Here is a 115,343-nt window from a genome sequence, read left to right as displayed (position 1 = left end):
GCAGCCCCTCCTCCCGCCAGCGACGGGCTGCCTGCAGCACGATGAGGGTGGCGGGTTCCCAGTAGAACAGGGGCGGTCGGGAGGTCATCATCACCGCGTGCATCCAGATGGCATCGGTCTCGACGATCTCCGCCAGGGCCTCGAAGTCCCGCCGCAGCACGGCTTCCCGACAGCGGGACACCCGCTCCGGCGCGGTCGCCACCCGCGGTCCATGAAGGGGGCTGGTGGCCGCCCGGCGGTGCCCCTCGCTGGACCCCACCGCCTTGTGCTGCTCGCTGACCACAGCGATCACGTCCCACAGGTCCCAGTGCTCCGGTGGGGCCACGCTATAAGCATAGGAATCCTCATGGCGCTCGCCGGCCACCCACTCCACGAATCCTGGGGGCACCGAACGGCACGCCGAACCGGAGCCCAAGCGGGCGAGGGTGGACAGGTCCCGCTCGGAGAGCCGCAGATCCAGGGCGGCGGACGCCGCAGCGGCCAGGGCGGCGAAGGCCGCCGCCGAGGAGGCCAGCCCCACGCCGGGCGGGATGTCCGTGATGGACTCCACCACGGCGCGGCCCCGGAACCCGGCCATCCTTCGCACGTGATCCAGGAACGCCGAGACCCGTTCCCGAGCCGGCCCCTCCACCGGCACGCCGTTCACGAACAGGAGATCCGGCCCTTCCGCTTCCTGGAACGTCACCGTGGTGATCGTGCGCAACCCTCCCAGGTTCATAGAAAACGAGGGATTGGCCGGGAGTCGGAGGCGCTCATCCCGATTCCCCCAGTATTTCACGAAGGCGATGTTCGGGTGGGCCAGGGCGGTGGCGCGACGCGCCATCTCTTGCGTCCGTCGAGCTGAGATCCGTCGCCTCAGTCTAACATCATCCCAGCCGGGGGCTCAAACTTCCGCCGGCCGCTGCTACTCCAGGGGGATCCCGGGAAGCAGGATAGAGGAGGCAAGGGGGAGGATCCCGCATGTCACCATAATCTCTTCATCGCCGAACCGGGTATCGCTCCACGCTGCACAGATGCGATCTCCCCGGACATCCAGACCCCAGTAATCTCCGGGCGCCGGGCTGATGGGCGGCACGGCCTGGTTCAGATCGAAGGAGCGCGTGCTCACCCGGAAGGGCATGCTCCAGGTCCGCCCGCCGTCCGGAGAGTAAGCATAGAAGGCATCGAAAAGGCGGTTCCAGGGATCCCGGCGGCGGTCCAGCCAGAACAGATGCACCCATCCCCGCGCGTCCGTCCGCACGATGGGATGGGCGGCGTCCCCCGGGGCGGCGAAAGGCCGGCTCAGCGTCCAGGTGCGACCGCCGTCCTCGCTGCGGGCGAAGGCCACCTCCGTGCCCAGGGCCTCCTGAGGGGATCCCTCCGTCCAGACCACATACAGCCGGGCCGGATCCCGGGGGTCTGCTGCGGCGCTGGGCAATGTATAAAGCCGCCACCGATCGTAAGCGCGGACAGGGCTGGGGGGCTGAAGGACCGGAGCGACATTCCGCGGAGCGGAGAAGGAAGCCCCCCCATCAAAGGACGTGACCACCCGAATCCATCCGGGCGCGGTGGGCGACATCGGCTCCACGTAGAAAAGATGAACGGCCCCATCGGCCCCCACCACCGGCATGGCCCCCTGCACCCCCTCCCCCTCGGCTGCGGTCACCGGGCGGGACCATGAAAGGCCGCCGTCTTCGGAGCGGACCACCCACAGCACGTCGGCGTGCATGGGCCGCCAGGCCACATACAGGCGCCCGTAGTAGGGGCTGGCGGGATAGGCGTCGCGGGCCAGCCAGGGTTTATCATCGAGGATCGTCGATGGATCCGAGATGATCGTCACAGCGTCCCGCCAGGTGCGCCCCCCGTCATCGGACCAGGTCAGGAACAATCCGTGATGGCGGTAAGCGGGCGTCCCGGCGCCCAGGGCCAGCACGTAGAAACGCCCTTCTTCTGTAGCCAGGGCGACCGGATCGCTCTGGCGGGTGATGGTGGGGGGCAGGCCGGGGAAGGGGATCTGGATCGGCCAGGAGCGTCCTCCGTCAAAGGAAACGTAGATCCAGACCTCACGGGTGATGTCCTGGGTGCGGCGGAAGTCCTTGGCTGCCACCACCAGATTTCGGAGGTCGCGGGGGTGGATGGCCAGGCTGGGTTCCTGCTGGGCGAAGCCGCTCCGATCGGTGTTGGCCACCGTGTTGGGACCCCACAGGGGCGGCAGGAGCATCGTGGCCTCTCCCTCCGCCCGGCGCATCGCGAGAAGCAGGCCCAGAAACAGAAGGGCTCCCCCCAGCCCGGCCTTCAGCCATCGAAGCACGCGTCATCCTCCCTTCGAGGTCATCCGTCATCCCACCATTTCATCATACGACGGATCTTTTCGGATCCCGGAGGCCGAAGGGACATCCTCCGGCGCATCCCTTCGCGAAGGCTTATCATGGAGGTGGATCTTCCACAGGGGGATCGGCATGGCTGAGATGGAGCTCATGGAAGCCCTGCCTTCGCCCACGCGGTTCCTTCAGGCAATGGGGGTTCCGCTTCCCATCCGGGCTGAGCTCGAGGAGCTGGAGGCCTGGTGGGAGGCGGAGGGGAAGGATATCTCCACGATGATCGATCGCATGGGCACACCGTGGCTGCGCGCTTACGACCGCTTCGGCCACCGCATCGATGAGATCCTCTACCCGCCGGATTACCGGCGGATGCTCCTGCAGGGCTACCGGGCCGGCGCGGTCTGGCGGGCCTTCGAAGGGGAAGGGCTCGCCGCGACGTTCCTCATCGGATATGTAACGGCCTTCTATGATGCAGGCCTTTACTGCCCCTATACCGTCTCTCTGGCCACCGCCCTGGCCCTGCGCAAATACGGCGATCCCGCGCTTCAGGCGCGCTTCCTCCCACCCCTGCTCCGGCGGGACGGCGAGGTCTGGCAGGGCGCCACCTGGATGACCGAGGCCGGCGGCGGCTCGGATCTGGGGGCAACCGTGGAGACCGTCGCCCGGCCTGAAGGCGAACACTGGCGGCTGACGGGGGAGAAGTATTTCGCCAGCAACGCCGGGGCGGAGCTGGCTGTGGTCGCCGCCCGCCCGGAGGGCGCCCCCCGCACCGTCCGCGGCCTCGCCCTCTTCCTGCTCCCCCGCTATCGGGAGGATGGCACCCTCAACTATCTCATCCGGCGCCTGAAGGACAAGATCGGCACCCGCTCGGTGCCCACCGGTGAGGTGGAGCTGCGGGAGAGCGAGGCCTACCTGCTGGGCCGCCCGGAGACCGGCATCTACGAGATCCTGGAGGTCCTCAATGTCTCCCGGGTCGCCAACAGCGTCGGCAGCGTCGCCCTGATGCAGCGGACGGTCGCGGAGGCCCTGGCCTTCGCAGCCCGCCGCATCGCCTTCGGCCGCCCTGTTCTCCAGCATCCTTTGATGCGTCGTCAGTTCGCCGAGCGCATCCGGGAGCTCCAGGCCGCCTTCGCCCTGACCTGGGCCACGGTCCGCATGCTGGAGGAAGTCTGGCCGGAGCGTCCGCCCTATCCGGAGCGCTATCACCTCTTCCGCCTGCTCACCCATCTGGCCAAATACTGGACGGCGGAGCAGGCGGTGCAGACGGCGAAGTGGGCGATGGAGGTCCACGGCGGGATGGGGGTGCTGGGGGAGTATCCGGTGGAGCGCTGGCTGCGGGAGGCCATGATCTTGCCCATCTGGGAAGGCACGCCCCACCGGCAGATCCTGGACGGGCTGGAGGCGATGGCGCGGAAAGGCGCCCACCGTGCGCTCTTCGCGTGGCTCGCCCGGTGGGCCGACCCCCACGCCCTGGAGGAGATAGCCGGCCGGGTGGAGGCCCACCTCCAGCTTCCCCCGGAGGAACAGGAGGCCCGCGCCGAGCCCCTCTTCCGGGATCTGGCCCGCTTCACCGCAGAGGCCCTCGCCCGGAGCCTGCCCTCCGGGATCTCATCTGCCTCGGTTCTTGATGCGCCCTCCGGGCCCGCGGCATCATGAGATGGAGGATCTTACTCGCAGGCCTATTCGTGGGATGAGGGAACGAAGATGCTCCGGAGGCTGATCCTTCGAGAGAGCAACGCATTGCTGGTGATGGATGCGTCGCGCTTACAGCAACTCGACATTCCGCCCAACTCTTCGGTCGAGCTGTGCACCGATGGACAATCCTGGATCATCCGTCCCATACGATCCCCTTCATAAGGAACGTCGGGAGACCTTCGAGCGCGCTCTCCGGGAGGCGAATGAAGAGTGGAGCGAGATGCTTCAACGGCTGGCGGAGCGGTGAAACCGTGAGGGGAGAGGGATGGTGTGGAAACGCTCTCCCGGATTGCCACCTGCAGCGGAAGGATCCGCCGCGTGCCGGCTGTGCGGCCGGTCCGCCCCGCCGGTGGCCCGGGCCATCGGCGTCTGCGTGCGCTGCATCCGGGAGCGGCCTCAGGAAGCCGTCCCGCTGGCCCAGGCCACCCACCGTCAGGTCCGGCGGGCTTTCGGTCTGCCGGAGAACGCCCCCCAGACCCCCGGAGGGATCCGGTGTGGGTTGTGCGCGTGGGAGTGCCGCCTGGGGGAGGGCGAGCAGGGCTACTGCGGCCTGCGGATCGTCCGGAACGGACAGCTGATCCACCACGCAGGGACCCCGGAGAGGGGCCTCCTGCACTGGTATCGGGATCCCTTACCCACCAACTGCGTGGCGGACTGGGTATGTGAGGGTCATCACGCGCGCGGACATCATAACCTGGCGGTGTTTTATGGCTCGTGCACCTTCAACTGCCTGTTCTGTCAGAACTGGCACTATCGTGAGCTCCGCGCTTCAGAGCGCGCTCGGATCTCCGCCGCTGAGCTGGCGGCTGCCGCCAACGAACGCACCTTCTGCGTGTGTTTCTTCGGCGGCGATCCTTCCTCTCAGATGCCGCATGCCCTGGCCGCGGCCCGGCTGCTCGCCCGAAAAGGCGTGCGGGTCTGCTGGGAGACCAACGGCATGATGAACCCCTGGCTGCTGGATCAGGCCGTCCGCCTCTCGCTGGAGACCGGGGGCTGCATCAAGTTCGACCTGAAAGCCTTCGATGAGAACCTGCACATCGCCCTGACGGGGGCCAGCAACCGCCGCACCCTGGAGAACTTTCGGCAAGCGGCGGCGATGATCCCCCGGCGACCCCACCCGCCCCTGGTGGTGGCCAGCACCCTGCTGATCCCCGGCTATGTGGATGCCGAGGAGGTGTTCCGCATCGCCCGCTTCATCGCCTCGATCAACCCGGACATCCCCTACACCCTGCTTGCCTTTGCCCCCCACTTCTGGATGGCCGACCTTCCCTGCACCTCCTCCGCGCACGCTCGGGAGGCCCTCGAGGCCGCTCGCGCGGCGGGCCTCACCCGGATCCGGCTGGGCAATGCCTTCCTGCTGGATCTGCCCGCTTCATGGGTCATATAGTCCTGCTATCTTTTTGACGCCCTCGCCCGGTCGCGTCAGAATGAAGCCAACAGGAGCGAGGGGATTCCCAAGGAGCCCACGATGGATGAGCGGATTGTGCGGTTCATCCGGGCCCTCCGGGCGACCGGGGTGCGGGTGTCCGTGGCGGAATCGGCGGATGCCCTCCGCGCGGTCGAGCAGGTCGGGGTGATGGATCGGGAGATCTTCAAAGCCGCCCTGAGAACCGCCCTGGTGAAGGATGCCCGGTCCCTCCCCGTTTTCGAGGAGCTGTTCCCCCTGTTCTTCGGGCTGGGCGAGCCCCCGATGATGCCCGCGACGGGCGGTCTCTCCCCCCGGGATCAGCGGCTGCTGCAACAGGCGCTGCAGGCCCTGGCCCGTTCGTTTGGGCCCCAGATGGCGGAGCTGCTGCGCCGGCTGCTGGAAGGTCAGCCCTTCACGCCGGAGGAGCTCCAGGCCCTGGCCCGCTATGCCGGAAGCCGGCACATCCGGGAGTGGGCGGACCGCCAGGCCCTCGCCCGCTGGATGCAGCGAGGGGCGGGGCTGGACGAACGGCTGGAGGAAATGCTGCGGGCCCTCCTGCGGATGCTGGCGGAAGCCGGGATGGATGCGAACACGATCCGGCAGCTGGAGGAACGGATGCGGGCCAACCGGGCCGCCCTCCTCCGCCAGATCCAGCAGGCGGCGGGGATGTCTGCCCTGGAGCGCCTGGCCGAGCGCCCCCCGGAGCCCAGCGAGGCGGAGCTCCTAGAGCGCCCGTTCCACGCCCTGACCCCCACGGATCTCCACCGCATGCGCCAGATGGTCGCCCGCTTGGCCGCCCGCCTGCGCACCCGGGCCGCTCTGCGTATGAAGCGCGGGGATGGCCGCCGGCTGGACGCCAAGGCCACGCTGCGGGCGAACCTGCGCCACGCCGGCGTCCCCTTCGACCTGCGCTTCCGCCGGCGCCACCTCAAGCCCCGACTGGTGGTGCTGTGCGACCTCAGCACCTCGGTGCGGCACTGCTCCGAGTTCTTCCTCCATCTGATCTACCTGCTGCAGGATCAGATCAGCCGCACGCGCAGCTTTGTGTTCATCGATGACCTGCGTGAGATCACGCCCATTTTCGCCGAGGAGCGGCCGGAGGAGGCGGTGCGTCGGGTGCTCCGGGAGAACCCGCCGGGGTATTACAACACGGACCTGGGGACCAGCCTGGCCACCTTCTGCCGCAGCCACCTGGACGCCCTGGACCGGAAGACCACGGTGATCATCGTGGGGGACGGGCGGAACAATTACAACGATCCCCGCCTGGATTGCTTCGAGCTCATCCGTCGTCGAGCGAAACGCATCCTCTGGTTCAATCCAGAGCCCCGAGCGCTCTGGGGCACCGGCGACAGCGACATGCTCCTCTACGCCCCGCTCTGCGCGGCGGTCCACCAGGTCCAGAACCTGGCGGAGCTGACGGAAGCCATCGACCGCCTGTTCGAGCGAGGCGGCGCGTAGCGGCCGCGACGCGACCCTCCCTCAGATCCCCGTGACCAGCGAGGTCAGCGTGCGCTCCACCCCCTCGATGGTCTGGATCTTCTCGGTGATCACCCGGCCTAAGGCCTGCAGGTCGGGCGCCTCGATCAGGGCGATCACGTCGTAAGGTCCGGTGACCACCACCGCGGACTTCACCTCGGGAAGCCCGCGCAGGGCCTCCGCCACCGCGCTGGGCTTGCCCATCGCCGCCTGGATGAACACATAGGCCTGGACCATGGAAGCCCCCCTTCTCCCGAGATACCGATCCCTCTTAAAGCCCCGAGAGCCACACTTCGACCGTCCCGCCCACCGTCAGCCACGAATCCTCGATCAGCAGGACCCGGAGGGTGGCGTTCAGGTGAGCCATCGGATGCACCTGCCCGGTCCAGAGGATCGAATCCCCGATGTTCCGGTAGGGGTAACCGGGAAGGCCTTCCAGGCGCGCCCGTCCGTCCTCCTTCCCCCGATAAACGATCGAGGTCCCGGGGATCACGCCGTCCCGGGGCACGCGATAAGTGACCGGGGCGGTGAAGCGCACCGCCGCCTTCTCCGGCAGCGGTCCCATCCGCGGCTGCGCTTCCCGGATCTCAACATGGACGGTGCCGATGGCATGGAGGGCGCGTTCATCATAGGAGTAGATCCGGAGGTTGTAGCGCACCGCCAGCGCAGGATGCGGCTGGGCCTCCGCTTCCAGGGAATCCCCCGCCAGACGGATCGCCTCCTGGCCCTCGATGCGCACGCGCGCTCCCTGCGCCCCCACCCCCAGATACCGGACATCCGTCCCTGGCAACCGCTCGCCCACAGCCAGGTCAACCCGGTAAGGCCCTTCATAGATCAAGGGGCCGGGACGGGAGGGTCCCAGGAGACATGCGCTCCCGATCAGGAGCACCAGCCCCAGGACCCCGCGCGCTCCGGATCGGATGTGCCGCTCCACCCCAGGACCTCCTCGACTTGTGAGGGAAGAACCTTCAGGTCGGGCCTTAACGGCGGCTGCGCTCGAAAAGGGTCATCAGCGCCCGGGCCAGCTTCTCCGGATCATGGCGCCAGGGCATCCGCTCATCGATCACATCCATCGCCACCACCGTGTAGGGCGGGATCGGCTGCCCATCCCAGCGCACCAGCTCGCCTACCTCCTCGGGGATCTCCTCCCATGGCACGTCCACCCGGCTGTTCACCAGGACCAGATCAAAAAGCCCCACCCCCACATGCCGCTCGATGGCCCGGACGTGATCCGCCACGGTATAGCCGTCCGTCTCCCCGATTTGAGTGGCCACATTGCACACGTAGACCTTAAGGGCCCGGCTGGCCCGGATGGCGGGGACGATGCCCTCCACCAGCAGGTTGGGCAGCACGCTGGTGTAGAGGCTCCCCGGCCCCAGGACGATGAGGTCCGCCTCCAGGATGGCCCGGATGGTTTCCGGATACGCCCGCGCATGCTCCGGGATCAGCCACACCCGCTCGATGCGGCCCCGGACCTCGGGGATCGCCGACTCCCCATCCACGCGATGGATGCGGCCTTCCGCATCCCGGATCTCCGCGGCCAGGATGACGTGCTCCACAGTGCATGGCAACACCTGCCCGCGGACCGCCAGGACGCGGCTGGATTCGGCGACCGCCCGTTCGAAGCTGCCGGTGATCTCCGCCATGGCGGCGATAAAGAGATTTCCGAAGGCGTGTCCGTTGAGGCCGGTCCCCCGTCCGAACCGGTATTGAAAGAGGGCGGTCATCAGCGGCTCGGCCTCCGCGAGGGCAGCCAGGCAGTTCCGGAAGTCCCCGGGCGGCAACAGGCCCATCTCCCGACGCAGCCGGCCGGAACTGCCCCCATCGTCCGCCACGGTGACCACCGCGGTCAGTCGCGCGCTTACCCCCTTTAAACCACGGAGCAGGGTGGATTGACCCGTTCCTCCGCCGATGACCACAATGCGTGGGCCCCGCTCCCGCTGCCGGTGACGATGGAGGATCTCCGCCACATCCCGCCCCGGCTGGAGGAAAGGGGAAAGCAGCGTGCGGTTCAACCGGAGCAGGGCGAAACCGGTGGTGACCAAGCCCAGCAGCCCGAAGAGCGCCGCCCGGCCCAGCCGGGGGATGAACTGGAGCGTGATGTAATAAAAGATCGGCGGCAGAGGCTGCTCCCGGTAAATGGTCACCAGCACATAAGCCAAGGCCAGCGCCAGCTCCGTGATCCCCACCAGCAGCAGGACCAGCCACCGCTTGATCCCCATCCCCGGGGTCAGCCAGTAACGGAGGGAGCGGAGGATCCCCTCCCATCCCGGACGAGTCCATCGTCTCAGGGTCATCGTGGATCTCCCTACCTCGTTTCCGATTGCGCTCCTATGAACGAGAGCCCAGGCTTCTCATTGATCATCTCGTCGCCGCAGCCGGTGGGGCCGCGACCCTCCGTTCCTCATATCCTATCCTACCGCAAAATCGGCCATGGGGAGCAGGCGACAACGTCGCCTTTCGTTGCACGCCCGGCCCCTGTGTCTTAGACTGAAGAGAAGGGGTAGGCGTTGCGGAGCACCCCGGGAGCCGGCCAAAGGCTCCATGGGACGGTTCAAACGGGGCGGGCTCCCTCCGCCCTTCGAGATGCCAAGGAGAACCCGATCCCCCATCCTCACGCTCGATCAGGCACGGATCCGATGGAAACCGTATGGTATGAGACGGAATGGACCCCCTCTACGCTGGACCGGCTGGCGGCGGCGTTGCGGGGGCTTTTCGTGATCACGGAGACCCGGGTGCTGTATCCCCCGGATCAGGTGATCGCTTTCGAGGGTTATCTGCAGACCGATGCCGAGGCGGCTTTTGAAGTCCTACGCGATCGCTTCGAGGCACTGGGTTATACCCCGATCCTGCGTCGTCATGGGAGCACCGATCAGATCATCGCCCAGGCGGGGGTGTTCCGACCCTCTCGGGCTCGTCCCTGGATCAACCTGCTTCTCTTCCTGGCCACGGTGGCGACCACCATCTGGGCCGGGGCGCTCTACGGGAGCGAGGGTGGCCTCAACCTCTCCCAGGGGGTCACTTTCGCCGGGGCGCTCCTGCTGATCCTGGGGGTCCACGAGATGGGGCACTATATCGCCGCGCGGCTACACCGCAGCGAAGTCACCCTGCCGTATTTCATCCCTGTCCCTCCGTGGATCGGGACCCTGGGGACCTTCGGGGCGTTCATCCAGATCCGCTCGCCCATCCGCAACCGCAAGGCCCTCTTTGACATCGGGGTGGCCGGCCCTCTGGCCGGGCTGGCCGTCGCCCTCCCGATCCTGATCTACGGCCTCTACACCTCCCCGGTGGTCCCCCTGCGGGGCGTGGTATTCCTGGAGGGCAACTCCCTCCTTTACTGGGTGCTGAAGGCGTTGATCTTCGGACGTCCTCTCCCGAGCGATGGCTATGACGTGCAGCTGAACGTCCTGGCGTGGGCGGGGTGGATTGGGCTGCTGGTGACGGCCTTCAACCTGTTGCCCCTGGGCCAGCTGGACGGCGGACACATCATGTATGCGATGCTGGGCCGCGCCGCGTGGCGGATCTCGGAGATCGGCGTGTTCGCTCTTTTGCTACTGGGCCTGCGCTGGCCGGGATGGTTCCTCTGGGCCTTCATGCCGATGCTGACCGGCCTGCGCCATCCGCCGCCGCTGAACGACATCACACCCCTGAACCCGATGCGCCAGGCCATCGGCTGGCTCACCTGGATCCTGTTCCTGCTGATCTTCGTCCCCGTTCCCTTCTCGCTGGTGGAGTTTTGAAAAAGGGTGCCCCGGGAGAGGTTGCGCCATGGGCGCACATCAGGAGCGCAGGCGGCGCAGGAGGGCCCTCCTTTTCCTGGTTCTCGGGTTCGCCGGGATCGGAGGGCTGTTGCGGCTCTGGATCGGCCCGCTCCCGGATCCCGAAGGGCTCTTCGGGCGCGCCCCTGTGCCCGGGGTGCGGATCCTCGATCGCCAGGGCCGGCTCCTGTATGAGATCGCCCCACCCCATCAGGGAGGCCACACCTGGGTTCCCCTCTCCCGCATCCCCCGGGCCTGTGTGCAGGCCACGCTGGCGACGGAGGACGCCCGTTTCTATGAGCACCCCGGGGTGGATCCCATCGCCATCCTGCGCGCCCTTTGGATGAACCTGCGGGGGGAGGGCTCCCCGAGCGGGGCCAGCACCATTCCCCAGCAGATCGCCCGCGCGCTGCTCCTGGAACCGGACGAGCGAACCGCGCGCACCCTGCGGCGGAAAGTCCGGGAAGCCCTGCTGGCCCTGGAGCTCAGCCGACGCTACGGAAAGGATGAACTGCTGGAGATTTACCTGAACACGGTTTTCTACGGACACTTCGCCTACGGCCTGGAGGCTGCAGCCCGAACTTACTTCGGCAAGCACGCGGGGGAGCTGGACACCGCGGAGTGCGCATTGCTGGCCGGCCTGCCGCAAGCGCCCAGCCGGTATGATCCCCTCACCCGGCCGGAGGCCGCAGAGGAGCGCCGGCAGCAGGTGCTCCGCCTGATGGTTCGGCATGGCTTCCTCTCCCCGGAGGAGGCGGCCATCGCCGCCGCAGAGCGTTTGCGCTTCGCCAGCGTCCCTTTCCCCATCCACGCCCCCCATTTCGTGATGGCGATCCGCGAAGCGCTGGCGGCGCAGTTCGGCGAAGAGGCCATGTTCCAAGAGGGCCTGGTCGTCACCACCACCCTGGATCTGGCGTGGAACGAGGCCATCACCGGGATCCTGCGCCATCATCTCGCGGAGATCAACCGCCCCCGTCCGGATCGCCCGGGCGCGGGGGCCCGCAACGGGGCCGTTGTGGTCCTGGACCCGCAGACCGGGGAGGTCCTGGCCTGGGTGGGCAGCCCGGACTATTTCGATGCGACGATCAGCGGGGCGGTGGATGGCGTCCGAATCCCCCGTCAGCCCGGCTCCGCCCTCAAGCCCTTCACTTACGCCATGGCCTTTGATCCGCACAGCGGCCCTCTGCTTACCCCTGCTTCTCTTCTCTGGGATCTGCCGCAGACCTTCATCCCCGCCGAGGGCGAAGGCTACCAGCCGATCAATTACGACCGGCGCTACCATGGGCCGGTCTCCGCCCGGGTCGCCCTGGCCTCCTCCCTGAACGTGCCCGCCGTGGCCGTGCTGGAGCAGGTCGGGGTTCCCCGCCTCCTGGATCTTCTGGATCGTCTGGGGGTTCAGCTCCCCGGCCCTCCCACCCGCTATGGGCTCTCCCTGACCCTGGGAGGCGGGGAGGTTCGACTGCTGGATCTTACAGCGGCGTATGCGGCGCTGGCCAGCGGCGGACGCCGGGTGACGCCCATCCTGATCCGCGAGATCCGGGATCGCCATGGGCGGTGGCGCGCTCGCGCGGAGCCGACCCCAGGCCCCCAGGTTCTGGATCCACGGGTTGCTTTCCTGATCACAGATATCCTGAAAGACCCGGATGCGCGGACGTTGGGGTTCGGGGCCTGGAGCCCCCTGCGGCTGGACCGGCCGGCCGCCGTGAAGACAGGAACCAGCAGCGACTGGCGGGACAACTGGACCATCGGCTACACCCCGGACTGGGTGGTGGGTGTCTGGATCGGGAACGTGGATCAGACGCCCTTGCGGGAGGTTTCGGGGGTGACAGGCGCCGCTCCCATCTGGCATGCCGTGATGGAGCTCCTCCATCGCGGCCGGCCGGCTCGGGATTTCCCCGTCCCGGAGGGGGTGCGCCGGATGACCGTTTGCGCCCTTTCCGGCAAGCTTCCGACACCGGATTGCCCCCAGACCCGGGAGGAATGGTTCATCGAGGGCACCGAGCCGAAGGAGGCCGATGATCTATATCGCCGATGGCGGATCGATCGTCGGACCGGAGGCCTGGCGGGCCCGGACACGCCTCCCGAGGCGGTGGAGGAGCGGGTGATGATCATGTGGCCGCCACGGGCCTGGAAATGGGCTCAGGAGAACGGGTTTCCTCTGCCTCCTCGGGTGGAGCAGGAAGGAGGGAAGGGGGCAGGCGGCTTGCGCTGGGTCTCCCCGCCCGCGGGGGCGATCTATCGACAGGCTCCCTCCTTACCTCCGGAGGCTCAGCGCCTGCTGGTGGAGCTCTACTGGACCGGAGAGAGGATCCCCCGATCCGTGCGAGTGGAGATCGACGGGCAACCGTGGATGGAGTGGACGAGCCCGCCCTATCGGGCTTGGTGGCTCCTCATCCCTGGAACCCACATCTTTCAAGCGACAGCTGAGCTGGAGGAAGGGGAGGTCATCCCGGCGCCCTCTCTGCGGATCGAAGTCCGCTAAGCCAGAGGCTTCCGTTCAAGAGGGCCACTCGATGCCGCCGTCCTGGGCGACCACGATGGGCCGTCCTTCCTCGCGGATCCGCTGGAGGAGCTCGCGGGCCCCTTCGGTCAGACGGCTGCCAGCTACTGCAGGCCAGGTCTCCCCCAAGACGGCCTGAAGGATCCGCGCGCGCTGCACCGCGCGCTCCACATCCCTACGATCGATCGTCCAGGAGGTCTCCAGGGCCAGGTGGAGCGTGCGGCCCTCCCATTCGCCGCGAACCACCAGATCGATGCGACGGGCTTCCTCAAAGTCTTCCCGTTCGATCTTCCCCTCATCCAATGCGGCCAACAGCCGGTTGACCAGCTCCGAGGATGTCAGCACGCGGACTTTGCGGAAGTTCGGGCCGCCGAAGTAAGAGGGTGCGAGCTCCGCATAGCGCCGGCGCAGGTCATGGTCTTTAAGCGTCCCGACATCCTGTTCGATCCGATCCACTCGCTCCACCAAGCGTCGCAGGACCTCTGCCAGCTCCGCGAACCGGCGTTCCGTCTCCGCCCGATAGGCGAGGAACTCCTGGCGGTGGGCGGCGAACTCCTCATAATGCCGCCGCTGGGCCTCTGCCAGCTCGGCAAACCGGCGTTCCGTCTCCGCCCGATAGGCCGCCAGGCTCTCCTCCGTCCGCCGCTGGGCCTCTGCCAGCTCCGCGAACCGGCGTTCCGTCTCCGCCCGATAGGCGAGGAACTCCTGGCGGTGGGCGGCGAACTCCTCATAATGCCGCCGCTGGGCCTCTGCCAGCTCGGCAAACCGGCGTTCCGTCTCCGCCCGATAGGCCGCCAGGCTCTCCTCCGTCCGCCGTTGCGTCTCCGCCAACTCCGCAAACCGACGATCGGCCTCGGCGCGTGCTTCCGCAACCTCCTTGCGGACTTTGGCCAGGGCGGCGGCATGACGCCGTTGGTCCTGGGCGAGCTTCCGGACTGTCTCGGCCAGCGCCGCCAGGGCCTTCTCGATCCGACCGATCCGGACGGAGAGCCGCCGATGCGCCCGGGGCAGCTGCTCCAGCTCCTCCAGGAGGATGCGCCGGCGCAACTCCTCCCGCCAGTGGGGATAGCGATCCAAGATGCGCAGCAGATCTTCAAAATCCTTCACTGTGAAGGCCATCGTTCACTTGCCCAGACGGCCGGGATGGTCCCAGGGCCCGGATTCTGCCCTTGGCGTCTCACTCCCATGCTTTCACATTTCCAGAAGCCCTTCAAGAAAACGGGGGAGCGGATCACTTGCTGAAGCGCAGATCGATCCGTTGCAGAGCCTCCTGGAGGAGGTGTTCCCGCAGGCTCAGGGTAAGCTCCCCACGGGTTCGCTCCAGCGTTCCCCGCACCACATCCGTAGCCCGGCGCAGATTTCCCGTGAGGGCATCCGGGTAATCCATCGTGATCAGCACTTCGTAGATCTCATCCATCGCTTGAAGCAGGCGTTCCGCCTCATCAAAGCGATCCGTGCGGATCAAATCCAGGATACGACGGCGGAGCTCCGTGGCCGCCTCCGCCAGGCCGTTCAGATAAGCCGCTTCCGGGACGTTCAGCTCCCGCGGCCCCGGAAGGGGCTGTCCGGTGACGATGGCGTAGACCACTGAGGCCTCGACCCACTCCTTCAGCGCGTCCTGCGTATATCCGGCATACAGGAGATCCGGGAAGGGGGCGAGATCCGTCTGCAGGACAAAGGCGGCCTGCTGGGCTTCACGAAGCAGGCGCTGGCCCTCCGCGTATTCCTCGCGATGGACCGCCCGGATGCACAGCGCGCACAGGCGGGTCAGCTCCCGGCAACGCATGAGAGCCGCGTCCCGGGCTGCGTTCTTCGCCTCCAGGACCGCGTGGATCTCGCGGGCGATCCCTTCCAGTTCCTTGAGGCGCATCGACGCGCTCCATTGGAAGCGTACGAGTTCGCAGGCCGGGCAGGTCTGACCGGCTGCTTCCTGTTTCATCTAGACCGGGCATCCGCAGAGGTGTCCCATGAAGGATCTGTAGAGCCATAGGGGCGCAGCGACGCTGCGCCCCTACTCCCGGGCCGCCCGGCCTGCGTTCTCCCCGCTCCGATTAGAATGGGATCTCCTCCTCCTCAATCGAGCCGGGCTCCTCCAGGACCGGCTCCTCGGCCTCCACCGCCGGCGGCGCTTCCGCCGGCCGCGGCCCGATGAACACGATGCGGTCCGCCCGCACCTCGTAGACCGCCCCTGCCGTCCCATCGGAGCGCCGGAAGATCCGTGGGTTCCCGGTCTGTGGGTCCGGCCGCAGGCGGCCCTCCACCAGCACCGGGCGCCCCTTCTGCAGGTATTGATTGGCGATCTCCGCCTGCCGCCCGAAGACCGACACCCGGAACCAGATCGTCTCCTCCCGCTGCTCCCCGCTGGCGTCTCGATAGCGGATGTTGCTGGCCATCCGGAACGAGGTCACGGGCGTTCCCTCCGGCGTGTAGCGCATCTCGGGGTCCGTTCCCAGATGCCCGGCGATGATCAGCTTGTGATACATCGTTTCACCCTCCTTACCGCAGGCTTTCCTCACAGGAACATCGGCATCACCACGTGAACGAAGGAAGGATCGCTGACCGGGAGCACCTTCACCGGCGATTGCGGGGTGGTCATCTCGAAGGCCACCCGGTCGTCCTCGATGGCCTCCAGCACATCCATCAGGAAGCGGACGTTGAAGGCGATCTCCAGCCGGTTGCCCTCCACCAAGGCGTCGATGGACACCTTCGTCTCCCCTTTCTCAGGGGATCGGGATTGCAACAGGACTTGTCCCGGGCGTCCCTCCTCCCCCGGCGTGAGGACCAGCCGGACCGCGTTCGAGGTCTCCCGGGCGAACACGCTGAGGGCCTTGCACGCTTTCAGCAACGCATCCCGGGGGGCCTCCATCCGGGTCTCCCAGCGCTTCGGGATGATGGCCTGGAAGTCCGGGAACTGGCCTTCGATGAGCTGGGAGAGCACCGCCACCCGGCGGAGCCGGAAGCCCACCTGATTGCGCCCCCGTAGCGCCATCATGGACACCGGCTCCGTCTCTCCCTTCAGCAGCCGGCCCACCTCCTCGAGGGCGCTCGCTGGGACGATCACCGAGAAGGCGCCCTCAGGCGCCCGCAGGGCCGGGAGGGTCTTGACGGAGAGCCGGTAGCCATCGGCAGCCGCCATAGTGAGGAAGGTCGCCACCCCCGCGGGCTGCCCGGCCGGTCGCCCTTCCTCCCGGCGGATCAGAACCCCGGTCAGGATCGGTCGGGTCTCGTCCGTCGCCGCGGCGAAGGTCACCTGATCGATCGCCAGTCGGAAATCCTCCGGGTCCAGGGCGAAGCCGTCTCCCTCCAGCTCCGGGAGGATCGGATACTCCTCCGGATCCAGCCCCTTCATCGCCGTCTCATAGGCTCCGCACACGATTTGGAGGGTCCATGTCTCCCGGTCCACTTGGAGATGGATCGGCTCGTCCGGAAGAGCTCCGATGAACTCTGCGAGGGGCTTCGCCGGGACCGTGATGCCGCCGGGCTCGGAGACGAGCGCCTCTTCCCATGTAATGATAGCCAGATTGAGATCCGTGCCGGCGACTTTCAACCGCCCGGGCTCGGCCTGCAACAGCACGTGCGTGAGGGTTGGCAAAGTGGCCCGGGAAGGAACCGCCCGGCCCGCCACCGACAGGGCACGCTCAAACGCTGACTGGGCGATGGTCACGTTCATGAAGGAGATCCTCCGCGCGAGTGGATCCACGGTCAAGTTGCGGAAGAACATCTGTTTCGATTATAGCCGAGAAGGACAAGCAAGCAATGGCTTCTCCTCTATTTGAGGAAGGCGGGGAGCCCCGATGGTGCCTGAAATCAGGGGGGCGGTGCCTCTCAACGCCACTCCCACATCTGGCCACCGTTCCCTCAACGGCAGAGCTGCCCGCTCCGCGTGAACGCTTTCGGCAACGAATTCACACTCTTCCAATTGAACCCAAACCCCACACTCCCATCCACCCGGAATCATCCCGTCCCAAGACGCATTGCTCCCCTGCACCCGCGTCCCATCCTGTGGGCTGCGGGTGGGAGCGCAACGGAGGGATTTTCTGGATGGGCTGCCGGGGATAGAAGTGGAAGGGGAGATGAGTGTAGGAGTCCGGTTTGTTTGTCTCGCTGAAGCGGAAGGGGTCGGTTTTGAGGCGGGAGGGGCGGGCCCCCGCGGGCGCGGCGCGGGCCGCCTTCTACGCCCTCCTCTTCCCTCTCCCCCTGTCCCCACTGAGGTCTGAGCCCCAGGAAAGCCGAAAGCCCTGGGGGCTTGCGCATTTGGGCGATCCTGACCTAAAATAGAGGTAGCCCGGCCATGTGCGTGCGGCTGTGTGCAGCGGCTGGCGCCAACACCTGAAAGGAAGGGGGCCGGACTCTGGACCGGGGACGCGTTAGACGGCCTGCGCGCGGGGCACGTCAAGGCGGCAACCGGCAGGAGGCTCCCACCTGAGCGAGCGGGTGCATCAGCCCGGCGGCCCACGGCATGGCGGGGTTTTTGTTTGGGCAACGAGCCTCCCGTCCCCGGGAATCCGGGGGCGGTTTACTCCTCTTTCTGAGGGGCGTGGCGCTCCAGCCAGGCGGACAGAGCCCAACGCCGCTCGGTGACCTCATCCAGCTGGCGGGCCAGGGTCAGGGCCCGAACGCGCAGGCCCTGGGCTTCCGCGCTCCCGCCCAGCGCGTCCACTGCCAAGGACCACCAGCCCAGGATGGCTCGGGCCAGCAACCGCATCGCCTCATCGGAGGGCTGAGGCTGAGTTTCCTCCAAGTGGCTTAAGGCCGCCTCCGCTGTGGCCTGAACGAAGGGGCCCTCCGGCCCGGCCGCTCGCGCCTGCGCCCAGGCATTGAAGACATCCAGCCAGCTCAGCAGCCCTTGAGAGGATCGGATCTCTTTCAGCGCCTCCAGGAGCTCCATGGTTCCTCCATCGATGCGAAGGGCTCCCCGAAGGGCTCACCGCCCGGCGCGCAGGCTCCGGAGAGGGGAGAGCGGCACCGCCCGAGGGGATAACGCCGTTCCGCCGGGATCTCACGCTTTCTTCGAGGGCTGCGCCTCAGATCCAGCCTCTTCCTCCTCGTCCTCCCAGCTGATGATCCACACGCACAGGCCGGCCAAGATGATGGTGGCCACCACAAGGGCCAGCATCTGGGAGGGGGTGAGCCCCACATCTCGGGCCGACCAGAGCAGGATGGCCACCATCCCGATGGCCAAGGCGATCCATGCGGTCAGGCGTGGATGTCGCTCCACGAACCCTCGGATCGTCGCCCACATCGGATCCTACCTCCTCTGTCGGGATTCTCCTGGGGATATGCAACCCCTCAGATGGGGCGGGTCACCCGTTCGGCGCGGATCTGCTTGATGAGGGCCACGCGCCCGAAGGCGTCGAATTCGTGCGCCGCCTCGCGCCACGGCTCCGACAGGCTCTCCTCCGGCCAGCGGGTATACCCCAGCCCGATGTAAAAGGCAAGGGCCTCGGAGGACATCTCGGGGGAGACATAGAGGACGCAGGCCTCGCATTCCAGACGGCGGGCTTCCTCCTCGACGGCCTCCACCAGCTGGCGCCCCACCGTGGGCCGCAGGTCGAGGGGATGGACCAGGAAGTCCAGGATGCGGGCCACCAAGTTCTCCACCCGCCAGCTGATCAGCCCGACCAGCTCGCGCGCCGGGCTGAAGGCCAGCAGCATCCCCCGCTCCGCCATCCGGTCGAACACCTCGTCCCGGGAGGGCATCAAGCGCCCCCGGGTGGCCCGGCGGACCAGCTCGCAGATCTCGTCCACATCCGCCGGCCGAGCCCGACGGATCGTGACCTTCATCGTCCCTCTCCTCCGGCGTAGAATCCCGCCTTCAGGAGGCCTCCTCCGGAGCGGATGACCGCTCCTGCACCCATCGCCGCCATGCGGCCTCCACCTGCCGGCGCGTGGCCTCCAGGTCCCCGCTGTTGTCGATGACCACGTCGGCCTGACGGACCTTTTCTTCCTGAGGGGGCTGGGCCCGGATCCGCATCCGGGCTTCTTCCTCGGTGAGCCCCCGATCCTCCATAAGCCGGCGGACCTGCTCGGGCTCCGGGCAGGTGACCACCCACAGGCTGTCGCAGGCCCGGGCGAACCCGGACTCGATCAACTTGATGGCCTCGATGACGATGGCCGGGGCATCCGGGCAGGCGAGGATGCGCTGCTGGATCTCCGCGAGCACCGCCGGGTGGACGATGGCCTCCAGATCCCGCAGCGCCGCCGGATCGCGGAAGACGATCTCCCCCAGACGCCGGCGGTCGATCTCTCCATCCGCCCTTAGGATCCCCGGCCCGAACCGGCGCAGGATGGCCTCGTAGGCGGGGGTGCCCTTGCGGATCACCTCGTGGGCGATGGCGTCGGCGTCAATGACATAAGCCCCCATCTCCGCCAGCATGCGGGCCACCGTGCTCTTCCCGCAGGCGATGTTCCCCGTGAGGCCGATCCAGAGCGGACGCTTCCCCATATTCTCTATGATAAGCGAGTCTCCTGCTGTATGGAAGGCTCCCCAACCCTCTTCCAGGGCTTTCCAGTGTTTCCGCATGTAGGGCAACTGCGAGCAGTTGCCCTACATATCCCGTGGCCGAAAGGGATCACCTGCCCAGAAAATCCGGAAGGTCCCGACCCTCTCCGAACCAGAGCCGGGAGTTCGCATGGGTTAAACTTAGTAAGGAGGGCAAGGCGCAGCCCAAGGAGGGGAAACCCCATGTGGAAAGCCTACTACACCCCGACGTCTACGGAGGAAGCCCTGGGCCTGCTGGCCGAGCACGGGAGCCGGGCGCGGATCATCGCCGGAGGCACAGATCTGATCCTGGAGCTGGAGCGTCGGCAACGCCCGGGCGTAGAGGTCCTCATCGATATCACCCGCATCCCCGGCCTGGACACCATCGCCATCGGAGCGGATGGCCGCATCCATCTGGGCCCGCTGGTCACCCATAGTCAGGTCCTGGCCTCGGCCCTTTGTCGGGAGCGGGCTTTTCCCCTGGCCCGAGCCTGCTGGGAGGTGGGCTCTCCTCAGATCCGGAACCGAGGGACAGTGGCCGGCAACCTGATCACCGCCTCGCCGGCCAACGACACCATCGTGCCCCTCTGGGCCATGGACGCCACGGTGACCCTCCGAAGTGTCCGGGGCCAGCGCACCCTCTCGTTCGATGAGTTCTACCTGGGCGTCCGGAAGACGGCGATGGCCCCCGATGAGATGCTGGTGGACATCGCCTTTGAGCCGTTACAGCCGAACGAACGGGGGACGTTCCTTAAGCTGGGATTGCGGCGCGCCCAGGCGATCTCGGTGGTCAGCGTGGCAGCGGTAGTGGCCTTCGAAGGGGAGCGGGTGGCCCGCGCCCGCATCGCCCTGGGAGCGGTGGCCCCCACCATTGTCCGAGCACGGGAGGCGGAGGCCTTCTTGCAGGGCCAGCGTCTGACGGAGGAGGTGATCGCCCGGGCCGGGGAGCTGGCTCAGGCCGCCGCCCGCCCCATCGATGACATCCGGGGGCCGGCCTGGTACCGCGCAGAGATGGTGCGGGTGCTCACCATGCGGGCCCTGCGCCAGCTACGGGACGGAACTGAACGTCGGGGTTTCCCAGAACGCCCGGTGCGGCTCCAGCGGCCGCGCGAGGAGCGTTCCCTCTTCTGGACCCAGGTGCCCCCTGGGCTGGCCACGTGGGATGGACGGGTGCGCCATCGGGAGGACGGGCCCGAGCCGATCCTCACCACCGTCAACGGCCGCACGATGGCAGTCCACGGGGCGGCCGATAAGACCCTCCTGCGGATGCTCCGGGAGGATCTGCATCTGATGGGCACCAAGGAGGGCTGCGCGGAGGGCGAGTGTGGCGCGTGCACGGTGATCCTGGATGGCATGGCGGTGATGTCGTGTCTGGTGCCGGCGCCTCGGGCTCACGGGGCGGAGATCATCACCGTAGAGGGCGTGGCCGCGGAGGGGTCGCTCCACCCGCTGCAGTCCGCCTTCATCCGCCAGGGAGCCGTGCAATGTGGCTACTGCACCCCAGGCTTTATCATGTCCGGGGTCGTCCTGCTCGAGGAAGTCCCGCAGCCGACCCTGGAGGAGATCCAGCAGGCCTTCGCCGGCAACCTCTGCCGGTGCACCGGCTATTACAGCATCATCCGGGCGGTGGAGGAGGCGGCCCGAGAGCGTGCCCGGTATGCCGAATGAATTCAGCCTAAAGAGGCCTTCGACCGATGGATCGGGCTTGGGCGTCGAATGAATTCGACCTCAGGGGGCCCTCTGGCCAACGGTCGGCCTACGCCGGCCGAAAAGCATCCTTCGCGTCGACCTTCGCCGACGCTTGGCGCGGAGCGCCTATGAAGGCCGATTTCAATCGGCGTGAAAGCCTTGGTCAGCCTGCGCCGACCGAAAGTGATCCTTGGGCCGATGCACAACGTGGAGTGCAATCATAGGAGGTGTTCATCCATGGCCATCGGGATCTCAATCCCGCGGATCGATGCGGAGGGCAAGGTAACCGGCCGGACCCCCTATCCGGGGGATCTGGATCTGCCGGGGCAGCTCTACCTAAAGGTGAAGTGGGCCGGCCACGCGCCGGCGCGGATCCGGCGGATCGACACCCGCCGGGCCGAGGCGTTGCCGGGGGTGGTGGCGGTGTTCACGGCGAAGGACGTGCCGGTGAACGAATACGGCCTGATCTACTTCGATCAGCCGGTGATCTGCGGACCCGACAGCAAGCCCGGCGCCGATGTGGTCCGCTACGAGGGGGATGTGGTGGCCCTGGTGGCGGCGGAGAGCGAGAAGATCGCGGCGCAGGCGGTGGAGCTCATCGAGGTGGAATACGAAGACCTGCCGGGGGTTTATGACCCCGAGGAAGCGCTGCGCCCCGGCGCCCCCCAGGTCCATCCCGATTACCCGGGCAACCTCCTTTGCCATTACCGCATCCGGCAGGGCGATGTGGAGGCAGCCTTCCGGGAGGCAGCGGTGATCGTGGAGGGCACCTACCGCACGCCCTTCCAGGAACACGCCTACCTCCAGCCGGAGGCCGGGGTGGCCTATATCGACGAAGAAGGACGGATCACGGTGGTGACAGCCGGGCAGTGGGCCCATGAGGACCGCCATCAGATCGCCCACGCCCTGGGGCTGCCGGAGGATCGAGTGCGGGTGATCTACGCGGCCATCGGTGGGGCCTTCGGCGGCCGGGAGGACATGTCGGTGCAGATCCTCCTGGCCCTGGCCGCCTGGAAGCTGGGCCGCCCGGTGAAAATCATCTGGAGCCGGGAGGAGTCCATCATCGGCCACCACAAGCGCCATCCGGTGGTGGCCCGGGTGCGCTGGGCGGCGGACCGCGAGGGATATCTGCTGGCGGTGGAGGCGGACGTCATCGCCGATGTGGGGGCTTACGCTTACACCTCCACCAAGGTCCTGGGCAACATCACGATGTCCATCTGCGGGCCCTACGTGGTCCCCAACGTCCGAGCGGACATCCGGGGCGCGCTGACCCACAACCCCCCGACAGGGGCGATGCGGGGCTTCGGGGCACCCCAGGCCCTCTTCATCGCGGAGATGCAGATGAACAAGCTGGCCGAGGCCCTGGGGATGGATCCGGTGGAGATCCGCCTGCGCAACGTCTGGCGGGAGGGCTCCCGCATGCCCACCGGCGGGATCGTGCCGGAGGGGGTGAGCATCGCCGAGGTCATCGAGGCCTGCGCCCGGGCGGCCGGCTGGCAACGGACGGAGAGGGGCTGGGTCCGGCCGGCGACGCCTTCTTCGTCGGATCCGGCGAAGCGCTACGGCTGGGGATTCGCCTGCGGCTTCAAGAACATCGCTTACAGCTTCGGCTTCCCGGAGCACTGCTGGGCCCGGGTGGAGCTGCACGGGGACGCCCACATCGAGAAGGCCATCGTCTATCACGCCGGCGCCGACGTCGGTCAGGGGGCGCACACTGTCATGGTCCAGATGGCCGCCGAGGCCCTGGGATTGCCGCCGGAGAAGGTCGAGCTGCGCGCCTCCGATACCGCTTTCACGGAAAGCTCCGGCAGCTCCTCTGCCTCCCGCATGACCTTCATGGCCGGCAACGCCATCAAAGGGGCGGCGGAGCGGGCCATGGCCGCCTGGCGCAACGAGGAGCGCCCGGCCGTCGGGGAGTTCATCTACCGGCCGGTGCGCACCTTCCCCTTCGACCCTGAGACCGGCTTCTCCGAGCGCCCCAACGTGACCTACGGCTACGTCGCCGAGGCGGTCCTGGCGGAGGTGGACGTCGAGACCGGGCAGGTGCGGCCGGTGAAGGTGATCTGCGCCGACGATGTGGGGCGGGCGATCCACCCGATCAACCTTCGGGGCCAGATCGAGGGCGGGGTGGTCCAGGCCATCGGTTACGCCATCACGGAGAACTTCATCGTGCAGCAGGGGCGCATCCTCACCCGCCACCTCAGCACGTATCTGATCCCCGGGATCTCCGACATCCCGGAGGAGACCGAGAGCCTGATCCTGGAGCATCCCGACCCGCTGGGGCCGTGGGGCGTGCGGGGGATGGCGGAGATGCCCTTCCTGCCCCTCGCCCCCGCCCTGGTGGCCGCCGTTCACGACGCCACCGGCATCTGGTTCGATGCTCTCCCTTTGACCCCAGATCGGGTCTACGCCGGCCTGCACCCGGACCGGGTTCCCGGGCGGGCGGATCGCTCGTGAAGCGTGAGGAGGCAAGGTCCCGGGCGCGACGTGAGCAGCAGGGATGAGCCTGGAGATCGCGGTGCTGGCCGCCGGCGCCGCCTACGCCGGCGGCGTTTTCCTGTATGAGGAGCCGGAGGGCCTGAACGGCCACCTCCGGCCCGGGCATCTGGTGCTGGTCCCTTTCGGTCGGGGCGAGCGGCCGGAGCCCGGTGTGGTGTGGCGCCGCCTCGCGGGGAAGCCCTCGGAAGGGCGCGGGCCGGATGAGGAGGAGCGAGGCGTCCGCCCCCGCCGGCGGGTGATCCGTTTGCTCGACGAGGAGCCGGTCCTGGATCCCATGCGCCTGGAGTGGGCGGCATGGCTCAGCCGGACCTACCTGGCCCCGCTGAGCGAATGCCTGCGCCTGATGATCCCCGCTGGCCTGATCCCCCGCCGGGAGCCCGTCTACGAGCGGTGTGCCCCGGAGGGCGCCCGCGGGGGGCTGGAGCACGCGGTGGCCGTCTCCTTCGCCGAGCAGGTCCTGCTGGCCGCCCTGGCGGAAGGCCCCCTCGCCCACAGCGAGGTCCACGCCATCCTGCGGGATTTCCCCCTGGCCGAGCGACAGCGGGCGCTGCGCCGCCTGCTGGAGCGCGGCTGGATCCGGCGGAGCTGGCGGATCCGAGAGGGCCGCCCCCCTACCCTTCGTATGATCCGGTTGAAGGAGGAGGGGATCCTGCAAGCGCTGCGGGAAGGAGGGATCCGGCTGGGGCGGCGGGGGGAGATCGTCGCGCGGCGCCGACGCCTGTTGGAGCGGCTGCAGGAGGCGGGCCGTCCGCTCCCGGCGGACTGGCTGCAAGCGGAAACCGGCTGCACGCCCGCGGACCTGCGCCAGCTGACCCGCTGGGGGATCATCGAGCCGGTGGAGCGGCCGATCTGGGAGGCCGCGGATCCCTATCCGGTGCCCGAGGAGCCGCCGCCCCTCACCTCGGATCAGGCCCTGGCCTGGCGGGCCATCGAGCGGGCGTTGAAGGTCGGCCGCTTCCATGCCTTCCTGCTCCACGGGATCACCGGCAGCGGCAAGACCGAGCTCTACCTCCAGGCCGTGGCGGAAACCCTCCGGCGGGGGAAGGGCGCCCTCATCCTGGTGCCGGAGCTGGCCCTCACCCCCCAAACCGCCCGTCGCTTCGAGGCGCGGTTTCCCGGTCAGGTGGCGGTATGGACCGGCGGGATGAGCCCGGCCCAGGAGCGAGCCATATGGGAGCGGATCCGACGCCGTCAGGCCCGCGTGGTGGTCGGGACCCGTTCCGCCCTCTTCGTGCCGGTGCCGGATTTGGGGCTGATCGTCATCGACGAAGCCCACGATCCGAGCTACAAGCAGGACCTGCGGCCCGAGATCCCTTACCGGATCCCGGCCTATCATGCAGTGGACGCGGCGATGGCTCTGGCCCGCGCCCTGGAGGCGGTGGTGATCTTGGGCACAGCCACCCCCAGCATCGAGCTGCGCTATCAGGCCGAGCACGGCCTCCTGGAGGAGCTGCGTCTCCCCCGCCGCTTCCTGGGCTATCGCCCGCGCCTGGCCGCCCAGGCCCGCCATTTCGGGGCCTCTCTGGAAGGCTTCGTTGAGACGGAGGCGGAGGCCCTGACCAGCGGCCTGCCGCCCGTTGAAGTGGTGGACATGCGCCAGGAACTGAAAGCGGGCAACACCGGGATCTTCAGCCGGGCCCTGGAGCGGGCGCTGGATCAGGTGTTGCGCCGGGGGCAGCAGGCCATCCTGTTCCTGAACCGCCGGGGGGCCGCGCCCTTCGTGTTCTGCCGGGATTGCGGGCACCTGATGCGGTGTTCCCAATGCGACCTCCCGCTGGCCGAACACCTCCATCCGACCCGATGGGTGTGCCACCACTGCGGGGCGGTGGAGCCGCCCGTGGCGCGCTGTCCGCACTGTGGCTCCCGGCGGCTGAAGGGCATGGGGATCGGCACCCAGGCCGTGGAGGAGGCGGTGCGGCGGCGCTGGCCGGCCGCCCGCGTCCTCCGCTGGGATCTGGACACGGCCCCCACCCGCGCCGCGCACGCCCTGATCTGGCGGCGCTTCGCCGACGGCGAGGCGGACGTCCTGATCGGCACCCAGGTCCTCACCAAAGGGCTGGATCTCCCCCTGGTGACCCTGGTCGGGGTGATCCTCGCCGATGTGGGGCTGGGGCTGCCCGATTTCCGGGCCGCGGAGCGGACTTTCCAACTGCTGATCCAGGTGGCCGGCCGGGCGGGACGGGGACTCTTCGGCGGGCGGGTGATCTTCCAGACCTATCGACCGGATCACCCGGCCGTCGCCGCGGCCGCCCGCTACGATCTCGATGGTTTCTACCGGGGCGAGGTGGCTTTCCGAAAAGCCCATGGATATCCGCCCTTCGCCCGTCTGGTCCGGCTGCTTTACTGGCACGCAGAGGCCGAGCGGGCCCGCGAGGCCGCTGAGCGGCTGGGGGAGGCGCTGCGGCATCATCTGATGGCCAAAGGGGCGCCGCCATCGGCTATGATCGGCCCGGCTCCGTGCTACTTCAGCCGCCTGCGGGGCCTTTACCGCTGGCATATCCTCCTGCGCGGGCCGGACCCGGTGGCCTGGCTGCGGGATTTCCCGTTGCCGCCGGAGTGGCGGGTCGATGTGGATCCCCTGGAGGTCTTGTAAGGCATCTGCGATCTCGCGGAGGGGCTCGCATGGAACGCGGATGGTGGTCGGTCCTCGGAACCGTTCCGTATGAGGCGGCGTGGGCGCTGCAGCGGGCCCTGGCGGAGGCCCGGGCCGCCCGAGCGATCCCGGACACCCTGCTTTTGCTGGAGCATCCCCACGTGTTCACCCTGGGGCGCTCCGCCCGGCCCGAGCACGTCCTGTGGGATGAGGCGGAGCGCGCTCGCCGGGGCGTCGCCCTGGTCGTCACCGATCGAGGAGGGGACGTCACCTACCACGGCCCCGGCCAGGTAGTGGGCTATCTGATCCTGGACCTTCACGCCCGGGGCCTGGACAAAGTGGCCTTCGTCCGGCGGATTGAGCAGATGCTGATCGAGACCCTGGCCCGCTTCGGGATCGCCGCCGGGACCCTTCCGGGAGCGCCCGGGGTGTGGGTACAGCCGGACGCCATGAGCCGGTGCGCCTGGTGTCCACCCGCCCTGCGACGGGCTCCGGCCAAGATTGCTGCCATCGGGGCCCGGGTGGACGCCCGGGGCATCACCACCCATGGCTTCGCCCTGAACGTGTGCCCGGACCTTACGTATTTCACGGGGATCATCCCATGTGGGATCGCGGACAAAGGGGTGGTCTCCATGGCCATGTTCCTGGGAGAGCCAGAGGACGAGACGGCCCGGTCCCGGCTGATGGCTTCGGTCCAGGAGGAGCTCGCCCGGCGGTTCGGAGAGGTCTTCGCCCTCGAACCGGAGCACGTGGACCCGGCCCGGCTCTGGTCCCTCGCCGGTCTATCCGCAGAACCACCTCGCAACGAAAAATTCATTTGGGCATCCAAGTTGTAGGAGCGGCTTCAGCCGCGACCTTTGCGGGATCGAGAGGACAGGGTTCGGATTGTAGGAGTAGGAGCGGCTTGCGCCGCGACCTTTCGCGGTTGTGGTCTCGCAGGATGGTTCGGGGTAAATCTCCTTTCTCCAAAACCCATCGCGCCCGGATGTGATCCGCCTGAGAGTGCCTCAGCCAGCTATTCTCAGACACTTTCCCAGGCCTGAAGAGGCGCCCGTGGAGCCCTTCACGAAGCCTGCCGTAAAATGATAAGGACTGTCCACCAAGCTGGCTCTACGCAAACCCAACCCGCTCGCCCTGTCCAGGCCAGGGATGGCGCTTTTAAGTGGTTTGCTCTTGCTGCTCGAAGACGAACCAGCCCTGCAGGAGGCCCGCCGCGCGCTGGCGGCGGGCCGTCCGGCGGGGATTCCCCTCCCCCGAGCGGCGTGGCCCTTCTGGATCGCGGCGCTGCTGCAGGAAGCGCCGCGGCCGACGCTGATCGTGGCGGGGACGGCGGAACGCGCCCAGCGGATGGCCCAGGACCTGGCCCTCTATCTGGGGCCGGAGCGCATCCATCTGCTGCCGGAGCCACCGGTCCTCCCCTATGAGCGCGCCCCATGGCCGCCCGAGATCCGCGCGGAGCGGCTGACGGCCCTGGCTGCCCTCGCCGGGTTGAACGGCGACCCCGCCCCGGTGAGCGTGGCCTCAACCCGCGCCCTGCGGCTCCGGACGCTGCCGCCCCGCCTGTTCCACCGCCTGCGCCGGATCATCCGGACCGGCCAAGAGCTGCCCCTGGAGGGCTTCGTCCGCTACCTACTGGAGGCCGGCTACGAGCCGGTCACCATGGTGACCCACCCTGGCCAGTTCGCCCGGCGCGGGGGGATCCTGGACCTCTTCCCCTCGACTGCGCCGGAGCCGGTGCGGATCGAATGGGAGGCCGATCGCATCCTCAGCATGCGCGCCTTCGATCCATCCACCCAGCGGACCTTGCGGCCGGTGGAGCAAGTGCGGATCTTCCCGGCCCGGGAGGCGCTGCCCGGCTACGGGCCCGCGGCGGCCGCCCGGCTGGCGACCTGGGAGCCGGCGGCCGAGGCCGCGGCGGAACGGGAAGCTCTGGAGCGGGAGCGCCAGGCCCTGGCCCAGGGCGCGCCCTTCCCGACCCTCGAGTTCTACCTCCCTTACTTTTATGGGGATGCGACCACCCCTCTCGCGTATCTGCCCGAGGACGGGTGGGTGATCCTCTTGGATGAGACGGAGATCCGGGAGGCGTGGGAGGAGATAGAAGAGGAAGCCCGGGCCCTGCGGGCCCGCGGGGAGAGCGCCGGGTTCCTCCCCCCTGATTATCCAGACCCCCTGGTGGATCGCGTGCAATGGGAGAGCGCCCTGCGCCGGCGCCCGGCCCTTCGGATCACCGCCCTGCCGGAGGAAGGAGGATCTCCAACGCTGTCCTTCGAGGCCCCACCGCGTTTCGGGGGGCAGATCCAGCGCATGATCGAGGATTTCGCCCGACGCTTGCAGCTCCGGGAGGCGGTGGTGATCGTGAGCCGGCAAGCGGGCCGCCTGGCGGCGGTATGGGCCGACCACGCCCCGGGCCTGCGGGAGGCCGCCCAGACCGTCTCCTCCCTGGAAACGCCCCCGCTCCCGCAGCGGATCTACTTCCTGAGCGGGGCGCTGAGCAGCGGCTTCCTCTTCCGCTCCAAAGACGGCCGCCGCCTCGCCCTGCTCACCGACGCGGAGCTCTTCGGGGTGCTCCGTCCCCTCCCCTGGCGCCGCCGCGCCCGACGGGGCCCGCCCCCCGAATGGATCCGGGAACTGCGGGAGGGCGACTACGTGGTCCACGAGGATTTCGGGATCGGGATCTTCGAGGGCCTGGTCCGCCTCAACCTGGATGGGGTGGAGCGGGAGTATCTGGTGGTGCGCTACGCGGGCAACGATCGGCTGTATGTGCCGGTGGATCAGGCGGACCGGGTCAGCCGGTATGTGGGGCCGACGGATCAGCCGCCCGAGATCCATCCCCTGGGGGGCGGGGAGTGGGCCCAGGCGCGGGCGCGGGCGCGGCAGGCGGCGGCCGAGGTGGCCCGCGAATTGCTGGAGCTTTACGCCCGGCGGGAGGTGGCCCGGGGCCACGCCTTCTCGCCGGACACGCCCTGGCAACGGGAGCTGGAGGCCTCCTTCCCCTTCATCGAGACGGAGGACCAGCTGCGGGCCATCGAGGAGGTCAAGGCGGACATGGAGCGGCCGCGGCCCATGGATCGCCTGCTCTGCGGGGACGCCGGCTTCGGGAAGACGGAGGTGGCCCTGCGGGCGGCCTTCAAGGCGGTGATGGACGGCAAGCAGGTGGCCCTGCTGGCGCCGACGACCATCCTGGCCCACCAGCACTACGAGACCTTCCGCGCCCGCCTGGCCCCCTTCCCGGTGGTGGTGGAGGTCCTCACCCGGCTGCGCTCGCCTCGGGAGCAGGCGGAGATCCTGCGCCAGCTCCGGGAGGGGGAGATCGACATCCTCATCGGCACCCATCGCCTGCTCCAGCCGGATGTGGTCTTCAAGGACCTGGGACTGGTGATCATCGATGAGGAGCAACGATTCGGCGTGCGGCATAAGGAGCACTTCAAGCGCTTGCGAGCGGAAGTGGACGTGCTCACCCTCACGGCCACGCCCATCCCCCGCACCCTCTATCTGGCCCTGAGCGGCCTGCGGGACATCAGCCTGATCCAGACGCCTCCCGAGGAGCGGCTGCCCGTCCAGGTCTACGTGGGGCCCTACGACGACCGGCTGGTGCGCTCCGCTATCATGCGGGAGCTGGACCGCGGAGGGCAGGTCTTCGTGGTTTACAACCGGGTGCACGGCCTGGAGGTCTGGAAGGAGCGGCTCCAGGCCCTGGTGCCGGGGGCCCGCTTCGGCATGGCCCACGGCCAGATGCCGCCCCGACAGCTGGAGAAAACCATGATGGCCTTCACGCGGGGGGAGATCGACGTGCTGGTGGCCACAGACATCATCAGCAGCGGCTTGGACATCCCCAACGCCAACACGATGATCGTGATCCGGGCGGACCTCTTCGGCCTGGCCCAGCTCTACCAGCTGCGCGGGCGGGTGGGCCGCAGCGTGCTGCAGGGCTATGCCTACTTCCTGTATGATCCGAAGGTCCCCCTCACCGCGGAGGCCCGAGAGCGCCTGATGGCCATCTATGAGATCCCCGGGCTGGGCGGCGGGTTCCAGCTGGCCATGCGGGACCTGGAGGTGCGGGGCGCAGGGGAGATCCTGGGCACCCGTCAGCATGGCCACATCGCCGCCGTCGGCTTCGATCTTTACATGAAGATGCTGAACCGGGCCATCGCCGAGCTGCGGGCGGAGCAGGAGGGCGAGCCGCCGCCGCCGGCCCCGGAGGGCGTGACCCTCAACCTCCCCTGGCCCATCGGCCTGCCGGAGGATTACGTCCCCGATCCCGCCCTGCGGCTGCAGCTCTACCGCCGCATGGCGGCGATCCAGACCCTGGAAGGCGTGGCGGAGATGGCCCGGGAACTGGAGGATCGATTCGGCCCCCTCCCGGAGGAAGCCCGCAACCTCCTTCAGCAACTGCGCCTCAAGATCCTGGCCGCCCGGGCAGGGATCGAGCGGATCCACGTGGAGGGGCGGACCCTGGTCCTGCGGCCGGCCCCGGCCGGGGCCGATGGGATCGCGCGGGAGCTGGGCGGCTGGATCGCCGACGGCGCCCTCCGGATCCCCCGCCGCCCCACCTGGCCCCAGGATCTGGAACGAGCTCTCCGACGCTGGGCTGGACTGCCTGAAGCTGCCGGGAGCTGCTGAAGAAGCTGAGCTTAGGGCTTTCATCCAGCCCAATCCCGGCTGGGAATCGGATCCCCCACCCGTCGGTAGTGAACCGACCCTGCCGTCGGCGTCTCCCATTCCAGGGGGATCCGCCAGGTCCTCACCTCGTCAAATGCCTCCGGCACCTCGGGAACCGGGGTAGGAGGTTGACTTCGGGGAGGCGGCGAGAGCTCGGCCCGGGGCGGCCGGGGCGGGGGCGCGGGAAGCCACACTACCGTCTCCACCCGCAGGGCCACCGCCCACAGGCTCTCCGCCCCCACCCACCGCCCATCCGGAGCCCGCGTGGGCCGATCCCACGGCCCGATCCATCGGACGTCCAGGATGAAGCAAAACAGGAAAACCACGGGGCTGCGCCGATGGGCATCTCCATTCCGATCCAGGATCATCCGCATCGATGTGCACCCCCGGCCGATCCAGCAGACGACCAGGGAGCGGTCAAAGGGAAGCAGGTAGAGGCGCCGGGGCCCTCGGCGTCAGCCGGCGCAGGACCCCTCCGGCCCGCCTCTCCGTCTGTCAGGACCAGCCGGCCGGGTCAGGGAATGAGGGCGCGGCGGATGCCTCGGCCCCGCTCGGGCAGGTTGGCGTCGGGGAAGGCGGGAGGGGAGCACGAAGGGTGGGGGACCCGTTGGGATCGGCGCGGGCGTTCCCGCCCGACACCCCAGGATCAGCATCCATCCGATCCCGATGACCCAACGCCCGATCCGTCGCATCGCCACCTCTCCAAGCGGCAGGCCGGCGCGCCCCCTGCGCCGGAGACGCCCGGCGAAACGGTGGGGGAGGTCGCCGGCGGAAGGGTTCCCCTCGGAGTGGAAGGGGAAGCGGGCGGGGAGGATCGTAGGGGCTGGCAGGCGCCCCAGAGCCCCAGAACCGCCATCCCCAGGATCCACGCCGCGTTTTTCATCCTCCTTGTCACGGCTTCCCCTCCTTCTTTGTTTCTTCCAAGTGGGGGAAGGTCCTATGTTTTCCGCCTGCCAGCATAGCGGATCATGGGGATCGCTTGCGGCAGTCCGCCCACAGGCCCAGGACCATCACTCCCACACTCAAGATGGCCACGGTTTCCAGCGGCGTCTGGAACTGTCGGAGCAGCCCGCCGATTAGCATCCCGATGTATCCGGCCAGCAGCAGGGCCAGCCCCACGCCGGTGCTGATCCGCGTATTGCCATATCGAAGGAAAACCGCCGCCAGCAGGAAGGTTGCCAGACTGAACACAGGAAGCCACGGGATGCCGAGGGCCAGTCCGTTCATAAGGAGCATCCCGCCCAGAGTGAGGCTCAGCAAGAGAAGACTCCACCGCAAGGGAAGGGGAATCGAGGCCTGGTCCATAATGTGCCTCCTCTCGCCTTAACAGAACCAGCAGTTGGCAGCAAAGCAGGCTGCGGTTCCGGCGGCTAACCAGGCAGCAAATAGCGCGGGGTTTGTGAAACAACAACCCACGCACTCAATTGTGGCCGCATCAATGCAGAAATTCAGTGCCAGCCAGTTGCAGCAGACATCCTGCTTTGAGCGTGCCACGTCCTTGGCATGACCCGGTGCCTTGGAGGACTGAACCGGTGCTTGGCGGCGCGCCCGGCCATTCTCAAGTTCAGCGTCCAATAACACTTTCGCTCGTAGGTCATACAGCCGCATCCGAGCGCTGGTTGTAGATCCCCCTCGCCATTCGATCTCTGCCACATACAGGGCTAGGATCTCCTCCCCGCGGACTGGGGCGGTCAGGAAGCGATGCGATAGGCCGGATGTCGATAGTGGTGTGACCAGAGCAGAACCCTGCTCGGAAGTATACAGCCACACTTCGTTCCAGTCGGGTTCGGCGTTCCAGCGCTCCGGGCGGAATTGGGCCTGGGCCCGGCGGAAGAGCGCTTCATCGATCGGTTCCCCCCGTGGCACCCGTCGGCGGGAGGGCGGCCGGGATTGGGAAGGGATGGGGGGCCTAGCTGTCCCAGAGCGAAGCGGAGCCCTTAGGTTTCGTAGCGCCAGAAGGCCGAGCAGGGCTCCTCCAGCCCGGCGGAGGAAATCTCGCCTTCCCCAATCCACCCCGAGCACGGGGCCTCCCATCCGGGCCACCGCCTGGGCCACCCGCAGGGCCCGCACCGGGCCCAGGACCTGCACGAGACGCGCCCGCATCGAGAGATCCGTGAAGACCCACACCCGCTCCCCCTCAGCTCTGGAGGCGCCGGCCGGACAGCCGATGCGTGGCCAGATCTCACGGAGCTATGTGTCCACACACAGCTTTTGGTCGATCACTTCAGGGGCCTGAGGCGAACGCGCGCCAGAAGGCTGACCCCGTAGGTCGCAAGGGCTGCAACCACCCAGAAGCCATCCACCATCTGCAGCCAGGGGGGCAGAGCGATCCAGTTGGGAGCCCGCGCTCCCGCCAAGATGAGGAGCCCCAGAGGGATCCCGAGGTGCAGAGCCAACGGGAGTCGGACCCGACGTCCCGGAGCGTCCCACGCCAGCGTATGGGCAGCCAGCGCTACGATTGCTGCGCTTTCCAGCACTTTATCTCCTGTTGGGCCGAGGAAGGCATAGGCCAGCGCGCTCCCCCAGATCCCAAGCAACAGAGCCATGCGCCATCCTGGACTTCGAGCCGTCAGGCGAAAGGACATCGGAACCTCCTGGGGCCATTTATGGTCCAGGACAAGGACCACATGCGCAGCAGTCATGAACCCACTGAAGGCAGCACCCGGAAGCGCACAGCGGGCAATGGACGACAATGCATGCAACGCAGATCGCACAGGCTAAAGGATCTCGTCGAATCACGCACATTGCGCAGCTTGTGCCACATGGCCAACCACAGCAATTCCACAGGCAGGTGTAGTTCCATGAGGCGCAAGATTGGCAATCGGTCTCCCACGGTCCGGTCCAGCAGTTGATGCATCCGGCGCAGTGGCTCATCGGCTGGACGCCGGCTCCTGCCCCCGCCTGGGTCCCCGCGGTGACCCGCCCGTTCACGCTCCGCCCCGCCAGCCGGGCCCGATCCGAATCCGCAACGATCTGCAGCACTTCGCTCTGAATGCGCAGTGCCTTCCCCTGGCGAAGGCATACGTCACCACCACTTCGTTCGGTTTCTGAACCCAGCCTGCCGCCAGCAAGGTGTTGCCATCGGCCAGTTCGTGGGCGACGACGATCGGGAACTCTCCATCCTCTTGTGGCACGGCCAGCCCCAGGGCTTGAAGATCCGGGTGGTTCTGGAAGCGCTGCAGGGCATGGACCCGAGTGCTGACTCGGCGCGGGAAAGGTCATCTCGGCGGAGGGGGGCTTCCGCCTCACCGGGAGGCCTCGCAGCCCGGCGGCGGATTGCGAACCTCCGGCAGCTCCTCCGGTGGGGGCACCTGCAGGCCCAGCGCCTCCCCTTGGGGGGCCAGCCGGATCTCCGCCCGGCTCCAGAGCTCCTTCAACAGGGCAACCCGCCGTCGATGCGCCGCGCAGGGGTCGCCGCCGCTCTCTCGAAGGAGCACCTCGTTGAGTTTCGCCACCGGCAGGCTTCGTTCCAGCGCCTGCGCCATCATCGCCCGAAACGCGGGATCCTTCGGTCGGAGTCCCTGCCGCTGGGCCAGGGTTTGGAGCAGCGCCTTCGCCTCTGGACTCTGCTCCGCGGCTGCAAACATATGGGCGAGAGCGGCTTCCACCTCCTCTGGACGAGCGCGCATTCCCTGCCGTTGGGCTTCCTGCTGTATGAGCGTGTTCTGGATCAGCAGGGCGAGGGCCTCGCCTGCGGGATTGGGAACCCCTGCCGCGTGCATTGGCTCGACGGCGAACGCCCAGGCCTCGTAAGGAATCGGCTGGCCGTTCACCCAGACGATAGGGGTAGAGTCCCCTTTTCGATCCGAGGGGATCGGAGCCCATAGAAGCGGGGAGGCCATGGGGATGGTGATCTTTGCCAGGGCGGCTGTGAGCCGGATGGGAGCCGATGGATTGGAGGGAGCCGCCCCGCGCCCTACGCTCAGCAACAACCCGATCCCCACCAAAAGAAGCCATCGTCCCTTGTGCATATCCACCTCCTCGGTCTGTTAGGGATAAACACGGAGACCACGTGCCGGACCCACATTAGGAAAACATCCCATCCCAAAATATGTTCGACTATAAAAATCCCCATAAATAGTTGTTCCCCACAGATAGAAATCCTGATCGCTTCGATAAGCCACACAAAAGTCACTTGGATTGCACATAGATGGGACCCAATACCATCCTGAAATCGGATGGCTTCCGGAGTTATCCATCCATGTCGCGCTTAAGAGGAGCCATCGATGATTTCCACACGCAGAGAACTCATCTCAAAACTCTCCAAGCGATGAGGGGGCAGGCAAGGTAGACGAAGCCTTGAAACGTGGAGAGAAGTCGCTCGTGTCTTTAAGGAAAGCCGCCGAAACCCTCCCTTCCGCCACGCCAAGAACCGCGCCACGCTCCTCCGGATCGTGGGATCCGCTTTTTCATCGAAGCAACGAGGCCTCCCCTTCTGGGCCTTCTTCCTCCCCCGCGGGTTCTCTCGGATGCCGGCGCGAATCCCCCGTCGCCGCAAAGCCGCCCGGATCGCCTCCGAATCATAGGCCCCATCCCCATAGACCACCCGGGGCCGCGTCCTCGGCCTCCCCCTCCCCCGCTGCCGAAGCCGCACCCCTTCCCGCAAAGCCTTCAACTTCTGACTATCATGTTCATTCCCAGGCCCCCATGCCACGCCCAGCGGAAGCCCTCTTCGATTCACCCCAACATGCCCTTTCGTCCCTTTCCGTCGCGGATGTCCCTCTCTCCCCACCGCTTCCCCCCTTTTTTCGCTTCGATCATCGTGGAATCCACCCCCACCCCCTCCACCGCCACCTTCCCCTCGGCATCGCCCCCATCCCAAAGCCCCCGAAAGATCTTCTCCCACACCCCCTTCTCTGGAAGTTCTTGGGGTCCTCTCCACGCCGTTGGATACGCCCCCTATCGCCGAGGCCGATCCGGCCAGCGACAACCCGTGATCCGCACCGATAAGATCCCGTGGATGATCCGGCGATCATCAGCCCGGGGCCTCCCGGTCCTGGCCTTGGGAGGAAGCAGGGGTGGAAGGAACGCCCATTGCTCCTCGCTCCGCTCCCGAAACGCCATCGCCTCCCTCCGGGATCAGGCTCCCCAAGATCGAGGATACTACCCACCCAGGGTTTTGAGATGAGTTCGGCCGGCACCCACAATCTGGTTGCCAGGCCCCACTTTACCGTGATTGGGGCAGTCGGTATGGGGACAAAATACATACTGGTGTCTATCTGTTTCTTGCGGCCCATTGGGAACCTCCTCACTCTATATTCGGTCCACAATTATAGGGCCGATGGAGACAGTGGTCAGGGGACACCAGGAGATCATCCGTTCCTCGACCGGCAAGAGCCACAGTCGCGCCCGGCAGGCGTTCCTGCAGGCCGCGGCCTCGGTGGCTCGCAGCCACTGTGCCTTTGGCGCCTTCTATCGCCGCCTCAAAGCGCGGGTCGGCCCGGCCCGGGCCCAAGTCGCCACCGCCCACAAGATCGCCCGCGTGTACCAAAAAGAACAAGATAGAGTACCAGCAAATCAGCGCCGAAGAGTATACCCGACAATTCTGCGAACGCGAACTTCGCCACCTGCAACGCAAGGCCGCGCGCCTCGGCTTACCCTGACACCAGCCGGGGCTATTTCTTAGCAAGCGTGTGTTAGCCTGCTTCAAAGAAAACCCTGCTTACCCGTCCCATTCAACAGGCATTCTTGAATAAACACCACCACAGGGTAGGAGGAAGGAAGAATGGCCAAAAAAGCCCTGGGAGGACGAAACCAAGTAAGAAAGCTCCTAATCGCTCACCTACTGAAAGTCCTGGAGCCCATACTGGCATAGGTGGTGGGTCATTCGGGTCCGCTTTGATCTGAACATAAACTGCGTAAGCAAAGCCTATCAGGAGATAAACAGCTACGATGTGTAAGAAAACTTTAATCGATGTTCTATTCATTTTTCTCAACCTCCGTAGAGATGCTCTAGGTGCTCTTGAATACAGAGCACCTAGAGCGATTCAAATGCCCTCGGTGCCATCTGTGCCAATCTAATATGTCAAGTGCCACCAGAAAACATATGTGTCCCAATACCAATATGGCCACCACGAAGGCCATGAGCTCTTGTAAACCTCAGGATTAGGTTCTCCATATTGGATGGTAAAATATGAGCTTCCACTCGTGGTACGTCCTTGATCGCGGAAACAGGGTGACCAACAATAGCCATATGGCCCGTAATATCCCCTGTCCCTGGTAAAGTCGTTGGGACAGTCGTATGGGGGTAACTGCCCACAGGCATACCACGCCGTGTGATGAAACCCCCAACTAATCAGGGTCCCTGCTGGATCAGCATACGGACCGAATGTGGATCGAGGCGGTGTGTAGTTGGGCACAGGATTGCTGTAAGTCCCACAAGCGTGAAGTCCGAGGGGGACGGCGCCATTATTAGACTCCTGGCGGAAATAGGCTTCACGAGAAGCCCGCTCAAACAATTCTCGCAACCTTGGATACCGATCGAGAGCTACTGGTATCATTCGTACATCTGTCACTTTTTCAAGGGATGCTACCTTGACTAACTCATTGTGGAAGGCTACCATCTCCTCTGCTAAAAGGATGACGGATTCCGAGAAACCAGCTTGTTTAGCAGAGTTCATATCAAAGACTGCGATCCCGTCATCAGCAAAGCGGACATAAGGGGTCAAATTCATTAGCGCTTTATCGATTTGATCAACATTTTGTTCTAATGAGATTGACCCCACAGTCTCCGGTGGAGCGACTGTCAGCACGAGAATTATAACCATCAAGGCGATAATATATGGCTCGCGCATTTTGCACCTCCTTTGATGAAGTTGGCATTAAGGTTATGAGTCCTCTGCAAAAAGTCCGAACTTTACCAACCCAATGCCGGGCGTTGAAACGGCTGGAGGGCCAGGAATCGCCATCGCAGCGCCCGAATCGCCCTGACGAAAGAAAACACAGAAGAACACCCCGGCGGTTCCACCCGTCCTGGCTGCCGCTTCTGCCCTCCCTCCGGCCCCCTTTTCGCCTGCAGTAGCCGCACGCTGGCCTGCCAGAAGCGGTGCAACCGCCCGACATTGACCACCGCCGCTGACCCAATGACCATACAGGTCACCCGGAAGCGGCCCCGCACCGGGGCTTTCCCTCCCGCAAAGGGATGTTTCACACCGCGCACCGTGGATTCCACCGCCGCCCGCAGGTTCCGCCCACTCTCCCGATGCTGGCGGGACCGACGCCGACGCTCCGCCCGCTGCAACGCTTCGGTCGTGAAGCGCAAGACCCACGCTCCCGACCGTTTCCGCTGGGCCACCAGGCAACAATCCCGCCCGGCACAGGTGGCGCAGACTGGCCCAAAGACCGCCAGAAAGGCCTCGCCCGAAAGAGAGGCGCTCACCCGGGCCGACTCCCCACTTCGGGCAGGTGACCTGCTCCGGCTGGCCCGATGCATCCGCCTGGACTCGGAAATCCTCCCGGTAGAACCGCTCCGGATCCTGCGGCCGGCCCCGAATCGCCGTCTGGATCAAGGTGACCTGATGTTCCGCCAGCAGGGCATCATTCTTGGGACTCCCATAACTGCCATCGGTGAAGACCGTATCCACCCCGGGGCGGGCTTTCAGGTCGGGGAGGGCCTCGGCCAGCAGGGCGCTGTCGTCCGTGGTGTTCGGTGCCACCTGCACCTGGGTGATCCATTGCACCGGGTTCTCGGGATCGCAGGTCTCGGCCAGGTTGACTACATAGCCGCGATGGCCCTGCCCCCGTTTCTCCCGATAGGTCGCTTCCAGGTCATCCGGCGACGGCAGATTGCTGGCGCTCCGTTCGCCGGCCTCCTTGACCTGCAGTCCTTCCGGTTCCAGGCGGAAATGCTCGGCGAAGACCCGCGCCAGGACGTGATAGGTGGGCGGATCGCCGTAGACCGCCTCCAATTCCGTCAGCAGGCGGCGCATCTCCTCGCCGATGCGCTGCAGGTGGATGGGCAGGTCTTCTTTCTTCAGCCGATAGACATATTGCCCGGCGTGCCCCTTCAGATAGGGGGCGAAGAGGTCGGCATAGCGCGGCTGGTCCTCTTCCGAGAGCATCCGCCAGACCCGCTGCAAGACGGTCACCAGCCGTTGCACCCGTCCCATCTGGCGGATGTTGGAAGCCAGCCGGGTGCGATCCATTCGCTGCTGGCCGGTCTTGCGGGAGAACGCCCCCAGTTGTTCATCGGTGACCGGCTCAAAGGCCTGCTCCGGCAGGTTCTCACCCGTCTCCTGCATATGGCGGGCCAGCCGCTCGCGGAAGTAGTAAAGGGTGCGCAGGTCAAAGCGCCCTTCGCCCGGATGAGGGCACCCCAGGGCCTAGCGCACCTGGACGTTATAGCAGAACTCGTTGTACATCTCCTCGTCCCCTTGTCGGTCCAGCCGTTGGCGGCTTTCCGAAACTCCAGGCCGACCCGAACATTCACCGGCACGTTGGGGCGGGAGGGCTGGTCCGCATAGAGGACGGCAAAGGGTTGCTCGTCCAGGCGGCAAAAGAAGTCCCGATAGAAGGTCTCCGCCCAGGAGTTCTGCCATCGCTCTTGCAGGGGAGCGGGCCGTTCATCCACGGGGCGGGTCAGAGGGATTTGCCGGTGACGGGTGTTCTTTCGGAACATTCCGTTCTCCTCCGGTAGGGTTTTCCAAAATTATACTAGAATTCACCCGTTTGCGCGAACATACTCGGATCAGAACCTTACCATTTTTGCAGTGAACTCATTCATGTTTTTCTATCATTGAGCTACTCATGATATCGCAGTGAGTGCGTTTTCAGCCATCCGTGGTTGCGGGCTTCCACCTCCCGGGCCAGGGCGGCGCACACCGAGCATCCGCATCGTAGAGTAGCCATCGTTCGCTCCTCGCTTCCCCTCCGCTCGCGGGTCGGCTTTCGGTTTTCATCCTATCCAGCCAGCGGAAGCCGTGGTCCTCCAAAAAGGAGGACAAATTCGGGCGGTGTCCTCCAAAAGGGGGGACATCGCACGGCCATCGGGATCCCCTGCCACGGGCGGCCAGGGCGCTTCCCCCCGAAGCCCGGCTGCCACCGCCGGGTCCTCCAGCCCCCCGGCTCGCAGCCACGCCCGCAGGGCCTGTCGGCCGGGGAGTCCCAGGCGGGCGAACAGGCGTCGGAGGTGGGTGCGCAGCGCGCTCCGGCGGATCGAGAGGGCCTGGGCGATCTCCGGGTCGCTCCAGCCGCGGGCGATCCCCAGGCGATGGCCCGCTGCATCCGGCTCAACCCCTCCCAGCGGGCACCCCATCCCGCCCACCACGCCGCCCCGGCGCTCCGGGCCGCCGGGGACATCGCCCACTGCCCCCGCACCGCCCGGCGAAGGACTTCCCCGGCGGCCTCGGAATAGGCCAGCACCGCAAGGCCCAGCCGCCCAGCCAGCCCCCAGTGGGGCGGACCCGGATCCTCCACCAGGACCACGCCCCGCACGGGCCGGTGGGCGCGTCGGAGGGCGGCGTAGAGGCCCAGCCCGTTGCCGGCCGGCACCCGGAAGGCCAGGAGCACCACCTCGAGGTCCTCTTCCCCCTCGCGCCATCCCGGGCCGGCCAGCGGAAGCGGCAACTCCCGAAGGTCCGGGCATCCCAACGCCCGCAGCGCCCTCCGGAGGGCTTCCCGACGCAGGGGGCAGGGCTCCGCGATCCCGACGACCACCTGATCCTCCTCGTTGTTGCTTCCCATATGAAATACCCCGTGAGCCGCCTTGTGGTGGGGGGTCTCTCTTCCGATTCTCCGTGCCGATCGTGATAAGATCGTGACAAAACCCGGCCCCGGTGTGTTAGAATTCTCCGTGAAGTTTTGGAGAATGGCGTGGACCCAGGGGGAGGGGAGGTGGGAGATGATCCCTTCCGCTTTCGATGAGGCCGGCGGGCCGGTCTTCGCCCGCCCGGCCCTGCGTCTTTGTCTGTTCGGGGGCCTGGAGGTGGAGGGCCGGGGCCGCCCGCTTCCGGAGCTGGCCCGGCAGCCCCGCACGGGGGCGCTCCTCGCGTTCCTGGCCCTCCACCCCTTCCGCGCGTTCTCCCGGTCCGCCCTGGCGGAGACGTTGTGGCCGGATCTCGCGCCGGAGCAGGCTCAGGGCGCCCTGCGCGCGGCCCTCTATCGCCTTCGCCGCCTGTTCCGCGGGCTCCGGTTCCCCCTGCGGGTCGACCGGGCCCGCATCGCCTTCGCCCCTTCGACGCCGTGGTGGACGGACGTCCACGCCTTCGCGGGGCTCCTACAGCGGGCGCGAGGGGCTCCTCCGTTGCAGGCCCGGGCGGCCCTGGAGGCCGCCGTCGCCCTCTACACCGGAGACCTGCTCCCGGACTGGGAAGCCCCGTGGGTGGTCGGCTGGCGACAGGCGCTGCGCGAGCAATTCCTGGAAGCCCTCGCCCGCCTGTGGCGCCTGGCAGAGAAGATGGGCGACCTGCCGGAGGCGGAACGCTGGGCGGAGCGCCTGTTCCGGGAGGAGCCCACCCGCGCGGAGGTCGTCCGCTTCCTGATCCGCCAGGCGGAGGCGCGCGGGGACCTTGAAGCGGCGCGCCGCATCGGGCAACGGTATCAATGGGCCTGCCGATCCCAAGGGGTCCCCATGGATCTGGACGTCGCGTTCGCGCCTCCATGGCGGATCCGTCCGCCGGCCCCGCTGGGTCGCTTGCTACAAGCCTTGGAAACGCTCGCCTGGGAGGCGCCTGCCTTCCCCGTGGAGCCTCTCCGTCAGGCCCTCCTGGAGGGCCTGGTGCAAACGGCGGAGGAGGCCCTGGCCCGCGGCGCTTACCGGGAGGCGGCCCCCTGGGCGGTGGCGGCCCTGGCGTTGTTGACTCCACACACGCCGGTGGAGTGGGCCTGGCGGGCGCGGTGCGCCGTGGATGCCGTTGCGGATTTCGAGGGGGATCGGGCCCGCCAAGCGGCCAACCTGCGGGCGATGCTCCGCCTCGCCCGCCGCATGGGGGATCCAACGCGTCGGGCGGAGGCCGTCGCCTGCCTGAGCTATCTGGAGCTCCAGCGGGGGCGCCCGGCCGCCGCCGAACGGCTCCTCGCCGCCGCGGAGGTCGCTCTTCCCCTGGATCCCCTTCACCGCGCCCTGTTGCGACGGCTGCGGGGGCTGACGGCGCTGCGCCGGGGCTGGTTCCCGGCTGCCCGCGGGCATCTCCAGACCGCCCTTGCGCAGCTGCCCGAGGACGCCCCGGCCGTCCATCGGGCCGCCACGCTGAACGGCCTGGCGGTGGCGCTACGCCATCTGGGGGACTACCCGGGGGCCCTCCGGTCTCTGGAGACGGCGTGGGCGCTCCTCGAAGAGGATGAGCGCTGCGGCCTCCTCGGCGTTCGGATCCGTGGGAACTGGACGCTGTTCCGCGGGTGGGCGGAGGGGCCTTCCCCGGCCTGGGAGGAGGAGATCGAGGCCCTTTATCGGAGGGCGGAAGCGGAGCGGGATCTCGATGCCGCCCTCTGGATGGCCGCGGGGGCGGCCCGGATCTATCTGCGGACCGGGGATCCAACGGCTTGCGCGCGCTGGATCGATCGGCTGAAGACCCTTTGGCCCATCGCCGGCGACGGCTTCGAGGGCCCGCGGGCGGCTCTGGTCCTCGCCCTGGCGGCGCGCGCCCGGGGCGATGTCGCGGAGGCCCGCCGCTGGGGGCGGCGCGCCCTACAGGGATCGCGACGCTGGGGTCGGGATGACCTCCGGCTGCTGGCCATGGCCCTCCGCCGGCGATGGACCCCTGTGGCCCGTTCGGAGGCGGAGCGCCTCCTGATGCGGATGGGATGGGAGGCGTGGCGCGTCTTCTGGGAGGAGACGCCGTTCCTGGAACCACCTGCCTGGATGGCTCCCCGCTCCGAAGCCCTCACGGCTGCACCACCACCGGCGTCCCGATGTCCGCCCACTGATACAGCTGCGCCGCGATCGGCGTGGGCAGATTGACGCAGCCGTGGCTCATCGGCCGGCCGAAGTTGTTGTGCCAATAGGTGCCGTGCAGAGCATAGCCTTTGTAGAAATACATCACGTAGGGAACGTTCGGCAGGTGGTAGTCCGGGCCCCGCATCGTCCGCGACTGCAGCTTGAGATAGATGCGGAAGACCCCTACCACCGTGGGCGTGCGGGCCCGCCCGGTGGAGACCTTCGTCCGCAGGATCGGCGTCTCCCCTTCGTAGGCGATGAGCTCCTGATCGCTGAGATCCACCAGGATCCAGCGCCCGGGGAAGGGTGGACCGGGCATGAGGGTGGGAGAGGCCGTCGGGCGCGGCCGGGGCGTTGCGGTGGGCACCGGCCGCCGCGTCGGCGAGGCCGCGGGCGAAGCGTGCGCGGTTGGCGTTGGGGGAACAAGGGTGGCGGTCGGCGTCGGACTTGCGAGGGCAGGGGACGGCGTCGCAATTTCTGGGGCGGGTTCTTCTCCCCAGCGCGTCTCTGACATCCCGGTTTCCTCTGATACCGCGATCGCCACGGAGGGATCCACAGTTGCCGGAGGCTCCAGCGGGTTGCGCAGCCGCAGACCGTAGAGGATCACGATCAGGGCGCTGAGAGTCAGAAGGGCATAGCCAGCCAGTGCGATGCGGAACCAGTGGATGGGCCGATGTCCCCGCGCGTTCGGATATCGACGCCGGATCCGCCGCACCAAGGCCCGGACGGCCGGGTGGGTGGGGGCGGCCCGGTAGGCCTGCGCCGTCCACCAGAGGGCCGCCTCCGGGGAGGAGGCCCGGAGGGCTCGTCGCACCGCTTGCAGCGCGTTTCTCTCTCGATGTCCTCCGGGATCTCTCATCGCTTTTCCTCACTGATAGCCATCCGGCAGGGAAGCCGCACCTCAAATGGCTACGGCAGGCGCACCCGAACCTCCCATCCGGTCCACCCGGCTTGGCCGGCGACTTCGGCGCACGGGTGGGCGGTCAGCTCCACCACAGCGGGCTCCGGTCGCTCCACCCCGAGCCGGTAGGTCCCCTGCGGCGTCATCTGCACGTCGGCGTAGCCTTCCCCCATTCCCGGCTTCAGGCCGGTGAGCAATGTCTCTGTTCCCTGCGGCCCGCTCACCCACAGGCGGACCCCTGCGCGGGGCCGTCCCTCGGAGTCGAAGACGTAGATCCGGAGAAGCGGTGTGGTCTCGCAACGCGCCTGGGATTCGAGGAGCGCCGGCCCGTTCGGCGCGGGGGGCGTGACGGTTGCCTGCTCCGTGGGAGCAGGTGAGGGGGAGGGCAGGGGCGTGGGCGAGGGCGAAGGGGAAGGGGACGGGGTCGGAGAAGGCGTGGCGGTTGGGATCAGGGTAGGGGACGGCGGGAGGCGGGTGGGAACCGGTGTGGCCAGGATCACCACGAGAGCAGGGGAGCGCGCCCCCAGGGCCTGGGCGAGGCGCGCCAGGGCTTGGACGGTGGAAAGGGGCCAGTTCTCAAATAGGCCCCGCTCCGCCAGCGCCCGCACCCGTTCCGGCAGATCCGGCAGCCCCAGGGCCTCCAGGCGCCGGCGAGAGGCCGTTACGTCTCCCTCCACGAGATCCGCCTGGGCGGCGAGGACGATCCACAGGTCCTGATAGGCGGGGGCCAGGTCCGCCGGCGTGGCGTTTCCCGGAGGCGGTGGAAAGATCTCCCAGGCCAGCAGAAGCCCTCCACCCAGGCCGATCAGGAAGCTCAACGCGAAGACCAGGGGGATCCGGCTCCTCATGGCGAACCTCCAGCAGGCACCTGCAGACCGGTGCCTTCCAGCGCCCGGAGCAGCTCCGCGATGGCCGCGCGGGCGGCGGGCGACAGGGGAGGCGAGCCCGCGGTGAGCATCCCGCGCAGCACCGCCACGGGATCCCCGAGGAGGGCCAAGCGGGCCCGGGCGAGGGTTGGATCCTGTTCCCGGATGTATGCCAGGGCCACCATCCGCACATACTCCGCCTGCCACTCTGAGCGGAGATCCACAGGGGCTACATCCACATAGCGGACCGGCCACACATAGCGGCCCAGGAGAAACCCTGCCCCCAGGCCCATCCCAATCCCCAGGAGTCCGATCAGGAGGATCGCTCTCCCGCTTTTCACGATCCCTCCGCGCCGGCAAGATGAGGATCCGCGCAGGGAGCGTTGATGGGCGCCCGGAGCTCACGCGGATCTCTACGGATTCGACGGGATCTCCTATTTGGGCTGAGCGCTGTTGTGATCCCGCGCGGCGCAAGCCGTGCCTATGGTCATTGACCTTCTTGCTTATAGGGCTTTCGACCCGAACTGTTGCCCTCCATGAGGCCACCGCTCGCTTTTCGAAGGGGGCTTCAACCCTAAACCTCCGGTCTTTTTGTAAGAGGGGCTTTAGCCCCGAACCTCCGTCTTCGATGATGCGAAGGGTCGCGACTGAAGCCGCTCCTACACAAATCGATCTTGGGTAGGAGGGGCTTTAGCCCCGAACTTTGGTCTTCGATGACGCGAGGGTTGTGGCGGAAGCGGCTCCTCCAACCTCAACCCCCATGTTCTCGATCCCGCAAGGTCGCGACTGAAGCCGCTCCTATCAAACATCGGTCTTTTTGTGGGAGGGGCTTCAGCTTTGCACCTTGTTTACTGACAGACCGAACCGGGCGGGAGGGAGCGATGGAGATGGCACTCGCCGCAGCCGATCTCGGGCCGCTCGACCTCTACCAGGCGCAGCGTACAGACCGCGTAGACCCGCACCTGCTCGCGGAGGCCGAGCCAGGTCTTCGTCACCCGGGCCTCTAAGGCCAGATGCGGACAGGCGTTGGCCTGGACGATCCGCGGAACCGGACACGTCGCGCAGAGGAAAGGCTTCCATGCGCCTCCGCTGAGGGTCCGCTCGATCAGGCGGCAGGCCTGCGTCTCCCGTCCGCGGTAGTAATCCGCATAGTAGAAGGGGCATTCCGCCCCATACGGCGTGCGCACGCATCCCTCCCCGTCGGTCTTTCCCCATTATAGCCCGGAGGCCGATCCCAGGGTCTCCGAGCGCGGGGCCATCTCCCTTGACATTTTCGATCAGGCGGATTATAAAAATTAGCAAAAGGCGGAAGAACGAACGTTTGCTATCCGCCTGGCCGGTTGCCCTTCGGGGAAGGACCGGGGCCTGCCCGGCGGGGCGGCCGGTCCCATATCCTGGAGGAGAGGAGGGGCCTATGGGTCGTTTGCGGATCGGTTCCGTCGTCGCTCTGGTTGCGGTGCTGCTGGCGGCCTGTGCGGCGCCCACCCCCACTCCCGCTCCACCGGCCGCCACGCCAACGGTTGCGCCCGCTGCGCCGCCCACCCCCACGCCGGCTCCGAAGGTCGGCTCCCCCTATAAGATCGGCTTCATCGCCTCCATTACCGGCCCCGGGGCCAGCCTGGGCATCCCGGAGCGCAACGTCGCTCAGATGGTCCAGGAGCAGCTCAAGGCCCAGGGCGGCATCGTGGGGCCGGACGGGGTCCGTCACGAGGTGCAGATCCTCATCTTCGATGACGAGAGCAAGAACGACACGGCGGCCAGCGTGGCCCGGCGCCTGATCGAGCAGGAGGGCGTAGTGGTCCTGGTGGCCGGCACCCTCAGCGGGCCCAGCCTGGCCATGGTCCCCATCGCCACCGAGGCGAAGGTGCCCATGATCTCCATGGCCTCTGCCCGCGCAATTATCGAGGACCCCGAGACCAAGAAGATGCGCGAATGGATCTTCAAGCCAGTCCCAGAGAACCTCCACTCGGCCCAGATGCAGGCAGACTACCTGAAGGCGGTGGGGATAACGAAGGTCTGTCATCTCTACGAGAACACCGCTTACGGGCAAGACACCTTCGCCAGCGCCCAGGCTGTCTTCCCGCAGGCCGGCATCGAGATCGTCTACGGGGATGCCTTTGAGCGCACCGCCACGGAGTTCCCGCAGGTGGAGAAGGTGAAGGCCAGCGGGTGCCAGGCGGTGGTCATCGGCTCCATCCCGCCCGCCTCCGCCCTGGTGAACGTGGCGGTGCGGGACGCCCTGCCCGAGATCCGCATTGTCCACGGCCACGGCTCCTGCAGCCCGGACTTGGTCAAGAACGCTGGGGCGGCCGCTGAAGGCACGGTGATGCCCTGTGGCAAGATCCTGGTCGCTGACCAGCTGCCGGACACGGACCCGGTGAAGCAGCTCAACCTGGATTTCGTGAAGGCCTACCAGGACTTCACGAAGGGCGAGCCCATCAGCACCTTCGCCGGCCACGCTTATGATGCCCTGCAGTGGGCGATCGCGGCCCTGAAGACGCTGCCCGATGGCCTCTCCCTGGCCGAGCAGCGAGCCAAGGTCCGCGAGGCTCTGGAGGGCTTGCGCAACCTCCCGGGCACCCACGGGATCTTCAACCTCAGCCCGGATGACCATCTGGGCTTCAACTACACCGACTTCGTGATGGTGGTCGTGAAGGACGGGAAGTTCCAGATTCTGCCTCGCGATCAGTGGAAGTAAGGGCGGACCCGCGGGTCCGTTGCGTGGAGGGCGGCGATGGTCCGGGGATGGCGCTGGGGGGAACGGGCATGGACAAAGGAAGGCGCTTGGCGCGGGGGAGTGGCCCTCGCCGCGCTGGGGACGCTGGCTTTGCTGGTCCTCCTGGGCCGGCGGCACGGGTTCGGGGCGCCGGAATATCTCCAGTTTCTCCTGGACGGGCTACGGGGAGGCAGCATCTACGCCCTGGTGGCCCTGGGCTTCGTGCTGGTCTATCGGGTGACGGGGGTGATCAACTTCGCCCAGGGAGCCTTCGTGATGCTGGGGCCCATGCTCACCGCCTCCTTTTATGAGCGGGGCTGGCCTCCCACCCCTGGCCTCCGCTTGGCCCTCGCCGCCCTCCTCTCGATTGGCATCGTTGCCGGGATCGGGGTAGCCGTCGAGCGTTGGGCCCTTTATCCGGCCCGGCGGGCTTCCCCCCTCACCCGCATCATCATCACCGTCGGCGTGTATCTGATCCTGGAGGGCGCGGCCCTGCTGCTGTGGGGCCCTTATGCGAAGGTGATCCCCTCCTTCACCACGCTGAGCTTGGCTGATCCCACCCTCCGCTTTGGGGCGCTCCGGATCAAGGCCCAGAGCCTGTGGATCTGGGGAGCTCTGGGGGTCTCGCTTCTGGCCCTGGCGCTGTTTTTCGGGCGCACGACCCTCGGCAAAGCCATGCGGGCCTGCGCCGTCAACCGCCTGGCCGCTCAGCTGATGGGGATCCGGGTGGACGCCATGAGCACGCTGGCCTTCGGCCTGGCCGCTGCTCTGGGGGCGATGGCCGGTATCGTGCTGGGGCCGGCCACCCGGCCGACCTATGAGATGGGGCTGGAGCTGGGGCTTAAAGGCTTCGTGGCCGCCATCATGGGTGGGCTGGTGAGCTTCCCGGGGGCGGTGCTGGGGGGGCTGCTTTTGGGCGCCTTGGAGAACTTGTGGGCCGGGGTGACGGTGGCCGGGTTCAAGGATCTGTTCGCCTTCATCATCCTGATCCTCGTCCTCCTGATCCACCCGCAGGGGTTCGCCGGATCGGAGGCTGAGGTCGAGCGTACGTGAGGAGAGGATGCGGATGCGCTCGCCCTGGGTTGGGTTTGTCATCGGCGTCCCGTTGATCCTGGCCATCGGGCTGTTGGAAGCCTGGCGGCCCTTCGACCTCTCCTTGTCGACCCTCACCGGAGGCTTTTTGACCCTGGACACGATGATCCGGGCCGGCCTGTTCACCATCGTCCTGGTGGGGCTGAACCTGCTGATGGGCTACGCGGGCCAGATCTCTCTGGGGCAGGCGGCCTTTTACGGGATGGGGGCATTCTTTTCCGCCATCCTGACCGTGCGCGCCCGGGCCCTGGGGATCCCGCCGGGACTGGCCGAAGGATGGGCATGGCCGTGGCTGGTGATGTTCAGCGGCGCATTCCTGGTTGGTCTCCTGGCTTATGGGATCGGGCGTCCGATCCTGCGGCTGCGGGGCCACTACTTGGCGATGGCCACCCTGGGCCTGGGGGTCGTCGTTTACATCCTGCTGCGGGAGAACCTGGGCCTCCCGCATTTGAACCTAACCGGTGGATTCGATGGCCTGCAGGGGATCCCCCGCCTGCGGTTGGGATCGCTGACCCTCTGGCCGGCTTGGCGGTATTACTTCCTGGTCTGGCTCTTCGCCTTCGGCGCCATCGCCCTCGGCCTCAACGTGGTCCGCTCCCGGGTGGGCCGGGCGTTGCGGGCGATCCACGGCAGCGAGATGGCCGCCGAGAGCGTGGGGGTGGAGGTCCCCCATTACAAAGCTCGGATCTTCGCCCTGAGCGCGGGGATGGCCGCCCTGGCCGGCAGCCTCTACGCCCACTTCCAGACCACGGTGATCCCGGCCACCTTCGGGTTCGGCCCCTCCCTGGAGCTGGTGGTGATGTCCGCCGTGGGGGGGATGGCCAGCATCTGGGGAGCTCCTTTTGGGGCGCTGACGGTGCTGCTGGTTCAGGAGGTCCTGCGCACCCAGCTGCGCCGGCTGATCCCCGGGGCCCAAGGGGAGCTCGAGCTCATCGCCTTCGGTGCCATCCTGGTTCTCATCATGCTCTTCATGCCGGAAGGCCTCACCGTCTGGGGGCTCCGACGGCTCCGGGGCCGTCGGATGGCGCGCGGCACCATCCCGGCGAGCCGCTGATTTCCATTAAGGGAAGAGAGGGAAGGATGGTTCGGGTCAGCTCAAATGGCACAGGGGAGCGTGAGGCGCGGCCGCTTCTCGAAGTCATTCGGGTCTCGAAGGCATTCGGGGGGTTGATGGCCCTGATGGAGGTCTCGCTCCGCGTCTGGCCGGGGCAGATCAAGGGGCTCATCGGGCCGAACGGCGCGGGCAAGACCACGCTATTCAACCTCATCACCGGGACCCTGCGCCCGACCTCTGGGGACATCCGGTTCCAGGGTCGGTCTATTGTGGGGCTTCCCCCTTATCGGATCGCGGCCCTGGGCATCGCCCGCACCTTCCAGAACGTCCAGCTGTTCCCGGGGATGACGGTGCTGGAGCATGTGCTGGTGGGAGGACATCGGCACGGCCATAGCGGCATGCTCGAGGCGATCCTGCGCGCCCCCCGCATGCGTCGGGAGGAGGAGGCCGCCCGGGCCCGGGCCTGGGAGATCTTGGAGCGGGTGGGCCTGACGGAGTGGGCGGATCATCCGGCGGAGGGCCTGCCTTTGGGGCTGCAGCGAATCCTGGAGATCGCCCGGGCGCTGGCCGCCACCCCGCAGCTGTTGCTGCTGGACGAGCCCGGCGCTGGGCTGAACCCCTCCGAAAAAGCCCGCCTCGCCGAACTGATCCGGCAACTGCATCAGGAAGGGATCACCATCCTCCTGGTGGAACACGATATGAGCCTGGTAATGGGGCTGGCAGAGGAGATCGCGGTGCTGGATTACGGACGGCTGATCGCAGAGGGTCCCCCGGAGGTGATCCAGCGGGATCCCCGGGTGATCGCGGCCTATCTGGGTGAGGAGGAGCTGCCCCATGTCGCTCGAGGTTGAGGGGCTGGAGGTGGCCTACGGCGCCGTGAAGGTCCTCCACGGGGTCTCCCTGCGGGTGGAGCCCGGGGAGATCGTGGCGGTGATCGGGGCCAACGGCGCAGGCAAGACCACGTTGCTGCGGGCCATCAGCGGGCTGCTGCGCCCGAGCGCCGGGCGGATCCGGCTGGACGGACAGGAGATCACCGGATGGCCGCCGGAGCGGATCGTGGCCCTTGGGGTGATCCAGATCCCGGAGCGGCGGCAGCTGTTCGCCTCCATGAGCGTGGAGGACAACCTCCGCCTGGGGGCCTATCTGCGGCTTCGGCGGGGCGAGCGGAAGGCCGTGGAAGCGGACCTGGAGCGGGTGTATGCCCTCTTCCCCCGGCTGAAGGAGCGGCGCCGGCAGACGGCGGGGACCCTCAGCGGCGGCGAGCAGCAGATGCTGGCCATCGGGCGCGGGCTGATGGCCTGTCCCCGCATCCTCCTCCTGGACGAGCCCTCCCTGGGCCTGGCCCCCTTGCTGGTCCAGGAGCTCTTCCGGATCATCGCCGATCTGCGTCGGCAGGGGCTCACCCTGCTCCTGGTGGAACAGAACGCCCGCCAGGCCCTGCGGGCCGCCGACCGCGCCTACGTGATGGAGATCGGACGTATTGTCCGGGAAGGGCCCGCGGCAGCCCTGCTGGAGGACCCGGCCATCCAGGCCGCTTATCTGGGAGGCGCCTCGCCAACTCTCCCGGGATCCCATCCTTCGGAGGTCGCGGCATATGCCCGTCCCGCCCGAGCAGCTGCGTCAGGTGATGCGTCGGTGGGCGAGCACGGTGACGGTCGTGACCATGCGAGCCGGTGAGCAGATCCACGGCCTCACAGCCACGGCCTTCACCAGCGTCTCGATGAACCCGCCGCTGGTGCTGGTCTGCATCCAGAACGACAGCCGCAGTGACGCCCTGCTGCGGGAAGGGCGTTGCTTCGCGGTGAACTTCCTGACGGAGGATCAGCGGGAGCTCTCCGAGCGGTTCGCCGGACGGATTCCGGTCGCCGATCGCTTCGAGGGCGTTCCGTATCAGGTGGCCGTCACCGGCGCCCCCATCCTGACCCAGGCCCTGGCCTACCTCGACTGCACGGTGGCTGGCGCTTACTGGGGCGGCGACCACACGATCTACCTGGGTCTGGTGGAGGCCGCGGGGGTCCTGCGGGAGGGAGCGCCGTTGCTCTACTTCGAGGGGAGCTACCGGCGTCTGGCCATCCCGGACGGGAGGGAAGCCGGATGAGCGACATCGCGCGCCTGCGCGGCTCCCTGGTCCCCCTGGTCACGCCCTTCCGGGACGGGGCGGTGGACTGGGAGGGGTTCGCCGGGCTGATCGAATGGCAGATCGCCTCGGGATCCCACGGCCTGGTGATCACCGGGACCACCGGGGAGCCCAGCGCCCTCACCTTCGAGGAACGGGTCGGCCTCTACCGCCTGGCCGTGGAGGTGGCCCGGGGCCGGGTCCCGATCATCGCCGGGACGGGCACGAACAACTTCGAGGAGACGGTGCGGCTCTCCCAGGCCGCCCAGGCCGCCGGTGTCGACGCCCTGCTGGTGGTGGTGCCCTATTACGTCCGGCCCTCCCAGGAAGGGCTCTTCCGTTACTTCAAAGGGATCGCCGAACGGGTCGACCTCCCGATCATTCTGTACAACATCCCCGGGCGGACGGCGGCCCATCTGGAGGTCGACACGGTGGCCCGGCTGCGGGAGGCCTGCCCGAACATCATTGGGATCAAAGAGGCGAACAAGGACTTCGAGCACATCAACCGGCTCCTGCACCGGATGGGGCGGGACTTCCGGGTCTACTCTGGGATCGAGTTGCTGTGCTTCCCGGTGCTGGCCATCGGCGGGGCAGGCTATGTCAGCGCCACCGGGAACGTGCTGCCGGACCGGGTGGCCCGGCTCTACGATCTGGTGGCGGCGGGTCGCTGGCGGGAGGCCCAGGATCTCCACTATGAGCTGCTGCCCCTGAACGACGCCCTTTTCATTGAGACCAACCCGGTGCCCGCCAAGACCGCCCTGGGGATGATGGGGAAGATCTCCCCGGAGGTCCGGCTTCCCCTCGCCCCTATGCGGCCGGAGAACGTGGAGCGGCTGCGCCAGGTGCTGCGTGCTTATAGCCTGATCCCATAGGAGGACTTTGCGGGAGAAGTTCAATGGACGCCCCTTGGAGGGGTTTCAGGTGGGCTGCTCACACACGATCTCGACCTGCGAAGCGGCGGGCCTCTTGGAGCGCCAGCTCACACAGATGAGGATGGATCCATAGATCTCTACGGTTCCGGATCATATGGATCAACAGCTCGAACTCTGCCAGGGAGAGATAACCTGCTCGCAGACCCTGCAACAGAATGCCAATCGAACCTTTCGATCGAAGCCCGGCCGCCCGAGCGGCCCGACGGGCTTGGAGATCATCCACCAATATCCAATCTGTCTGTAGATGAAGAGCCAGAAGGATTGTGGAAATCTCCCCTTCATCGATTCCGCCCGACCATTCGGGGAGAGAGGAAGGAAACTCGATCTTCCTAACGCGAATTAGACCCTGGTTAACAAGAAAGGCTGTTGCGCTTGCGTCCGGCTCTCCAATCTCGAGGCCTTTCACTACAACTTCGGTATGCACTTCTTGCGAAATGAAGATTTCCTGATAAAGCCGGAGCAGCAATCCCAGCTGACCCCGTTTGCCCAATGTGATCAGAGGGCCGGCGTTGCTAACGACTTTCATGCCAGCTCCTCATGGATCATCTCTTCATCGATGGGGGGATGGACCCCATGGGCCAGGGCGTAGTGGATCATTTCGCGAAGAGGAACGCCAGCCAGGCGAGCGGCCTTACCGATCGAGATCGCTCCGGACCGAAGCAAGACCAGGCTTTCGGCTTTGCGCAACTCGCGAAGCCCAAGGCGAAGCAGTTCATCCAGCCGATCGCGATAGGGTTCGATTTCCGTCGAGAGATCATCGGGCAGCATAAGGGTGATTTGGGACATGTTCCCTCCTGCATCCGGCTTGGCTCCGGAAGGTAGGGAGTTCGGGTGTCTCTACACGAGGATAGCACGGATCGGAGCGCTCGAACAACTCTGAGAAGCAAGCTGAGAGGGGCGATGCGGATCGCGCGGTTTGCGGCGGAGGGGCGGGTCTGGGAGGGGGAGGTCACCCCGGAAGGGAGGCTGGTGGCGGACGGGCGAGCTTTCGATCCGGAGCGGGTGGTCTGGCTGCCGCCGGTGCCGCCCGGGGGCAAGGCCATCGGCCTGGCCCTCAATTACCGGGAGCACGCCGAGGAGCTGGAGGTCGCCCTGCCCGAGGAGCCAGCCCTCTTCCTCAAGCCCTCCAACACCTGGATCGGCCATCGGGCCCCGGTGCGCTACCCGAAGGGAGTGAAGGTATTGCACGGGGAGGTGGAGCTGGTGGTCATCATCGGCCGGCGCTGCCGTCACGTCCGCCCCGAGGAGGCATGGGAGGTGATCGCGGGCTACACCATCGGCAACGACGTCACCGCCCGGGACTTCGTGGGGAATTTCTACCGCCCGCCGGTGCGGGCCAAGGGCCAGGACACCTTCGGTCCCATGGGGCCATGGCGGGTGACTCCTGATGAGATCCCCGACCCGCACAACTTGGCCATGCGACTCTACGTGAACGGACGTCTGGCCCAGGAGGGGCACACCTCGCGGATGATCCATCGCATCCCGGAGCTGATCGCCTACATCAGCTCGTTTATGACCCTGGAGCCGGGCGACACCCTCTGGACCGGCACCCCGCGCGGCATCGTCCCGGTGCAGCCCGGCGATGTGATGCGCCTGGAGATCGAAGGCATCGGCGTCCTGGAGAACCCGGTGGTGGAGGAGGAATTGTCGCTCGCTTCAGCCGGTTTTGTCTCCGGCTGGACGTGATCGATGGAGGAACCGGCATGGAACAGCGCGATGGGCTTTACATCGTCCGCCACTTTATCGACAACGCCTTTGTGGATGCCCTTGAGGGAGGAACCTTTGAGACGCTGAACCCGGCCACCAATCGTCCCATCGGGATCGTGGCCGATGGGACGGCGGCCGATGTGGATCGGGCGGTGCGGGCGGCCCGGCGGGCCTTTGATGAGGGGCCGTGGCCGCGCCTGCCCGCCGCCGAGCGGGCTCGCTATCTCCGCCGCATCGGCGATCTCATCCTGAAGCGGGCCGAGGAGATCGCCTATCTGGAGGTGCTAGACGTCGGGATGCCCATCACCCAGGCCGGCAAGGGTGCCATCCCCCGGGCGGCGGAGAATTTCTACTTCTTCGCCGAGATGGCCACCCGCATCATCGGGGAGACCTACCCGAAAGACGGCGAGTTCCTCAACTACACGATCCGCAAGCCGGTGGGGGTGGCCGGGCTGATCACCCCCTGGAACACCCCGTTCATGCTGGAGACCTGGAAGGTGGCCCCCTGCCTGGCCGCCGGCAACACCTGCGTCCTGAAGCCGGCGGAGTGGTCTCCTCTCTCGGCGAACATGCTGGCCGAGATCATCCAGGAGGCGGATCTCCCCCCCGGGGTCTTCAACGTCGTCCACGGCTTCGGGGAGCGGGCGGGTGCCCCCCTGGTCGCCCACCCCGGGGTGCAATTGATCTCCTTCACCGGCGAGACGACCACCGGAATGGAGATCATGCGCAACGGGGCTTCCACCCTCAAGCGCTACTCCATGGAGCTGGGGGGCAAGAACGCGGCCATCGTCTTCCCGGACGCGGACCTGGAGCAGGCGCTGGATGGGGTGATCTGGCAGGCCTTTTCCCTCAACGGGGAGCGCTGCACCTCGAATTCCCGGCTGCTGCTCCACCGGGTGATCTACGAGGAGTTCCTGGGCCATCTGCTGGAGCGGGTGGCGGCCATCCGCGTGGGCGATCCTTTCGATCCTCAAACCGAAGTCGGCCCCCTGATCCATCCGGAGCACTGGCAGCGGGTGCGGGGCTACATGGACGTCGCCCGGGCGGAAGGGGCCACCATCGCCCTGGGCGGCGATCGACCGCCCCAGCTCCCCGAGGGCAACTACTTCGCTCCCACGGTCATCGTGGACGTCCGCCCCGAGATGCGGGTGGCCCAGGAGGAGATCTTCGGGCCGGTCCTGGTCGTCCTCCCCTTTGAGACCGAAGAAGAAGCTATCCGCATCGCGAACGGGGTGAAATACGGGCTGGCCGCCTATATCTGGACCCGGGATCTGGTCCGGGCCCATCGGGTGGCCCAGGCGATGGAAGTGGGCATGGTGTGGATCAACGCCCCCAACGTCCGGGATCTGCGCACCCCCTTCGGCGGGGCGAAATACAGCGGGATCGGCCGGGAGGGCGGCTTCTACAGCTTCGAGTTTTACACCGAGGTGATGACCATCCACGTGGCCCTGACCCCGCCTCGCATCCCCCGGCTGGGCGCTGGGCGGTGATCCCCGCCATAGAGGAGCTCCGGCAAAAGGAGGGATGAGGATGGGCGCACGAACCGGCGCGCAGTTCCTGCAGCGGATCCGGGAGCACCCCCGGGACCTCTGGCATCGCGGGGAACGAGTGGAGGACCCCACCACGCACCCGGCCTTCGCCCGCGGGCTTCGATCGATGGCCCGTCTGTATGACCTCCAGTGGGAGCGGGCGGACGAATGCCTTTACGATTCGCCGAGCAGCGGCGAGAAGGTCGGCCTCTCCTTCCTGATCCCTCGCTCCGCCGAGGATGTGCAGCGGGTGAGCCGGATGATGAAGATCTGGGCCGATGTCCACTTCGGCTTCATGGGCCGCACCCCCGATTACCTGAACCGGGCCATCACTTACTACGCCTCCGGGGCGGATTTCCTGGGCGAGAAAGAGCCGGCCTTCGCCGAGCACATGCGTCGCTATTACGAATACCTGCGGGAGAACGACCTCTGCCTCACCCACACCCTGATCCACCCCCAGGCCAACCGGGCAGTGGGCCCCTCGAAGCAGGCAGATCCTTATCTGGCAGCCCGGGTGGTGAAGGAGACCGACGGGGGCATCGTGATCCGGGGGGCCCGGATGTTGGCCACTCTGCCCGCGGTCGACGAGATCATGGTCTTCCCCTCGACGCTGTTGCGCAACACCGAGGAGGACGCTCCGTATTGTTATGCCGTCGGCATCCCCTGTGACACCCCGGGCCTGCGCTTCCTGTGCCGGGAGACCCTGGACTACGGCCGCTCCCCCTTCGATCATCCGCTGGGATCGCGCTTCGACGAGATCGACGCCGTGGTGATCTTCCACGATGTCTTCGTCCCCTGGGAGCGGGTGTTCATCTACCGGGACGTGGAGCGGGCCAACCAGGCCTACGCGGCCACCGGGGCCATCGTGGGGATGGCCCATCAGGTGGTGGTGAAGAACATCGCTAAGACGGAGTTCTTCCTGGGGCTGGCCTCCCTCATCGTCGACGCCATCGGCATCGAGGGCTTCCAGCACGTGCAGGAGAAGGTGGCGGAGATCTGGATTTACCTCGAGACCATGAAGGCCCTGCTGCGGGCGGCGGAGGCGGACGCCCATGAAGACGCCTTCGGGGCCTTCCGGCCGGCCTGGCCACCCCTGGACGCGGCGCGCAACCTCTATATGCGGTGGTATCCGCGCATCGTGGAGATCATCCAGCAGCTCTCGGCCAGCGGCATCATCGCCACGGTCACCGAGGAGGACATGAAGAACCCCGAGCTCATCGAGGACATCCGCCGTTACTTCCAGGCCGCCCGGGCGGAGGCCTACGATCGCATCCCCCTCTTCCGCCTGGCCTGGGACGCCGCCCTCTCCGCCTTCGCCGGCCGGCAGGTCCAGTATGAACGCTTCTACTTTGGGGATCCGGTGCGCATCGCCGGCGTCATCTTCCAAAAGCACGACCGCACGCCCTATATGGAGAAGGTCCGGGAGTTCCTGAAGCAAATGAAGGAGGAGGCCTTCGCCCAGGCGGAGGAGGCGAGGCCTTGATGGGACGCGCCGGGCGGAGCGATGGAGGGAGACCACCCGGAGCCCGGAAACCCTTCAAAGGAGGAATCCTATGGGCGGGTTCTCCATCACGCGCGCGGCACATGCGGAGCTCTGCGTGACGGACCTGGAGCGGGCTCGGGATTTCTACGTGGAGGCCCTGGGGTTCGTGGAGGTCGCTCGCGAGGAGGATCGTCTCTACCTGGGCGGTCTGGAGGAGCGGGATCGCTACAGCCTGATCCTCAAGAAGGCGCCAAGCCCCGGGGTGACCCACCTGGCCTTCCGCGTGGCCGATCCGGAGGACCTCGATCGCCTGGCCGCGCTGTATGAAAGCGCCGGATGTCCTGTCCGCTGGCTGGCCCCCGAAGAGGAGGAGGCCGGCCAGGGGCGGGCGCTGCGCGTCCAGGACCCCACCGGGCTTCCCATCGAGTTCTTCCACGAGATCGCCCGGCGAGAGCGGTTGCTGCAGCGGTTCGATCTCTACCGGGGCGCCCACATCATGCGCCTGGATCATTTCAACTGCCAGGTCCCCCACGTACAGGAGGCCTACGACTGGTGGACCGGGAAGCTGGGCTTCTACTGCTCGGAATACACGGTGACCGACGAGGACCCGCCCCGGCTGTGGGCGGCTTGGCTCCACCGCAAGCAGAACGTCCATGACATCGCCTTGATGAACGGGATCGGCCCCCGTCTCCACCATATCGGCTTCTGGGTGGCGGACACCCAGAGCGTGCTGCGGGCGTGTGACATCCTGGCCGCCCGGGGGATGGGAGGGGCCATCGAACGGGGGCCGGGCCGCCACGGCTTAAGCAACGCCTTCTTTCTCTACCTGCGAGATCCCGACGGCAACCGCATCGAGCTCTACACGAACGACTACATCATCCCGGACCCCGATTGGGAGCCCATCCGCTGGTCCATCAACGACCCGCGCCGGGCTACCTTCTGGGGGCATATCCCGCCCCGCTCCTGGTTCGAGGAGGCCTCCCGGGTCGCCCACGTTCTCACCGGGGAATGGATGCCGGTGCGGGAGCCCCTGCTGGTGGATCGCCCGGTGTTCGTCACCTGATCGAACTGCGGAAGCGGGCGGCGATGGTGCGCTGGAAGGAAACCCTAAGCGATGGGCTGGTGATCGCCTGGGAGGAAGGGGGCGCGCGCGAGGGGCCGCCGCTGCTCCTGCTCCACAACGCCTGCAGCACCTTCCGGGCCACGTGGGGGCGGGTGGCCGAGCCCCTGGCCGCGCGGTTCTACCTCATCGGCCCGGACCTGCGGGGCCACGGGGAGAGCACTAACCCGGCTGGACGCCTGGACCTGCGGGAGATGGCCGATGACATGGCGCGGCTGCTGGACCGGTTGGGGATCCCCGCGGTCCATCTGGTGGCCTTCAGCGGGGGCGCTTCCACCGCCCTCTATCTGGTCACCCGGCATCCCGCGCGGGTCCGCTCGATGGTCCTCATCGGCAGCCACTACACGGTGCGGAACCTGCGCACCCGCGGGGACGGCTTCTGGGATCCGGAGCGGATCCGTCGGGAGCAGCCGGCATGGTGGGCGGCGATGGTGCGCTGGCACGGCTCGGAGGAGCGGGTGCGGGCGTTGCTGCGCGGCTGGCAGGAGGAGGATCGCTGGCGGCCCGACTTCCGGCCCGAGGATCTGCAGGCCATCCGCGTCCCCACCCTGCTGCTGATCGGCGAAAACGACTCCATCACGCCCATCGAGCAGACGATGGAGATGGCCCGCTGGATCCCTCAGGCTCGCCTGGTGGTTTTCCCGGGGGCCGGCCACGACCTGATCCGGGAGCGCCCCGAGGCCTTCCTGGAGACGGTGCAGGCCTTCTGGGACACGCTGGGGATCCCGAGGGGATCGGCGCGCCCCCATCGGTGAGGCGGATAGCGGAAACCGGGAGACAGGAGCCGCGTCAGGCGGCTTCCGGGCTCTCCCGAGGAACGGAAAAGCCTATGTCCTGATGAGGAGGGGCTTATGGCAGTGCAAGCGAAGCCGATGTATTGGAACGAGGAGATGGAGACCATGCCGCGGGACCGGCTGGAGCGGCTCCAGCTGGAGCGCCTCCAGCGCATCGTGGATTACGTCTACCACCGGGTCCCGCACTACCGGCGGAAGATGGACGAGGCGGGGGTGAAGCCGTCAGACATCCGGCACCTGCAGGACATTACGAAGCTCCCCTTCACCTCCAAGGCGGATCTGCGGGAGACCTATCCCTTCGGCATGTTCGCCGTTCCCCTGAACCAGGTGATCCGCATCCACGCCTCCTCGGGGACCACGGGGAAGCCAACGGTGGTGGGCTACACCCGCAACGATCTGGAGGTGTGGGCGGAGGTCTGCGCCCGCTGTCTGGTGCTCTCCGGCGCCCGACCGGGGGAGGTCTTCCAGAACGCCTACGGCTATGGCCTTTTCACCGGCGGCCTGGGGATGCACTACGGGGCGGAGAAGCTGGGGATGGTGGTGGTCCCGGTCTCCGGGGGGAACACCAGCCGTCAGCTGATGATCCTCAAGGACTTCGGCACCCACGTGATGGCGTGCACCCCCTCCTACGCGCTGGTCATCGCCGACGCCCTCCTGTCCAACGGCTACCGGCCGGGCGACCTTAACCTGCGGGTCTTCATCCTGGGCGCCGAACCGTGGACGGAGGGCATGCGCCGGGAGATCGAGGAGAAGCTGGGGGTCCACGCGGTCAACATCTACGGTCTGAGCGAGGTCATCGGCCCCGGTGTCTCTAACGAATGCATCGAGGCCAAGAACGGCTCCCACATTTTCGAAGATCACTTCCTGGTTGAGGTCGTCAACCCGGCCACCGGCGAGCCGGTCCCGCCCGGGACGGTGGGGGAGCTGGTCTTCACCACTCTGACCAAGGAGGCCATGCCGGTGATCCGCTACCGGACCGGGGATCTGGCCTCCATCGATCCGACCCCCTGCGTCTGCGGGCGGACCTTCGTGCGCATGTCCCGGGTGCTCGGGCGCACGGATGACATGTTGATCATCCGCGGGGTGAACGTGTTCCCGTCTCAGGTGGAGGCAGCGCTGGTGGGCCTGCCCCATGTCGCGCCCCACTACCAGCTGGTGGTCACCCGGGAGGGCCGGCTGGATCAGCTGGAGGTAAAGGTGGAGGTGACCGAGGCCTTCTTCCGGGAGGTGGGCGGGGAGCTGCTGGCCGGGGAGGTGTTCGAGAGCATCGAGGCTGTTCAGGGCCTGCGGGAGAAGGTGAACCAGGTGCTGGATGAAGCCCTGGGGATTCACGTGAAGGTCACCCTCACCCCGCCCAACACCCTGCCCCGGAGCGAAGGCGGGAAGCTCCGACGGGTGGTGGACATGCGGCCGAAGGACGCATGAGCGGCTCCGTCCCGACGATGGTGGATCCCTTTATGAAGGCCCTAGGGTTGGAGGCGGAGATCCCGGGGCCCGGACAGGCTCGGGTATGGGGAGTGGTGCGCCCGGAGCACCTGAATCTCCACGGAACCGCCCACGGCGGCTTCCTTTATACACTGGCGGATGCTGCCTTCGCCCTCGCCTCCAACTCCCATGGGGTCCGCGCCGTGGCCCTCTCCACCCATATGGAATACCTGCGGGCGGTGGGGGCGGGGGAGCGGGTGGAGGCGGTGGCCGAGGAGGTCTATCGCGGCCGCCGGGCTGCCCTCTACCGGGTGGAGGTGCGGCGGGACGGCGAGCTGGTGGCCGTGTTCACCGGATGGGTTCACCGGTTTGCGGAATAGGCGGACCAGAGCCCGTAGGCCCGTAGGCCCGTAGGCCCGGTGTTCACCGGATGGGTTCACCGGTTTGCGGAACAGGGGCAGCCTCCCTGGCTGCCCCTGTTTCCTTCCTCACAGCGGGGTTCTGAAGGCGGGCGGAGGGCAACGGCTCGAAGCGCCCGGATGTTCGCGCTACGTTCCCTCTTCCCAGGAGGCCAGGTAGCGCTCCTGCTCCGGCGTCAGGCGGTCGATCCGGATCCCCATCGTCTCCAGCTTCAGGTGGGCCACCGCCTGATCGATCTCCCGGGGGACCGGATAGACCTGGCGCTCCAGGGAACGCCCGTGGCGGACCAGGTATTCCACCGAGAGGGCCTGGTTGGCGAAGGACATATCCATCACCGCGCTGGGGTGGCCTTCCGCGGCGGCCAGGTTCACCAGCCGCCCCTCGGCCAGCAGGTAGATCCGGCGCCCGTCCTTCAGGGTGTATTCCTCCACGAACTCCCGCACCCGCCGCGGCTCCCCGACGCTCATCTCCCGCAGCGCCGGGATGTTGATCTCCACGTTGAAATGCCCGGCGTTGGCCAGGATGGCGCCATCCTTCATCACCTCGAAGTGAGGCCGGTCAATGATGTGGATGTTGCCGGTGGCGGTGATGAAGAGATCCCCCTCCCGTGCCGCCTCCATCATCGGGAGCACCCGGAAGCCGTCCATCGCCGCCTCCAGAGCTCGCAGGGGATCCACCTCGGTGACGATGACCTGGGCGCCCATCCCCCGGGCCCGCATGGCGATCCCGCGGCCGCACCATCCATATCCGGCCACCACCACCACGCGTCCGGCCAGGAGGATGTTCGTGGCCCGCAGGATGCCATCGATGGTGGACTGGCCGGTGCCGTAACGGTTATCGAAGAGGTGCTTGGTCAGCGCGTCGTTGACGGCGATGATGGGGTAAGCGAGGACGCCCTCCCGGGCCATGGCCCGCAGGCGGATCACCCCGGTGGTGGTCTCCTCGGTGCCGCCCAGGATCTCCGCCATCCACGCCGGCCGTTCCTTGTGCAGCGTGCTCACCAGATCCGCCCCGTCGTCCATGGTGATGTGGGGGCGGTGGGCCAGGCACGCCTGGATGTGACGGTAATAGGTCTCCGTGTCCTCCCCTTTGACGGCGAAGACGGGGACCTCGAAGAAGCGCACCAGGGCGGCGGCCACGTCGTCCTGGGTGCTCAGGGGATTGCTGGCGCAGAGGGCCACCTCCGCCCCGCCGGCCTGCAACGTGCGGACCAGGTTGGCCGTCTCCGTGGTCACGTGCAGGCAGGCGGAGATGCGGATCCCGACCAGTGGGCGCTCCCGCTCGAACCGTTCCCGGATGCGCCGCAGCACCGGCATCTCCCGATCCGCCCACTCGATCCGCTGCAGGCCGCGGTCGGCCAGCGAGAGATCCTTCACGTCGAACGACTTGGCGGTCATCTGTGCCTCCATTGCGTGAAGCTCGCGGGATCTGATGGTCCGGTTCTACCGGGACGCCTCCTCAACCCTTGGGAGGCTCGTTTGTAGATTGTAGCAGTTTCTGCCATCGCCGGATCCGTAAGGCGCTCCCGATCGTGGCGCTGACAGCGATGAGGATTGCCCCTACCAGCGCCATCTCATACAGCGGGATCCATCCCATGGCCCAGGCGACGAAAGGCGCCCAGGCCCCTGGCGAGATCCCCAATGCAGCCAGGACGATCTCCCGATGGACGGCCCGGATGGCCTCCGGGCGCGGCGCGCTCTCCCGCAGCGCCCGCCACTTCCTCCGCAGCCTCCAGATCAGGATAATTGAAACGATTATGAGGAGCAGGCTGATGGTATTCAGAGGCAGAAATGGAGGTCCACTCGACAGGAGGATAAATAAAACCAGGAAGATTAGCTTTAGAAATACAGGGGCTATCGCTTCAAGGGTCCGCTCCGGCAGGAGGCCCATGGACAGGCCGGAGAGGAAAAATATGGCGATCGGGAGGCCGATCCCAATCAAGAAGATGATCCACGCCCGACTCCGACGGCGGGGCGTCGGCGCAGAGAAACGAACGGCCGAGCCGATGGCGGACCTCAGGCGTGCGATCGCCCGGTAGCTCTGGACCTGGTAGAACAGCAGCGCCAGCGCCACGGTGGCATATGACTCAGTCATCGTGATCTGTGCTGCTCCAACCAGATTTTCCGCCGCATAGGGCGTGTGGGTGATGTGGAACCCCCCGAATCCGCTGATCTGAATATCCTGTATGCGCCACGGCCTGTCCGGGGATAGAATGAGAATCCCCTCCGTCCCCAGCGCCACCAGCCATCGGTTCCCCTCCGGATCGAAGGTCAGATCATAGGGTCCTTCGTCAATGATCTGCTTCATGCAACCGATCGGAAACATGCTGAGCAGCCGCTTGCGGAAACTCTCCCGTCCCCACGGGGGTGCCCAAGCGGTCCGCCACGTTTGCCCCCCGTCCGTGCTGGCTTCCACCCGGCCCGGGCCAGGGATTCGGTAGCACACGGAGGGCTGATCCGCGCGGCAGCGCACGATTGGCCAGTCAAGCGTGACGGGCTCCTGCTGGAGCCATAGGGGTAGACCCTCCATCCGTTGCCATGTCTCGCCCCCATCCGCGCTGACCACCCACGTGGGGTGGCCGCTTCCCACCGAGGTCAGGCCCGCATAGACGTGGTCCCTCCACACAAGAATGCGGCGCACCAAAAGCTCCGGTGGGCATGGAGGGGTGGCGAGGGAAGCAATCATGGCCAGGATCCAGGCGACCCAGGCCCAGCGGGGCGGAGCATCTTGACCTACCTGCACCTTCCGGGCCGTGCGCTTCCAGAGCCAGCGGGAAGGGATCAACGCGATCAGCGCGATCCCATCGGAGGGATCCAGCGCGAAGACCGCCGGACGGCCCAGGAGGGCGGAGACGATGGTGGCGATGGCGGCGTTCAACGGTGGGGAGAACTTCAGGGCGGCGAAGGAAAGCGCGGTCAGCCCGAACCCCAGGTCGGCAAGGCGAGAGGGTGAGAGGCGAAGGGGGCCCAACGCAAGCGCCAGGGCGGGGATCACCAGAAACGGGAAGAAGAACAGCCCGGCGAAATCGCTCAGCTTGCCCGTCCAGAACGAGGGGAAGCGGGCTTTCAGAAGGTGGTCGTTCAGGAGCAGGAGGGGCACACTCAGCAGGACCACCGAATGCGCCAGGGCATGCCCGCTGATCCGAAAGGCAAGATCGAAGCCCTCCCGCGCGAGGCGATCCCCGCTCATCGTTCCCTTCCGCCAAGGAGTGCGCCCTTATTTTAGCCTCCGAAAGCTCTCCGCTTGGGTGCGTCCCCATTCTATCGGCTGTGTGGGCAAGACACTGCCCCCGCTTATCCATGGAGGTCAACTGTGAGCAGTTGGCCTACATCGCGCTGAGCTTCCGACCATTCTGGGACATACCTCCCGCTTCCCCTATTGGATCTCTGTAGGCCGTCCGGACTGGGCAGGGCATCCCTTGACGGGACCCCGCTTTTGCGGCATAGTTTGTGAAGATTTTCATTTGGAGGGGAACCATGCTTCGACGGATCCTCATCGGCATCGCCATCGGCCTGGGGCTCGTCGCCTGTCAGCCCTCCGCGGGCGCCCGTCCGCTCTCCGTGCGGTTCGGCGCGCTGCCCATCCTGGACGTGTTGCCCGTATATGTGGCCCAGACAGAAGGGTATTTCGCCCAGGAGGGCCTGGAGGTGGAGGTGATCCCAGCCGCCTCGGCGGCCGAGCGGGATCAGCTGATGCAGGCCGGCCGCATCGATGCCATGGTCAACGACACCGTCTCCACCCTTTTCTACAACAAGGAGAAAGCTCAGATCTACGTGGTCCGCATCGCCCGTCAGGCATATCCCGAAGCCCCTCAGTATTTCATCCTGGCCAACCCCAACGCCGGGATCCAGAGCCCTCAGGATCTCAAGGGCGTGGAGATCGCCATCTCCCAGGGCACGGTTATCGAATACATGACCGACCGCATCCTGGAGCGGGCGGGTCTGAAGCCCGGGGATTATCGGACCGTTCACATCCCGCGGATCCCGGACCGGCTGCAGGCGCTGATGGAGGGTCGAGTGAAGGCCGCCACCCTCCCGGATCCTTTCGCCACGCTGGCCATCCAGCAGGGCGCGCAGGTGGTCGCGGATGACCGGGAGGTGCGGTCCATCTCCTTGAGCGTGCTCAGCTTCCGGGCGGAGGTGGTGGAGCGGAACCCGGAGGCGGCCCGACGCTTCCTCCAGGCCTGGGATCGAGCGGTGGCGGCCATCCGGGCGAACCCGGAAAAATACGCCGGCCTCCTGGCGGAGAAGCAGCTGGTGCCCCAGCCTTTGGTGGGGACCTACCGGCTGCCTCCGTATCCGGATCGAGCGCTGCCGACCCGGGAGCAGTTCTCGGATGTGATCGCCTGGGCCCGGGCCAAAGGCCTGCTGCAGGCGGACATCCCCTATGAGCGCCTGGTGCGGGAGGTCCGCTGAAGGAAGATCCGACGGCGAGGACCTTTCGAGGCCATGGGGACATGGGCTGGGAACACCTCCTCCCAGCCCATGTCCATATCTCCAGGAGGGGCCTCCGTCTCGAACGCCTCTCTTTGCACCCCGATTCGTCACGGCGGGAGAAGCTCCTCCGAGCAGTGGCCGAAATGAATTTCGGCCTACATGGGCAAAAGGTCGCGGCTGAAGCCGCTCCTAACAAAAATGGGCTTCTGTAGGAGGGGCTTTAGCCCCGACCATCCGTCTTCGATGACGGAGTCGTTGCGGTGAAGGCGGCTCCGGCAACCCCTGAGCCCCTGGTTCGCGATGACACAAAGGTCGCGGTTAAAGCCGCTCCTACAAAAAGATGGTTTTGTAGGAGGGGCTTTCGCCCCGGACCTCGCTTCCATCCGCGCGTGGGGGGCGCCCACGCGGGGTGGCGGGGGCCGTTAGAACTATAATGGAAGCCATCGGGGAGTGTCACAGAGGGGAATTTTTTCAGGAGGGGAAACGGTGGTTTCTCTGGAGCTGGTTTACTATTTCGCCGGGGGCGCGCTGATCGTTGGCCTCCTCTTCGGGATCGTCCTGGGGTTCGCCCTAAGCGGCGGGCGAGGAGGGGAGCCCGCGGGTGCGCTGCCTCCGCCCAGAACCGAAACCGGTGTGGCCATGATCCGGGAGCCTGACGGCACGTGGCGGATCGAGGTGGGGAAGCAACGTTACCGTCACCTGCGGGAGATCCACGATCACCGCGCGGCCCTGCTCGTCCTCGAGGCGATGCAAGCCCTGCAGGCCATGCTCCGGGAATCCACCCCCACGCTGCCGGCGGAGTCCCGTGTACAGGGTCCTGCGCCTGCAGAGCAGCTGGACCGTATCCTCCAGGAACTCCTCCGGGAACATCCCGAGCTGCCCTATCGGGCTGTCCGCCTGGAAACCCTTCCGGACGGCACCCTGGGGATCCTCATTGGAACGCAGCGTTACCAGCGCGTGGAGGATGTCCCGGACCCGGAGCTCCGCGCTCTCCTCCGGGAGGCGATTCAGCGATGGTTGCAAGGAAGTCCCCGCCCGTGAGCAGACCCGTGCGAGCCGGTCATGCGGGGGCCCACCACCGGTAATCCAGATCCGGGAACACCTTGTCCAGCTCCCAGTAAGCCTCCGCCAGGTCCCCATCCGGTCGTCCGACCTCCACTGAGCGGCAGAGGGCCTCGAAGCGCTCCAGGTGGGTGGTGAAACGCTCAATGGCGTAGGCGCGGGCCTGGCCGGTGGTGACGAGGAAGGGCCAGTCGCTGGCCTGAAGGAGCAACAGCTCCCGGGCGGCCTGGTTGAGCACTCGGGCGGTCTCCGCGTCCGCCTCCGGATATCGTGCGGCCAGCCGCTCCATCCGCGCCTCGGCCTCGTGGATCGGCTCCCACATCCAGTGGGTCTCCGGGTTGTCCCACGTCCAGTGTCCCCCTCCCAGGCCCCAGCTGGACTCCGGGAGGGCCAGCACCTCCGTCGGAGGGTAGGCCTCCAGGAACTCCCGGGCCGTGGCCAGCCAGACCTCCTGGCTCTGCGCCAGACGCCGCAACACTGCCCGGATCCAGTCCACGCCCTCGAACCACCAGTGGCCGAACAGCTCAGCATCGTAATTCGAGGCGATCAAGCCGACCTGCCCGGTGGACCGATGGAACTCCCGCAGCAGATCGTGCACCAGATCCACGAAGTGCCCTGCATGTTGCTCCACTTTGGCCGCCGCCCATTCCGGATGGTAGTAGTCCTTCTCCCCCAGGTCCACTTTTCCGGTCACCCGCCAGTATTGCAGGCCGGAGCGCCCGTCCTTCTTGTGGAACTCCCGGTAATCGAAATCGCCCGGGTAGCCCCAGTCAGCAGACCACACCTGCATCCCCGTGCGGTTGTTGCGGGCCACCACCGCCACACCGGAGTGTTCCCCGCCGGGGACGTCTGTGCGGGCCACATAATACGGACGGTAGGTGGTGCCCCGGACGCCTTCGATGGCCTCGAAGGGGATCACGTAATGGCGCACGATCTGGCCGTAGGGGCCGATGGCGTCGCCCGCCGCTTTCCCCACCGGGCGCCCTCCCTCCACCGCATGGGTTTCAGCGAAGAACAGCCGGAGCCCCTCCCGGGCCAGGAAATATTCCAGGCCGGGCCGGATGGTTCCGTCCGGCAGGCGATAGGCGGGCCGGTAAGCGCACTCCGGGAGCCAGATGGAGAAGGGATCCCTCCCGAAGAACCGCCGGTAGGTCCGGATGCCGGTGCGCAGCTGGCCCCGGATGGAGGAATCCCGGGAGAGCAAGGGGAGATAGCCATGGGTCGCCGCGCTGGTGATCAGCTCGATCACCCCGGCTTCCTGGAGGCGCCGGAATGCTCCGATGAGGTCCCGACCGTAACGATGGATGAAACTTCGCAGCCGTCGATCGTAGTAGTCCACATAGAAGCGTGCCAGCTCCCGCAGGTGGGGATTCCCTTCGGCCTCGAAGCGGGCCACATCCTGCTCCGCCCGACTCCGCCGGTCCTGCGCATACTCGATGAAATGCTCCTGGATGAGCGGATCCGCCAGCTGCTCCGCCAGCACCGGCGTGAGGCTCAGGGTCAGACGGGCCGGGACCCCCTCCTCGTGCAGGTCATAGAGGGCGTCCAGCAAGGGGAGGTAGGTCTCGGCGATCGCCTCGTGGAGCCACTCCTCCCCGTGGGGCCAGCGCCCGGCGCGCCGGCAATAGGGGATGTGGGCGTGGAGGACGAAGGTGAACGCTCCGATCGGCGCCATCGACGGTTCCCTCCTGCGGATCTTCTCCTATGATAGCCGAAACCCGACCCGCTGGGGGCCTGAGGCCGCGGATGGCGGTTCGCGCTCGTGAACCGCCGCCAGGGTGGATCCATATCAAGAAACAGAAAGGCATCGCGATGAGGAGGGAGCGTGCCCGCCCGCAGGGGCCGCCGGTGGATCCCATGGGTTCTCACGGCCGGGATAATCGGATGCCAGGCTGCGGCCCGGCCGGAGGGAGCGACGCCGTCGATTCCGGCGATCTCCCGCTTTCCGACTATCGCGCTTGCTCCCTCCCCCTCTCCGACCGCTACCCGATCGGAGACCGGGGCGGGGCTTTTCGCAGCCTTCTGGGAGTCCTGCCATCCCCAGGGAGGCCATGCGCCAGGCGCGGGCCCCTCCCTGCGCGGTGTCGTTCATCGGCACTCCGCGGATTTCGTCCGTCAGCAAATCCGCAACGGGCGGGGAACATGCCGGGCTTTGGCGACCGACTGAGCGAGGAGGAGATCGAGCGCCTGCTCGGCTACCTGAGGACGCTGGAAGGGGAGCCAACCTTCGCCCGGACCCCTGTTCCTCCGGACCCGGGGGCGGTGGCTCGGGGACGGGCCCTTTTCCGGCAGCGCTGCGCGTCGTGCCATCTCGAAGGCAGGCGTTTGCCGGGGACCGGCCTGGGCTTCGAGCCACCGGCTTCCGTGCCGGTGGATGAAGTCCGGCGCCACATCCCGGCCTTCATCGCCCGGCAGATCCGGGAGGGCGGAGGTCAGATGCCGGCCGTCGGGGCGGACCTCGCAGAAGAAGAGGTGGCGGACCTCATCGCCTATCTGAGCGCGCTGGCCATCGGAAGCGAAGGCCCTTGAGCGGGGATCCCCCGCCGGGCCTTTCTTCAAACTCCGATTTCAGGAGGGAACCATGAACCGCATGCGCTGGCTCATCGGCATCCTGCTCGCGCTCCTGGTCATCGGGGCGGCGCCGGCTCAGGAGACGGTGACCATTCCCATCAAGAGATCTCCGTCTATGTCTCGTGCGGGGAGATCCGGGCGGCGCTCCCGCCCACCGGCGGGGAGACCCGTGCGGTTCCCGCGTGGGTTGGATGGCTGCTGGCCGGAGCAGGGGTGTTGCTGGCAGGGATCGGCTACGGGCTGCGCCGGCGCAGGGCGACCACCCTATAGCCCGGGTGAGGGGGATCGGCAGGTCTACGAAAAAAAAAGGGGGAAGGCGGGAGCTCCGCCTTCCCCCTGTCTGAGCGGGCCCGACGGGATTTGAACCCGCGATCTCCGCCTTGACAGGGCGGCGTGTTCGGCCAGGCTACACCACGGGCCCACCCACCTCGGAATATACCACATCCCGGGAACCCCCGTCAAGATCGGGGATCCGAGAAGGTCCTGGCTTCCCATCCTGCGCCTCTTCCTGCTTTTCATGTCATGTCGGACGGTTTTGCAGAACTCCTCCCCGCAGATTACAATAGATAACCTGGGAAACGATCCCGCATTCAATCCCCGATGGGAGGGAAGCGCGGTGAGCCTGTCGAAAGAGGAAAAGCAGCAGCTGATCGAGATGTTCCGGCGCCACGAGTCGGACACCGGTTCGCCGGAGGTGCAGATCGCCATTCTGACCGAGCGGATCAATCGCCTGACCGAGCATCTCAAACAGCATAAGCACGATGAGCATTCCCGGGTCGGCCTCCTGAAGCTGGTCAGCAAGCGCCGGCGCCAGCTTCGCTACCTGGCCCGGGTGGATCCGCAACGCTATCGCGCGATCCTGGAGCGGCTGGGCTTGCGCAAATGATCCGGCGGACGGGCGTGGGAGGACGCCCCGTGTTTCACAGAGGATCCTGGCGCCTGCGGAGGCAGGGGCGGGCGCCCGGGTCATCGACCGGGCCAGGGCTCTTATCCGGGATACAGGGCCATGATGGCATCCGAGCCGGAGGGGTGTGATCGGACATGAGGCGAGAGAAGCATGTTTTCAAAACGATGGTCGGCGACAAGGAGATCGTCATTGAGACCGGCTACTTCGCTTGGCAGGCCAACGGCGCGGTGATCGTCCGCGTCGGCGACACGATGATCCTGGCCACCGCCACCATGGCGAAGGAGCCGCGGGAGGGCATCGATTTCTTCCCCCTGAGCGTGGATTTCGAGGAACGGCTCTATGCGGCGGGTCGCATCCCCGGCAGCTTCCAGCGTCGGGAGGGCAAGCCCTCGGAGAACGCCATCCTCACCGCCCGCCTGGTGGATCGCCCCCTCCGACCCCTGTTCCCCAAAGACCTACGCAATGACGTCCAGATCATCCTGACCAGCCTCTCCGCGGATCCGGAATATCACCTGGATATTCCTTCGATCATCGCGGCCTCGGCGGCCTTGACCATCTCGGACATCCCCTGGTTCGGGCCGGTGGGGGCGGTGCGCGTGGGCTACATCGACGGGCAGTTCGTGATCAACCCCACGGTCAGCCAGATGGAGCACAGCCGGTTGGACCTGCGGCTGGCGGGCACAGCGGACGCGGTGATCATGGTCGAGGCGGGGGCCAATGAGATCCCCGAGGACCTGATGGTGGAGGCGATCCGCCTGGGCCACGAGGCCATGCAGCCGCTGATCGCCCTCCAGGAGGAGATGCGGGCCGCCATCGGCAAGCCCAAGGCCACCTACAAGGCCTTCTCCATCTCCGAGGAGGTTCGCCAGGCTGTCCGCGCCCGCCTGGATCACCAGATCGCGGAGATCCTGGACACGTATTTCGACAAGGACAAGCGGAACGAGGCGCTGGACGAGCTGGAGGAGGAGATCCTCCAGGCCCTCTCCGAGTATGAGCAGGCCCAGGTGAAGGAGAGCTTCCACGAGGCGCTGCGGGAGGAGGTGCGCCGCCGCATCCTGGAGGAGGGCCGCCGGCCGGACGGGCGCGGCCCGAAGGACATCCGGCCCATCTGGTGCGAGGTAGACGTGGCGCCCCGAGCCCACGGCTCGGCCATCTTCACCCGGGGCGACACCCAGGTCCTCTCGGTGGCCACCCTGGCCACCCTGGCCGAACAGCAGGAGCTGGACACGCTGGCCCCTGAGGAGACCAAGCGCTACATCCACCATTACAACTTCCCACCCTTCTCCACCGGTGAGGTGCGAGTGCTGCGCGGGGCCTCCCGGCGGGAGATCGGGCACGGCGCCCTGGCGGAGCGAGCGCTGCTGCCGGTGATCCCGCCGGAGGAGGAGTTCCCTTACACCATCCGGGTGGTGAGCGAGGTGCTCTCCTCCAACGGCTCCACCTCCATGGCCAGCGTCTGCGGCTCCACCCTCGCCCTGATGGACGCCGGGGTCCCGATCCGCAAGCCGGTCTCCGGTGTGGCCATGGGCCTGGTGACCGCCGATGAGACCTGGCGGAAATACGTGATCCTCACCGACATCCAGGGGATGGAGGATCACCTGGGGGACATGGACTTCAAGGTGGCCGGCACGGCGGATGGGATCACCGCCCTGCAGATGGATGTCAAGATCAAGGGGCTGCCCTACCACGTGCTGGCCGAGGCCCTTCATCAGGCCCGTGAGGCCCGCCTTTACATCCTGGAGAAGATGCTGGAGGTCCTGCCCGCCCCGCGGCCGGAGCTCAAGCCGCACGCCCCGCGCATCTTCACCGTCCATATTCCGGTGGAGAAGATCGGCGCCCTCATCGGGCCGGGCGGGAAGACCATCCGCAAGATCCAGGAGGAGACCCATACCCAGATCGACATCGAGGAGGACGGGACGGTCCACATCGCCGCCACCAGCCTGGCCGACGCCGAGAGCGCCCGCCTCAAGATCGAGGCCTACGCCGAGGAACCCCAGGTGGGCAAGATCTACCTGGGGAAGGTCATCCGCATCACCGACTTCGGGGCCTTCGTGGAGATCCTCCCCGGCGAGGTGGGGATGGTCCACATCTCCCAGATCGCCGACCAGAAGGTGAACCGCATCGAGGACGTGGTGCGCGTGGGCGACCAGATCCTGGTGATGGTCACCCACATCGACGAGGACGGCAAGATCCGCCTCTCCCGCCAGGCGGTGCTGGAGGGGCTCTCGGTGGAGGAGGCCCAGCAACGGGATCGGCTGCTGGCCGCGAAGGCCGCGCCCAAAGGGAAGGGGAAGCCTGGCGAGGAGCGTCCCCTGGCCGGCCGTGTGAAGATCGTCAAACGGGCTTCCGGCGAGCGCTGACGTCATCCCATCCGGGCGCTCCGCAGATCTCAGGGCCGGGCATCAAGGGGTGTCCGGCCCTTCTTGTTGCCGCGAATCGGATAGTAGGGGCGACCCCCCGGGTCGCCCCTACCTGGAAGGCCCTGGGCCTCCAGAAGATCTTCGCCTTGCTTTAGGGTAAAATCCGTAAAAACCCGGAGCACAGGACGGATCGCGCGTTCTCAACCTCCATCGCGATCGGAGGCTCTGCATGCGCAGCGTGGAATGGCACGACGGCGTCCTGCGGCTGATCGATCAACGGCGGTTGCCCCATGAGATGGTCATCCTGGAGTGCGAGACCCCCGAGGCCGTCGCCGAGGCCATCCGCACGATGGCCGTCCGGGGGGCCCCGGCCATCGGCGCCGCGGCCGCCTTCGGGATGGCCCTGGCGGCCCTCCGCAGCCCTGCCTCAGACCGCGCGGCGTTGCTGCGGGACCTGGAAGCGGCGGCCCGGTTGCTGAAGGCCTCCCGCCCCACCGCGGTGAACCTGTTCTGGGCGGTGGATCGGATGCTCCGCCGGGCCGCGGACGAGGGGCTGGAGGATCCCCAGGCCGTGCGCGAGGCGCTGGTGGCCGAGGCCATCCGGATCGCCGAGGAGGACGTGGAGACCAACCGTCGGATGGGACAGTATGGAGCGACCCTCATCCGGGACGGCGACACCATCCTGCATCACTGCAACACGGGGGCCCTGGCCACGGTGGATTACGGCACGGCTCTGGGAGTGATCCGCACCGCCCACGAACAGGGCAAGCGCATCCACGTGCTGGTGGATGAAACTCGCCCGCGCCTGCAGGGCGCCCGGCTGACCGCCTGGGAGTTGCTGCAGCTGGGCATCCCCTTCACCGTGATCGCCGACGGGGCCGCCGGCTACTTCATGCGCAAGGGGAAAGTGAACATCGTCCTGGTAGGGGCGGACCGCATCGCCGCCAACGGCGACGTGGCCAACAAGGTCGGCACCTACACCCTGGCGGTCCTGGCCCGGGAGCATGGGATCCCCTTCTATGTGGTGGCCCCCACCTCCACCATCGATCCGAACACCCCCAACGGCGACGCCATCCCCATCGAGGAGCGGGATGAGCGGGAGGTGCTGGAGATCGAGGGGGTGCCCATCGCGCCCCGAGGGGCCCGGGCGGCCAACCCCGCCTTCGATGTCACCCCCGCCCGTTACATCACCGGCATCATCACCGAAAAGGGGATCCTTTATCCGCCCTTCGACCTGCACATCCGACGGGCCCTCGGCCTCGAGCAGGAGGATCTCCGGGATGTGGTTGCGCTGCGCGGCCTGTAGCCATCAGTGGCCTTACCTTCGCTTTGAGGTCCGCTGTCCGCGCTGCGGAGGCGACTGGCTGGACGTGATCTACGACCTGGAGGCCGTCCGCCAGCGGTGGGATCGGCTGCTCCGCCACCGTCCCTTCACCATGTGGCGCTACCGGGAGCTCCTCCCCCTGCGCCAGGATCTTCACATCGTGACAATGGAGGAGGGGGGCACGCCGCTGCTGCGGGCGGAGAACCTGGGGCTGATGCTGGGCCGGCCTCGCCTCTACATCAAAGACGAGCGCCAGAACCCCACGGGCTCCTTTAAGGACCGACAGGCCTCCCTGGCCATCTCCGTGGCCCGGGAGGCGGGCCTGCAGGAGATGGTGGTCGCCTCCACCGGGAACGTGGCGATCTCGTATGCCGCCTACTGCGCCCGGGCCGGCATCCAGCTGTGGGCCTTCCTGGTGAGCTCGGCCCCCGCCGACAAGATGCGGGAGGTCGCCCTATACGGGGCGGAGGTCATCAAGGTGACCGGGACCTACGACCAGACCAAGCAGGTGGCGGCCCAGTTCGCCGAGCGACGCGGGCTGTTCCTGGATCGGGGGATCCGGAGCCTGGCCGCCCGCGAGAGCATGAAGACCATCGCCTTCGAGATCGCCGAGCAGCTGGGCTGGCGGGCGCCGGACTGGTATATCCAGGCGGTGAGCGGTGGGATGGGGCCCATCGGCGTGTGGAAAGGGTTCCAGGAGCTGAGGGCCATGGGCCTGGTGGACCGGATCCCCCGCATCGGGGTGATCCAGGCGGAGGGCTGCGCGCCCATTGTGGAATCGTTCCGCCTGGGCCTGGAGCAGGCCCGGGTGGTCCGCACCCCGCGCACCCGCATCGCCACCCTGGCCACCGGTGACCCCGGCCCGGCTTACCCGGTGCTGCGCCGCATCGTTCAGGAGACCGGGGGGGCCATGGAGACGGTGAGCGATGAGGAGACCTACCGGGCGATGCATCTGCTGGCCAAGATGGAAGGCCTCTCCATGGAGCCAGCGGCGGCGGCGGCCTTCGCCGGGGCCTTCAAGCTGATCGCCTCCGGTCACATCCGGCCGGAGGAGACGGTGGTCATCAACGCCTCCGGGCACACCTTCCCCGTGGAGAAGTTCGCCTTAGGGGAAGGATGGGTTTACACGCTGGAAGCTCCCGCGGCCCCCTCGGAGGGGTTCCTCATCGCCCTGGACCAGCTGGACCCGCGCAGCCGGCGGGTGCTGATCGTGGACGACGACCCGGACGCGGTGCGGCTGATCCGGCGGATCCTGCAATCCCGGGGGACCTTCTACGTGGAGGCGGTGGATCGAGGCGATGAGGCGCTGGAGCGGATCCGCAGGGATCCTCCCGATGTGATCCTCCTGGATCTGATGATGCCGGGGATGGACGGCTTCGCCGTGCTGGAGGCCCTGAAGGCGGATGAACGGCTGCGTCGCATCCCGGTCCTGGTGATCACCGCCCGGAGCCTGGCCCCGGAGGAGCGGGCCCGCCTGCGCCAGCAGGCGTATGCCGTGCTGGAGAAAGGGATGTTCACCGACGAGAACCTGATTGAGGACATGCTGGCAGCTCTGCACCCCTCATAGCGACCCGACCCTTGGCTCTCGGTTTGTAGGCCGAAATGAATTTCGGCCCCTTCTCCCCCTCACCCTCCGGGCGTTGGGATCGGAATGGGCGTGGGGGTAGGCGGCGGGGGCGGGGGGCTGGAGCGGCCGTAGGCGATGCGGATCGAACTGGCCGCCTCCACAGAGGCCGGGTTATCGGTCCCGACCCGCAGCTTCCTCCAGACTTCGACAGACCCTCCCCATGTGAAGGACCCTGCGTAGGTGCCCTCGATGGTGGTCCCGTAGATCGGGCAGATGACCTGGATCCCCTGATCCGCCAGGCCGCCCCATTCAGCGCAAAGCTCCACCCCCTGGCCGATCCCCTGGTTGAGCTCCAGGATGATCCGACGGTAACGGCCATCCACACGGGTGGTGGAGCCCCAACCCCATGCCGCCACGGTTCCGGAGATCACTCCCTGGAAGGTGGGATCCACGATGAAGTAGCCGATGGTTGGGTCCCAGCGCCCGCCGAAGGCGATGATCTTCACCCAGGGCTCCTGGGCGCCTATGTCGGAGATCGTGGCCGGGTTCCAGGACCACTGCAGATAGAGATCGACGGTTGGGGAAGCGGTGATGGGATCGGCCCGCTGGTATCGGTAGAGCACGCATGTCCGGCCAAGGGCACAGGAGCCCAACTCAAAGTATTGCGGATTGATTTCAACCAGTGAGAACCCTTCCCCGGAAACCTGAGGAGACGGCATCGAGTAAGAGGTGTCATGGGTGAACCGTAGCTCGGTCACCCGCACACGGCCGGTAGGAGGAGGGGAGGGAGTTGGGGTGGGCGTGGGGAGGAGCCGGAAGGTGGCGGTGATGACCCGGGATTGGTCATGGTGACCACCGCTATGTCGTCAGGGTCGGTGGCGTCGGCGCCGATCCAGCCGGCGAAGGCCCAGCCGGGCCGGGGTTGGGCCTGCAGGCGCACCTCCTCTCCTTCCGGGTAAGCGCCATCGGCGCAGGCTCGGCCGGCCACCACCCGGGCGGCTCCGCCCTCCGGAGGGGCGGCGTGCACCGTTAACGAGTAGGGCCCGTGGGGGATGAAATGGGCGGTGAAGATCCGTCCCGCCTCGCAGATCGTCTCCGGCCGCCAGGCCTTCCAGGCCGCCCAGAAGGCATCCACCGCCGGCCATTCTTGGAAGTCGAGAAGGCCAAAAGTGGGCACATCGAGGCTGGCGGTGACCGAGAAGATCCCGGCGAGGCCGTCGGCAAGGCGGTCCCAGGGTTCGGCACCATCAGCATAGAGATCCCAGAGGACAGCGGCCACGGCCAGCTCGTTGATGGCGTTGGTTCTGTCGGGCAGTGGTGTAGGCATGGGTGAGGATATCAAAGATAAAGAAGGCGGTGTTTGCTCCTCCATCCTCTCGCGGTGTCCGATCCGGGGGCGGGGGACAGGGCGTTGGGCAAACCAGACCGGGCCCAGAGAGGGAACAAGCGTCCCCTGGCGCACGGTGATGGGGGCGTTTCCCGCCGACGGACCCTCCTCGGTCCACACGTAGAGCTGCAAATCTTTGTAGTGAAACTGTTTTCAGTTATAGATCAGGGTCAGGGTGTAGGCCCCTGCGGCATCAGTGTGCCCTTCAATCCGCGCGGGCCAGCACCGAGACCTGAAGGGTGGATGGGGGCAGAGGGTGTATTCCAGGGTCACCCGGGCATGGGCTACAGGGCGGCGGATTGTGTTCTTTTGTTCCCGATCGATGGATCGGAAAGCCCTTGCCTCATAGGCGACACGGCCGGAGAGGGTGAGCTGGGGGAAGCCGCGCTGGGGTTCGCGTTCAGATTCGGGGGTGGGGGGCGCCCAGGGGGTGGAGGGGTGGAGGCGCTCCCAGGCATCGGTCTGACAGCGTTCGAGGGTGCCGATGAGGCATGTCCAGAGCTGGCCTTCGAGGGTGAAGGTGCGACGGGGCCAGAGGGGCTGGCCTTCGGCCTCGGGAGGCACGCCCAGCAGGGTGCGCAAGGGATCCGCAGGCAGCCGCACGGCGCAAGGCGCGGCCGCCCTGCACATGCGTTGGCCCAAATCGAAGGCGCGCCACCAGAGGGTGTCGAAGTCGGCCCACCAGGCGCGCGCAGGGGTGCTCCAGCCGAGAAGGCTGGCTGCGTCTATGGGGCGAGGCCAAATGATGATGCCGTTTTGGGAGATGGGATAGAAGCGGACGGGGGAGAGCCAGAAGAGGGCGGTGACCTGCCATTCGCCGGGTTGTTGGATGCGGGCGTGGAGGGAGAGGGTGAGGGTGAGGGGGGGTGTGACCACTCCCAGGGGGATTTCCACCAGGGTGCCGGGCGCGGTGATGTAGTGGAAGTTGCCGGGGCCGTAGAGCTCCGTACCGATGATGGGTTCAGCCTTCAGAAACGATCCCCGTTGCCACCGGGACGTCGGGTTCGAGGCTTTGCTGCAGACCGTTGTCCTGGTGGTTTGAAAGCGATCCAGCCTGCGCGGGAGCTGAGAGATCCCGTTACGGCGCGGGGGAGACCGTCACCCACGGGCGGATGCGCTCCAGGGTGGCCGGGCCGATCCCGGGGACGTTGAGGAGATCCTCCACCCGGCGGAAGGGGCCGTGCTTGAGCCGGTAATCCACGATGGCCTGGGCCGCCCGCGGCCCGATGCCCGGCAGCCGGTCCAGCTCCTCCACCGAGGCTGTGTTGAGGTCCAGAAGAGGCCCCGGCGTGGGCGACGCCGAGGCCTCCTCTCCTCGCCGGGGGATGTGCAGATGCATGCCATCCATAAGGGGCGCTGCCAGGTTCACCCGCTCCAGGTCCGCCGACGGCAGGGCCCCCCCTGCCTGCTCCAGAAGCATCCAGATCCGAAGCCCTTGCGGGACGGTGTAGACCCCGGGCGCCTGCACCGCGCCGGTCAGGTAGACCTGGATCCACTTCGGGGTGGGGGTCAGGGTCGGGGCCGGGGTCGGGGGCGGGATGATCCGGATGGGCGCGGGGGCCGGGCGCCGGAGCAGCCAGACGCTGGCCAGGAAGCTGGCCAGGGTGGCCGCCAGCACCACCACCTCCCGCGCCGTCTCCCAGCGGGAGCCTCCGGCTCGTCCCCTCGGGCCGACCTCCTGCGCCATCGATCCACCCTCCGGCATCCTCTGAAATCCGGGGAGGAAACACTCCCCATAAGGATGATAGCCGGCCCGGGGGGCTCGCTCCCATCCCGGCCCGCAGGCGGATCGGAAGGGGGCATGGGACCGGTTACAGCATTCCCTCCAGCACCCGCTCCAGGGCCATGGTGTGGGCGCAGGTCCCACGATGGCGGAAGAAATCGCAATCGCAGGACCAGTTCCCTTCGTGGTAACGGACGTGGTGGGTGTCGTTCTCGCCGCGGACGGTGACCGAGAACGAGAGGAAGCGGAAGCGATCCCGCTCCTCCGCGTAACGCCGGGCCTTCTCGATCTTGCTGATCAGCGCCGAGTCCACCATTGGACCTCCTGATCGGGATGGGATTTCGGTTCCTGCCTTGCAGGCCTGATCTCTTCTCGCATGCCCGTTAGAAAACAAAACGGCACGCCAGCCCGCAGGCCGCGTGCCGTTCGGATGCGCCGGAACATGCAGGTTCCTGCCCGCAAGGGAGGCTCCCTCATGGCATCTTCGCTTTTAGTATAGGCCAGGCCGGAGAGGATGTCAAAGGGGGGATCCCTGGGGGGTTTGTCCCCAAATCGTAGGGCAACTGCGAGTAGTTGCCTTACAAAAGGAGGGGGTCCTCCGCAAGCCGTGATAACATATGGGGAGGCGATGTTCGCTTCGGATCTCTGAGGGGAAGAGGGGGAAACCGTGGAGCCGGAGCTGATCGTCATCGGTGGGGGGCTGGCGGGCTCGGAGGCGGCCTGGCAGGCGGCCCAGCGCGGGGTCCGCGTTGCCCTGTATGAGATGCGGCCCCGGCGCTTCACGCCGGCCCACACCACCCCCTGGCTGGCGGAGATCATCTGCTCGAACTCCCTGGGGTCGGATGAGCGGGAGAACGCCTCAGGGTTGCTCAAGGCGGAGCTGCGCCGCCTGGGCTCGCTGTTGATGGCCTGCGCCGATCGCACCGCCGTGCCCGCCGGGAAGGCCCTGGCGGTGGATCGGGAGCTGTTCGCCCGCTGCGTCACCGAGCACATCGAACGTCATCCCTTGATCACGGTCATCCGGGAGGAGGTGACGGAGATCCCGGATCGCCCGTGTATTATCGCCAGCGGGCCGCTGACCTCGGACGCGCTGGCCGCTGCGATCCAGCGCCTGACCGGTCAGGAGTATCTTTACTTCTATGATGCCATCTCCCCCATCGTGGCCGCCGATTCGATTGACATGTCCATCTGCTTCCGGGGCTCCCGCTACGGCCGGGGCCAGGATCCCGAGGGGGATTACCTCAACTGTCCGATGACGAAGGAGGAATACGAGGCCTTTGTGGAGGCCCTGATCCAAGCGGAGACCATTGAGCTGCGGGACTTCGAGAAAGAGGACCCGCGGTTTTTCGAGGCCTGTCTGCCCATCGAGGTGCTGGCCAGGCGGGGGCGGGACGCTCTGGCCTACGGGCCGTTGCGGCCCACTGGCCTGATCGATCCCCGGACGGGCCGGATGCCCTATGCGGTGGTCCAGCTGCGGCGGGACAACCGGGCGGGGACGATGTATAGCATGGTGGGGTTCCAGACCAACCTGAAGTGGCCGGAGCAGCGGCGGGTGTTCCGGATGATCCCGGGGCTGCAGAACGCGGAGTTCCTGCGCTACGGTCAGATGCACCGGAACACCTACATCAACGCGCCGGCCCTGCTAGAGCCGACCATGCAGTTCCGGGGACGCCCGGACCTGTTCTTCGCCGGTCAGATCACGGGGGCGGAGGGCTATGTGGGCAACATCGCCACTGGGCTGGTGGCGGGGGTGAACGCCGCCCGCCTGCTGCGGGGGAAGCCTCCCCTCGTCTTCCCGGTCACCACGATGATCGGAGCGCTGTGCGATTACTTGGCCCGGGCGGACCCGCGGGATTTCCAGCCGATGAAGGCCAACTTCGGGCTGCTGCCGCCCCTGGAGCGGCCGGTGCGGGACAAGCGGGCGCGGGCCCTGGCCTACGCCCGGCGCGCCCTCTCCGACCTGGAGCGTTTCTGGACGGAGAGCGGCGAGGCGGAACACGCTGTCCTTCCACCCTCGGAGGCGGCATCATGAGCGACCGATCCCGGGAGGCGTGGCGGTTCATCGTGCTCCTCGGCCTGGTGAGCCTGATGGCCGATGTCACCTATGAGAGCGCCCGCAGCCTCATCGGGCCGTATCTGGCCATGCTGGGGGCCAGCGCCGCCCTGGTGGGGGCCCTCGGCGGCGTCGGGGAGCTGCTGAGCTACGGCCTGCGCCCGCTCTCGGGTTACCTGGCGGACCGGCTGCGCCGGCCCTGGGGGCTCACCTTCGCGGGCTATGCCATGAGCGTTCTGGCCGTCCCCTTGCTGGCTCTGACCCGAGCGTGGCCCGCGGCGGCCCTCCTCGTCCTCCTCGAGCGGCTGGGGAAGGCGATCCGCACCCCGGCCCGCGACACGATGCTCTCCCACGCGGCCCAGGAGGTGGGCCCCGGGAAAGGCTTCGGCCTCCACGAGGCCCTGGATCAAATCGGCGCGGTGGGAGGGCCGCTGCTGATGGCTCTGATCCTGCAGCTCAGCGGACGTTACGACCTGGCCTTTGGGGTCCTCGCCCTCCCGGCCCTGATCACCCTGGCCTTCCTGATCGCCGCCCGCGCCCTGTATCCGGTCCCCCAGCGGCTGGAGGCGATCGTGGACAATCCGAAGGGGGCGATCCCCGCGGGGATCGCTCATCCTCGGTTCCGGCGCTATCTGGTTTTCGTGGCCTTCAGCGTGGCCGGGCTGGTTCACTTCCAGCTGCTTTCCTTCCATCTTAAGCGCTCCGGCTTGTTGCCGGATCCCGCCATCCCCGCTCTCTTCGCCGCGGCCATGCTGGTGGACGCGGCCGCCGGCCTGGCCTTTGGGGCCCTCTACGATCGCCTGGGCCTGGGGGTTCTGATCGGGATCCCCCTCTTCAGCGCCCTGGCGGCCCCGCTGGTGTTCTCCGGATACGCCCTGCTGCTCCTTCTGGGGATGGCCCTGTGGGGGGCGGTGATCGGCGGGCAGGAGACGATCATGCGGGCGGCGATCCCCTCGCTGGTGGCGCGGGAGGAGCGAGGCACCGCCTACGGGATCTTCAACGGGATCTACGGGCTGGCCTGGTTCCTGGGCAGCGCCGCGATGGGGGCGATTTACGAGCTCTCCTTGGGAGGGGTGATCGCCTTTGCGCTCCTGATGGAAGGGATCGCCGTCGCTGCCTTCCTGGGGCTGAGGCGCGAAGCCGCCTGAAGACGTCGGGGCACCGGCGCGGATCGGCGTTCCTTTGAGTTACCATCGCAATGGGTTTTACGCCGACACGGGCTCGGCGAGGAGGGAAACTTCCCGCTCGGTCGCCGGCGGCTGGGCCATCAGGTATTCGTGCATCGCCCGGGCAGCCCGCATGGCGGCTGCGGAGGCGGTCACCACCAAATCCGGTCCCGTCACCCCATCCCCCGCCGCGAAGACCCCCGGCCGGGAGGTCCGGCCCGCTTCGTCCGTCACGATGAGGCCGGACCGGGAGACTTGCAGGCCGCTCGTCGTCTGGGCCACCGTGGGATCTGGCCGGAAGCCCAGGGCGAGGACAGCGGTGTCCACCGGCACAGTGAAGTTCGAGCCGGGGATGGGCACCGGGCGCCGGCGGCCGCTGGCATCCGGCTCCCCCAGAGTCATCCGGATGAACTCGATGGCCACCAGCCGGCCCTCTTCCCCGATGAAGCGGACGGGGGCCACGAGGAACTCGAAGCGGACGCCTTCCTCCCGTGCTTTCTTGCGCTCCTCCCGGTTTCCGGGCATCTCCGCCTCGGTGCGTCGGTAATACACGACCACCTCCTGCGCACCCCAGCGCAGCGCCGTGCGGGCGCAGTCCATGGCGGTGTCGCCGCCCCCGATGACAGCGACTCGATGGCCCACCCGGGGGGGCTCCTGTTTGCCGGGGGGGAGATCTTCGGGCGGCAGGTTGGCGCGCATCAGGAACTCCAGGGCCGGATACACCCCCTCCAGTTCCGCTCCCTCCCAGTCCGGCTCCACCGGCCGCCACGTTCCGATGCCGAGGAAGATCGCCTGGTAGCCCTGGGCGAACAGATCATCCAGGGTCAGGTCCTTCCCGATGCGAACCCCGGTGATGAAGCGGACGCCCAGCTGCTCCAGGTCGGCGATCTTCTGATCCACGATGGCCTTGGGCAGTTTGAAGGAAGGGATGCCGTAGCGGAGGAGGCCGCCGGGCTTCGGCATGGCCTCGAAGACCGTCACCGCGTGGCCCTGGCGGGCCAGGAACTCGGCCACGGTGAGCCCGGCCGGGCCGGAGCCCACCACCGCGGCCCGCCGGCCGGTGGGCGGCGCCCGATGGAGGATCAGCGCGCCCGCCCGGCGCTGGTAGTCGGCCACGAAGGCCTCCAGGGGGGTGATCTGGATCGGCTTGCCGTAGGCGGAGAGGGTGCACGAGTTGCGGCACGTCTGAGGCGGGCAAACCCTTCCGCAGATCTCCGAGAGGAAGGAGGTCTGACGGAACACCTGGGCCGCCCGCAGGAAATCCCCGTGCTCGATCAGCCACAGCGCCGTGGGGATGTCGTTATGCAGAGGGCACGCTTGGATGCACGGGGCCGGATCCGGACAGTGGAGGCAGCGGGCGGCTTCCAGCCGGGCGGTGGTCTCATCGTAGCCGATCCGAACCTCTTCGAAATCCAGGCGGCGGATCTCGGGGGGGCGCTCAGCGGGGAGAACCGGAAGCAGGCGTGTGCGGATCTTCCGCTCAATGACCAGCTCATCCCCCGGCAGATGCGGGATCATTCCGCCCCTCCTGTTTCGAATTCAGGTTTCCCTCCTGCATCTTAAAGGATCCCCCCGCCTTCTTTTAGTGACGATTTTCACGGGATAGGTTGTGAACAATGTCACGCATCTCTTCGGACAGGGGCTTCGGGGGATCCCTGCCCTCGGGGAGGCGTTTTCGGCCTCTGCTAATCCGCCACTAATCTCCCTCTTATTTCTTTCTGACGGCCGTCCGTTAAGCTAAGGGCCGGATTGCAGGGATGCGTTAAGGGACGAGGAGGAGGACCGATGAACCTGAACCGGTATACGGAGAAAGCGCAAGAGGCCCTTCTGGAGGCGCAGCGGCTGGCGGAGGAATACCGGCATCCCGCCATTGAGAACGAGCACCTGCTGCTCTCCTTGCTCCGTCAGTCCGACGGAGTGGTGCCGCAGGTGGTGCGCAAGGCGGGAGCCGATCCTCAGCTCATGATCGAAGATCTGGAGCGATACCTCGCCGGTCGGCCCAAGGTGTACGGCGCGGGCGAGGTGGGTCTCTCCCGCGCCGCCGCCGAGACGCTGCGTCAGGCGGAGCGGGAGGCCCAGGCCATGCGCGATGAATACGTCAGCACGGAGCACCTGCTCCTGGCCATGGCCGACCGGGTGGATGGGACGGCCGGGGCGGTGCTGCGGCGCCACGGGCTGACCCGCGACGCCCTTATGCGCGCCCTGGCCGCCGTCCGCGGCGCCCATCGGGTGACCTCCCCCACGCCGGAGGCCACCTATCAGGCCCTGGAGAAATACGGGCGGGATCTCACCGCCCTGGCCCGGGCGGGGAAGCTGGACCCGGTCATCGGGCGCGATGAGGAGATCCGTCGCGTGATCCAGATCCTCTCCCGCCGGACCAAGAACAACCCGGTGCTGGTGGGCGACGCCGGCGTGGGTAAGACCGCGATCGTGGAGGGCCTGGCCCAACGCATCGTCCGCGGCGACGTCCCCGAGGGCCTGAAGAACAAGCGCCTCGTGCAGCTGGACATGGGCGCCCTGGTGGCCGGGGCCAAATACCGGGGCGAGTTCGAGGAGCGCCTGAAGGCGGTCCTCAAGGAGGTCACCGACGCCCAGGGCGAGATCATCCTCTTCATCGACGAGATCCACACGGTGGTGGGGGCCGGCCGGGCCGAAGGGGCTCCCATGGACGCCGCCAACATCCTTAAGCCGATGCTGGCCCGCGGCGAGCTCCACTGCATCGGCGCCACCACCCTGGACGAGTATCGCCAGTATATTGAGAAGGACCCGGCCCTGGAGCGTCGCTTCCAGCCGGTCTATGTGGATGAGCCTTCGGTGGAGGAGACCATCAGCATCCTGCGCGGGCTCAAGGAGCGCTACGAGGTCCATCACGGCGTGCGCATCACCGACGCGGCGGTGATCGCCGCCGCGACCCTGAGCCATCGCTACATCCCGGACCGCCGGCTGCCGGACAAGGCCATTGATCTGATCGACGAGGCGGCGGCCCGCCTGCGCATGGAGATGGACTCCAAGCCGACGGAGCTGGACGAGCTGGACCGCCGCATTCTGCAGCTGGAGATCGAGCGGGAGGCCCTGAAGAAGGAGCGGGACGAGGCCAGCCGGGAGCGCCTGGCGGCCATCGAGCGGGAGATCGCCGAGCTGCGGGAGAAGGCGGACGCGTTGCGCATCCAGTGGGAGCGGGAGAAGGCGGTCATCCAGAAGGTCCGCCAGATCAAGGAGCAGATCCAGCAGACCCAGCATCAGATCGAGATGGCCGAGCGCCGGCTGGATTACGAGGAGGCCGCCCGCCTGCGCTACGGCGTGCTGCCGGATTTGGAGCGGCAGCTGCGGGCGGCGGAGGAGGAGCTCAACGCCCTCAGCCGCGGCAAGCGGTTGCTCAAGGAGGAGGTGGACGCCGAGGACGTGGCCCGGGTGGTGGCCGCCTGGACCGGCATCCCGGTGGTCCGCCTGATGGAGGGGGAGACCGAGAAGCTTCTGCATCTGGAGGAGCGGCTTCACGAGCGGGTGGTGGGTCAGGACGAGGCGGTGCGGGCGGTGGCCAACGCCGTGCGGCGGGCCCGGGCCGGACTGAAGGATCCCAACCGGCCCATCGGGGTCTTCCTCTTCCTGGGCCCCACGGGCGTGGGCAAGACCGAGCTGGCCAAGGCCCTGGCCGAGGCCCTCTTCAACGACGAGCGGGCCATGGTCCGCATCGACATGAGCGAATACCAGGAGAAGCATACCGTCAGCCGCCTCATCGGCGCCCCGCCCGGTTACGTGGGCTACGAGGAGGGCGGCCAGCTCACCGAGGCCGTGCGGCGCCGGCCTTATACCGTGGTGCTCTTCGACGAGATCGAGAAGGCCCACCCCGAGGTCTTCAACGTGCTGCTGCAGGTCTTCGACGAGGGCCGGCTCACCGACGGCAAGGGCCGCACCGTGGACTTCAAGAACACGATTATCATTATGACCAGCAACATCGGCAGCCAGTGGATCAAGGAGCTGGCCGGGCAGGATGAACGCAAGATGCGCCAGCTGGTCCTCAGCGCCCTGGACCAACACTTCCGGCCCGAGTTCCTGAACCGGATCGATGAGATCGTGATCTTCCATCCGCTGTCGATGGAGCACCTGCGGCAGATCGTGGACATCCAGCTGCGGCGGCTGCGGGCGATGCTCGCCGAGCGGCGCATGGCGCTGGAGGTCACCGAGGAGGCCAAGCAGTATCTGGCCACGGTGGGCTACGACCCGGTCTATGGCGCCCGGCCGCTGAAGCGGGCCATCCAGCGGGAGCTGGCCGATCCGCTGGCCATGGAGATCCTCAAGGGGACCTTCCGGGAGGGCGATACCATCCGGGTGGATCTGCGGGACGGCCGGCTGGTCTTCGAGCGGGCTGCCGCGTGAGCGCCGCCCTACATGGGGCTCGAGCGGTGCGTGGAAGAAAGATGGGCCTGGCGGCCCAGGGGGATCCTCCGGGCGTGCCCTTCCGAAAAAGGCACGACCATGGGGTAGGGGCGCAGCGCCGTTGCGCCCCTACCTATTGCAGGGGCGGGACCCCCAAGGGCCTTAATGGAGTCTGTAGGAGGGGCTTCAGCCCCGAACCCCGGTCTTCGAAGACGCAGGGGTCGCGGCGGAAGCTCCTCAGTGCAAGGTCGCGGCGGAAGCCGCTCCTACGGTGTTGGGATGGGGGCTTCTGCGTATGACAGGTCTTCACGAAGGGAGGGGCGCTTCCCTGGCGGTGCTCCTGCACGGCTGGGGCGGTGATGAGACCTCAATGGCGGTCTTTGAGACGGCCTTCGGGCCCGGCTGGCGGACCGTCCGCCTCCGGGCCCCTTATCCGTTGCCGGGCGGCGGCTACGCCTGGTGGATCCCGCAGGCGGACGGCCGGCCGGATCCCCGGATGGTGCAGGAGAGCTTGAGGGCGCTGCGAGGCCGGATCGAGGAGCTGCTTCAACAGGAGGCGCGGGGCGCTCCCCATCGGGTGGTCGTGGGGTTCAGCCAGGGGGGCGCGATGGCGGCTCTCCTCACGTTGCAAACGCCGGACCTCGTGACCGGCCTGGCCATCTTCAGCGGGTTCCTCCCTGATGTCCCGGAGGCTGGGGTGGCGCCTTCGCTGGCCGGCAAGGCCGTCTTCATCGCCCACGGCCGGGCGGATTCCCTGGTGCCCATCGCCCAAGCGCGGGCCCTGTGCGCCCGATTGCAGGCCCTGGGCGCCCGGACCACCTGCGTGGAATACCCGGGAGGCCATAAAGCGAGCGCGGAGGCCTGGCGGGCCTTCCGCGAGTGGATCCGGGGGTTGGGATGAATTCTCGAGGGCTCAAGGGGCGCGGCACGCCGTCGATCCCCCCATCCTCCATCGGCCACGCCGGGCCCTGACGCCCGGCGGTTGGCATCCGGAGGGCAGCCGGGGAAGTCGCAGGGCCTTCGCCCCCGGCGGCCGCCCCTCTCTCCGTGCCGGCGCGCGCCCTCGAGCTATTTCACCTCCACCCGCACCGCCCGCACGATGCGGTAGGAGCGATAACGACCGGTGAGGGGATCATAGCCCTCACAGGTCAGAAGGGTGATCCAGTCCTCCTCCTCGTGTCGGAAGACCTCTCCGGCGGCGTCGGGTCCTTCGATCACCTTGTTCTCACGGACCTCATAGACATAGGTGCGACCGAAGGCGTGGATGTGAACGAGATGCCCGCGTCGGAGCTCCCGGAGCGAAGCGAACACCCCCGGGGTGTTATCGGCGTTCCACACGTGGCCGGCCAGCACGGTGTTGCCCGCCCAGGTCGGGAAGGCGCTGCCCTCCAGCCAGCCGACGGCGGCGCCCAGCCAGCGGACATCCCAGCTGGAGCCGGATTGAGGCACGCCGAGGATACGAGCCGCAATGTGGAGCGCGGGGATCTCCTGGATCAAGTCTACGGATGAGGCGGGGCGCTGAGAGAAGATCTTGGCCCTGGACCGAGCTGCGGATGCGGGCAGCATGACGTCCTTTTGCCCTATTATGGCAAGGGCCCTCGGTGAGGTTCGGGTCGATCCCCCGGGATGGCGCCGTGCTACGGCCCGTGAAGGTCGCGCAAAATGAACGGGAGAAAGATCCTAGATCCCACGACTTCGAGGGCGAGGTTCAGCGCGTGCATCCCCTCCTCGTAAGCCGTTCGGGTGGCCAGCCGGACGTGATAGCGGATGTCCTCTGGGACGTCGGGGTCGGAGATCTTCAGATAGAGATCGTAACGCCCCGCTTCGGTGGGAGCCGACACGGTGTAAGTGTAAACCGCTGGCCCTTCCTCCGGCGCCGGCCCGTAGAAGGCCTCCTCCAGGACCCGCTCCACCCGCGTGCCATCTTCTCCCCGGAACACCAGAGTGAGGGTCTTGGGGTTGTAGAGGCTTCCGAAGCCCAGGTTCTCCAGCTCGAGGGTCACCTGCAGGGCGGAGCCGGCGGGGGCTCGCTCCGGGAGGAGGGTGGCCCGGCGCAGATGCAGCCGGTAGCCCAGGTCCCGTTCCAGGGCTTCGAGGAGGGTGCCGTCGCCGAAGGGTTGAGCGGCCAGCCAGCCGATGAAGCCCGGATGATAGTGGAGGTTCAGGTTGTTGAAGCGGAAGCGCCGGAACTGCGCATACACATAGGCGGCGGGATCTTCCCCGGCGGGGATATAGGGGGCGGGCGTGCACGTCTCGCCGCCCATCACCGTGTAGCGGTTGTCCTGGCTCCAGTATTCCTTCTCCCGCTCCTGCTGCGGACCCGGCGTGTAGAAGTAAGTTCCGTTGTCGTCCGGCGAGGCCAGGAAGCAGTCATTGTGCCCCCCGAGGCGGGCCTTGAGGGTGTCCCGGTGTGCCTCCGCAGCGGTGAGGGGTTCGAAAAGGCTGGGGTAAGAGCCCTCCTCTCCGCCGGCGGCCAGCTCCAGCAGCTTGGCCTTGGCCATCGGATGGCGCACCGCCACCCGGCGCCCGGGGACCTCGTTCAAAAGGGCTTCCACGATCTGAAGGGTTTTGTAGTTGGGCAGCTTGCGGTCGTAGTTGGCCCGGCCGCATGGCGGCTGTGGCCCCTCCGAGTAGCCGGGCAAGGGATCCAGGAGGGCCGCCTCGGGGCTGGCGGAGTGCCACTCCCCCCATGGGCCGATCAGGCCCGCCTCCAGGTAGGCGATGGCCCCCCGCCCGGCCCGCAGGATCGGCCCCAGCTGGGCGAGGTGGCTCAGGACGCGCTCCAGGGGCGGATCGCAGTAGGCGACCGTCTCGCTGTTCTCCTCGGGCCGATAGGCGAAGCGGAGGATCAGCCGGACCCCCGCCTCGCGGGCGGCGGAGAGATCCTGGGCCACTGTGGCGAGCAGCGAGGGGGGCAGGGTCTCCTGGCTCGCATATGCGTGCAGGTAATAAGTGCGCCGGATCAAACGGATGTGGATCCCCTGGGCCTCTGCCTGGGCGATCTTGCCCCATGCGTCCAGGACGGGCTCGTCAGGATAGGAGCTGTCCGCCGCGAACCCGCGATCGGGGTTGGGGTGGGGGGTGGGATCCGGCTCGAAGGTGACCGTGGCGGCCGGCGATCCCGTCGTCGGCAGTGGCGCGGGGATCGCGCAGGCGGCGCATAGGCTGAGGAGGAAGACCCAGAGGGATCGGGTCAGGGCGCAGCAGCGCATGTGCTCCTCCCGATGAGCGGCGGATCAGGGGGATCTCAGGATCAGCGGAAGATAGAGGCAGGTGGGAGCCCCTCGAAACTGCCCAGCGAAAGCGGCGGCCAGATCCAGGACCCCGTAGCCGTTCCCCTTCATCGGCCCGTAGCGCATGAAGGCGAACAGCCGCAGGCCCTGGCCGCGTATCGTGTTCAGCCAGTCTGGATCCATCATGCGCAGCAGGTCCTCCTGCATCACGTCCAGCCGCTCGGCGTAAGGGAGGCCGGGGTTATAGTGGGCCAGCCCGATGGGTTTGCCGTAGCCTTGAAAGAACTCCACGTTCATCCGGATCTGATCGGGGTTGCCCAGTCCCTCGTTTTCATGGGCTCGCCGCCCGATCATGCTCTGGAAGAAGATCCAGTCCGAGGCGTGGATCACCGGGTCGAAGATCCGGATGAAGCTGCGCCCTGCCTTCTCCTCGGGCGTGTTCACATCGAAGGTGGCCAGCCAGCCGCCGAAGCCGAGGCCCACCTGGGCCCAGGGGCAGCGGCGCCGAACGACGGCGAAGGCCTCCAGGAGGTGGGGGATCAGGCGATCGTAGTATTCCCGGGTGATCGCGTTGTAGCGATCCGAGTAGGCCAGGGGGTTGCGGCAGGAAAGATCGTAACGGCAGGCGGGGTAGGTGGAGAACTCGGTGGCCAGGACGAAATACACGGTCTGGGGGTAGTCGGCGAGCATGACAGCCAGCTCCTCCAGGTCCCGGAGGAACTGTTCGGAGATGTGGTAGTTCCCGAAGGTGGGCGGGCCATAATAGGGGTTCTGGCCGTCGTAGTTTTCCTATGTGATGATCATCAGCTCGATGCCCTGCGCGCCCCATCGGGCGAAGCGTCCGGCGCGATGCCAGTGGCGGAAGTAAGAGAGATCCCCGCGGACGGCGGGGCCGTCCTGGTAGCCGTTGAGCCAAGCGCAGGCGATGTCGGGGCGGAGGGCGTTCCAGACCGGTGGGGCTTCGGGGTCGTCGCCGTCGAGCAGGCGCGCTGGGTCCTCCCCCAGGCCGATGCGGAAGGGGCTGCGGCAGGGGGGAGAGGGCCTATCGGCCCGGGACGCGGGGGCGATGGAGAAGGCGAGGGCGCCCGCGGCGAGCCCGAGGAAACGGCGTCGGGTGATCCTTGGTCTCATCGGCGTCCTCCCACGAAGTGGCTCCGTTCCGCAGCGATTCGACGTTTCCGAATCAAGGCGGTTAGACTGTGCAATTGTATAGCATAGGCGCCGCATGATGGCAAGAACGCTCTGACTCAGTGGAGGATCCAGTAGGCGATGCCAGTGATGAGGAGGGTCAAGAGGACGCTAAGGGCGAACGCGGTGCTATGGAAGAGAAGTCCGATGCCGATCCGCCGGAGCGGGTGGGTGGGGCGGGCGGTGGGATCGGCGGTCCACCAGGTGGGCGAGCCCACCGGGCGGCAGGAGGGATGAGAAGGGGCGTCCTCTAAGAGGGTCCAGTGGGGGCGGCGGAGCAGGGCGAAGGAGCGGCCGATGTCGTCGCAAGCGCTGGCGGCGGAGATGGCGGCGGCGAGCACAAGGAGGCGAAGGGGACTGGGGAGGGCACGGGCGAGGAGGAGGGCGATCCATCCGGCGGCGAAGATCGGGAAAGCTACGGCGGCGGGGGCGCAGAGGCCGAGGATGTAATGTTCTCGGCGAATCGGGCCGGGGACATAGACGCTGAGGGGGATCCGGAGCAGGAGGAGGAATTCGTCGAAGAATGCCTGATAGCCGAGGGCGCGGAAGGCGAAGAGGTGGGTGAGCTCGTGGAGAAGGATCCCGATGGGGAGCGCAAGGAAAGTTTCCAGGAGGGGACGGAGGTCCACTCGAGCGCGGAAGGTCTGGGGGGATTCCAGATCGGCCGGCGAGACCGGCAGAAGGATGAGCGTAAGGACGAGGCTCCCGCAAAGGGCGGAAGTGATCACCCCCCACATCCAGAGGACCATGGCCCCATTCGCAAGCAGGCGGACGGATGCAGGCGCCGTGTCACGCATCATATGGATAGGCTCAGAGCTTCTTAAGATTCAGATCTTTAGTCCACCCCTCGATTTGCTCCTTGCTCGGAATTGTTCTCCCGAGCAGGGCTTGCACGTAATCCGAGCGAAGGATGGCGAGGATAGCGGGTCCGACCTCCGGATCGAGTCGGATGGCATCCTCTTTGCCTTTTCGCTGGATGCCTCGCCCTTGCATAACGTGGAGGAAGTCCAAGAGAAAGGTTTTGTCATCCATCTTCAGAAAGTCCTGGACGCCTTTGCTCTTCAGCCGCCCGAGCAGATCTCGGCTCGTCAGCCACCGGGATGAATCCTCATCATAGACGGCTTTCAGCTCTTCGATGATATGTTGGTATCGTTCATCAGTAGATCTCTACATCCCCGATCTCTCGCTTAATGAACTCCGTCACAACCTCCACGATGTTCGGTTTTTCTCTCGCCCGGGTTGAGCGGACGTTCACACTCATGTAATCGTTATGCTCAGCATCACCGCGCTTCATTTTCACTTCTCCGTTGGCAACTTCGGTAGAGGTGAACAACACGACCTCTTCGATAATCTCCCCGTATATGTCCTTGTATTTTCGAGCGTATTCGTGCTTCAGGTATGATAATCCGGCTGTAACAGCGCCCGGTGATAATCCCAGCCCTGCGAAGTGGACGATGCCCATTGGACTCCTCCTGAGTTTTCTGGCGGTTCCCTTTATCCGATCCTTGGGATCCCTCGTTGCGGTGGTGCCGCAATGTCCAGGCTTCGACGGCTGAGGAAGCGGGCGAGGGCAGTTTCAATGCCACCACGGCGTTCCTGCTTCCCGATCGGTTGCTCGGGGGGTGGAGAGGACTCTATCCGGTTTCAATGCCACCACGGCGTTCCTGCTTCCAAGAAGCGGGCCCGGCGGCAAGCCCGCCTGGAGATTGTTTCAATGCCACCACGGCGTTCCTGCTTCCGGAGATCGCCTATGGGATGCACATCTACGCTCCCTGGTTTCAATGCCACCACGGCGTTCCTGCTTCCCGGGGTCCGGTGGGCCTTCCTGGCCCTCCATCACCCGTTTCAATGCCACCACGGCGTTCCTGCTTTCCGGCGACGAGATCCTCCTGGCTCGATTCCCCCTGGGAGTTTCAATGCCACCACGGCGTTCCTGCTTTCTTTCGTTCGCCCCGGACTCGGAGGCGAGCGAGGCGATGTTTCAATGCCACCACGGCGTTCCTGCTTTCCTGGACACCACCGCCTCGATGATGTCCAGACGCTGCGGTTTCAATGCCACCACGGCGTTCCTGCTTTCGCTCCGGAGGGGATAGCCATTCTGGTTTTGGCAAACACGTTTCAATGCCACCACGGCGTTCCTGCTTCGGAGCTATGGGAGAAGCTCCAAGCGAACGATTTGCTGTTTCAATGCCACCACGGCGTTCCTGCTTCGTGTTGCATGGCACGCGCGTTGCCTTGGTGAAGGAGTTTCAATGCCACCACGGCGTTCCTGCTTCCCCTTTACGGACATCTCTCGGAGATCCGGGTCTCCGTGTTTCAATGCCACCACGGCGTTCCTGCTTCCCCCCTTGGAGCGCTGGTCTGTTCGGCTTTTCCGTAGTTTCAATGCCACCACGGCGTTCCTGCTTCTGCCCACGGTGGATTCGGCCACGGTGGATCTGGATCCGTTTCAATGCCACCACGGCGTTCCTGCTTCTGGTGAGGAGTGGCTGCTCCAGCACTCCGATCTGGGTTTCAATGCCACCACGGCGTTCCTGCTTCCTGTCCCTGGTGGCCCGATCAATTTCCCGAGGCATTAGTTTCAATGCCACCACGGCGTTCCTGCTTGCCAGCCTGGACACAGGGCTCGCGGATAACGCCTCTGTTTCAATGCCACCACGGCGTTCCTGCTTTGAGATCCTCCGGGAGATCCCCCAAAAGGAGGAAAGCAGTTTCAATGCCACCACGGCGTTCCTGCTTTGCGGGCCGAGGGAGGACGCTTCTTCCATCCCGAGACGGTTTCAATGCCACCACGGCGTTCCTGCTTTCCGGAGGTGGCCATGCGGCAGAGCTATTTTTCCTTCTTGTTTCAATGCCACCACGGCGTTCCTGCTTCGTGCGCAACTTGATACACGTCTGCGCGTATCCAGAGTTTCAATGCCACCACGGCGTTCCTGCTTTCTTTTGTTTTGTCCGTGCGCACAACACCGAAATCGAGGTTTCAATGCCACCACGGCGTTCCTGCTTCTGGAGCGGATTTCCCGGGCCAGCGCGACGCAGCGCGGTTTCAATGCCACCACGGCGTTCCTGCTTCTCAATGCCGCGCGCCACGATGACCGACCTCATCGCCGTTTCAATGCCACCACGGCGTTCCTGCTTCGGGATCCGAGCGGGCAGCCCTATGCCCCCTTCGCCGCCGTTTCAATGCCACCACGGCGTTCCTGCTTCCACAAGAAGGAGGTGGACGATGGAGACCCCGGCGGCCGTTTCAATGCCACCACGGCGTTCCTGCTTCGTTGTGGAGAGCACAGCGGTCAGCGTGGTGGGGGAAGAGTTTCAATGCCACCAAGGCATTCCTGCTTCGTTCAATTCGCACATCCTGGCCAAAGGGGACTGAAGAGTTTCAATGCCACCACGGCGTTCCTGCTTCCTGGCTATCCTGTCCGCGCACAGCGATCTGCAGTCCAGTTTCAATGCCACCACGGCGTTCCTGCTTCTGGGCGCCGTCCGCCGTGAGCAGCCCGATGACCTCCGTTTCAATGCCACCACGGCGTTCCTGCTTCGGTCCCCGAGATCCCGGACGAGGAGCTCCGGTGGGCCCGTTTCAATGCCACCACGGCGTTCCTGCTTCGTTCAATTCCCGCCCGGGGGAGTGGCCCACCCTCCTGTTTCAATGCCACCACGGCGTTCCTGCTTCGAATCGTTGGGGCCGTTTTGTTCGGGCCCCCAGGAGTGTTTCAATGCCACCACGGCGTTCCTGCTTCGCGGCAGACCGGAGGCCGCCCCACGATCTCGTGCAATTGTTTCAATGCCACCACGGCGTTCCTGCTTCCCTGAAGAGGCCCGAAGGGGCCGAAATGGTCGGGCCGGGTTTCAATGCCACCACGGCGTTCCTGCTTCGATGAGTCCTCTGCCCCAGAGGGCCACGAGTATTACGTTTCAATGCCACCACGGCGTTCCTGCTTCGGTCGCGAAGGCCTCCCCGCTGATATGCGATCTGAGGTTTCAATGCCACCACGGCGTTCCTGCTTCTCAGTTCATGAGGCCCTGGCTCGTCCGGATCTTCTCCGCCGTTTCAATGCCACCACGGCGTTCCTGCTTCTCATCTTTAATCTCTACACCACCGTCGCCGCCGCCGCGAGTTTCAATGCCACCACGGCGTTCCTGCTTCGATCAATTTCCATCCTTTGGCCTGCCTCACGTGCACCGTTTCAATGCCACCACGGCGTTCCTGCTTCGCCTTTCCCCCGAGGGCATCTCTATTTTGATTCTCGGTTTCAATGCCACCACGGCGTTCCTGCTTCGGAGGTCCGGTCCCGCCTGCGGGCTGCCTGGATCGCGTTTCAATGCCACCACGGCGTTCCTGCTTCAGGTGCGGGAAAACACGATTTCCCGCCCCATCGTTGGCTTCAATGCCACCACGGCGTTCCTGCTTCGGATGAGGCTGCCATCGTGGTCCTCCGGAGCCCAATGTTTCAATGCCACCACGGCGTTCCTGCTTCGGAGCCGAGGAGGCGGAGGCATGATGGCCTCCATCCTTGTTTCAATGCCACCACGGCGTTCCTGCTTCTGGATTGAGCCCACCGCAACCTGGGGGAGAGTGGCATAGTTTCAATGCCACCACGGCGTTCCTGCTTCCCGTCCAGCCACAGGAAGCCCAAATGATGGACCTGGTGTTTCAATGCCACCACGGCGTTCCTGCTTCTTATGTCTCCAACTCCGAGGGGAGCATCGAGATCTGGTTTCAATGCCACCACGGCGTTCCTGCTTCGATCTTCAAGCCCAATGATGATGATTTCCAAGTTGTGTTTCAATGCCACCACGGCGTTCCTGCTTCGCGAGCATGGCGGATATGGCGCTCTACATCTACAACCGTTTCAATGCCACCACGGCGTTCCTGCTTCCTAGTGATCGAAAACAAAAAGATTTTGGTGATAAAAAGGTTTCAATGCCACCACGGCGTTCCTGCTTCTCGTTTCCATTTCCGCTTCCACCTCCTGAACAGGATAGTTTCAATGCCACCACGGCGTTCCTGCTTCGCATCCCGTGGGATGCGGTGGCTTTCCTGAGCTTTGGTTTCAATGCCACCACGGCGTTCCTGCTTCACTCAGGATGGGAGAAAGTCTCTGTCTTTAATCCTCCGTTTCAATGCCACCACGGCGTTCCTGCTTCCAGAGGGCCGCCTCCTCCGCCGCCATCAAGAGCGTGGTTTCAATGCCACCACGGCGTTCCTGCTTCCCACGTGTTGGCTACCAACCGGAGGTTTCTTCTATGGTTTCAATGCCACCACGGCGTTCCTGCTTCTTGTTCATATCGAGTGGGAACTCGACCCAGAAGACGTTTCAATGCCACCACGGCGTTCCTGCTTCAGGGAAGAGGAAGGGTGGGTTCGGGAGAACTTCTTGGTTTCAATGCCACCACGGCGTTCCTGCTTCCTTCAGCAGGCCGGCGACATTCTCCACCACGACCAGGTTTCAATGCCACCACGGCGTTCCTGCTTCCCCGCCAGCCGGATCCTGCGGCGGCTGCAGGATCTGTGTTTCAATGCCACCACGGCGTTCCTGCTTCCGCTATGGCGCCCCGCACGCATATTATTACATCTTCGAGTTTCAATGCCACCACGGCGTTCCTGCTTCGAGGCCGTCGTCTTCGGGATCCTGGCGGCCGCAGTTGTTTCAATGCCACCACGGCGTTCCTGCTTCGGTCGGAGTCGGCTGGGGTTGCGCTTTTCCAGAGTCGTTTCAATGCCACCACGGCGTTCCTGCTTCAGGAGCGCATCGAGATCGCGGGCGTGGAGATCCCCACGGTTTCAATGCCACCACGGCGTTCCTGCTTCCCCGGCCGGGGAGGCCGGGCAAAACCCAAAAAAGGAGGGTTTCAATGCCACCACGGCGTTCCTGCTTCGCCGCGCCAGCATACACCCTCCTTGAAAACGGAGGCGTTTCAATGCCACCACGGCGTTCCTGCTTCCTTGCGGAAGAATACGCCGCCGCGCTCCTGAAAAAATGTTTCAATGCCACCACGGCGTTCCTGCTTCCTGGACATCCACCCCGGACAGCGGTTGTGGATCGCGTTTCAATGCCACCACGGCGTTCCTGCTTCCTGGCTTGGGCTTCCTTTCCCTGCCAGGATCTCTCCCGTTTCAATGCCACCACGGCGTTCCTGCTTCGCGGGCCCACTACCCCCATAGCCCCATTCGAATCCACGTTTCAATGCCACCACGGCGTTCCTGCTTCCCACGTGGAGCTCTTATCTCTGGGGCTTGAGGAGCATGGTTTCAATGCCACCACGGCGTTCCTGCTTCCCTATTATACCACGGGATAGGGGACTTTTGTCAAGTCTGGGCGGGGACGTTGAAAGGGACGGGGATCGTTGGGTGCGAACATCGGTCGGTTTCGACGGCCACTTCACCCTTTCCAGTCTATCCCACCATCGGGGGTCCGCGGAAGTCTTGTCCGATCCCCCGCTGATTGGCACGTTCTACATCCCTAAAAGGCGATCTTCTTTGTATCGGATGGATCGAAGATCGAGGGTTCCATCGCCATGCTACGCGTCATTGGACGACCCTTCCGCAGACCCCCGATCGCCGGATTTCCCATGGGGGTCCGCGGACGATTTTTGAGCGGAGTGAACGAAAGGATCAGGCCGATCAGCATCGGTCAGGACTCCCGCTCCAGGCGGACCTCCACCCAGCCGAAGGGCCGAATGGGGCGATCCCGCTCGTCCACCACCACCCGTCGGCTCCGCGGGAACGGATCCCCGGGCTGGCGCCGGCCCTTCGGCCGGATATAGCGTCGCAACAGCTCCTCCAACTCCTCCGCGAAAGGCTCCCGCCCCAGGGTCTTGCTCTCCCAGCCGCCGCCCCACCCCACCCGAAGCAGAAAGGCGTCCGCCTTCTCCTCCCGCATCCGCCGCAGCCGCCGCTCCAGATCCCCGTAAAACGCCTCCAGGGCCGTCAGCCCGGCCGCCCGCGCCCACGCGGCCTCCTTCCGCACCCGATCCAGGGCGAAGTCCCGGGCCACGGCCGCCAGCCCTCGCACATACCGCTCCTTGCCCGCCCATCCCAGCTCCGCCGCCCCCATAGCCAGCAACCGCTCGTCCACCACCAGGGATCCCCTCAGCGTCACCCCAGGCCGCAGGGCCTCCAGGGCCATGGGAGCTGCCTGACGCGGGCCGACCTGGACGACCGCCCGCACGATCACCAGCGCCTCCTCCGGCGGCAAAGGCCCCGTGTCCCTCGGCCGCAACGTCCGCAGTAGATCGTGGTTGGGATCCGACCCCAGCCACCGCCGCTCCAGCGGCCGGGCCGCCCACTCCCGTTGCCGATCCAACTGCCGTAACCCAATGGGCTCCCTTCGCTCCCGCCACATCCGCCACAGGATCGCCGTCCGCAGCGCCCCCTTGAGGCTGCTCCCCGGTAGATACGGTCGGCCGTGCACGTCCTTGATGAAGGACCGCACGATCCCCACTTTCGGATCCCCCTCCAGCACATAGGGGAACCACTCCTTCCGGCGGAAGTCCTCGGGGCTCAGCCAGCGCCCCGGCGGCAGCCGCATCAAACGTTCCAGCAATTCCCGCGGAAGATCCGCTGCCGCGTAGCCCTCGAGCAGGCGCGACAGGCTCAGGCGATAGAACCGCCCCTCATGGATGGCGAAGTCGTATTCCCGCCGCAGCGTCTGCCCGTCCCCGATATGGACTTCGCTCAGGGTGTGGAGGATCATCCGGTATCGGATCATCCTATGCCTCCCATGCTGTGGCGTCCAGGGGGATGGGGAAGGCCAGGCCGTAACGCCACGAGGGGTGCGGGGCGCCCGGCGGCCGGACGTCGACCACCCGCCCCAGAGGGAGGCGGCCGCCCGCCCGGATCACCGCCCCCGCCTCCAGCAGCGTCACCGTCCGCCGCGGCCGATCCGGGCCGAGGCCGGGGGTCCGCATCCACCCGCCCACCTCCACCAGGGTGTAGGCCGCCGGATCCCCTTCTAAGGCCCCGGCCTGTAGCTCTTCTGGAGCGGGGAGGTATCGCGCCAGGGAAACCACCGCGGGCCCGCTCCCCACCGGGAGCTCCCCTCCCGGGTCCGGCTCGATCTGGAAGGCCCCTCCTCCCCTTGATCGCAAGCCCCCCAGGCCGCCCTCGCCCAGCTCCCGAAGGACCTCCTCCGCCCACTCCTGCCACCTCCGCCCGGACCCGGCGGGTCCGTCCGCTCCGGAATTCCAGGCGATGGCGATCCAGCCTCCCATCGGCAGGTCGGTCGGGAGGCGCACAGCGGAGATCCGATAAAGAGCCGACCCCCGCCCGTAACGGTCCACCGCCACCGCCGGGCGTCGCTCCACCTCCCAGAGGGGGCGATCTTCCGGGAGGAGCCGACGCAGGCGCTGGGGGAGCGCGCGCCACTCTTCCTTTAACATCCCCACGTGGCCCTCGTGGAGGCGGTGGAGATCCGCCTCTTGGGGCGCCCGGTTTTCCAGGGCCAGACGGAAGAGCCCCTCGGAGAGCCAGCGGAGCCCGCGCAGGCGCAGCCGGGCCTCGGCTTCCATCCGAAGACCCCAGCTCTCTGGACGGGGAAAGAAGCGGAGGGCTGGCCCGTCCGTTGGGACCAGGGCGGGGAAGACGCCGGTGAGCAGGAACGGCGGTCCCCCCGGCTCCGGTTCGGCGAAGGGCTGGACGAAGGCCCGGGCGGCGTCAGGCCCGCCCCGCTCGGCGATCAGGGCCACCATCGCCGCGAACAGGGTGTCGGAGGGGATGAACTCCCGGACGCTCTCCCCCCCGAAGGGATCACCGACCCGGAAGAAGCGGGAGAGCGGCCGCAGGCGATAGAACGTCACCTGACGGATCGCCATGGCCATCGGGCGTCCTCCCCGCCGCCGTCAGCCTGAGGAGAGAAGCGGCCGGATCTGACCCAGCAGCTCGGGCAGCTGTCGACGGAACTCCGTCAGGTCGGGGCTGGGATCCCCGAGCCAGGTGATGTCCTCGGGATAGGGCGTCCTCGGGGAGGCGATCTTGTGGCCCAGCCGCAGGCGGCGGAAGGCCACCTGGCCGCTGCCCCGGGATCCGTAGCCGCCCAGGTAATCGTCCTCCACCAGCCCCATCGCCTCCACCACGTGGTCAAACCACTCCAGGTCTTGGGGGAAGTAGATGTGGTAGACCATGAGGGCGCCGTGGGCTTCGTCTGAGGCATCCGACGCGCGGATGCGGGGGGCCCGGAACACGGCGCCGGCGGGCACGCGTTCGATCTGGCGGGGGACGGCGGCGGAGGTGACGCGGTCGATGGCCGCCTCCCATTTCACCTCTGTGAAGGGCAGGTCGGTGTCTGCGCGGCGCAGGACCTCCCGGCTCCCATCGGTGAGGAAGGCGTCGCGGACCACCAGACGGGTGGGGTAGGCGAAGGAGATCTCCCCGGGGACTCCGAAGATGTGGCATACCGGGCAGTTCCGGTAGCGCTCCTCGGTCTTGCAGACGTGGATGCGGGCCTGGCCGATGGCATGATTGGGCTCATATCCGCCCCAGCGCTCCAGCAGGCTGCGCATCTTGCCCTTGAGGGAGGAGCCGGGGAGGATGGGCTCGTCGGTGATCGGGTCGCGGATCACCGGGCTGTCGACGCCGCCGATGGCCACCTTGCCGCCGGCCCCGCCGATGTGCAACCCGGTGAGCACGTGGATCTCGGCGTCCAGGAACAGGCGCCCTCGCAACCGGAGTTCCGTAGGCATCTTCGCCTCCTGTTGGGAGAGGGTCCCGGGTTTCTCAGCGTTTCTCCTGATAGAAGCGGTGATAGGCCACGATGGCTTCGAAGAAGTCCACGAACCGTCGGAAGCGCTCCGGATCCTGCTCGATGCGGTCGATGGCGCGCTCCATGACCTCGATGAGCGGCTGCATGGCGTGGCCCCGATCCTGCAGGCGGGCGGCCTGATGGGCCATGCGGGGCTTCAGCAGCTGCAGGCGCCGCCAGGTCGTCGGGTCCAGTTTGTCGCCCTGGCCCTGCCGTTGTTGCCACTCCTTCTCGATGCGGCGGATCTCGCCGAAGAGGTTGCGGAGCTGGTGGGTGGTCAGTTTGCGTCGGGCCAGCTCCCGTCCGAGGGCCTGGCTGACCTTCACCAGCAGCTCTGCGGCATCCTCCTGGGTGATGATCCGGTCGATGTCCTGGAGGTTGAATTCCGCTGTCCCGGCCATCGCTTCCCTCCTCAAACGGAATCGGCGGATGGTTGGCGGGCGCATCCCTCCTCGTGGCGGGTCCGCAGCTCCGCCCAGCGGGCGGCGGGCGTCCAGATCTCCGTAAGGAGGCGGCTGAGGGCGATCGGCCCCCCCTGCTCGTCCCACCGGTCCCACTCCCGGCGCATCGCGTCCAGGATCTCCCGGAGCGGATCTTCGGCCGGGGTGAGGTCCTGCCAGCGGCGGATGAAGTAGGCGGCGTGCCAGATCCAAGGCACCAGGATGGGCTGCCCGGGTCCCTTTCGAAGCGCCGGGCGGGCCCGTTGCGGACGCGTGCCCCAGCGGATGAGGGCGAAGAGCAGGCCTCGGCCCCGGCCCGGCCGAGGGCGGGCGGCGGCGCGCTCCACCCCCTGGCGGAACCGTTCCGACCACTCGAGGACCGTCCAGAAGGCCTCTTCAGGGCCCCAGGGGAGGGTCCGCTCGAGGAAGCGCAGGGCGTCCTTGGCTTTCCCATCGGGGCGTTGATACGCTTTGGCGCCCTCCTCCAGGGCGCGGCCGGCCTCCTCAGCGAAGAGGTGAACGGCCTCCCGGCCGTCGTGGAGGGTGAGGGCGGCGCTGAGGGTGAGGCGGGGGTGATGGCCGGTGTATTCCGCCAGCTCCCTGCGCAGACGGGCGGCGAAATCGGCCACCACATCCCAGGCCCCCACGATGAAGAGGTCATCTCCCCCTGCGTAGACAGCGTAGAGCGTGTCCGGGCGCCCGGTCTCTCGCTCGACGGTCTCGCAGAGGGTTTCCACGTAGCCTTCGAAGAAGCGGGAGAGGGCGCTGCTGAGGGCCATCAGACGGGCCAGGCGCATGGCCTTCCCCAGGCCCCGGCTGAACAGCGCGCCGGCTCCGTCGAGATCGGCCCGCAGCACCCCCAGGCGCTGGATGCCCCGGGAGGAATGCTGCAGCATGGTGAAGTCCCGCACGTCGCCGACTTCGGGCATCTCGTCGGGATCGTCGTAGCAGCGGAGGAAGCGCTCCGGGTCTTCGGGCCGCACCCGAGGCGCGCGGCGCAGGAGGAAGTGGGGGAAGAAGGCGATGGGCCGCTCCCCGAGGGCCCGGCGGATGCGCCCTCGGAGATCGGGACTATCCTCTACCAGCCAGACCAGCGCCCAGCCTGCCTCCGGAGGCTCCGGGGAGGGCTTGGGCCCGGAGGCGCGGAACAGGGAGACGGCGAAGCCGAAGGCTTGCAACGCCTTCTCCCACGGGGCGGCCCGCTCCGGCCGGTCGGGCAGGGAGAGGGGCTCCCGCTCGATCCAGGCGATGGCCTGCAGATCCACGGCCGCACGCCCCAGGTCTTCGAGGGATCGACACCGCTTGCATTTGCTGCGGCCCTCCCTCTCGACCACGATCTCCTCGCCCTTGAACCCTCGGATCCCGCACACCATGCAATCCGTCCACTTCTCGGCGTGATCCGCCGGGTTTTCAGACCGCTGGGAGGAATCCGGCTGCTCCCCGACCAGGAAGGCCTCCCAATCCTCCGGGGGGAGGCTTTCCAGGCGGCGGGCTTTGGCCTGGGCGAGGCGGCGGTGGAGGGCCTCGAAGGCCTGTTGCAGGCCTTCGCCGTGCAGCTCGTGGGGGCGGATCGGGACAGCGGCCAGGACCAGGGCGAGGGAGGGGCCGTGGAAGGCGGCCAGGCGTCGGGTGACCTCCCGGCGGATCTCCGGCAATCTCGTCTCATCCGAGGGACGGGCCAGCAGGAGGAAATGTCCCCCTCCGCTGTACAGCAGGTTGGTGAGGGGCAGACGGAGCTGGCGCAGGACGAAGAGGGCCACCGCTTCGCTGAGCAGCTGCAGGTAGAGCGAGCGGCCCCGCAGCCCGCGGGCCGCGCCCTTCCCCGTCACCTGGTAGAGGAAGCGCTGAATGCCGGAGACATCTCCCTTCACCAGGAGGGCCACCGGCGGCGTGTCAACCGGTGCCTCGGATCCGGCCTGCAGGGCTGCTTCCCACGGCGCCAGGCCCTCCGGGGGGGCCTCGGCGAGCAGGGCCATAAAGGCCCCCACGGTGCGGCCGTGATCGTAGAGGGAGATATCCGGCGCGGGGCCGGGGAGGCACCACGCGAATCGGGCCAGAGCGCCCATGGCGCCGGCCACCCGGGCAGGCGGATGTTCCCGGGCGTCCCGGAGGGCTTCCTCTAAGCGCTTTTTGAGGTCGTCCTCCAGGTTGCGAAGGGCAAGCTCCGGAGGATCCTCCGGCGTTGCTTCTTTTGGGAAGAGGGTTTCGCGTTGGCGGTTCAGGGGGAGGAGCGGATACACACGCGGAGGGCCGCTGGCGCCCTCCACCGCGTGGAAGATCGAGATCAGGGCGGAGGGTCGGCGGTCGGCCGGCATCGGGGCTCCGGCGCTCAACGCCTCGGCCAGGCGGAGCCGGGAGGCGGTCTCCGGATCCGGTTCCAGATCCAGCCCGGCGATCAACCAGAGCCCTCGAAAGGCCGCGGAGAAGGGATCCGGCGCGCTCATTGGGAACGATGGCTCCTGGGAAGGGTTTGATCATGGTTTAGATTTTAGTATGCTGAACCAACCCAATAAGTCGGCCAAATTGTTTTTGAAATAGTCCATCATCCATATTTTCGATGATTTTGGCAGCTATATCGCCATTAGAACCATAATTGCCTGCCAGATTGCCGATCAGTCTGATCGCAAATTTGACTGTGGGGATTGGAAAGTTCTGACGGATCAGCAAATCTATAATTTCACCTCCAAAATGATCAGCACATAATCGCTGGGATCAGAGAGGACGTTCTGCACGGCCATCTCTCCTCCTCCGGAGCGACTCAACGATGCGGAAAGAGCTTCAGGATCTCTTGGAGGGCCTCATCGGAGATCCCGAGGCGCTCGGGGGTCTGACGGCCGAAGAGCAGCGTGCGAGGATCCCGGTCAGTTTGAAGCATAAGGTCCAGATCCTCCAGCGAGAAAGAGGGACTTTCCAGCTTGCCGGTTCGCTCGTCCCGGCGCAGGAAGACCATGGAGAAGACCTCTTGATCCGACCGCTCCATGAAGATGTCCCGCAGGGCCTTGAGGATTTCCAGGCTCTGGGTGGCCAGGACGATCTGAAGGCCATCGCGCTCGGCCAGCGTATCCACCATGGCCTGCATCAGCCGGGGGATCGCGTCCGCGTGCTGATGGGCCTCCGGCTCGTCCCAGAGGAACAGGCCCTCGGGGAGGATCGCCAGCATGCACAGCGCCCGGAACGCGGCTTGGATCCCATCTCCCATCCCGGGGATGGGGACGGCGGATCCGTGTTCAAAGATCGCCCACACCGTGGTTTCCCCTGGGCCTCCGCCTTTCCCACCGGAGAGCCGAAGGGGGTTCAGGGCGTAGATCTCCCTCAGCCGGTCGGCGATCCAGCGATCCCGCCCCGCTTCGAAGATCGGGGGCGCTCCATCTTCGCCGAACCAAAGGTGCTGTTCGACCTCCTCGCCGGTTTCCGGATCCATCAACGCAGCCCGGAGCATCTGCTCCCAGCGGCTACGGGTCATCTCTGTGTGGGGCGAGATCAGGCGGATCTCCGAAGAGTTCGCGGATCGGTAGTTCAACCAGCGCGGGCGGTTCAAGACCAGCTGCGCGATGTGGAAGATCCCCGTGGCCCCTTCCTCTTCCTTCTTTTCCTTTTGGGTAGTCAAATCCAGCCGACCCTCCAGATCGGCGGTTTCCAGAGCCGGATATCCGTGCCGCCGGAAGACGTGACGCAACGGAGAGCGACCGACGGGATCCTGATTCTCGACGATCAGTTCGCCTTCTCGAGGATTGGCGGCCAGATACAGGGCCTCCAGGACCGCTGTTTTGCCGCTGCCGTTCAGGCCGAGGAGCACGGTGAAGGGGGCCAGCGGGACGCTTCCGGATTCGATCCCCCGGAACCTGTGTAGTTCGATGCGCTGGACGACCGGTGGGCGCGCCATGCTTTCACCTCGTCTTCTCGCGAATCCTGTCCCATCTGAGGGCGGGCGCCGCCCGGCCCGGGCGAGCCGTCGGGCCCAGCCCGGGCCGGGCGGGACGAGGGCGAGGGCAGGGGAGGTCACATATTGCGGGCGTTGTAGCCCGGGCCCTCCTTGTAGAACTTGTAGTTGAAGGGGATGTCCTCCCGGAGGTTGACCACCTCGCCGCCCTGGGCCTCGTAGCGCTCGATGTCCCCCGGCGCGCGCATGATCATGCGCACCTGGCCCGGCTTCATCGTGTAGGCCTCCGGGACCTCGTCTTCGGGGAAGATGGCCTCGTAGGGGCACTCGGGGACGCAGGCGCCGCAGTCGATGCAGGTGTCGGGGTCGATGTAATACCAGGGCCACTGATCCTCCGGCTTGCCGGGGACGATGCACTCGACCGGGCAGACCTGCGCGCAGGCACCGTCGCGCAAACACAGGCTGGTGATGATGTGCGTCATCGCCTCCCTCCTGATGGTGGATTGATATGGAGGAGAGCGGAGGCCCCGGGGCCATGCGCGATGTTCGCCGGGGCCCGCCATCGTCGGAACGTTCGAGGCCATTCTATCCGATGGCGGAAGGCACTGTCAATAGCCTGCCCCCAGGAGCGTTCATCCTGCCCGCCACGGGCTTAAGGGCCAGGGCTCGGGGCTCAGGCTTTCCGCAGGGCCGGCTTTCGCCGCGAACATTTTGGGATCGAAGAGGAGAGGTCGGGCGAAAGCCCCTCCTACAAAGCCTGTCTTTTCGTAGGAACGGCTTTCGTCGCGACCCTTTGCGTCATCGAGAACCAGGGGTTGGGGGTTATCGGAGCGGTCTTCACTGCGAACCTTGTGCTATCGAAAACGGAGGTTCGGGGCTGAAGCCCCTCCTACAAAGACCAATGCTGGCAGGGGCGGCTTTCGCCGCGACCCTTTGCGTCATCGAGAACCGGAGGTTCGGAGTTATCGAGGCGGCTTTCGCTCTGTGCTATACTGAGGAAAAGAACTTCGCCGAGGCGACGCGGATGGCGATCATCCTGCTGATCCGGCACGCGGCCAACGACGCCATGGGCAAATGGCTGGCCGGGTGGACGCCGGGGGTGCATCTCAACGAGGCCGGGCGCCGGCAAGCGGAGGCGCTGGCGGAACGCCTGGCCCCGCTCCCCATCCGGGCGATCTACAGCAGCCCCCTGGAGCGCGCCCTGGAGACCGCCGAGCCCCTGGCCCGCCGCAAAGGCCTGGAGATCCAGATCGTCCCGGAGCTGGGGGAGGTGCGCTACGGGGACTGGACGGGCAAATCCCTCAAACGGCTGCGCCGTCAGAAGGCCTGGCAACGCCTGGTGGGCACGATCAGCCGGGCCTGCTTCCCGGGCGGGGAAGCGATGGTCGACCTCATCGCCCGGGCCGTCCGCGCCGTGGAGACCATCGCCGCCCGCCATCCCCGGGACGTGGTGGCCCTGTTCACCCACGCCGATCTCATCCGGGCCGTCACCGCCTACTACCTGGGCATGCCGCTGGATCTCTACCATCGGCTGATGATCGCCCCGGCCTCGGTGACCATCTTCTGGCTGGCCGAGGGGCCCCCGCTGCTCCTGCGATTGAACGACACGGGCCCCCTTCAGTGGCCGCTGGAGGATCTCGCCTATCTCTCGAAGGCGCGCAAGCGCTGATCCCAAGTCAGGCCCTCACCTTTCCCGGAAAACAGGGCGGAGATGCCACGGTTGATCTACGACCTGCGGCCGGTGGATCGAATCACCGCGGATGCGGTGGGCGAGCCTGGACGGCGGACGTTCTACATCCAGGCCCGCCAGGAGGACATCCTGGTCACCATCCTCTGCGAGAAGGAACAGGTGCGGGCCCTGGCCCATTCCCTGGAGGAGCTCCTGGAGGAGATCAACGAGAAATACCCCCGCCCCCTGGGGCCGGAGCCCGATGAGTCCGAGCTGCAGCTGGAGGAACCCCTGGAGCCCCTGTTCCGGGCCGGACGCATGGGGCTGGGCTACGAACCCCGCGGGGACTGGGTGGTCCTGGTGATCCAGGAGCTGGCAGAGGAGGATCAGGACCCGGACCGGTTGCGGGTGGTCCGTTTCTGGGCGACCCGGGAGCAGATGCATGCCCTCAGCCGCCACGGCGCCGACGTGGTCGCCCGGGGCCGTCCCCTCTGCCCGCTGTGCGGCCGCCCCATCGACCCTGAAGGACACATCTGCCCCCGCCGTAACGGCAAGGCGGTCGTGTTCTGAAGGCCTCTGATCGGAGGATGGAAGGACCGTTCCAGGAGCACGGAAGATGGCGACCCGTCGCCCTCGCCCCGGGACCGCGCGGCGGATCCCCGACCCCCTTCCCCCGGAGACCCCGAAGGAGATCGTCTTGCGATGGCTGCGGGAAGGGGAGATCCGGCTCCTCGGGCTGATCCCCTGGGGGTCCAACGCCACCTTCCTGGTCGCCTTGAGCGACGGGGAACGGACGGGCCTGGCGGTCTACAAGCCGCAGCGTGGCGAGGAGCCCCTCTGGGATTTCCCCCACGGCACCCTGTGTTATCGGGAAGTCGCCGCCTACGTGGTCAGCGAGGCCCTGGGCTGGGGGCTGGTGCCCCCCACCGTGCTGCGGGAGCAGGGCCCATATGGGCGGGGGGCCTTGCAGCTCTACATCGACGCGGACCCTGAGGAGAATTACTTCACCTTCCGGGAGGATCCCGCCCTGCAGCCCGTGCTGATGCGCCTGGCAGCCTTCGATCTGATCACCAACAACGCCGACCGGAAGGCGGGCCACTGCCTGCGGGACCGCCACGGGCGGATCTGGGCCATCGACCACGGGATCTGCTTCCACGTCGAGCCGAAGCTGCGGACGGTGATCTGGGATTACCGGGGACAACCCATCCCGGAGGACATCCTCGAGGAGATCCGGGCTTTCCATCGGCGCCTGCGGGAGGATGAGGGGCTGCGCGCGGAGCTGGCCGCCCTGTTGCATCCGGCGGAGATCGCCGCCCTGGAACGGCGGACGGCGGCCCTGCTGGAGCGTCCGATCTTCCCCCACCCGGGGCCCTGGCGCTCGGTGCCGTGGCCGATGGTGTAAGGAATCATCCGCCCCGTTGGATCACCACCCGGACCGCGTGTTGCTCGTCGGTGCCATCGGGGAAGGTGCCGCCTAACAGCCGGCCACGTCCCCGGGGTTGCGTCCGACCGTCGCGCTGCACCACCCGCGCCCGCAGGACGTGCTCCCCCTCCTCCGGGCGCTCCCAGCGATAGCGCCAGACCGTCCAGACGTAGGGGGTGGGCCCTCGGATGAGCTCGGCCTCCATCCAAGTTCGGCCGTCGTCCGTGCTGACCTCCACCCGCTCGATCCCCACCGGCCCGGAGAAGGCGATCCCATAGATCTCCACCGGTTGCGGCGGGAGCATCCCCGGCCGGGGCGCGTCGATGCGGGAGTTGGGCTGGATGATGGCCTCCTTCGACCAGCCCTGGGCCTCCCAGTAGCCGATGTGCTCCCCCCGGATCAGCTCGATGCGGGTGATCCACTTCGGCTGCTTCATGCCGTAACGGCCCGGCCACAGGGCCCGCAACGGGAACCCGTGCTCCAGAGGTAAGACCTCGCCGTTCATCATATAGGCCAGCAGGGAGTGGGGATCCCGGGCCAGCTCCACCGGGATGCTGGTGTGATAGCCGTCGGCGGCATGAAGGACCACCTCCTGGGCGGTGGCGCGGGCCCCGGCCATAGCCAGGAGATCCGCCATCCGGACCCCCTTCCACACCGCGTTGCCGATGAGGTCCCCGCCCACCGGGTTGCTGATGCACTCCAGGGTGCGCATCTCGATCACCGCCGGCATGGCCAGGAGCTCCGGGTAGGTCAGGCGGAGGGGGCGCTCCACCTCCCCGGTGATCTCCAGGGCCCAGGTCTCCACATCCACCCGGGGGATGGTGCTGTATTTCACCTCGAAGAACTCCCGAGTGGGTGTGATGGGCACCGGGGAGGCGATCTCCCAACGCTCCGGGCCCGGGAGCCAGACCGGGATGCGGGTGGGCGGGGGCGTGGCCTCGGGAGAGATCTCCGGCGAGGGGAGCCGCCGGGCGCAGGCCGCCGCGGCCGCCCCGATCGCCCCGCCCGCGAGCCATCGCAACACGTCCCGCCGACGCCACGGCATCGTGGAATCCTCCTCCATCACGCGAGCGCAGCGATTCGTTCCGCAAGCTCCTCCGGCGTGCGGGCCGGCGCCAGGCAGCGATCCCCAAGGCATACATAAGCGACCGGGAGCCCATCGGTGGAAAAGCCCTGGGCCTGGATGACCGGGGCATCGCGCTCCGGATCCATGGGGATCACCACCCGGGCGAAGGGATCCCCGCGCCAGGCGGCGGCCAGCAGCTGCCGGGTCGTTGGATCCTCCAGCGGGCCGATGACGTGGATCCGCACCGGCTCGGTGATGGCCCGGTAGACGGCCAGCCCGTAGGGGGCTGCCGCGAAGTCGTATTTCACGTAGTCCTGCTCGAAGGCCAGCAGCGCCCGCTCGGCGATCGCTCGCGCCTCCCGGTCGCCGGTGAGATCGTGAAGGGTGAGGTAGAACTCCGCGGCGACGGCGTTCTCCTCCAGGGGCTTCTGCCGGATCCGCAGGGCGCCGATGGCTCGGGGATCCTCGGGCCGGTCGAAGAAGCCGCCGCCCTCCCGGTCCGCCAGGGCGGACTCCAGATACGGGCGCAACTGAAGAGCCCGCTCCAGGAAGCGCCGCTCGCCCGTCCGCTGGAAGGCGGCGAGGGCCGCCCGGGCGTAGTGGACCTGATCCCCCAGCAGCGGAGGAACGCCCTTCGCGTCCGCCCGTTCCCCGTGGATGTCCACGTAATGCACGAGGGCGCCGGTGGAGGCGTCAAAAGTCCATTCCCATACGGCGTCGAGGTTCCGGATGGCCGTCTCCTGCAGCCGGTCTTCCTCCAGGATATCCGCGGCGATGAGCAGCGTCAGGGCCATCTGGCTGTTCCAGTTCGTGTAGACCGTCCGATCCACCGCCGGCGGGGGGCGCATCGCCCGCTCCCGTCGGGAGAGCGCATAGTATTCTTCGTCCGCGTCCTGGCTACCCCAGAAGACCCCGCGCTCCGGATCATAGAGCGTGCGCTCTACGTAGTCCAGGGCCTTCACCGCCGGCTCCCGGAGTCCTTCGTCCTCAAGGACCTCCGCGGCATACAGGTAAACCACGATCAGCCGGGCGTGGTCCTCCAGCATCTTCTCGAAGTGGGGGAGGCTCCAGTCGCGGGTGGTGGAGTAGCGGAACCATCCGCCTTCCACATGGTCATACATCCCGCCTTCGGCCATCCCGTGGAGGGTGCGGCGGACCATCTCGGCCAGCCGTTCATCGCGGCGGCCGCCGCGGACGTATTCCACCAGGAGGAGCAGACTGGCTTCGGGGTGGGGGAACTTGGGGGCCTCGCCAAAGCCGCCGTAGACCGGATCGTAGGCTCGAGCGATCAGCCCGATCAGGTGCAGCGGGACCGTCCACGACAGCTGGGCGCCGGGCCGGGCCATCGGGCGGGCGGCTTCCTGCCGTCGGCGGGCGATCTCCTGGATCCTGCGCTGGATCTCGGCGCGGTTGCTCCGATAATACTGGAGCACCTGGAGGAGGACCTGCCGCATCTGCATCGGAGGGATGTAGGTGGCCCCGGTGAGGATCTCTCCATCCGGGGTGAGGAAAGCGGTGGTGGGCCATCCGCCCATGTTGTAACGGGCGTTGATGTCCGGCCGGCGGTCCGTGTCCACCCGAATGGGGATGAAATAGGTGTTGATGAGCTCGGCGATCTCGGGGTCCGAATAGGTTCCGGTGTGGATGGGATCGCCGGGAATGCCCCGGTCCATCACGTGGCACCAGTGGCACCAGGTGGCCGAGATGCTGAGGAGGATGGGCTTGTCTTGCTCCCGCGCCTCCCGGAAGGCCTCCTCGCCCCACTCCCGCCACCGCACCCGTGTCTCCCCCATGACCCCTCCTGAAGCTCCGCTCGCGCCTTGCGATCTTTGGAGTCGAAACGCTTATCGATTTCATCATAAAAGCGCGGAGGAGGGAACGCAACTTTCCGGGAGGATCTCGGGGAGGCGCCCCGAGCTTATGCGTCTTCGATGGAAATCATGCAGAATCGGCTTGCAGGGGATCCGCAGTTCAAGCGGTTAAGTCCCCTCTGCTATAATGAGGGTCGAGTCGAAAGATGGGAGGTTGGGCGTGCCTTCCCCTTTCCCGGGCATGGACCCTTACCTGGAGCGGCCGGATCTGTGGCCGGATTTCCATAGTGATCTGGCTTCGGAGATCCGAGCCCGGTTGAACCAGCGGATCACGCCGCGTTACTTCGCGCGCCTGTCGGTCTCGATCACGTATGAGGTGGTGGAAATCGGGGAGACCCACATCGTCCGGCCGGATGTGTCGGTCCACCGGCTTTCTCCTTCCTCGGAGGCCGGGACCTCCGTGGCCATCCCGCCGGCTCCGGCGAAAAGCCGGATCCCTCTGGAGGTGCCGTTGCGCCTCTACAGCGTCGAGATCCGCAAGACGGACACCGGACAGCTGGTGACGGTGATCGAGATCCTCTCGCCGGTGAACAAGCGGGTCGGACACGAGGCCCATGCGGATTACCTGCGCAAGCGGCGGGATCTGCTGCGGTCCGCCGTTCATCTGATGGAGATCGATCTGCTGCGGGGCGGGGAGCGGCCCCCTCTGGAGGATCCGGTGCCGCCTGCTCCGTATTACGTCCTCCTCAGCCGGGCAGATCGCCGCCCGACGGTGGAGGTGTGGCCGATACGGTTGATGGATCCCCTGCCGGTGCTGCCGGTCCCCCTCCTTGAACCGGACCCGGATGTGCCGCTGGATCTGGGGGCGGCGGTGGCGACGGTCTACGAGCGCGGGGCGTATGGGGTGCAGATCGACTATCGCCAGCCCCCTCCGCCTCCTCCTCTCTCTGAGGAGGAGATGGCCTGGCTGGACGCTCGACTGCGGGAGCTGGGATATCGTTAATCCTCCGATCTCGACGGGTTCCGGAAGACCCCACAGCAGCTGCGGATTGACACAATTCCGGAAGGCCCTTATATTGCTAAAGCGCTTTACAAAAGCGCTTGACGCGTGAAAAGGACTGCATGACAGGCGGTCCGTGGGGCATATCACGACAGGAGGGGTGCGATGCGGATCCGGGGCTGGGGGATCTTTTTGCTGGCGCTGTGGGCGCTGGGGGTGGGGTGTCGGCCGACCCCGCGGCCGACGCCGACGTGGCCGCCGCCGTCGCCGACCCCGACGGAGGCCCTTGAGGAAGCCCCCCTTTACCTGGCGTTGATCTGGCATCAGCATCAACCCTTCTATCCGAAGGACCCCCAGACGGGCCTGTATACCCGGCCGTGGGCCCGGGTGCACGCCACCAAAGACTACTACGATATGGCCGCCATCCTGCGGGAATACCCCAACGTCCACGTGACCTTCAATCTCACCCCCGTCCTGATCCGCCAGCTGGAGGATCTGGCGGGGGGCGCGAAGGATGTCTACTGGGCCCTCTCAGAGAAGCCCGCGGAGGCGCTCACGGAGGACGAGAAGCGCTTCCTCCTGCGGCGTTTCTTCGACGCCAACTGGGAGCGGGTGATCCCGCGCTTCCCGCGCTATCGCGAGCTCCTCGAGAAGCGAGGGCGCTCAGCTGACCCGGCGGCCATCGAGCGGGCGCTGGAATCCTTCACCGTGCAGGACTTCCGGGATCTCCAAGTGCTCTTCAACCTGGCCTGGATGGATCCCGACTTCCTGGCCCGGCCGCCCCTCGCGGATCTGGTCCGCAAGGGCCGGGATTTCACCGAGGCCGACAAATCGGTGATCTTCGAGGAGACGCGGCGCATCCTGAAGGAGATCCTTCCCCTTCACAAGGCCCTTCAGGAAGCCGGGCAGATCGAGGTGATCACCACGCCGTATGCCCATCCTATCCTCCCCCTGCTGATCTACTCAGATCTCGCGCGGGTGGGGAACCCCGAGGCCCTGCTGCCGGACCCGCCGTTCATCGCCCCGGAGGACGCCCGGGAGCATCTGCGCCGGGCAGTGGCGCTCTATGAGGCCCATTTCGGCCGGCCGCCTCGGGGTCTGTGGCCGGCGGAAGGGGCGGTCGCCCAGCAGATCGTCCCCATGGTCGCCGATGCCGGCTTCCTCTGGATGGCTTCCGGGGAGCCGGTCCTCGCTCGCTCCCTGGGATTGAGTGGCTTCACCCGCGACGCCCGGGAGACCGTGGAGGAGGTGGATCTGCTCTATCGCCCCTACCGGCTCTCGGATCCTCAGGGCCGGCCGCTGTTCATCGTGTTCCGCGACGGCGTGCTCTCCGACAAGATCGGCTTCACCTATTCGGGGATGCCTGGGGAGGCTGCGGCGGAGGACTTCATCCGACGCCTGGAGAACATCCGGGAGAAGGCGCGGGAGAAAGGGGTGCAGGGCCCCCTGCTGGTCTCTGTGATCCTGGACGGCGAGAACGCCTGGGAATACTACGAGAACGACGGCAAGGCCTTCCTGCACGGACTTTACCGGCGGCTGAGCGAGAGCCGGACCATCCGCACGGTGACGCCTTCGGAGTTCCTGCGGATGTTCCCGGAGGCCGCGCGGCCGCTCCCGAAGCTCTTCCCCGGGGCGTGGTTCAGCCCGAACTATGACACCTGGATCGGCGAAGCGGAGGAACGGGAAGCATGGACCGCGCTCCGGCGCGCCCGGGAGGCCCTACGCGAGTATGAAGAAGGACGTAAGCCGGCCACTCCGGAGGTCTTGGAGCGGGCGCGGGAGGCGATGCTCCTGGCGGAGGGGTCCGACTGGTTCTGGTGGTATGGGACGGATCAGGACAGCGGGCAGGATGATTACTTCGACGACGCCTTCCGCATGTTGCTCCGGCAGGTCTATGAGGCGCTGGGGGAGCCGGTGCCGGATTCCCTCGCCGTCCCCATCGTCCCGCCGCCGGTGGCGGAGCCGGCGGCGCCCTTCACCGGGCCCTCCACACCCGCTCTGGACGGCCGGGCGACCCCGGGGGAGTGGGACGCGGCGGCCCGCTATACGGGCTCCGATCCCGCGCTGCGGGAGTTCTGGATCGGGGCCGATCGCACGCATCTCTACGCCCGGGTGGATGGGGCCTGGGAGGGAGATGTGGCGTTCGGCTTCTACATCGCTGCCCCCGGAGGAGCCGGGCGCTCCGGTTTCTCCGCCCATCCGGCCGGCCCGCGCATCCCGTTGGGGTTCGGGGCCACCCATGCCATTCAGGTGGTCCGCGCGGGTGAGAAGGTGACGGCGGAGCTCCTTCAGGCCACACCGGATGGAGGGTGGTCGCCAGCCCCCGGAGAGCTTTCGGTGCGGCTGGGGGAGGGGACGTTGGAGCTGGCGGTGCCGCAGAGGGCCCTGGGGAACCTACAAGCGGGCGATCCGTTGCTCTGGGCGGTGGTGGCCTCGGGGCCCCAGGGGGCCGTGCGGCTCCCGGCCTCCGGCGTGGCCCGCTTTCAGATCCCGGATTTCGGCCTCGCCCAGGTCATCCTGGACGTCGAGGATCCGGAGGGGGACGACCACGGGCCGGGGAGCTACACCTATCCCACGGATCCGGTCTTCCTCCCTCAGGTCTTTGATCTCAAGCGGTTCCAGGTTGGGGAGGAGGGGGAGGACTTGGTCTTCCGCTTTGAGTTCTATGGCCCCATCCCGAACCCCTGGGGTTCCCCGAACGGCCTGGCGCTGCAGACCCTCGACATCTATATCGACCGGGATCCGGGGAAGGGGACGGGCGCCCGGCTGTTGTTGCCTGGGCGGAACGCGGCCCTGGCGGAGGGATTCGGGTGGGACATCGCCCTGTGGGCGGAGGGGTGGACGCCCGGTGTCTATGCTCCGGATGAGCAAGGGAAGCCCAAGCCGGTCCCGGGGGCTTCTTTGCGCATCGCGGTCAACCCGAACCAACGGACGGTGCTCCTGCGGGCACCTCGGCGGATCTTCGGGGCGGGTTTCGATCCGCGGCAGGCGGCCTACCTGGCGGCGGTGCTGAGCCAGGAGGGGTTCCCCTCGCCGGGGGTGTGGCGGGTGCGGGACGTGCTGCCGCAGGCGGCCCAGTGGCGGCTGGGTGGGGGGCCTGCGGACACCAACCACACGCGCATCCTGGATCTGGCCTGGCCGGCGGGGCGGTCGCCGACCCAGGAAGCGTTGCTCTCCGCTTACCGGCCTTCCCAGGAGCCCAACCTGGATCGCCTGGGCCCCGACGACTTCGCCCAGCTCCCGATGCTCCGGCCGGAAGGCCGCTGAGAGCGGATCCGCTTCTCGGAAAGATTCTTCACCGGGATGCCCGTTGAGGGGGACTGCAGGAAGCGGTCCCCCTCCCGCTCTGTTCATCCCGGCTATTTCAGGTAGCGCTCAACCTTGGGGGCCTCTAAAAGCAACCCGCCGTCGTGATCCCACAGTTCCATGAACGCGCTAAAAGTGTGCCGATCGTAAGCATCTGGATGCCACGCTTCCATGCGGAGGTCGGAATCCTCATCGGCGTAGAAGCGGGCGAGGACCGCCTGGGCGTTTAGGGTGTTGATCATCTCGAGATATCCGCTTCGATCTCTCTTGGCTTCATCGGCGCACGTGAAAAAGGAGGCGATCAGGATCCCACCTCCCACCGGTTTCATGACGACGTTGAACTTACGGGGATGCTTGGCTAAGATCAGCTCACCCTCGCGAGCGATCTCGTAACCCAGGAATTGGAGATGCTCGGTCATCCGATCCAACGTGCCCGTGCTCATAGCTCACCTCCTCTGGGTTGATGGCGATCCGGGGGTGTCCGTCGTTTCGAGGCGGCTTCTGGCGAGGTTTCGTCAAGAGGTGTGGACTTTCGCATTAGGCGGCGACCTCCTGGGGAGCCTCGA

The 115,343-nt window shown here is 66.9% G+C and carries 94 protein-coding genes, 1 tRNA gene and 1 CRISPR repeat array (1 of these 96 running past the window's edge); of the genes, 42 read left to right on the top strand and 53 right to left on the bottom strand.

Translation table 11 applies throughout. The features are described from left to right. Together mvaD and CFB18_RS13900 are read right to left on the bottom strand one after the other, a co-directional pair. Positions 1-823, bottom strand: the 5' portion of a protein-coding gene (gene mvaD, locus CFB18_RS13905; RefSeq protein ID WP_088572399.1) for a diphosphomevalonate decarboxylase. Its footprint begins 167 nt before the window's first position; 823 of the gene's 990 nt are visible here — the first part of the coding sequence; it begins with the start codon at positions 821-823; its stop codon lies beyond the left edge, outside the window. A gap of 81 nt (positions 824-904) precedes the next feature. Then, positions 905-2,290 carry a sialidase family protein gene (locus CFB18_RS13900; protein ID WP_088572398.1) on the bottom strand — a complete coding sequence of 462 codons (1,386 nt, stop codon included), beginning with the start codon at positions 2,288-2,290 and terminating at the stop codon, positions 905-907. Positions 2,291-2,438: 148 nt separating this feature from the next. On the opposite strand from CFB18_RS13900, the gene CFB18_RS13895 reads away from it, so the two are divergent. The 3 genes from CFB18_RS13895 (at position 2,439) to CFB18_RS13885 (ending at position 6,861) form a co-directional block, all read left to right on the top strand. Further along, complete coding sequence (locus CFB18_RS13895; RefSeq protein ID WP_200808233.1) at positions 2,439-3,956, top strand: acyl-CoA dehydrogenase family protein; 1,518 nt, start codon at positions 2,439-2,441, stop codon at positions 3,954-3,956. A gap of 304 nt (positions 3,957-4,260) precedes the next feature. Further along, positions 4,261-5,382: a radical SAM protein gene (locus CFB18_RS13890; RefSeq protein WP_088572397.1), complete on the top strand. Its 1,122-nt coding sequence runs from the start codon at positions 4,261-4,263 to the stop codon at positions 5,380-5,382. A gap of 81 nt (positions 5,383-5,463) precedes the next feature. Beyond that, positions 5,464-6,861 carry a vWA domain-containing protein gene (locus CFB18_RS13885; protein WP_088572396.1) on the top strand — a complete coding sequence of 466 codons (1,398 nt, stop codon included), beginning with the start codon at positions 5,464-5,466 and terminating at the stop codon, positions 6,859-6,861. Between the two features lie 21 nt (positions 6,862-6,882). Here the strand turns inward: CFB18_RS13885 and CFB18_RS13880 are convergent, their stop codons facing one another. The 3 genes from CFB18_RS13880 to CFB18_RS13870 are packed head-to-tail and all read right to left on the bottom strand — an operon-like array spanning position 6,883 to position 9,176. After that, a complete protein-coding gene (locus CFB18_RS13880) occupies positions 6,883-7,116 on the bottom strand; it encodes an Lrp/AsnC family transcriptional regulator (RefSeq protein ID WP_088572395.1) in 234 nt (77 codons plus the stop codon). A 34-nt stretch (positions 7,117-7,150) separates the two neighbouring features. Further along, positions 7,151-7,813, bottom strand: a complete 663-nt coding sequence (locus tag CFB18_RS13875) for a hypothetical protein (protein WP_088572394.1) — start codon at positions 7,811-7,813, stop codon at positions 7,151-7,153. Between the two features lie 46 nt (positions 7,814-7,859). After that, positions 7,860-9,176: a gluconeogenesis factor YvcK family protein gene (locus CFB18_RS13870; protein ID WP_088572393.1), complete on the bottom strand. Its 1,317-nt coding sequence runs from the start codon at positions 9,174-9,176 to the stop codon at positions 7,860-7,862. A gap of 342 nt (positions 9,177-9,518) precedes the next feature. On the opposite strand from CFB18_RS13870, the gene CFB18_RS13865 reads away from it, so the two are divergent. Further along, positions 9,519-10,619 (top strand): site-2 protease family protein, encoded by a 1,101-nt coding sequence (locus CFB18_RS13865; RefSeq protein ID WP_088572392.1) that lies wholly within the window; start codon positions 9,519-9,521, stop codon positions 10,617-10,619. Between the two features lie 28 nt (positions 10,620-10,647). After that, positions 10,648-13,119 (top strand): penicillin-binding protein 1C, encoded by a 2,472-nt coding sequence (gene pbpC, locus CFB18_RS13860; protein WP_088572391.1) that lies wholly within the window; start codon positions 10,648-10,650, stop codon positions 13,117-13,119. A gap of 15 nt (positions 13,120-13,134) precedes the next feature. On the opposite strand, the gene CFB18_RS13855 is transcribed toward pbpC, so the two are convergent. From CFB18_RS13855 to coaE, 8 genes are all read right to left on the bottom strand, one after another. Next, positions 13,135-14,256: a coiled-coil domain-containing protein gene (locus CFB18_RS13855; RefSeq protein WP_088572390.1), complete on the bottom strand. Its 1,122-nt coding sequence runs from the start codon at positions 14,254-14,256 to the stop codon at positions 13,135-13,137. A 112-nt stretch (positions 14,257-14,368) separates the two neighbouring features. Next, on the bottom strand, positions 14,369-15,007 hold the full coding sequence (locus tag CFB18_RS13850) for a translin family protein (RefSeq protein WP_088572389.1): 639 nt from the start codon (positions 15,005-15,007) through the stop codon (positions 14,369-14,371). Between the two features lie 181 nt (positions 15,008-15,188). Then, positions 15,189-15,620 carry a single-stranded DNA-binding protein gene (locus CFB18_RS13845; protein ID WP_088572388.1) on the bottom strand — a complete coding sequence of 144 codons (432 nt, stop codon included), beginning with the start codon at positions 15,618-15,620 and terminating at the stop codon, positions 15,189-15,191. 29 nt (positions 15,621-15,649) lie between these two features. Further along, positions 15,650-16,807: a DNA polymerase III subunit beta gene (dnaN, locus tag CFB18_RS13840; protein WP_159461774.1), complete on the bottom strand. Its 1,158-nt coding sequence runs from the start codon at positions 16,805-16,807 to the stop codon at positions 15,650-15,652. 846 nt (positions 16,808-17,653) lie between these two features. Beyond that, a complete protein-coding gene (locus CFB18_RS13835) occupies positions 17,654-18,025 on the bottom strand; it encodes a hypothetical protein (RefSeq protein WP_088572386.1) in 372 nt (123 codons plus the stop codon). A gap of 111 nt (positions 18,026-18,136) precedes the next feature. Beyond that, on the bottom strand, positions 18,137-18,379 hold the full coding sequence (locus CFB18_RS13830; protein ID WP_088572385.1) for a hypothetical protein: 243 nt from the start codon (positions 18,377-18,379) through the stop codon (positions 18,137-18,139). Between the two features lie 47 nt (positions 18,380-18,426). Continuing rightward, complete coding sequence (locus CFB18_RS13825) at positions 18,427-18,921, bottom strand: GNAT family N-acetyltransferase (protein WP_088572384.1); 495 nt, start codon at positions 18,919-18,921, stop codon at positions 18,427-18,429. A gap of 31 nt (positions 18,922-18,952) precedes the next feature. Beyond that, a complete protein-coding gene (gene coaE, locus CFB18_RS13820) occupies positions 18,953-19,582 on the bottom strand; it encodes a dephospho-CoA kinase (protein ID WP_088572383.1) in 630 nt (209 codons plus the stop codon). Positions 19,583-19,822: 240 nt separating this feature from the next. Here coaE and CFB18_RS13815 point away from each other — a divergent pair, with 240 nt between their 5' ends. The 5 genes from CFB18_RS13815 to mfd all read left to right on the top strand — a co-directional run bounded on the left by CFB18_RS13815 (position 19,823) and on the right by mfd (position 31,019). Continuing rightward, on the top strand, positions 19,823-21,286 hold the full coding sequence (locus CFB18_RS13815) for an FAD binding domain-containing protein (protein WP_159461773.1): 1,464 nt from the start codon (positions 19,823-19,825) through the stop codon (positions 21,284-21,286). A 258-nt stretch (positions 21,287-21,544) separates the two neighbouring features. After that, positions 21,545-23,764: a xanthine dehydrogenase family protein molybdopterin-binding subunit gene (locus CFB18_RS13810; protein ID WP_088572381.1), complete on the top strand. Its 2,220-nt coding sequence runs from the start codon at positions 21,545-21,547 to the stop codon at positions 23,762-23,764. Between the two features lie 43 nt (positions 23,765-23,807). Then, on the top strand, positions 23,808-26,399 hold the full coding sequence (priA, locus tag CFB18_RS13805) for a replication restart helicase PriA (protein WP_088572380.1): 2,592 nt from the start codon (positions 23,808-23,810) through the stop codon (positions 26,397-26,399). 29 nt (positions 26,400-26,428) lie between these two features. After that, positions 26,429-27,235 carry a lipoyl(octanoyl) transferase LipB gene (gene lipB, locus CFB18_RS13800; protein ID WP_088572379.1) on the top strand — a complete coding sequence of 269 codons (807 nt, stop codon included), beginning with the start codon at positions 26,429-26,431 and terminating at the stop codon, positions 27,233-27,235. Positions 27,236-27,548: 313 nt separating this feature from the next. After that, the gene (mfd, locus tag CFB18_RS13795; protein WP_088572378.1) at positions 27,549-31,019 is read left to right on the top strand and encodes a transcription-repair coupling factor; all 3,471 of its coding nucleotides are present in this window, start codon (positions 27,549-27,551) and stop codon (positions 31,017-31,019) included. A 20-nt stretch (positions 31,020-31,039) separates the two neighbouring features. Here mfd and CFB18_RS13790 read toward each other — a convergent pair whose 3' ends face one another. From CFB18_RS13790 to CFB18_RS16640, 7 genes are all read right to left on the bottom strand, one after another. Further along, positions 31,040-31,432 (bottom strand): hypothetical protein, encoded by a 393-nt coding sequence (locus CFB18_RS13790; protein WP_088572377.1) that lies wholly within the window; start codon positions 31,430-31,432, stop codon positions 31,040-31,042. Positions 31,433-32,024: 592 nt separating this feature from the next. Beyond that, a complete protein-coding gene (locus CFB18_RS13785; RefSeq protein ID WP_088572376.1) occupies positions 32,025-32,363 on the bottom strand; it encodes a hypothetical protein in 339 nt (112 codons plus the stop codon). Positions 32,364-33,277: 914 nt separating this feature from the next. Beyond that, a complete protein-coding gene (locus tag CFB18_RS13780; protein WP_088572375.1) occupies positions 33,278-33,643 on the bottom strand; it encodes a hypothetical protein in 366 nt (121 codons plus the stop codon). Between the two features lie 660 nt (positions 33,644-34,303). Further along, positions 34,304-35,029 carry a SurA N-terminal domain-containing protein gene (locus CFB18_RS13775; protein WP_088572374.1) on the bottom strand — a complete coding sequence of 242 codons (726 nt, stop codon included), beginning with the start codon at positions 35,027-35,029 and terminating at the stop codon, positions 34,304-34,306. Between the two features lie 239 nt (positions 35,030-35,268). Further along, positions 35,269-35,790 (bottom strand): transposase, encoded by a 522-nt coding sequence (locus CFB18_RS16650; RefSeq protein ID WP_407084019.1) that lies wholly within the window; start codon positions 35,788-35,790, stop codon positions 35,269-35,271. A gap of 167 nt (positions 35,791-35,957) precedes the next feature. After that, positions 35,958-36,122, bottom strand: coding sequence for a transposase (locus tag CFB18_RS16645; RefSeq protein ID WP_088572372.1), 165 nt, complete (start codon positions 36,120-36,122; stop codon positions 35,958-35,960). Between the two features lie 1,792 nt (positions 36,123-37,914). Continuing rightward, positions 37,915-38,490: a transposase gene (locus CFB18_RS16640; RefSeq protein ID WP_088572371.1), complete on the bottom strand. Its 576-nt coding sequence runs from the start codon at positions 38,488-38,490 to the stop codon at positions 37,915-37,917. Between the two features lie 85 nt (positions 38,491-38,575). On the opposite strand from CFB18_RS16640, the gene CFB18_RS16635 reads away from it, so the two are divergent. Continuing rightward, positions 38,576-39,520, top strand: a complete 945-nt coding sequence (locus CFB18_RS16635; protein ID WP_088572370.1) for a hypothetical protein — start codon at positions 38,576-38,578, stop codon at positions 39,518-39,520. A 436-nt stretch (positions 39,521-39,956) separates the two neighbouring features. Here the strand turns inward: CFB18_RS16635 and CFB18_RS13750 are convergent, their stop codons facing one another. Further along, positions 39,957-40,712 (bottom strand): hypothetical protein, encoded by a 756-nt coding sequence (locus CFB18_RS13750; protein ID WP_143597627.1) that lies wholly within the window; start codon positions 40,710-40,712, stop codon positions 39,957-39,959. Between the two features lie 184 nt (positions 40,713-40,896). Between CFB18_RS13750 and CFB18_RS13745 the strand changes: the two genes are divergently transcribed. Next, positions 40,897-42,954, top strand: a complete 2,058-nt coding sequence (locus CFB18_RS13745) for an AfsR/SARP family transcriptional regulator (RefSeq protein WP_159461770.1) — start codon at positions 40,897-40,899, stop codon at positions 42,952-42,954. Here the strand turns inward: CFB18_RS13745 and CFB18_RS15695 are convergent. The 4 genes from CFB18_RS15695 to CFB18_RS13725 form a co-directional block, all read right to left on the bottom strand. Further along, a complete protein-coding gene (locus CFB18_RS15695; protein ID WP_200808232.1) occupies positions 42,878-43,789 on the bottom strand; it encodes a L,D-transpeptidase in 912 nt (303 codons plus the stop codon). The genes CFB18_RS13745 and CFB18_RS15695 overlap by 77 nt on opposite strands. A 50-nt stretch (positions 43,790-43,839) precedes the next feature. Next, positions 43,840-44,679: a hypothetical protein gene (locus CFB18_RS13735; protein WP_088572367.1), complete on the bottom strand. Its 840-nt coding sequence runs from the start codon at positions 44,677-44,679 to the stop codon at positions 43,840-43,842. Continuing rightward, entirely contained in the window at positions 44,676-45,038 is a 363-nt protein-coding gene (locus CFB18_RS13730; protein ID WP_088572366.1) for a hypothetical protein, read from the bottom strand. The genes CFB18_RS13735 and CFB18_RS13730 overlap by 4 nt, the downstream gene beginning before the upstream one ends. 507 nt (positions 45,039-45,545) lie before the next feature. Next, positions 45,546-45,884, bottom strand: coding sequence for a hypothetical protein (locus CFB18_RS13725; protein WP_088572365.1), 339 nt, complete (start codon positions 45,882-45,884; stop codon positions 45,546-45,548). A gap of 227 nt (positions 45,885-46,111) precedes the next feature. Here CFB18_RS13725 and CFB18_RS13720 point away from each other — a divergent pair, with 227 nt between their 5' ends. The 7 genes from CFB18_RS13720 to dapA all read left to right on the top strand — a co-directional run bounded on the left by CFB18_RS13720 (position 46,112) and on the right by dapA (position 52,547). After that, complete coding sequence (locus CFB18_RS13720; protein WP_088572364.1) at positions 46,112-47,395, top strand: ABC transporter substrate-binding protein; 1,284 nt, start codon at positions 46,112-46,114, stop codon at positions 47,393-47,395. Between the two features lie 36 nt (positions 47,396-47,431). Next, a complete protein-coding gene (locus CFB18_RS13715; RefSeq protein WP_088572363.1) occupies positions 47,432-48,466 on the top strand; it encodes a branched-chain amino acid ABC transporter permease in 1,035 nt (344 codons plus the stop codon). 13 nt (positions 48,467-48,479) lie between these two features. Further along, positions 48,480-49,559: a branched-chain amino acid ABC transporter permease gene (locus CFB18_RS13710; RefSeq protein ID WP_159461769.1), complete on the top strand. Its 1,080-nt coding sequence runs from the start codon at positions 48,480-48,482 to the stop codon at positions 49,557-49,559. Positions 49,560-49,675: 116 nt separating this feature from the next. Beyond that, complete coding sequence (locus CFB18_RS13705) at positions 49,676-50,410, top strand: ABC transporter ATP-binding protein (RefSeq protein WP_234977064.1); 735 nt, start codon at positions 49,676-49,678, stop codon at positions 50,408-50,410. Continuing rightward, positions 50,394-51,236 carry an ABC transporter ATP-binding protein gene (locus tag CFB18_RS13700; protein ID WP_088572360.1) on the top strand — a complete coding sequence of 281 codons (843 nt, stop codon included), beginning with the start codon at positions 50,394-50,396 and terminating at the stop codon, positions 51,234-51,236. Before CFB18_RS13705 ends, CFB18_RS13700 begins: the two co-directional genes overlap by 17 nt. Then, positions 51,154-51,657, top strand: a complete 504-nt coding sequence (locus tag CFB18_RS13695) for a flavin reductase family protein (RefSeq protein ID WP_088572359.1) — start codon at positions 51,154-51,156, stop codon at positions 51,655-51,657. The genes CFB18_RS13700 and CFB18_RS13695 overlap by 83 nt, the downstream gene beginning before the upstream one ends. Continuing rightward, complete coding sequence (gene dapA / locus CFB18_RS13690; protein ID WP_088572358.1) at positions 51,654-52,547, top strand: 4-hydroxy-tetrahydrodipicolinate synthase; 894 nt, start codon at positions 51,654-51,656, stop codon at positions 52,545-52,547. Before CFB18_RS13695 ends, dapA begins: the two co-directional genes overlap by 4 nt. A gap of 58 nt (positions 52,548-52,605) precedes the next feature. Here dapA and CFB18_RS13685 read toward each other — a convergent pair whose 3' ends face one another. Together CFB18_RS13685 and CFB18_RS13680 are read right to left on the bottom strand one after the other, a co-directional pair. After that, positions 52,606-53,133 (bottom strand): PIN domain-containing protein, encoded by a 528-nt coding sequence (locus tag CFB18_RS13685; protein ID WP_088572357.1) that lies wholly within the window; start codon positions 53,131-53,133, stop codon positions 52,606-52,608. Beyond that, positions 53,130-53,393: a UPF0175 family protein gene (locus CFB18_RS13680; protein ID WP_088572356.1), complete on the bottom strand. Its 264-nt coding sequence runs from the start codon at positions 53,391-53,393 to the stop codon at positions 53,130-53,132. The genes CFB18_RS13685 and CFB18_RS13680 overlap by 4 nt, the downstream gene beginning before the upstream one ends. Before the next feature lie 114 nt (positions 53,394-53,507). On the opposite strand from CFB18_RS13680, the gene CFB18_RS13675 reads away from it, so the two are divergent. The 7 genes from CFB18_RS13675 (at position 53,508) to paaI (ending at position 61,045) form a co-directional block, all read left to right on the top strand. Beyond that, a complete protein-coding gene (locus CFB18_RS13675; protein WP_088572355.1) occupies positions 53,508-54,293 on the top strand; it encodes a fumarylacetoacetate hydrolase family protein in 786 nt (261 codons plus the stop codon). Between the two features lie 17 nt (positions 54,294-54,310). Beyond that, positions 54,311-55,804, top strand: a complete 1,494-nt coding sequence (gene hpaE / locus CFB18_RS13670) for a 5-carboxymethyl-2-hydroxymuconate semialdehyde dehydrogenase (RefSeq protein WP_088572354.1) — start codon at positions 54,311-54,313, stop codon at positions 55,802-55,804. 40 nt (positions 55,805-55,844) lie between these two features. Then, positions 55,845-57,326 (top strand): 4-hydroxyphenylacetate 3-monooxygenase, oxygenase component, encoded by a 1,482-nt coding sequence (hpaB, locus tag CFB18_RS13665; protein WP_088572353.1) that lies wholly within the window; start codon positions 55,845-55,847, stop codon positions 57,324-57,326. 70 nt (positions 57,327-57,396) lie between these two features. Then, a complete protein-coding gene (gene hpaD / locus CFB18_RS13660) occupies positions 57,397-58,389 on the top strand; it encodes a 3,4-dihydroxyphenylacetate 2,3-dioxygenase (RefSeq protein ID WP_088572352.1) in 993 nt (330 codons plus the stop codon). A gap of 23 nt (positions 58,390-58,412) precedes the next feature. Further along, the gene (locus tag CFB18_RS13655) at positions 58,413-59,201 is read left to right on the top strand and encodes an alpha/beta fold hydrolase (RefSeq protein ID WP_159461768.1); all 789 of its coding nucleotides are present in this window, start codon (positions 58,413-58,415) and stop codon (positions 59,199-59,201) included. A gap of 96 nt (positions 59,202-59,297) precedes the next feature. Next, a complete protein-coding gene (locus CFB18_RS13650) occupies positions 59,298-60,665 on the top strand; it encodes a phenylacetate--CoA ligase family protein (protein WP_234977063.1) in 1,368 nt (455 codons plus the stop codon). Between the two features lie 17 nt (positions 60,666-60,682). Beyond that, positions 60,683-61,045 carry a hydroxyphenylacetyl-CoA thioesterase PaaI gene (gene paaI, locus CFB18_RS13645; protein WP_088572421.1) on the top strand — a complete coding sequence of 121 codons (363 nt, stop codon included), beginning with the start codon at positions 60,683-60,685 and terminating at the stop codon, positions 61,043-61,045. Positions 61,046-61,213: 168 nt separating this feature from the next. Here the strand turns inward: paaI and ahcY are convergent, their stop codons facing one another. Both ahcY and CFB18_RS13635 read right to left on the bottom strand, forming a co-directional pair. Next, a complete protein-coding gene (ahcY, locus tag CFB18_RS13640) occupies positions 61,214-62,482 on the bottom strand; it encodes an adenosylhomocysteinase (RefSeq protein WP_088572350.1) in 1,269 nt (422 codons plus the stop codon). Between the two features lie 61 nt (positions 62,483-62,543). Continuing rightward, positions 62,544-64,274, bottom strand: coding sequence for a beta propeller repeat protein (locus tag CFB18_RS13635; RefSeq protein WP_088572349.1), 1,731 nt, complete (start codon positions 64,272-64,274; stop codon positions 62,544-62,546). A 287-nt stretch (positions 64,275-64,561) separates the two neighbouring features. Between CFB18_RS13635 and CFB18_RS13630 the strand changes: the two genes are divergently transcribed. Together CFB18_RS13630 and CFB18_RS13625 are read left to right on the top strand one after the other, a co-directional pair. After that, positions 64,562-65,500: an ABC transporter substrate-binding protein gene (locus tag CFB18_RS13630; protein ID WP_088572348.1), complete on the top strand. Its 939-nt coding sequence runs from the start codon at positions 64,562-64,564 to the stop codon at positions 65,498-65,500. Positions 65,501-66,007: 507 nt separating this feature from the next. Beyond that, positions 66,008-66,562: a hypothetical protein gene (locus tag CFB18_RS13625; RefSeq protein WP_088572347.1), complete on the top strand. Its 555-nt coding sequence runs from the start codon at positions 66,008-66,010 to the stop codon at positions 66,560-66,562. A 19-nt stretch (positions 66,563-66,581) separates the two neighbouring features. Here CFB18_RS13625 and CFB18_RS13620 read toward each other — a convergent pair whose 3' ends face one another. Next, the gene (locus tag CFB18_RS13620) at positions 66,582-68,258 is read right to left on the bottom strand and encodes a glycoside hydrolase family 57 protein (RefSeq protein WP_088572346.1); all 1,677 of its coding nucleotides are present in this window, start codon (positions 68,256-68,258) and stop codon (positions 66,582-66,584) included. A gap of 467 nt (positions 68,259-68,725) precedes the next feature. Here CFB18_RS13620 and CFB18_RS15460 point away from each other — a divergent pair, with 467 nt between their 5' ends. After that, the gene (locus tag CFB18_RS15460) at positions 68,726-69,112 is read left to right on the top strand and encodes a c-type cytochrome (RefSeq protein WP_159461767.1); all 387 of its coding nucleotides are present in this window, start codon (positions 68,726-68,728) and stop codon (positions 69,110-69,112) included. A 387-nt stretch (positions 69,113-69,499) separates the two neighbouring features. Here the strand turns inward: CFB18_RS15460 and CFB18_RS13610 are convergent. Further along, positions 69,500-69,575: transfer RNA gene (locus tag CFB18_RS13610), tRNA-Asp, on the bottom strand. Between the two features lie 195 nt (positions 69,576-69,770). Here CFB18_RS13610 and rpsO point away from each other — a divergent pair. The 4 genes from rpsO (at position 69,771) to thrC (ending at position 75,312) form a co-directional block, all read left to right on the top strand. Beyond that, positions 69,771-70,040, top strand: coding sequence for a 30S ribosomal protein S15 (rpsO, locus tag CFB18_RS13605; protein ID WP_088572344.1), 270 nt, complete (start codon positions 69,771-69,773; stop codon positions 70,038-70,040). Positions 70,041-70,195: 155 nt separating this feature from the next. Beyond that, the gene (locus CFB18_RS13600) at positions 70,196-72,421 is read left to right on the top strand and encodes a polyribonucleotide nucleotidyltransferase (protein WP_088572343.1); all 2,226 of its coding nucleotides are present in this window, start codon (positions 70,196-70,198) and stop codon (positions 72,419-72,421) included. A 229-nt stretch (positions 72,422-72,650) separates the two neighbouring features. After that, positions 72,651-73,727 carry an S-methyl-5-thioribose-1-phosphate isomerase gene (gene mtnA, locus CFB18_RS13595; RefSeq protein ID WP_088572342.1) on the top strand — a complete coding sequence of 359 codons (1,077 nt, stop codon included), beginning with the start codon at positions 72,651-72,653 and terminating at the stop codon, positions 73,725-73,727. Further along, a complete protein-coding gene (gene thrC, locus CFB18_RS13590) occupies positions 73,702-75,312 on the top strand; it encodes a threonine synthase (RefSeq protein WP_088572341.1) in 1,611 nt (536 codons plus the stop codon). The genes mtnA and thrC overlap by 26 nt, the downstream gene beginning before the upstream one ends. Before the next feature lie 59 nt (positions 75,313-75,371). Here thrC and CFB18_RS13585 read toward each other — a convergent pair whose 3' ends face one another. From CFB18_RS13585 to CFB18_RS13565, 5 genes are all read right to left on the bottom strand, one after another. Then, positions 75,372-75,935, bottom strand: a complete 564-nt coding sequence (locus tag CFB18_RS13585; protein ID WP_088572340.1) for a hypothetical protein — start codon at positions 75,933-75,935, stop codon at positions 75,372-75,374. Positions 75,936-76,066: 131 nt separating this feature from the next. Continuing rightward, complete coding sequence (locus tag CFB18_RS13580; RefSeq protein ID WP_143597626.1) at positions 76,067-76,639, bottom strand: InlB B-repeat-containing protein; 573 nt, start codon at positions 76,637-76,639, stop codon at positions 76,067-76,069. A 213-nt stretch (positions 76,640-76,852) separates the two neighbouring features. Next, positions 76,853-77,593, bottom strand: a complete 741-nt coding sequence (locus CFB18_RS13575; RefSeq protein ID WP_143597625.1) for a hypothetical protein — start codon at positions 77,591-77,593, stop codon at positions 76,853-76,855. 184 nt (positions 77,594-77,777) lie between these two features. After that, positions 77,778-78,386, bottom strand: a complete 609-nt coding sequence (locus CFB18_RS13570; RefSeq protein WP_088572337.1) for a ComEA family DNA-binding protein — start codon at positions 78,384-78,386, stop codon at positions 77,778-77,780. A 124-nt stretch (positions 78,387-78,510) separates the two neighbouring features. Then, the gene (locus CFB18_RS13565) at positions 78,511-78,738 is read right to left on the bottom strand and encodes a hypothetical protein (RefSeq protein WP_273095584.1); all 228 of its coding nucleotides are present in this window, start codon (positions 78,736-78,738) and stop codon (positions 78,511-78,513) included. A 351-nt stretch (positions 78,739-79,089) separates the two neighbouring features. On the opposite strand from CFB18_RS13565, the gene trmFO reads away from it, so the two are divergent. Further along, on the top strand, positions 79,090-80,454 hold the full coding sequence (gene trmFO, locus CFB18_RS13560; RefSeq protein WP_088572336.1) for a methylenetetrahydrofolate--tRNA-(uracil(54)-C(5))-methyltransferase (FADH(2)-oxidizing) TrmFO: 1,365 nt from the start codon (positions 79,090-79,092) through the stop codon (positions 80,452-80,454). Further along, on the top strand, positions 80,451-81,623 hold the full coding sequence (locus CFB18_RS13555) for an MFS transporter (RefSeq protein WP_088572335.1): 1,173 nt from the start codon (positions 80,451-80,453) through the stop codon (positions 81,621-81,623). The genes trmFO and CFB18_RS13555 overlap by 4 nt, the downstream gene beginning before the upstream one ends. A gap of 57 nt (positions 81,624-81,680) precedes the next feature. Here CFB18_RS13555 and CFB18_RS13550 read toward each other — a convergent pair whose 3' ends face one another. Continuing rightward, positions 81,681-83,159 carry an NAD(P)-dependent oxidoreductase gene (locus CFB18_RS13550; protein ID WP_200808230.1) on the bottom strand — a complete coding sequence of 493 codons (1,479 nt, stop codon included), beginning with the start codon at positions 83,157-83,159 and terminating at the stop codon, positions 81,681-81,683. A 267-nt stretch (positions 83,160-83,426) separates the two neighbouring features. On the opposite strand from CFB18_RS13550, the gene clpB reads away from it, so the two are divergent. Together clpB and CFB18_RS13540 are read left to right on the top strand one after the other, a co-directional pair. After that, entirely contained in the window at positions 83,427-86,018 is a 2,592-nt protein-coding gene (gene clpB / locus CFB18_RS13545) for an ATP-dependent chaperone ClpB (RefSeq protein WP_088572334.1), read from the top strand. 295 nt (positions 86,019-86,313) lie between these two features. Further along, entirely contained in the window at positions 86,314-86,919 is a 606-nt protein-coding gene (locus tag CFB18_RS13540) for an alpha/beta hydrolase (RefSeq protein WP_088572333.1), read from the top strand. A gap of 167 nt (positions 86,920-87,086) precedes the next feature. Here the strand turns inward: CFB18_RS13540 and CFB18_RS13535 are convergent, their stop codons facing one another. The 13 genes from CFB18_RS13535 to CFB18_RS13470 form a co-directional block, all read right to left on the bottom strand. After that, positions 87,087-87,584 (bottom strand): sortase, encoded by a 498-nt coding sequence (locus CFB18_RS13535; protein WP_088572332.1) that lies wholly within the window; start codon positions 87,582-87,584, stop codon positions 87,087-87,089. A gap of 71 nt (positions 87,585-87,655) precedes the next feature. Continuing rightward, entirely contained in the window at positions 87,656-89,230 is a 1,575-nt protein-coding gene (locus tag CFB18_RS13530) for a DUF4832 domain-containing protein (RefSeq protein WP_088572331.1), read from the bottom strand. 24 nt (positions 89,231-89,254) lie between these two features. After that, positions 89,255-89,941 (bottom strand): hypothetical protein, encoded by a 687-nt coding sequence (locus CFB18_RS13525; protein ID WP_088572330.1) that lies wholly within the window; start codon positions 89,939-89,941, stop codon positions 89,255-89,257. A gap of 99 nt (positions 89,942-90,040) precedes the next feature. Next, positions 90,041-90,382 carry a hypothetical protein gene (locus CFB18_RS13520; RefSeq protein ID WP_088572329.1) on the bottom strand — a complete coding sequence of 114 codons (342 nt, stop codon included), beginning with the start codon at positions 90,380-90,382 and terminating at the stop codon, positions 90,041-90,043. A 116-nt stretch (positions 90,383-90,498) separates the two neighbouring features. Then, a complete protein-coding gene (locus CFB18_RS13515; RefSeq protein ID WP_159461766.1) occupies positions 90,499-91,188 on the bottom strand; it encodes a metalloprotease family protein in 690 nt (229 codons plus the stop codon). Positions 91,189-91,595: 407 nt separating this feature from the next. Continuing rightward, positions 91,596-91,901 (bottom strand): hypothetical protein, encoded by a 306-nt coding sequence (locus tag CFB18_RS13505; RefSeq protein ID WP_088572326.1) that lies wholly within the window; start codon positions 91,899-91,901, stop codon positions 91,596-91,598. A gap of 111 nt (positions 91,902-92,012) precedes the next feature. Continuing rightward, positions 92,013-96,722: direct repeats of the CRISPR family, unit length 30 nt; unit sequence GTTTCAATGCCACCACGGCGTTCCTGCTTC. Between the two features lie 355 nt (positions 96,723-97,077). Beyond that, on the bottom strand, positions 97,078-98,154 hold the full coding sequence (csm5, locus tag CFB18_RS13500; RefSeq protein ID WP_088572325.1) for a type III-A CRISPR-associated RAMP protein Csm5: 1,077 nt from the start codon (positions 98,152-98,154) through the stop codon (positions 97,078-97,080). Between the two features lies 1 nt (position 98,155). Then, positions 98,156-99,262 (bottom strand): type III-A CRISPR-associated RAMP protein Csm4, encoded by a 1,107-nt coding sequence (gene csm4 / locus CFB18_RS13495; RefSeq protein ID WP_088572324.1) that lies wholly within the window; start codon positions 99,260-99,262, stop codon positions 98,156-98,158. A 21-nt stretch (positions 99,263-99,283) separates the two neighbouring features. Then, entirely contained in the window at positions 99,284-100,123 is an 840-nt protein-coding gene (csm3, locus tag CFB18_RS13490; protein WP_088572323.1) for a type III-A CRISPR-associated RAMP protein Csm3, read from the bottom strand. 34 nt (positions 100,124-100,157) lie between these two features. Beyond that, positions 100,158-100,583 carry a type III-A CRISPR-associated protein Csm2 gene (csm2, locus tag CFB18_RS13485; protein WP_159461765.1) on the bottom strand — a complete coding sequence of 142 codons (426 nt, stop codon included), beginning with the start codon at positions 100,581-100,583 and terminating at the stop codon, positions 100,158-100,160. 11 nt (positions 100,584-100,594) lie between these two features. Further along, the gene (gene cas10 / locus CFB18_RS13480) at positions 100,595-103,066 is read right to left on the bottom strand and encodes a type III-A CRISPR-associated protein Cas10/Csm1 (protein ID WP_088572321.1); all 2,472 of its coding nucleotides are present in this window, start codon (positions 103,064-103,066) and stop codon (positions 100,595-100,597) included. Between the two features lie 314 nt (positions 103,067-103,380). After that, a complete protein-coding gene (locus CFB18_RS13475; protein ID WP_088572320.1) occupies positions 103,381-104,505 on the bottom strand; it encodes an AAA family ATPase in 1,125 nt (374 codons plus the stop codon). A gap of 116 nt (positions 104,506-104,621) precedes the next feature. Further along, positions 104,622-104,984, bottom strand: coding sequence for a 4Fe-4S dicluster domain-containing protein (locus tag CFB18_RS13470; RefSeq protein WP_088572319.1), 363 nt, complete (start codon positions 104,982-104,984; stop codon positions 104,622-104,624). Positions 104,985-105,526: 542 nt separating this feature from the next. On the opposite strand from CFB18_RS13470, the gene CFB18_RS15455 reads away from it, so the two are divergent. From CFB18_RS15455 to CFB18_RS13455, 3 genes are read left to right on the top strand one after another with little or no spacing between them, the layout of a single operon-like run. Further along, complete coding sequence (locus CFB18_RS15455) at positions 105,527-106,171, top strand: MSMEG_4193 family putative phosphomutase (protein ID WP_159461764.1); 645 nt, start codon at positions 105,527-105,529, stop codon at positions 106,169-106,171. Between the two features lie 42 nt (positions 106,172-106,213). Further along, positions 106,214-106,741 (top strand): DUF3090 domain-containing protein, encoded by a 528-nt coding sequence (locus tag CFB18_RS13460; protein ID WP_088572317.1) that lies wholly within the window; start codon positions 106,214-106,216, stop codon positions 106,739-106,741. Positions 106,742-106,787: 46 nt separating this feature from the next. Next, the gene (locus CFB18_RS13455; RefSeq protein ID WP_088572316.1) at positions 106,788-107,573 is read left to right on the top strand and encodes an SCO1664 family protein; all 786 of its coding nucleotides are present in this window, start codon (positions 106,788-106,790) and stop codon (positions 107,571-107,573) included. A gap of 4 nt (positions 107,574-107,577) precedes the next feature. Here CFB18_RS13455 and CFB18_RS13450 read toward each other — a convergent pair whose 3' ends face one another. Both CFB18_RS13450 and CFB18_RS13445 read right to left on the bottom strand, forming a co-directional pair. After that, positions 107,578-108,639 carry a molybdopterin-dependent oxidoreductase gene (locus CFB18_RS13450; RefSeq protein ID WP_143597624.1) on the bottom strand — a complete coding sequence of 354 codons (1,062 nt, stop codon included), beginning with the start codon at positions 108,637-108,639 and terminating at the stop codon, positions 107,578-107,580. A 17-nt stretch (positions 108,640-108,656) separates the two neighbouring features. After that, positions 108,657-110,453, bottom strand: a complete 1,797-nt coding sequence (locus CFB18_RS13445) for a thioredoxin domain-containing protein (protein WP_088572314.1) — start codon at positions 110,451-110,453, stop codon at positions 108,657-108,659. 238 nt (positions 110,454-110,691) lie between these two features. Between CFB18_RS13445 and CFB18_RS13440 the strand changes: the two genes are divergently transcribed. Together CFB18_RS13440 and CFB18_RS13435 are read left to right on the top strand one after the other, a co-directional pair. Continuing rightward, positions 110,692-111,474, top strand: a complete 783-nt coding sequence (locus CFB18_RS13440) for a DUF4058 family protein (RefSeq protein ID WP_088572313.1) — start codon at positions 110,692-110,694, stop codon at positions 111,472-111,474. A 162-nt stretch (positions 111,475-111,636) separates the two neighbouring features. Beyond that, positions 111,637-114,738, top strand: coding sequence for a glucodextranase DOMON-like domain-containing protein (locus tag CFB18_RS13435; RefSeq protein WP_088572312.1), 3,102 nt, complete (start codon positions 111,637-111,639; stop codon positions 114,736-114,738). Positions 114,739-114,830: 92 nt separating this feature from the next. Here CFB18_RS13435 and CFB18_RS13430 read toward each other — a convergent pair whose 3' ends face one another. Continuing rightward, the gene (locus CFB18_RS13430) at positions 114,831-115,220 is read right to left on the bottom strand and encodes a YbjN domain-containing protein (RefSeq protein WP_088572311.1); all 390 of its coding nucleotides are present in this window, start codon (positions 115,218-115,220) and stop codon (positions 114,831-114,833) included. Positions 115,221-115,343 lie beyond the last annotated feature (123 nt).

This window comes from Thermoflexus hugenholtzii JAD2 (assembly GCF_900187885.1).
Classification (GTDB): Bacteria; Chloroflexota; Anaerolineae; order Thermoflexales; family Thermoflexaceae; genus Thermoflexus; species Thermoflexus hugenholtzii.
This window is presented reverse-complemented; position numbering and strand designations above follow the sequence as displayed.

Coding starts and splice junctions, on each gene's coding strand:
- CFB18_RS13715 (WP_088572363.1), top strand. CDS start 47,432: ATGGTCCGGGGATGGCGCTGGGGGGAACGGGCATGGACAAAGGAAGGC.
- CFB18_RS13825 (WP_088572384.1), bottom strand. CDS start 18,921: ATGAAGGTCACGATCCGTCGGGCTCGGCCGGCGGATGTGGACGAGATC.
- CFB18_RS13450 (WP_143597624.1), bottom strand. CDS start 108,639: ATGCCGTGGCGTCGGCGGGACGTGTTGCGATGGCTCGCGGGCGGGGCG.
- CFB18_RS13710 (WP_159461769.1), top strand. CDS start 48,480: ATGCGCTCGCCCTGGGTTGGGTTTGTCATCGGCGTCCCGTTGATCCTG.
- CFB18_RS13525 (WP_088572330.1), bottom strand. CDS start 89,941: ATGCTCGCCGACTACCCCCAGACCGTGTATTTCGTCCTGGCCACCGAG.
- CFB18_RS13530 (WP_088572331.1), bottom strand. CDS start 89,230: ATGCGCTGCTGCGCCCTGACCCGATCCCTCTGGGTCTTCCTCCTCAGC.
- CFB18_RS13830 (WP_088572385.1), bottom strand. CDS start 18,379: ATGTGGGCGACGATCCGAGGGTTCGTGGAGCGACATCCACGCCTGACC.
- mtnA (WP_088572342.1), top strand. CDS start 72,651: ATGCGCAGCGTGGAATGGCACGACGGCGTCCTGCGGCTGATCGATCAA.
- csm3 (WP_088572323.1), bottom strand. CDS start 100,123: ATGCCTACGGAACTCCGGTTGCGAGGGCGCCTGTTCCTGGACGCCGAG.
- CFB18_RS13635 (WP_088572349.1), bottom strand. CDS start 64,274: ATGAGCGGGGATCGCCTCGCGCGGGAGGGCTTCGATCTTGCCTTTCGG.
- CFB18_RS13580 (WP_143597626.1), bottom strand. CDS start 76,639: ATGCCTACACCACTGCCCGACAGAACCAACGCCATCAACGAGCTGGCC.
- CFB18_RS13445 (WP_088572314.1), bottom strand. CDS start 110,453: ATGGGGGAGACACGGGTGCGGTGGCGGGAGTGGGGCGAGGAGGCCTTC.
- CFB18_RS13620 (WP_088572346.1), bottom strand. CDS start 68,258: ATGGCGCCGATCGGAGCGTTCACCTTCGTCCTCCACGCCCACATCCCC.
- CFB18_RS13735 (WP_088572367.1), bottom strand. CDS start 44,679: ATGAGGAGCCGGATCCCCCTGGTCTTCGCGTTGAGCTTCCTGATCGGC.
- priA (WP_088572380.1), top strand. CDS start 23,808: ATGAGCCTGGAGATCGCGGTGCTGGCCGCCGGCGCCGCCTACGCCGGC.
- CFB18_RS13475 (WP_088572320.1), bottom strand. CDS start 104,505: ATGGCGCGCCCACCGGTCGTCCAGCGCATCGAACTACACAGGTTCCGG.
- CFB18_RS13700 (WP_088572360.1), top strand. CDS start 50,394: ATGTCGCTCGAGGTTGAGGGGCTGGAGGTGGCCTACGGCGCCGTGAAG.
- hpaE (WP_088572354.1), top strand. CDS start 54,311: ATGGAACAGCGCGATGGGCTTTACATCGTCCGCCACTTTATCGACAAC.
- lipB (WP_088572379.1), top strand. CDS start 26,429: ATGGAACGCGGATGGTGGTCGGTCCTCGGAACCGTTCCGTATGAGGCG.
- CFB18_RS13880 (WP_088572395.1), bottom strand. CDS start 7,116: ATGGTCCAGGCCTATGTGTTCATCCAGGCGGCGATGGGCAAGCCCAGC.
- CFB18_RS13675 (WP_088572355.1), top strand. CDS start 53,508: ATGCGGATCGCGCGGTTTGCGGCGGAGGGGCGGGTCTGGGAGGGGGAG.
- CFB18_RS13520 (WP_088572329.1), bottom strand. CDS start 90,382: ATGAGACCAAGGATCACCCGACGCCGTTTCCTCGGGCTCGCCGCGGGC.
- CFB18_RS16640 (WP_088572371.1), bottom strand. CDS start 38,490: ATGCATCGGGCCAGCCGGAGCAGGTCACCTGCCCGAAGTGGGGAGTCG.
- CFB18_RS13780 (WP_088572375.1), bottom strand. CDS start 33,643: ATGTCCTTTCGCCTGACGGCTCGAAGTCCAGGATGGCGCATGGCTCTG.
- thrC (WP_088572341.1), top strand. CDS start 73,702: ATGTGGTTGCGCTGCGCGGCCTGTAGCCATCAGTGGCCTTACCTTCGC.
- dapA (WP_088572358.1), top strand. CDS start 51,654: ATGAGCGACATCGCGCGCCTGCGCGGCTCCCTGGTCCCCCTGGTCACG.
- CFB18_RS13515 (WP_159461766.1), bottom strand. CDS start 91,188: ATGGTCCTCTGGATGTGGGGGGTGATCACTTCCGCCCTTTGCGGGAGC.
- CFB18_RS13505 (WP_088572326.1), bottom strand. CDS start 91,901: ATGGGCATCGTCCACTTCGCAGGGCTGGGATTATCACCGGGCGCTGTT.
- CFB18_RS13570 (WP_088572337.1), bottom strand. CDS start 78,386: ATGGCGCAGGAGGTCGGCCCGAGGGGACGAGCCGGAGGCTCCCGCTGG.
- clpB (WP_088572334.1), top strand. CDS start 83,427: ATGAACCTGAACCGGTATACGGAGAAAGCGCAAGAGGCCCTTCTGGAG.
- CFB18_RS13600 (WP_088572343.1), top strand. CDS start 70,196: ATGAGGCGAGAGAAGCATGTTTTCAAAACGATGGTCGGCGACAAGGAG.
- csm2 (WP_159461765.1), bottom strand. CDS start 100,583: ATGGCCGGGACAGCGGAATTCAACCTCCAGGACATCGACCGGATCATC.
- ahcY (WP_088572350.1), bottom strand. CDS start 62,482: ATGACCGCCAAGTCGTTCGACGTGAAGGATCTCTCGCTGGCCGACCGC.
- CFB18_RS13845 (WP_088572388.1), bottom strand. CDS start 15,620: ATGTATCACAAGCTGATCATCGCCGGGCATCTGGGAACGGACCCCGAG.
- CFB18_RS13430 (WP_088572311.1), bottom strand. CDS start 115,220: ATGAGCACGGGCACGTTGGATCGGATGACCGAGCATCTCCAATTCCTG.
- CFB18_RS13890 (WP_088572397.1), top strand. CDS start 4,261: ATGGTGTGGAAACGCTCTCCCGGATTGCCACCTGCAGCGGAAGGATCC.
- csm4 (WP_088572324.1), bottom strand. CDS start 99,262: ATGGCCATGGCGATCCGTCAGGTGACGTTCTATCGCCTGCGGCCGCTC.
- hpaB (WP_088572353.1), top strand. CDS start 55,845: ATGGGCGCACGAACCGGCGCGCAGTTCCTGCAGCGGATCCGGGAGCAC.
- CFB18_RS13885 (WP_088572396.1), top strand. CDS start 5,464: ATGGATGAGCGGATTGTGCGGTTCATCCGGGCCCTCCGGGCGACCGGG.
- CFB18_RS13535 (WP_088572332.1), bottom strand. CDS start 87,584: ATGCTGCCCGCATCCGCAGCTCGGTCCAGGGCCAAGATCTTCTCTCAG.
- CFB18_RS13835 (WP_088572386.1), bottom strand. CDS start 18,025: ATGGAGCTCCTGGAGGCGCTGAAAGAGATCCGATCCTCTCAAGGGCTG.
- CFB18_RS13865 (WP_088572392.1), top strand. CDS start 9,519: ATGGAAACCGTATGGTATGAGACGGAATGGACCCCCTCTACGCTGGAC.
- CFB18_RS13720 (WP_088572364.1), top strand. CDS start 46,112: ATGGGTCGTTTGCGGATCGGTTCCGTCGTCGCTCTGGTTGCGGTGCTG.
- CFB18_RS15455 (WP_159461764.1), top strand. CDS start 105,527: ATGGCGATCATCCTGCTGATCCGGCACGCGGCCAACGACGCCATGGGC.
- CFB18_RS16645 (WP_088572372.1), bottom strand. CDS start 36,122: ATGGCGTTTCGGGAGCGGAGCGAGGAGCAATGGGCGTTCCTTCCACCC.
- CFB18_RS13895 (WP_200808233.1), top strand. CDS start 2,439: ATGGCTGAGATGGAGCTCATGGAAGCCCTGCCTTCGCCCACGCGGTTC.
- CFB18_RS13870 (WP_088572393.1), bottom strand. CDS start 9,176: ATGACCCTGAGACGATGGACTCGTCCGGGATGGGAGGGGATCCTCCGC.
- coaE (WP_088572383.1), bottom strand. CDS start 19,582: ATGGGGAAGCGTCCGCTCTGGATCGGCCTCACGGGGAACATCGCCTGC.
- CFB18_RS13815 (WP_159461773.1), top strand. CDS start 19,823: ATGTGGAAAGCCTACTACACCCCGACGTCTACGGAGGAAGCCCTGGGC.
- CFB18_RS13680 (WP_088572356.1), bottom strand. CDS start 53,393: ATGTCCCAAATCACCCTTATGCTGCCCGATGATCTCTCGACGGAAATC.
- CFB18_RS13650 (WP_234977063.1), top strand. CDS start 59,298: ATGGCAGTGCAAGCGAAGCCGATGTATTGGAACGAGGAGATGGAGACC.
- CFB18_RS13550 (WP_200808230.1), bottom strand. CDS start 83,159: ATGATCCCGCATCTGCCGGGGGATGAGCTGGTCATTGAGCGGAAGATC.
- CFB18_RS13745 (WP_159461770.1), top strand. CDS start 40,897: ATGATCCCTTCCGCTTTCGATGAGGCCGGCGGGCCGGTCTTCGCCCGC.
- CFB18_RS13855 (WP_088572390.1), bottom strand. CDS start 14,256: ATGGCCTTCACAGTGAAGGATTTTGAAGATCTGCTGCGCATCTTGGAT.
- CFB18_RS13790 (WP_088572377.1), bottom strand. CDS start 31,432: ATGCGGATGATCCTGGATCGGAATGGAGATGCCCATCGGCGCAGCCCC.
- CFB18_RS13785 (WP_088572376.1), bottom strand. CDS start 32,363: ATGGACCAGGCCTCGATTCCCCTTCCCTTGCGGTGGAGTCTTCTCTTG.
- paaI (WP_088572421.1), top strand. CDS start 60,683: ATGGTGGATCCCTTTATGAAGGCCCTAGGGTTGGAGGCGGAGATCCCG.
- hpaD (WP_088572352.1), top strand. CDS start 57,397: ATGGGCGGGTTCTCCATCACGCGCGCGGCACATGCGGAGCTCTGCGTG.
- CFB18_RS13775 (WP_088572374.1), bottom strand. CDS start 35,029: ATGCACAAGGGACGATGGCTTCTTTTGGTGGGGATCGGGTTGTTGCTG.
- CFB18_RS13695 (WP_088572359.1), top strand. CDS start 51,154: ATGCCCGTCCCGCCCGAGCAGCTGCGTCAGGTGATGCGTCGGTGGGCG.
- CFB18_RS13685 (WP_088572357.1), bottom strand. CDS start 53,133: ATGAAAGTCGTTAGCAACGCCGGCCCTCTGATCACATTGGGCAAACGG.
- mfd (WP_088572378.1), top strand. CDS start 27,549: ATGGCGCTTTTAAGTGGTTTGCTCTTGCTGCTCGAAGACGAACCAGCC.
- CFB18_RS13630 (WP_088572348.1), top strand. CDS start 64,562: ATGCTTCGACGGATCCTCATCGGCATCGCCATCGGCCTGGGGCTCGTC.
- CFB18_RS13655 (WP_159461768.1), top strand. CDS start 58,413: ATGGTGCGCTGGAAGGAAACCCTAAGCGATGGGCTGGTGATCGCCTGG.
- CFB18_RS16635 (WP_088572370.1), top strand. CDS start 38,576: ATGTTCCGCCAGCAGGGCATCATTCTTGGGACTCCCATAACTGCCATC.
- csm5 (WP_088572325.1), bottom strand. CDS start 98,154: ATGATCCGATACCGGATGATCCTCCACACCCTGAGCGAAGTCCATATC.
- CFB18_RS13460 (WP_088572317.1), top strand. CDS start 106,214: ATGCCACGGTTGATCTACGACCTGCGGCCGGTGGATCGAATCACCGCG.
- dnaN (WP_159461774.1), bottom strand. CDS start 16,807: ATGAACGTGACCATCGCCCAGTCAGCGTTTGAGCGTGCCCTGTCGGTG.
- CFB18_RS15460 (WP_159461767.1), top strand. CDS start 68,726: ATGCCGGGCTTTGGCGACCGACTGAGCGAGGAGGAGATCGAGCGCCTG.
- CFB18_RS13455 (WP_088572316.1), top strand. CDS start 106,788: ATGGCGACCCGTCGCCCTCGCCCCGGGACCGCGCGGCGGATCCCCGAC.
- CFB18_RS13470 (WP_088572319.1), bottom strand. CDS start 104,984: ATGACGCACATCATCACCAGCCTGTGTTTGCGCGACGGTGCCTGCGCG.
- CFB18_RS13540 (WP_088572333.1), top strand. CDS start 86,314: ATGACAGGTCTTCACGAAGGGAGGGGCGCTTCCCTGGCGGTGCTCCTG.
- CFB18_RS15695 (WP_200808232.1), bottom strand. CDS start 43,789: ATGAGAGATCCCGGAGGACATCGAGAGAGAAACGCGCTGCAAGCGGTG.
- CFB18_RS13565 (WP_273095584.1), bottom strand. CDS start 78,738: ATGGTGGACTCGGCGCTGATCAGCAAGATCGAGAAGGCCCGGCGTTAC.
- CFB18_RS13555 (WP_088572335.1), top strand. CDS start 80,451: ATGAGCGACCGATCCCGGGAGGCGTGGCGGTTCATCGTGCTCCTCGGC.
- CFB18_RS13705 (WP_234977064.1), top strand. CDS start 49,676: ATGGCCCTGATGGAGGTCTCGCTCCGCGTCTGGCCGGGGCAGATCAAG.
- pbpC (WP_088572391.1), top strand. CDS start 10,648: ATGGGCGCACATCAGGAGCGCAGGCGGCGCAGGAGGGCCCTCCTTTTC.
- cas10 (WP_088572321.1), bottom strand. CDS start 103,066: ATGAGCGCGCCGGATCCCTTCTCCGCGGCCTTTCGAGGGCTCTGGTTG.
- CFB18_RS13435 (WP_088572312.1), top strand. CDS start 111,637: ATGCGGATCCGGGGCTGGGGGATCTTTTTGCTGGCGCTGTGGGCGCTG.
- CFB18_RS13850 (WP_088572389.1), bottom strand. CDS start 15,007: ATGCGCCTCAAGGAACTGGAAGGGATCGCCCGCGAGATCCACGCGGTC.
- CFB18_RS13810 (WP_088572381.1), top strand. CDS start 21,545: ATGGCCATCGGGATCTCAATCCCGCGGATCGATGCGGAGGGCAAGGTA.